Origin of the sequence: Microbacterium sp. BE35, from assembly GCF_031457705.1 — a bacterium.
GTDB lineage: Bacteria > Actinomycetota > Actinomycetes > Actinomycetales > Microbacteriaceae > Microbacterium > Microbacterium trichothecenolyticum.
The window spans coordinates 114,761-226,667 of sequence record NZ_JAVDXD010000004.1 but is presented as its reverse complement, the minus strand read 5'-3'; the positions used below and the strand labels follow the sequence as shown (position 1 = coordinate 226,667).

Genomic DNA, 111,907 nt, shown 5'->3' with positions numbered 1-111,907 from the left:
AGGATCACGTCGGGGGTGCCGTTCGGCGCCTCGGCGAGGATGTACGCGCCCTTGGCGACGCCGTCGGTCGACGCGAAGACGTCACCCGATGCCTCGCCCTCGCCGCGTGCGAACACGGGGATGTTCTGGCGGGTCAGCGCGATGCCCGAGGGACCGCCCTGGCGGCGGACGATCTCGAGCCACGCGGCCGAGGTCTCGTTCGCGTCGGCCGGGCGCACCACCGTGAAGTTCGGGATGGCGCGAAGCGTCGCGAGCTGCTCGACCGGCTGGTGGGTGGGGCCGTCCTCGCCCAGTGCGACGGAGTCGTGCGTCCACACGAAGATCGACGGGATGTCCATCAGCGCGGCCAGACGCACCGACGGGCGCATGTAGTCGCTGAAGATGAGGAACGTGCCGCCGAACGGACGTGTGGGACCGTGCAGCTTGATGCCGTTGACGATCGCGCCCATGGCGTGCTCGCGGATGCCGAAGTGCAGCACCCGCCCGTACGGGTCTCCCGACCACTCGTGGGTCGACCACTCGGCGGGGATGAACGACTTCGCGTCCTTGATGGTGGTCAGGTTCGACTCGGCGAGGTCGGCCGAGCCGCCCCACAGCTCCGGCAGCACCGCGGCCAGCGCGTTGATGACCGTGCCCGATGCTGCGCGGGTCGAGACGTCCTTGCCCGCCTCGAACGACGGGAGAGCCGATGCCACGTCCTCGGGCAGATCGCCGGCCTCGAGGCGGTCGAACAGCGCCTTGCGCTCCGGGTTGGCGGCGGCCCAGGCGTCGAACGATTCCTGCCAGACGGCGCGCTCCTCGGCGGCGCGGTCCTTCAGCGCCCGCGTGTGGGCGATGACGTCGTCGGCGACGACGAACGACTGCTCGGGGTCGAAGCCCAGGACCTTCTTCGTCGCGGCGAGCTCGTCGCCGCCGAGCGCCGAGCCGTGGATCTTGCCGGTGTTCTGCTTGCCGGGCGAGGGCCAGCCGATGATGGTGCGCAGGATGATGAGCGACGGCTTGGCGGTCTCGCCCTTCGCGGCCTCGACTGCGCCATAGAGCTCGGCGACGTCCTCGACGTACTGGCCGGTCTTCTTCCAGTCCACGATCTGCACGTGCCAGCCGTAGGACTCGTAGCGCTTGGCGACATCCTCGGTGAAGGCGACGTTGGTGTCGTCCTCGATGGAGATCTGGTTCGAGTCGTAGATCGCGATCAGGTTGCCGAGCTCCTGGTGACCCGCGAGCGAAGACGCCTCCGAGGTGACACCTTCCTGCAGGTCGCCGTCGCCGGCGATCACGTAGATGTGGTGGTCGAACGGCGACTGACCGGCGGGGGCCTCCGGGTCGAACAGGCCGCGCTCGTATCGGGCCGCGTACGCGAAGCCCACCGACGAGGCGAGGCCCTGGCCCAGCGGGCCGGTCGTGATCTCGACGCCCTTGGTGTGGCCGTACTCGGGGTGACCAGGGGTCAGCGACCCCCACGTGCGCAACGCCTTGAGGTCGTCGAGCTCGAGCCCGAATCCGCCCAGATACAGCTGCACGTACTGGGTGAGCGAGGAGTGGCCGGCCGACAGGATGAACCGGTCGCGGCCGACCCAGTGGGTGTCCGTGGGGTCGTGGCGCAGCACCCGCTGGTACAGCAGGTATGCCGCCGGCGCCAGGCTCATGGCAGTGCCGGGGTGGCCGTTGCCGACCTTCTCCACCGCGTCCGCTGCCAGCACGCGCGCGGTGTCCACCGCGCGCCGATCGATTTCATCCCAACGCAGTTCCGACACCAGGCGCCTTTCTCGAGGAGTGTGCGCCCAGAGTGTGGCCGGCTCGCGGCCCTTCCGGACGGAGAAGGGGGAATCGGCGACGGGCGCGCGTGTTTCTCAGCATAGCGAAGGGGCATGCCGCCGAGGCCATGAGAGCTGTGTATGTGACAGAGTCTTGCGAAGCCCGAGGCGTCGCCGGTGACATCCCGGTGTCGTGGGAGTCACGTTCTGCTCACGCTCGCGGCCTGCCCGATGTGATCCGTCACCATCCCCGGCGTCCCGCCCCGCCCAGCACCCGGCGCCGCCGGCGGGCCGGGCGCGACACGCCGATGCCCTAGACTTGGGACGAATCTGCAGGCGGCGATTGCGGGGGCCATGGACAGCACGAAGACGGCCGGGACCGTAGCATCCGTCGACGGCTCCAGCCGGCCTCGTCAGACCTTCGGCCGCACCGTCCGCGCGTACATCGCGCTGATGAAGCCGCGCGTGCTCGAACTGCTCCTGGTGACGACCGTGCCGGTCATGATCCTCGCGCAGGGGGGCTTCCCCGATGTGTGGCTGGTCGTCGCGACCGTCATCGGCGGCACCGCGAGCGCTGGGTCGGCCGCTGCGTTCAACATGTACCTCGACCGCGACATCGACGCGCACATGCAGCGCACGGTGAACCGCCCGCTCGTCACCGGCGAGGTCTCGCCGCGGGGCGCGCTGATCTTCGCGTGGTCGCTCGCGGTGTTCTCGACCGCATGGCTGTGGGTCACCACGAACTGGCTGGCCGCGACCCTGTCTGCCGCCGCCATCTTCTTCTACGTCGTGATCTACACGATGATCCTCAAGCGCCGCACCGAGCAGAACATCGTGTGGGGCGGCATCGCGGGCTGCTTCCCGGTGCTGATCGGCTGGACCGCGGTGACCGGCTCGCTCGCGTGGCCGCCGGTCATCCTGTTCACCCTCGTCTTCCTGTGGACGCCGCCGCACTACTGGCCGCTGTCGATGAAGTACAAGGACCAGTACGAAGAGGTCGACGTGCCGATGCTCGGCGCGACGCGCGCCGGCTCTCAGGTGGGCCTGCAGGTGATCCTGTACGCATGGGCCACCGTCGTGTGCTCGCTCCTGCTCATCCCCGTCGCCGACATGGGTCTCGTCTACACGGTGTCGTCGCTCGTCTTCGGCGGCTGGTTCATCTACGAGTCGCACGTGCTCTACAACCGCGCTGTGCGGGGCACCGAGCCGCGCCCGATGCGCGTCTTCCACGCCTCGATCACGTACCTCACGCTGCTCTTCGTCGCCATCGCGGTCGATCCGCTCCTCCCGTTCTGACCCAGACGCGAGATACGAAGAAGGCCGCCCGGCGAACCGGGCGGCCTTCTTCGTGCGGGGTGGATCAGCGTGCGGCGACGGATGCCTCGGCCTTGGCGTCGACCGGCTCAGCGGTCTCGGCGGGGGCGGCGTCGGTCTGGGCCTCGGCGGCCTGCGGCTCCTCGGCGGCGGTCTCGGCCTCCGAGTTCCAGTCGATGGACTCGACGACCTCGACCGGCGCGTGCGGGCGCAGCGTCGAGACGGCGGCGACGCCGAGCGCGAGCAGGACGCCGATGATGCCGGCGCCGATGAGGATCGAGCCGAGCTGGGCGATCGACTGGCCGACGTACACGTCGACGCCGGTCGCGGAGCCGTCGGTCAGGGTCGTGGTCATCGAGCCGAGCTTGTCGGTGGTGATGTACCAGCCGCCGGCGATCGTCGCCACGGAGACGACGACGAGGCCCCAGAAGGGGATGCTGCGGACGAGACGGGGGCGGGTGGGCATGTGTCGATCACTCCTCGGGATGCGCGACCCGGGTGGTCGCGGCATCCCACCCTCGCAAAGGAGTCCGTGCGACGCCAATCGGGTTGCTATGGATCAGCTGTGGACGGCCTGGGTCGCGGGTGCCTTCAGATGCAGGACGACGGTCGTCATGGCGGCGGCGGCGAGGGCGGCGAGGACCATGTGGACGCCGACCGCGAGCTCGGGCAGTCCGTTGCGGGCCTGGTACAGCCCGACCGCGATCTGGACGAGTTCGACGCCGAGGAGGACGACGGTCCAGCGCAGCAGCGCCGGAGCGGCCCCGCGCGCCCGCCAGCCGGCGACCACGAGCGCGACAGTCAGGGCGAACAGCGCGTAGCCGGGCCACGCGTGGATGTGCTCGAGCAGTTCGGCGTTGAAGCCGTTGCGGCCCGCATCAGCATCGCCGGAGTGCGGTCCGGCGCCGGTGGTCAGCACGCCGAACGCGATGGTGAGCGCCATCGCGAGCGTCGTGACATGCGCCAGCACCGCGTGCCAGCGCGGGACGACGAGCGTGCGCGGTCCGGCGGGCTGCGACATCCGCACCAGGAAGGCCGCGGTGACGCAGACCAGCGCGAGCGACGAGACGTAGTGGAAGCCGACGATGAAGGGGTTCAGGCCTGTCAGCACGGTGATGCCGCCGACGATCGCCTGTGCGGCGACGCCGCCGAGGACGACGACGGCGAGCACATAGAGGTCGCGGCGCTCGTGGCGCAGCTTCAGGACCAGCACGAGCACGATGGCGGCGATGATGCCGACCAAGCCGGTCATCGTGCGGTTGCCGAACTCGATCAGGCCGTGGATGCCCATCTCCTGAGTGGGCACAAGGGATTCGGGCGTGCAGGTCGGCCACGTGGGGCAGCCGAGGCCCGAACCGGTGAGGCGCACGGCGCCGCCCGTGCCGATGATCGTCACCTCGGCGATGAAGGACAGCCACGCGAACACGCGGATCCGCTTGTCGACGCGGTCGGGGAGCCACTGCCAGAAGCGCTGCCAGATTCCCGGGGCGGTGGTCGTGGACTGTGGCGCGGACATGCGGGGGGTCGCCTCCTGGGGAAAAGGCTCCCACGCGCTGCGCGTGACGTCACGTGGCGCGTCCGCGGCGGGGTGGAGCCTGTAGAATCGAGGGGTCGGTTGCGCACGCACTTCACAGCGCCGCGTACCACTGACAGTCTAGGCGCGATGGTCGGCGCCGCTTGAGAGGGCCCGAGAAGCGGCATCCCCCCTCTGGTATCTCCACCGGAGAACACGGATGCCGGGACGGATGACACCGCCAGGGCCCGGAGGAGAACATGACGATGTCTGATGTGCTGATCGATCGCCCGGAGCTGGATGGCCTGGGCGTCTACGAGTTCGGGTGGCACGATGCCGACGCTGCGGGCGCCGTGGCGAAGCGGGGCATCGATGAGTCGGTCGTGCGCGGCATCTCGGCGCTCAAGAGCGAGCCCGAATGGATGCTCAAGACCCGGCTGAAGGGCTATCAGCTCTTCGGTCGCAAGCCGATGCCGACCTGGGGTGCGGACCTCAGCGAGATCGACTTCGACAACATCAAGTACTTCGTGCGCTCCACCGAGAAGCAGGCGCAGTCGTGGGAGGATCTCCCCGAGGACATCCGCAACACGTACGAGAAGCTCGGCATCCCCGAGGCGGAGCGCCAGCGCCTCGTCGCGGGCGTCGCCGCCCAGTACGAGTCCGAGGTCGTCTACCACCAGATCCGTGAGGACCTGGAGGCGCAGGGCGTCATCTTCATGGACACCGACACCGCGCTGCGCGAGCACCCCGAGTTCTTCGAGGAGTACTTCGGCACGGTGATCCCCGCCGGCGACAACAAGTTCGCGGCGCTGAACACGGCGGTTTGGTCGGGCGGCTCGTTCGTCTACGTGCCCCCGGGGGTCCACGTCGAGATCCCGCTGCAGGCCTACTTCCGCATCAACACCGAGAACATGGGCCAGTTCGAGCGGACGCTCATCATCGCCGACGAGGGCTCTTACGTGCACTACATCGAGGGCTGCACGGCGCCGATCTACAAGAGCGACTCGCTGCACTCGGCGGTCGTCGAGATCATCGTGAAGAAGAACGCGCGCGTTCGCTACACGACGATCCAGAACTGGTCGAACAACGTCTACAACCTCGTCACCAAGCGCGCCGTGGCGCACGAGGGCGCGACGATGGAGTGGATCGACGGCAACATCGGCTCGAAGGTCACGATGAAGTACCCGTCGATCTTCCTGATGGGCGAGCACGCGAAGGGCGAGACCCTCTCGGTCGCCTTCGCCGGCCCTGGCCAGCACCAGGACGCCGGCGCGAAGATGATCCACATGGCGCCGTACACGCAGTCGTCGATCGTCTCGAAGTCGATCGCCCGCGGCGGCGGCCGCGCCGGCTACCGAGGCGAGGTCCGCGTCGACGCGAACGCCCACCACTCGGCCAACACCGTGCGCTGCGATGCGCTGCTGGTCGACACGATCTCGCGCTCCGACACGTACCCCGCGATCGACATCCGCGTCGACGACGTGCAGCTCGGCCACGAGGCCACGGTCTCGAAGGTCAGCGAGGAGCAGCTCTTCTACCTGATGAGCCGCGGCATGCCCGAAGACGAGGCCATGGCCATGATCGTGCGCGGCTTCATCGAGCCGATCGCGCGCGAGCTGCCCATGGAGTACGCGCTCGAACTCAACAAGCTCATCGAGATGGGCATGGAAGGATCCGTCGGCTAGATGAGCCCCACCACCGAGGCCCCCACCGTTCCCGGCGCGAAGGGCCACACCGATGGCGCCGGTGCCTTCGTACCCGTGCAGACCCGCTCCGAGCGACCCTGGTCGTTCGACCCGACCGCCTTCGAGGCGCCGACGGGCCGCGAGGTCAACTGGAAGCACACTCCCATCGCGAAGCTCCAGGCGCTGCTGTCCGACGAGACCGGGCGCCATGGCGTCATCGAGGTCGACGTGGACGCGCCCGACAGCCTGGTTCAGGAGCGCCTCCGCGTGGGCAGCGCGCCCCGCGGCGAGGTGTTCCGTCCCGAGGATCTCCCCAGCGCGATCGCGTGGAAGCAGGAGACCGAAGCCCCGCTGCTGCGCATCCCTGCCGGCGCCGAGTACGCCGAGCCGATCGTCGTCTCCCTGAACGGCACCGGCGGCGTGGCCCACGCCCACGTCGTGGTCGAGGCGCAGGCGAACTCGCACGCCACCGTCGTCCTGCGCCACACCGGCACCGCGCACCACGCGCAGAACGTCGAGATCATCGTGCGCGACGGCGCCCACCTCGAACTGGTGACGGTCCAGCGCTGGGACGACGACGCCGTGCACCTGGCGTCGCACCAGGCCCGCGTCGAGCGCGACGCGACCCTGCGTCACGTCGTCGTCAGCTTCGGCGGGGACGTCGTGCGGGTCAACCCGAGCGTCGAGCTCGCGGGCACCGGCTCGCGCGCCGAGCTCTACGGACTCAGCTACTCCGACTCGGGGCAGCACCTCGAGAGCCAGGTGTACCTGCACCACAAGGGCGCCGAGACCTCCGGCGACGTGCTGTACAAGAGCGCCCTGCAGGGCGCTGCGGCGCGCACGGTCTGGATCGGCGACGTCCTCATCGGACCGGACGCCGTCGGCACCGACTCGTACGAGGCCAACCGCAACCTCGTCCTCACCGAGGGCGCGCGCGCCGAGTCCATCCCGAACCTGGAGATCGAGACGGGCGACATCCGCGGCGCCGGGCACGCGAGCGCCACCGGGCGCTTCGACGACGAGCAGCTGTTCTATCTGCAGGCCCGCGGGATCACCGAAGACGAAGCCCGACGGCTGGTCGTGCTCGGCTTCCTCGCCGAGATCGTGCAGAAGATCGGTGTCGAAGACCTCGAAGCGGAGCTGTTCGCCGCCATCGAGGAAGAACTCGCCAAGGAGGCCGGCCTGTGACCGCTCAGCGTGTGTGCGCCCTCAGCGACCTCGTCCAGGACGAGGCGACCCGCGTCGAGGTCGACGGTGTCGCGATCGCCGTCGTGCTCGACTCCAACGGCGAGGTGCATGCGATCGGCGACGTCTGCACCCACGGCGACATCTCTCTGTCGGAGGGCTTCGTCGACGGCGAATCGCTGGAGTGCTGGGCCCACGGCTCGGCCTTCTCGCTGCGCACCGGCAAGCCCCTCAATCTCCCCGCGTACGAGCCGGTCCCGGTCTTCGCGGTCACCGTCGACGGCGATGACGTGCTCATCGACGCGACCGTCAAGCTCGAAGTGAACTGAAGAAGGTACTGAAGAATGTCTGTTCTCGAGATCCGCGACCTCCACGTGACGGTCGAGACGGATGCCGGCACCACGTCGATCCTCAACGGTCTGACACTCACGATCCGCAAGGGTGAGACCCACGCGATCATGGGCCCCAACGGCTCCGGCAAGTCGACGCTCGCCTACACGATCGCCGGACACCCCAAGTACAACGTCACGAGCGGCTCCATCTCGCTCGACGGCGAGGACGTCCTCGCGATGTCGGTCGACGAGCGTGCGCGCGCGGGCCTGTTCCTCGCGATGCAGTACCCGGTGGAGATCCCCGGCGTCACCGTCACCAACTTCCTGCGCACCGCGAAGACCGCGATCGACGGCGAGGCGCCGTCGATCCGCACGTGGACGAAGGACGTCAAGGCGTCGATGAAGAACCTGCGCATGGACCCGAAGTTCGCTTCGCGCAACGTCAACGAGGGCTTCTCCGGCGGCGAGAAGAAGCGCCACGAGATCCTCCAGCTCGAGCTCCTCAAGCCCCAGATCGCGATCCTCGACGAGACCGACTCGGGCCTGGACGTCGACGCGCTCAAGATCGTCTCTGAGGGTGTCAACCGCGCCAAGGCGGAGTCCGGCCTCGGTGTGCTGCTCATCACGCACTACACCCGCATCCTGCGCTACATCGCCCCCGACTTCGTGCACGTCATGGTGAACGGGCGCATCGTCGAGGAGGGCGGCCCGGAGCTCGCCGACCGCCTCGAGGACGAGGGCTACGACCGCTTCCTGCCTGCGGGCGAAGCAGAGCCGGCCGAAGCCCCCGTGGTCAGCGAAGCGTAGGATCGACCTTATGACGGCGACCCTCACCCCTGAGAAGTACGACGAGGTGACCGAGGCTCTCAAGGACGTCATGGACCCCGAGCTCGGGATCAACGTCGTCGACCTCGGCCTCATCTACGATCTCGCGTGGGACGACGAGAACGATGCGCTGGTCATCCACATGACTCTCACGTCTGCCGGGTGCCCTCTCACCGACGTGCTCGAGGAGCAGACGGCCCAGGCGCTCGACGACATCGTCGAGCGGTTCCGCATCAACTGGGTGTGGATGCCGCCGTGGGGGCCTGAACGCATCACCGACGACGGGCGCGACATGATGCGCGCGCTCGGCTTCGCGATCTGACACCTCCCCGACGCCCGGCGGTCGTTGACGCGGCCCCATGAGGGTGTGCCACACTCGGCGCATGTCGGGGAACAGCAGGCGTGTCTTGTCCGCGGTCGGTGCAGCCGCTCTGATCCTGGCGGGGACCACGGGGTGCACCTTCGCCGGTGCCGCGTCGGAGGCCTCGCCGAGCTCCACCCCGACCGTCAACCCCGACCCGGGGGCTGACGCGCTGGCGACGGTCACGCGTGAGCGGGTCGACGCGGCGATCGACGACCTCGCATCCTCGGTCGAGACGGCGATGGATGCCTCGGGCACCCCGGGACTGTCCATCGGCGTGGTGTACGAGGGCGAGGTGCTGTTCGCAGAGGGCTTCGGCGTGCGCGACATCGACAGCGAAGACCCCGTCGACGCCGACACGGTGTTCGCGCTCGCGTCTGTCTCCAAATCCATCGGCGCGAGCGTCGTCGCCCGCGCCATCGACGAGGGCTACGTCTCGTGGGACACCCCGGTGGCCGACCACCTGGACGGCTTCGCCCTGTCGAACCCGTACGTCGGTTCGCACGTGACGATCGCCGACATGTACGCGCACCGGTCCGGGCTCTACAAGCACGCGGGCGACGAGCTCGAGGAGATCGGCTACGACCGTGCGACGATCCTCGAGAGGCTGAGCCTGATCCCGCTCGCACCGTGGCGCGCGACCTATGCGTACGGCAACTTCGACATCACCGCGGCGGGCGAGGCGGTCGCGAGCGCCGCCGGGGAGGACTGGGCCGACCTGTCGGAGCGACTGCTCTACGAGCCGCTCGGCATGACGTCGACGAGTTCGCGCTACGCCGACCTCGAATCGCGTGACAACCGCGCGCTCGGTCACATCCAGCTGGACGGCGAGTGGGTCGTCACGCCGGACCAGCGCCGGCCCGACGAGCAGTCGCCGGCGGGCGGCGTCAGCTCGAGCGTCACCGACCTCACGACCTGGCTCTCGATGCTGCTGGCGAGCGGCGAACATGACGGGGAGCCCTTCATCGACGCGTCCTCGCTCATTCCCGCGATGTCGCCGCAGATCGTCGGATCGGCGCCGTCTTCGTTCGGATCGCGGGCCGGATACTACGGCTACGGGTTCAACGTCGGCACGACGCCCGGAGGCCTGGTCGACGTCAACCACTCCGGGGCGTTCCTCCTGGGTGCCGGAACGGTGTTCAAGCTGCTGCCGGGCGCGGGTCTCGGCATCGTCGTGCTGTCGAACGCCTCCGCCAACGGCGTGGCGGAGGGCATCGCGGCCCGCTTCCTCGACATCGCGCAGTACGGCTCCGAGCGCCGCGACTGGCTGCCGCTGTTCATGCAGGTCTTCGCGGGGGAGTCGGAGCCGTTCGGCTCGCTCGTCGGCGAGACGGCGCCGACGGATCCGGATCCCGCGCAGGCCTTCGAGGCCTACACGGGGGAGTACGCCAACGACTACTTCGGTCCCGCCACCGTCGAGCTGGTGGGCGACGAGCTCGAACTGTCGCTCGGACCCACCGGTCGGTGGGCGCTCGAGCACTGGTCGGGTGACGAGTTCGTCTTCCGCCCGTTCAGCGAGAACGCCCCGCCGGGGTCGATCTCGAAGGCGACGTTCGACGGGGACACCCTCGTTCTGGAGTACTTCGACCAGCACGACCTCGGCACCTTCACACGGTGACTCACTCGGGGGCGCCACGCCGCCGGATCGGTAGGGTCGAGGGGTGAGCGTCACCCCCCTTCGAGCCCTGCCCATCGACGAGCTGCGTCAGCGCACGAGCACGAAGTGGCGCAAGTACGGAGAGGACGTGCTGCCGTTCTTCGTCGCCGAGACGGACTACGCCCTGGCGCCGGCGATCACCGAGGTGCTGACGCGGGCCGTGCGCCTCGGCGACACGGGCTACACCCCACCGGAGCCCGGCGTGCGCGAGGCGTTCGTGGGCTTCGCCGAGCGTCGCTGGGGCTGGAAGGTCGACCCGTCCCACGTCTTCTGGACCGGGGACGTGATGATGGGCGTCGTCGAGATCCTCCGACGCGTGATCGAGCCGGGCGACCGCGTGGTCGTGATGCCCCCGGTGTACCCGCCGTTCTACGACACCGTGGAGGAAGCGGGCGGGGTCGTCGATCGCGTGCCGCTCATCGAAACGGCCGACGGGTGGGAGATCGACCTTCTGGGCGTGGAGGCCGCTCTGGCCGGCGGCGCGCGGGCGGTGCTGCTGTGCAACCCGCACAACCCCACGGGCACCGTGCATTCGCGACAGACGCTGGCCGCGCTGGCCGACATCGCGGAGGGGTTCGGAGCGACCGTCATCAGCGACGAGATCCACGGGCCCCTGGCCTACGCGCAGAGGCCGTTCACGCCGTTCCTCTCGGCATCCGACTCCGCAGGGCGTGTCGGCTACGCCGTGACCAGCGCGAGCAAGACATTCAACCTCGCCGGCCTCAAGTGCGCAGTGATGGTGGCCGGCGGCGACACCCAGGCGAAGGAACTGCGTGCCCTGCCCTGGGAGGTCGAGTGGCGCACCGGGCTGTTCGGGGCGCTGTCCAACGTCGCCGCCTACTCGGCCGACAGCGACGAGTGGCTGGCGAGCCTGCTCGCGGCCCTCGACGCGAACCGGATGCTGCTGGCCGACCTCTTGGCCGAGCACCTGCCGCAGGCGCGCTACCTTCCCCCGGATGCCGGCTTCCTGGCGTGGGTCGACCTCTCCGCGTACGGGTGGGGTGAGAACCCGGCTGTCAAGGTTCTGCGCGATGCGAAGGTGGCGCTGCACCACGGTCCGCTGTTCGGCACCGAGGGCAAGGGCTACGTGCGCATCAACTTCGGCTGCGACCCCGACCTGCTCCGCGAGGCGGTGGAGCGCGTCGGCGCGCTGGCGCGATCGTGACCGCCGGGCCGGAGTCCGCGCCCATCGGGATCTGGCAGGGTCGATTCCTCTGGGTGACCGTCGGCGCCGTCGCGCTCATCTTCCTGGCGGCGATGCAGTCTCTCGCCGTCACCACGGTGATGCCCGTGGTGAGCGCCGACCTCGATGGCGAGCGCCTGTACGCCGTCGCGTTCGCGGGGACGCTCGCGACGAGCGTCATCGGGATGGTCGCCGTGGGCGCGTGGTGCGACCGCGGCGGCGTGCTCGCGCCGCTCAGCACTGCCGTCGCCCTGTTCGTCGTCGGCCTGCTCATCGCCGGATTCGCCCTCACGATGCCGGCGCTGGTCGCCGGCCGCCTCGTGCAGGGCCTCGGCACGGGCGGGCAGACCGTGGCGCTCTACGTGGTCGTCGCCCGCGTGTACCCGGGCGCGATGCACGGCCGGGTCTTCGCCGCGTTCTCAGCGGCGTGGGTCGTGCCGTCGCTCATCGGCCCTTTCCTCGCCGGGGCGGTGACGGAGTTCCTGCACTGGCGGTGGGTGTTCCTCGGCGTCGCGGCGCTCACCGTCGTGGCGTTCGCGATGGTGGTCGCCCGCCTGCACGGACTTCCGCTCGACACCGATGAGCCTTCGAAGGCACGCATCGCACCGCGCCTCGCGTGCGCGGTCGCCGTGGCCGTGGGCGCTCTCGGGCTCAGCCTGGCGGGCGAGCTCGGCGCGTGGGCATGGGCGGCGGTGGCAGCATCCGTGGTCGTCATCGGCCTGGCATCGCGGCCGCTGCTGCCGCGCGGCACGCTCGTCGCCGCGAGAGGACTGCCGAGCGTGGTGCTGATGCGCGGGCTCATCGCGGGTGCGCTGTTCGGCGCGGAGATCTACGTGCCGTACCTGCTGATCGACGGCTACGGGTTCTCGCCGACATGGGCGGGGCTCGGGCTCACGGCAGCCGCGCTGGCGTGGGCGGTCGCCGCCGACGTGCAGGGCCGCTTCGGCGACCGCCTCGGCAACGCGCGCATCACGCTCACCGGCACCGCGCTGCTGGTGACGGCGCTGCTCGTCGCGGCGGCGACCGCGCTGCTCGGACTGCATCCCGCGGTGCTCATCGCGGGGTGGGGTCTCGCGGGAGGCGGTATGGGTCTCATGTACCCGCGTCTGACCGTCCTCACGCTCGCGTACTCGACGCCGCAGAACCAGGGTTTCAACTCGTCGGCGCTGTCGATCTCGGACGCCGTCGGCTCGGCGTCCTCGATCGCGGTCATGGGCCTCGTCTTCACCGCGCTCGTGGGGACGGATGCCGGCTTCCCTGCGGTGTTCGCCATCGCTGTCCTGCTCGCGCTCGGCGCGCTGATCCCGGGCCTCCGGCTCGGGCACGCGCACGAGGCGCCGCGTCGGGCCTGAGGCGGCGGGAACGCGTCAGTTCTCGGCGCGGCCGAGGCGCCAGTAGCCCATGAACGCGACGGCGCGACGGTCGACCCCGCGCTCGGCCACGAGGTGGCGGCGCAGGGCCTTGATCGCGCCCGCCTCGCCGGCGAGCCACGCGTACAGGCGCGCGCTCTTCAGCGCCGCTCCCCCCTTGGCGGTGCGCGGCACCTCCCACAGGATGTCGGTGTCGATGTCGATCTCCTCGACGTCGGCGCCGGCGCCGGCGGGCGCGAGGCGGGCCGCGGCATCCGTCACCGACTTCACGAGGTGAGCGTGCCGCTCGCCGTCCGCGCGCGCGGCGATCCGGTACTCGAATCCGGGATGCTGCGGGAAGTACGCTGCGTCGTCGGCGTGCGGCAGCTCGACCGCGACCACTCCGCTGGCGTCTCGGGGGAGCTGCTCGAGGATCGCGGCGATCGCGGGTGCCGCCGTCTCGTCGCCGGCGAGCAGGATCGAGTCGACGCGGGCCGGCGGCACGAAGTCGATGCCGAAGCTCACGCCGCTGTGGGCGGCGGTCGGTGCGAAGATGAGTACCTCGTCGCCGACCGCGGCGCGGTCGATCCAGTCCGAAGCCGGCCCGATCACGTCGTGCGAGACCATGTCGACGTCCACCTCGCTGAGGTGGTTGCGGACGTAGCGGGTGGTGTACGTGCGGAACGGCAGGCGCTGCTCCTCGGGCAGTTCGCGCCACTGCGTGTACCAGTCGTCGCCGAGGGGCATCGCGTCGAGGCCGAGCGTGCGCGTGGGGAAGACGATCTTCACTCGCTGGTCGAGCCCCGGGTCACCGTAGTCGGCGAGGTCGTCGCCGCCGAAGGTGAAGCGGCGGAAGCTGGGCGTCACGTCTGCGATAGCGGTCACACGGGCGCGGAAGAAGCGGTAGGGCACGTCGGCGTCGGTCATCTTCAGGCTCCTGTCGGCAGGGGAGTGAGCGCCGCGGCGAGCGGGGCTGCGGGGTCGGAGACGGGGGCCGACACGTGGTGACGGCCCCGGGGCAGGACGATGGGCGAGCCCGATACGGGGTCGGTCACGACGAGCGCATCGAGGTCGAAGACCTCTCGGATGAGCTCACTGGTCATGACGTCGCCGGGATCGCCGCTCGCGACGACGCGGCCGGACCGCAGCGCGAAGAGGTGGTCGGCGTAGCGCGCGGCCAGGTTCATGTCGTGCAGCACCATCACGATCGTGGTGCCGCGGTCGCGGTTGAGATCGGTGAGGAGGTCGAGCACCTCGACCTGATGTGCGACGTCGAGGAAGGTGGTGGGCTCGTCGAGGAGCAGGATGTCGGTCTCCTGCGCGAGGGCCATCGCGATCCATGCGCGCTGGCGCTGTCCGCCCGACAGTTCGTCGACGGAACGGTCGGCGAGCTCCTCTATCCCCGTGGCGGCCAGTGCCTGCCCGACCACTTCGTAATCGTGAGAGCTCCAGCGCGCCAGCAGCTTCTGGTGCGGGTGCCGTCCCCGGCCGACGAGGTCGGCGACAGCGATGCCTTCCGGGGCGATCGGGCTTTGCGGGAGGAGACCGAGCGTGCGCGCGATCTCTTTCGTCGCGCGGCCGTGCAGCGCCTTGCCGTCGAGGATCACCTGGCCGTCGCGCGGTGCGATGAGGCGCGCGAGCGCACGCAGAAGCGTGGACTTGCCGCATCCGTTCGCTCCGACGATCGCGGTGATGCGACCGGGCGGGATCACGAGATCGAGACCCTCGACGATCGTGCGGTCGCCGTACGACAGCGTCAGGCCCTCCGCCGACAGGCTGTGGGATTCGGTCATAGCGAGCCTCCGGAGCGGTTCGTCCTGATGAGGAGGTAGATGAGGAAGGGAGCGCCGAGCACGCCGGTGACGACCCCGACCGGGTAGCGGCTGTCGAAAGCGAACTGTCCCAAGAGGTCCGACAGCTGCACCAGGAGCGCGCCGACGAGCGCCGACGGCAGCAGCAGCGAGCCACCGGGGCCGACGACGCGTGCCGCGATGGGGCCGGCCATGAACGCGACGAATGCGATCGGGCCGGTGGCGGCGGTCGCGAACGCCAGCAGCGCGACGGCCGCGACGATCACGACCACCCTGGTGCTCTGGAGACGGATGCCGAGGCTCGCGGCCGCGTCGTCGCCGAGGCGCATGACATTCAGGTCCCGGCCCTTCGACAGCAGGGCCGGGGCGAGCACGACACTCGCGATGGCGAGCGGGAGCACGGCCGACCACGTCGCGCCGTTGAGGCTGCCGGTGAGCCACCGCATCGCCGCCTGCAGGTCGTAGGCGGGGGCCTTGGAGAGCACGTAGGTGACCGCAGCATCGAGCATGGCGGCGACGCCGATGCCGATGAGGATCAGTCGCGTGCCGGCGAAGCCGCCCTTGTTCGAGAGCAGGTAGATCGCGAGGGCGGTCGCGAGGCCGCCCGCGACGGCGAGGACCGACACGGCGGACTCGCTGAGCGACAGGATGACGATGCCGAACACCGCCGCCGCGCTCGCGCCGGCGGTGATGCCGATGATGTCGGGCGACGCGAGCGGGTTGCGCAGCATCGTCTGGAACGTCACGCCTGCGATGCCGAACGCGAATCCCGCGAGGATCGCGAGAACCGCGCGCGGCAGACGGAGCTCCCCGACCGTGAACGAGGCGCCGGGCACGGTCTGGCCGAGGATGACGCGGACGATCTCGTCGAGGCCGTAGAACGTCTGCCCGATCATGAGGGATGCGACGAAGACCAGCACCACGCCGACGGCGAGGGAGGCGGTCACGACGACGCGTCGGCGGCCGCGGCGCCGCCGTCCGGTGACGACGGCCTGCGCAGTGGGACGGAGAAGGGTGTCGGTGCTCACAGTTCGCGCACCTTCTGCCTGCGGACGATCCAGATGAAGAACGGGGCGCCGATGAGCGCCGTGAGGATGCCGACCTCGATCTCGTCCGGGCGTGCGATGACGCGGCCCACGATGTCCGCGGCGACGAGCAGAACAGCACCGGCGACCGCCGAGAACGGGAGCAGCCAACGGTGGTCGGTGCCGACGAGCAGGCGGCAGAGGTGCGGGATGATCAGGCCGACGAACGCGATCGGGCCGGCGATCGCGGTGGCCGCACCGCACAGGATGACGGCGCCCGCCGACGCGATGAGCCGGGTGCGCAGGACGTGCTCGCCGAGGCCGGTCGCGACGTCGTCGCCGAGCGCGAGCGAGTTCATGCCGCGTGCGCAGACGAGCGTGATCACCGCACCGGCCGTCAGGATCGGGAGGATCGTCGCGATGCGATCCCAGGTCGCGCCGCCCACCCCGCCGATCTGCCAGAACCGGAAGGTCTCGAGCAGGTCGACGCGGGGGAGGAGCACGGCGCTCACCAGCGACATGAAGGCGGCCGAAGTCGCAGCGCCCGCCAGCGCGAGCTTAAGCGGCGTCGCTCCGCCCCGGCCGAGGGAGCCGACCGTGTAGACGAACACGGCGGCGCCGCCCGCGCCGACGATCGAGGCCGCGATGAAGGCATAGGGGTCCGACATGCCGAAGAATGCGATGCCGACGACAACCGCGAGTGCGGCACCGCCCGAGATCCCGAGGATGCCGGGGTCTGCGAGGGGATTGCGGGTCACCGCCTGCATCGCTGCGCCCGACATCGCCAGCGCGGCGCCGACGAGGATCGCGAGCACGGTGCGGGGAACCCGGGCCACCACGGCGGCCTGCGCGACCCCGCCGGTGTCGCCGCCCAGGCCGGCGAGGATGTCGTTCAGCGCGACGTCGCGGACGCCGAAGGCCACGCTCGCGACGGACAGCGTTGCGAGCACCGCGAACGACACCGCGAGCCACATCAGTCGCATCGCCGCCGGGCGCCGCAGGGTTGCGGCGTCCGGCAGCGGTGTACGCGTCTCGGTGACAGTCACCCGATCGAGCTCCTGGCCTCTGTCAGTCGGCCGTGAGGGCGTCGCTCAGCAGCGCGAAGTACTGGTCGACGCCCCAGCCGATCGACAGCGGCGACGGGTTGGCCGAGGCAGCCAGCGGCGTCGACTCCTCGAGGATCGCGATGCGGCCCTCCGCGATGGCCGGGATCTGCGACAGGAGCGGGTCGGCCTGCAGCTGGGCGATGATCGAGCCGCTCGCGTCGCCGTAGGTCACGAACACGTCGACGTCGGCGAAGCGGTCGGCCTCCTCGGCGCTGACCGAGGTGTAGAACTCGACGCCGTCCGACTCCTCCTCGACGACGGCCGGCACCGGGAGGCCGAGGCCCTCGAGGAAGCCGGGGCGCGTGTCGAGGCTGGTGTAGAAGCCGATCTGGCTGAAGTCCGACGGGTCGATGTAGGAGAAGAGCACGCGCGCGTCGGCGAGGTCGGGGTGGTTCGCGAGCGCCGCGTCGACCTCGCCGTGCAGCTCATCGATGAGGGCGTCGCCCTCCTCGGCGAGCCCGAGGGCCTGCGAGTTGAGACGGATCATGTCCTCGTACGACGTACCCCACGCGACCTCGGGGTACGCGACGACGGGCGCGATCTTCGACAGGGTGTCGTACTCCTCCTGCGTGAGTCCGGAGTATGCGGCGAGGATGACGTCGGGCTGCGTGTCTGCGACTGCCTCGAAGTCGATGCCGTCGGTCTCGTCGAACAGCACAGGGGTCTCCGCACCGAGTTCGTCGAGCTTCTCCTCGACCCACGGCAGCACGCCGTCGCCGTCGTCGTCGCCCCAGGTGACCTCCGCCATGCCGACGGGCACCACGCCCAGCGCGATCGGAACCTCCTGGTTCGACCAGGCGACGGTCGCGACGCGCTCGGGCTTGGACTCGATCACCGTCTCGCCGTAGGCGTGCTCGATCGTCACCGGGAAGCCGGCACCCGACGCTGCGTCGTCGGTGTCGTCGGTGCCGTCGGCGGCAGCGGTCGCGCATCCGGCGAGGGCGATCGCGGCGACGGCGAGCATCGCGGTGGCGGCGGCAGGGCGGTTGAGGCGCACGGAATCCTCCGGGAGTTGTTAGGTAAGGATGCCCTTAGCAGGGCGCGGTAAGGCCAACCTTACCCAGCCGTTTCCCAGATTGCCAATCGGTCGCGTCACCGCTGCGCGAACGTGAAAGCCCCCGGCTGTGCGGGGGCTTTCTCGATGGACGGATGTCTCGGATGGAGGCATCCGCCTCAGTTCTTGCTCTGGTCCGCCTTGCGCACGAGCGCCCACGCACCGGGGATGATCGCGGCGGCGAGTGCCGCCTTGATGAGGCCGCCCAGGATGAACGGCAGGAGGCCGACGGCGAGGAGCTCGCCGAACGAGTAGTCCAGGCCCATCACGACGTTGAGGATGAAGGCCATGTATGGGATGCCGAACAGGAACGGCACGACGCTGGCGGCGGCGAAGCCGAGGAACGCGAGTCCGGGGCGGCGGTCCCACGCCCGCTCGGCGAACCAGCCGGCGACGAACGCCGAGAAGATGAAGCCGATCACGAACCCGAAGCTGGGCTTGCCGACCGCGGCGACGGTGCCCGTGAAGCCGGCGAATACCGGGAGCCCCGCGAGGCCGACGAGCATGTAGGTCGTGAGGGCCGCGGCACCGCGCCACGCGCCGAGTGCGGCGCCGACGACGATGACACCCAGCGTCTGACCCGTGATCGGCACGGGCCACAGCGGGATCTCTACCTGGGCGAGGAGGGCGACGATGGTCGCGCCGGCGATGACGAGTCCGGCATCGAGGGCGAACGCGCGAGCGCGCGAGGACGGGCGGGCGATGACGTCGGCGAGGACGCGACGCGTGCCGGCGGAGGCGGTCGGAGCGGCGGCGATGGATGACATGGCTCTCAGCCTAGGGGGAGGTGGGGGCAGGTTCTTGGACGGGATCCACGAATGATCGACGGATCCGCTGTCCGGCTCCTACGAGCCCACGGCTGCGGCGCGCGTGCCAGCCGGAGCGCGGCGACGAGGAGTGCGGCAGCGGCGGCAGCGGTGAGGACGTTCGTGCCGCTCACCAGGAGGAGGGCGACGGCTGCCGTGCCGGCCCCGGTCGCGAGGCCCAGCCGCCAGGCCGAGCGCGTGCTGCGCGGCGACGCGACCGCCTCGATGCGGGCGAGCGGCCATGCGACGACAGCCGTCGCTGCGAGCGCGAGCGCCAACCACGCCGGCCGCGAGAGCCACCACCACGGGCCGTCGATCCCGGGAAGCGGCAGTGCGGTGATCATCGCGCCGACGGCCGTCAGTCCGGCCAGGCACAGCAGGACCGGCATATGCCACAGGTAGACGGTCATCGCGCGTGGTGTGACGGCCTCGATGAGTCGCGCGGGCGCCGGGCGCTCCGCCAGGCCCTCCAGCCGACCGCGGAGGAGGGAGAACAGCGCCGTGTGCGCGATGCCCACGAACAGCAGCGCCGTCGTCGGCGGGTTGATGTTGGCCACGAGGTCCGGTGAGTGCACCCCCGCGACGAACGAGATCGCGAGTGCGGCGGTCGCCGCTGCGGCCACCATGACCCGCAAGCGCCGCGAGAGTGCGTCGATCCGTCCGTCGGCCAGGAAGAATCCCAGCTGCTGCAGCGCGAGCCACACGAACGCGAGGTTGAGGAAGCCGTACGCGTCGACGCCGGTGCTGAGACGGACCAGGTCGACGACCCCGGCCGCCGCCGCGAGGATCGTGATGGTCCGCACCGGGGCGCTCTCGTGCAGACGGAGGAGCGCCGGCAGCAGCGCCTGGCAGACGAGGAAGACGCCGAGGAACCACAGCGGCTGCGCGAAGCGGAATCCCGCAAGTGCGACGAGCTCCGCCGGTACACCCGCGGCGGTGAGCAGGGCGAGCAGTGCACCGACAGTGGCGATCGTCACCAGTGCGGGCAGCAGCAGGCGGTGGATCCGCCCGCCGACGAAATCGATGCCGTCCCGGCCGCGCCGCCGCGCACGGCGAAGGGCGGTCGCGCCCGAGAACCCGCCCATCACGAAGAACAGCGGCATCACCTGCAGCAGCCAGCTGAGCGGGACGATCCACCAGGTGCCGTCGCTCGCGTTGACGAAAGAGGGGCCGGCGTCGGTCACGGCGACACCGACCATCATGGCGTGGAGCACGACCACCCCCGCGATGCACAGGGTGCGGACGAGGTCTATGGCGCGGTCTCTGACCGGTGCGTCGATGCGGGGCGAAGCCGCGGCGGCGATGCGGACGATGGTCATGAGGCCCTCCTCGGGGTGCGTCCCGGGAAGGCTAAGGAGGCCGTGTGTGCGGTCGCATCGCTCTACGGTGCCGTCGTGGCATCACCCCGTGGAGGGATCAGGGGGCGGGCTCGACCAGCCCTGCGTCGTAGGCGAAGATCACCGCCTGGACGCGGTCGCGGACGCCGAGCTTCGACAGCACTTTGCCGACATGCGTCTTCACGGTCTGCTCCGAGATGAACAGCTCTGCGGCGATCTCGGTGTTCGAGCGCCCGCGGCCGATGAGCGTGAGCACCTCGCGCTCGCGCTCGGTGAGCTCTCTGAGGGCCGCGGTCGCGCGCCCGGCACGGGGCCGGCGAGCGGCGAAGTGCTCGATCATGCGTCGTGTCACGCTCGGTGCGAGCAGCGCATCGCCCGCGGCGACGACACGCACGGCGTGCACGAGATCCTCCGGGAGGGCGTCCTTCAAGAGGAACCCGCTCGCACCCGCCTCGAGGGCGTCGTACACGTAGTCGTCGATGTCGAACGTGGTCAGCATCAGGATCCGCGGGACATGGGCGGCGGGGTAGTCCGGACCGAGGACGCGTCGCGTCGCGGCGATGCCGTCGAGTTCGGGCATCCGCACGTCCATGAGCACCACATCGGGGTCGAGGCGCGCCGACAGCGTCACCGCCTCCTTCCCGTCCGCTGCCTGGCCGACGACGCGGATGTCGTCCTGCGCATCGAGGAGGGCGGCGAATCCCGCCCGCACCATGGCCTGGTCGTCTGCGATGAGAACACTGATGGTCACGCTGCGCCTCCGGGCGTCGGGTCGGGCGGGAGCGGGGCGAGGGGGAGTGAGGCGCGCACGATCCATCCGCCGTCGGCGTGGGCGCCCGCGCTGACCGTGCCGCCGACGAGCGCCGCGCGCTCGCGCATGCCGAGGAGACCGTGTCCGAGCGACGTGGACGCATCAGGACTCGGCGCCCCGCTCGACGCAGCGTTGCGGACACGCAGGCGCAGGGTGGCGGCATCCGTCTCCACGGCCAGCTCGATCGGAGCCTGCGGAGCGTGCCGGACCGCGTTGCTCAGCGCCTCCTGCACGATGCGGAAGGCGGCGATGTCGACCGCGCTCGGCACCGCCTCGGGCACCGGGGCGAGCGCGGCGTCGATCTCGGCCCCGGCGCGTCGCAGTGCCTGCACGAGATCCGGGATGTCGCGCAGCCCCTGCTGCGGTGCGAGGTCGGCCTGCTGATCCTCGGTGCGGAGCACTCCGAGGAGCCGGCGCATCTCGGTGAGCCCTTCGCGCGCCGTCCGGGCGATCTCGTCGAACTCCTGTCCCGCTTCGTCAGGCAGCCCGGGCACGCGGTACCGGGCCGTCGACGCCTGCACCTGGATGAGCGACATGCCGTGCGCGACGACGTCGTGCAGCTCGCGGGCGATGCGCGCGCGCTCCTCGACGAGGACGCGTCTCGACTGCTCGAGGGCGGTCAGCTCGCGCTCGCGGGTGAGCTCGGCGCCCACGCGAAGACGACTGGCCGCGAGCACCGCGACGAGCAGGGCGGCGCCCGACACCGACGTGACGATGACGAGATTCACGATCCCCGCGACCACGGGCACCGTTGCGGCCAGCGCGATGACGACCGCGAGCGTGCCGCCGATGCCGAGGAGCCAGGCGAGAAGCGCGACCCGCCAGCCGTGCAGGACCGCGAGGACGCCGACGAAGAGGATGAAGGCGAGCATGGCCGGCACGGACCACGGCCACGGCCAGGTCGTCGCGGGCTCGCCGACGGGCAGGGGCAGGGCGACGGCCGCCACGGTGCACATCGCGATCGACCAGCGCGGGAACCGCACGGCGACGAGCGGGGACGCGCACAGCATCGCCCCGAACAGGAAGGCGAGGGGCGCCGGCTGGAGGTACAGCGCGATGTGCACGGGCACGAGCACGGAGAAGAGCGCGACGGTCGCCAGAGCGAGGGCGCCGAAGGCGATCGCCGGATTGCTCAACCTGCGACGCGTCCGGGACCCGGACGTCACAGGGGAGGAGGTGTCGCGCACGATGTCATCCTGTCAGTCGTCGAGGTTCACGCGGATGCCGCGACCCGGCGTGCCCGTACCGCGAGCAGGCGGTCCACGAGCAGTCCGATGCCCACGGCGAGCACGATGCCGAGGGCCGCGCCCACGAGCGGCTGATCCTTCAGCCAGGCGCCGGCGAGCAGTCCGATCGCGATGCTGTAGGCGGCCCAGCACAGCCCCGCCGCGACGCTGAGCATCGCGAACCGCCGCCATGGGTAGGCGAGCGCGCCGGCCGAGAGGTTGACGGCCACGCGCCCCACCGGGATGAAACGCGCCCCGAGAATGAGCCCGGCGCCCCGTCGGTCGAGCGCGGCGCCCGCCCATCCGAGGGCTCCGGCGACGCGCGGCCGTCGCATCCACGCGAACCGCGAGGTGCCCGCGCGCCGCCCGATGGCGAACGCGATGTTGTCACCGGCCGCGGCCCCCGCGGCGGCGACGAGGCCGAGGGCGAGAAGATCGGGACGGTCGCCGGATGCTGCGACCGCCGCCGACGCGACCAGCACCGTCTCGCTCGGCACCGGCGGGAAGAACCCGTCCATCAACGCGACGGCGAACATCGCCGGGTACAGCCACGGGGAGGCGACGGCCTGCAGCACGAGGTCGGAGATGACATCCACCCGGGAACGGTATGGCCGCGGTGCCGCACAGGGCATCCCTCCGGGGTATCGACCGGATCCCTCTGCGGAGGCATTCGGGCGATCGCCGATGAGAGCGGCCCCGTATACTGGGAGGCTGGCCGGTCGGCCACCTCCCCATCTCCATCGACGGATCGGACTTCCGCTGTGCTCGCCGTGCACGACCTCGAGATCCGCGTGGGCGCCCGCGTGCTCATGTCGGACGTCTCCTTCCGCGTCTCGGACGGCGACAAGATCGGTCTCGTCGGCCGCAACGGCGCCGGCAAGACGACGCTGACCAAGGTGCTGGCGGGCGATCTCATCCCCGCGGACGGCAAGGTCGAGCGCTCCGGCGAACTCGGCTACCTGCCGCAGGACCCCCGCTCGGGCGACCCCGAGATGCTGGCCCGCACGCGCATCCTCGACGCGCGCGGCCTCGGCTCGCTCGCGATCGGCATGCACGAGGCATCCCTCGCGATGGGTGACGACGACGAGGCGATCGCTGCAAGGGCGATGCGCAAGTACGCGAACCTCACCGAGCGCTTCGAGGCGCTCGGCGGCTACGCGGCCGAGGCCGAGGCGGCGTCCATCGCCCACAACCTCTCGCTGCCCGACCGCATCCTCGACCAGCCGCTCAAGACCCTGTCGGGCGGTCAGCGCCGCCGGATCGAGCTCGCGCGCATCCTGTTCTCGGACGCGCAGACGATGATCCTCGACGAGCCGACCAACCACCTCGACGCCGACAGCGTCGTGTGGCTGCGTGAATTCCTCAAGGGCTACAAGGGCGGGCTCATCGTCATCTCGCACGACGTCGAGCTCGTCGGAGAGACGGTCAACCGCGTCTTCTATCTCGACGCGAACCGCCAGGTCATCGACGTCTACAACATGAACTGGAAGAACTACCTGCGCCAGCGGGTGGCCGACGAGGAGCGCCGCAAGAAGGAGCGCGCCAACGTCGAGAAGAAGGCCACCGTCCTGCAGCAGCAGGCAGCCCGGTTCGGAGCCAAGGCGTCCAAGGCGGCCGCCGCCCACCAGATGGTGGCGCGCGCCGAGAAGATGCTCGCCGGCCTCGACGAAGTGCGCCAGGAGGAGCGCGTCGCGAAGCTGCGGTTCCCGAAGCCCGCGCCGTGCGGCAAGACGCCGCTCATGGCCTCGGGCCTGTCCAAGTCCTACGGCTCGCTCGAGATCTTCACGGATGTGGACCTCGCGATCGACCGCGGCTCGAAGGTCGTCATCCTCGGCCTCAACGGTGCCGGAAAGACGACGCTGCTGCGCATCCTCGCCGGCGTCGACCAGCCCGACACCGGGCAGCTCGAGCCCGGCCATGGGCTGAAGATCGGCTACTACGCCCAGGAGCACGAGAATCTCGACGTGTCGCGCTCGGTGCTCGAGAACATGATGTCGGCCGCGCCCGACATCACAGCCACCGAGGCGCGCAAGGTGCTGGGGTCGTTCCTCTTCACAGGCGATGACGTGCTGAAACCCGCCGGCGTGCTCTCCGGCGGCGAGAAGACCCGCCTGTCCCTCGCGACCCTCGTGGTGTCGTCGGCGAACATGCTGCTGCTCGACGAGCCCACGAACAACCTCGACCCCGCCTCGCGTGAGGAGATCCTCGGGGCGCTCGCCCACTACGAGGGCGCGGTGGTGCTCGTGTCGCACGACGAGGGGGCCGTCGAGGCGCTCAACCCCGAGCGCGTGCTCATCCTCCCCGACGGCGTCGAAGACATCTGGGGCCGCGACTACGCGGACCTCGTGTCTCTCGCGTAAGCCGGCGCCGGCTCGAGGTCAGCGGCCGGCGGCGTCCAGCAGGGCGTCCTCGTCCTCGGCGTCACGGTCGCGGCGACGGCGCGGTGCCGGCGGCGCGGGTGCCGAGGCATCCGTTCCGCCTGCCTCCGACGGGGCGTCCTCCGCATCCTCGCGACGATGACGGCGCTCGGTGCGGATGACGTAGCCGATGAAGACGAAGCCCATCACCGCGAACAGGATCCATTGGATCGCGTACGAGAGGTGGGGACCGGGGTCGTCGGACGGGGGCTCGAGGGCGCTCGGCGCCGTCGCAGGGGCCGGGTCCTCCGACACCATGACACCGTAGGCGCTCTGCTCGAGGGCCTCGCCCGCGGGGGGTGAGATCGTGTCGGCGACGAGGCCCAGGTTGATCGTCGGGACCTGGCCCTCGGGCGCCGAGCGGCCCGACGACGGCAGGGGCTCGCCCGGGCGCAGGCGCACGATCACGGTCGCCTCGCCGGTCGGGGGAGCGGGGACGGCGTCGGGGACGGGCTGGTCCTGACCCGGCGGCACCCAGCCACGATCGACCAGCAGCACGCGGCCGTCGTCGAGTCGGAAGGGCACGAGCACCTCGAAGGCCGAGGTTCCGCCGTGCGGGCGGTTGCGCACCAGGAGCTGCTCGTCGGTGAGGTACGTCCCGGTCAGGGTCACCGGGTGCCATTCGTCACCGGGGGAGAAGTCTCCGTCGGCGGGGAGGAGCTCGGCCAGCGGCACCGGGACGGCGTCGTAGTTCTCGGCGACGAGCGCCAGCTGACCGGAGCGCTCCTGGTTGCGCGTGAACTGCCAGTTCGACAGGAAGGCGCACGCGATCGCGAACACGACGGCGAGGGCGATGTAGATCGCCCAGCGGCCCGCGCGGGGGAGGCTCTGCATGCTCACGGAGCGGGGGCTCACCGGGCGGCCTCCGTCGGGGCGAGCGGGGCGACCGCCACGGGGAAGTCTCGTGCGGCGAGGAACTCGCGGAGGTACCCCACGTGCTCGTCGCACGCCACCCAGGTCTTGCGGTGGCCCTCGGTGTGGATGCGGGGATTGCGCCAATCGATGCGCCAGCGCGCGGTCGCGCGGCACCCTGCGCGCGAGCAGACCGCGTCGGCGACCTGGTCGGGTCCGGCGTCGCTCATGCGGGCGGGTCCGCCTCGTCGGCGGGCTTCTCGTCCGTGCGCTCGCCGTCCGCCGGGATCGCCCGGGTCTCCTCGATGCGGATCACCGGGGTTCCGGTCGCAGCGGTCGTGGGGGTGGCGGGAAGCGCAGGCTCGGGATCCTCGCGGCGGTTGCGCCGTGCCTCCTGGCCGACGTTCGCGGAGACGACCGCGATGTAGGGCAGGAAGATCGCCGCGGCGCCGAAGAGCCACGTGTACCAGCCGTACGGCGTGATGACCACCATGAGGATGAAGCACGCGACGCGGATCGCCATCGTGATCAGGTAGCGCGTCGAGCGCGCGTCGACGTCGTCGCGCGGGGAACGCGGCAGTGATGTCGCCGACGGGGCGTGGCTCGAACTCTTCACGGTACTTCCAGGGTACGCCGGTTGCACCGCGTCATCGCCCCGGGAACGGGTCCCGGGGCGAGCGGATTCAGGAGTATGTGCCGTACTGGCCGTACATCCCCGCGAGGAAGGAGAAGAACAGGATCGCCGCGATGGTCCCGAGGATCGCGAGTCCCAGTCCGACCCAGCCGACGATGGTGCCGGCCAGCGCCATGCCGCGCCCCTGCTCGCCGCTCGTCTTGAGCTGGTTGAGCGACATGTGGCCGGTGATCACGCCCACGACCGAGCCGATGAACGGGAGGATGACGAAAGCCGAGATCGACGCGATGAGCGACACGATCGCCAGCGTGTTCGTCTTCGCGGGCGCGCCGTAGCCGTACCCGGGGGCGGCGCCGTACGCCGGCGCGGAGCCATAGGCCGGCGCGCCGTAGGTGGGCGCGCTGCCCGCGGGCGAGCCGTATGCCGGCGGGGGATAGGCGCCGCCCTGAGCCGGCGGCGGGTAAGCGCCCGGGGCGGGCTGGGTGGGCTGGTCCGCTGCCGGAGCGGGCGGAACCGGCGGGTACGAGCCCGGCTCGGGTGCGGGGTCCTGCGGGATGTTGTCGCTCACGGGGCGGCCTTTCTTCGATGTCTGGGACCAGAGTCCCAGCGCCGCAGCGGGGGTGTCAAACACGCCGGTCGATCGGGGCGCCGCCGGTAGGCTGGTGCGGATCCGCCACAACCCCGGGAGTGCCACCATGTCCACCGATCGCGTCGTCCTCGTCACCGGCGGAAACCGCGGCATCGGCCGCGCCATCGCGGAGCGCTTCGTCGCCGAGGGCTACAAGGTCGCCGTCACCGCGCGCTCCGGAGAGGGTCCCGAGGGCACCCTCACCGTGCGAGCGGATGTGACGGATGCCGCAGCCGTCGACGCCGCATTCACCGAGGTCGAGAACACGCTGGGCCCGGTCGAGATCGTCATCGCGAACGCCGGCATCACGAAGGACACCCTCCTGCTGCGCATGACCGAGGACGACTTCGACAGTGTCGTCTCGACCAACCTCGGCGGCGCGTTCCGCGTCGTCAAGCGCGCCTCCAAGGGGATGCTGCGCGCCCGCTGGGGTCGCGTCGTGCTGATCTCGAGCGTCGTCGGGCTGTACGGCTCGGCCGGTCAGATCAACTACGCCGCATCGAAGAGCGCGCTCGTCGGTTTCGCGCGCTCGCTCACCCGCGAGCTGGGAGCCCGCGGCATCACGGCGAACGTCGTGGCACCCGGCTTCATCGAGACCGACATGACGGCCGAGCTCTCTGACGACACGCAGGCCGAGTACAAGAAGAGCATCCCCGCGGGGCGCTTCGCGTCCCCCGACGAGGTGGCCGGCGTCGTGACGTGGATCGCGTCGGATGACGCGGCCTATATCTCCGGCGCCGTTATTCCGGTCGACGGCGGACTCGGCATGGGGCACTGACCGCCCACCGCTGCGTGCTTGGGCGGGCTCGGCGTGCTTAGGCGGGCTCAGCGACCGCGACCGGCCGCTGAGCCCGTCGGCGTTCTCAGGAGATCGCCTGCAGGATCGCCTCGGCGACCGCGCCGGGCCGCGAGAACTGCGGCCAATGGCCCGCCGGGTCTTCGGGGGCACCGAGCTCGATGATGTCGAGGTGCTCCAGAGCGGCCAGCTCGGCCGCCCAGGGCGGTGCCGCCGCGATGATCTCGCGGATCTGCGCCTCCGGAACGGTTCCGGTGATCATCGTCGCCGCAACGGCGCGCCGTCGCTCGTCGGTGAGCCGGATCGGATCGGTGGGGACCCGCTCGGGCACCGACTTCGCGCGCGCCGCGGCCTCCGTCCGCGTCTGGGGATCGAGGTCGACGATGTCGGCCTCGTCGAAGAAGTCCCAGCCTGGGAACGGGATCACACCGTCGACGACGGGGAACTCGGAGATGGAGCCGCCGTCGCCCGGCGGGAACGTGTCGAGGAACACGACCCGGGCGACCCGGTCGGGCCGCGCATCGACGGCGCCGTAGACGACGTTGCCGCCGCCGGAATGGCCGACGAGCACGACCGGCCCGTCCAGGCGATCGATCTGCGCCACGGTCGCGGCGATCCAGTCGGCGATGCCGATGCCCGCCGACTCCGTGGCGGAGGCGCCGACCCCCGGCATGGTGAGTGCGTGCGTGCGGTGGCCGGCGGCTTCGAGGGCGGGGTCGACGTCGCCCCACGACGACGCGTCGAGCCACAGCCCGGGAACGAGGATGATGTGCATGCTCCGACGCTACCGACGGCGCCCGACATCGGAACAGCCCGGGTGGGGGTCGCGAAATGCGCCTACGGCAGCAGCGGGATGACCTCCGCGAGGTCGACCGGACCGACGACGAGGTCGGCGCGTTCGCGCACCGCGGGCTTCGCGTTGAAGGCGACGCCGAGCCCGGCGACCGCCATCATCTCGAGATCGTTCGCGCCGTCGCCGATCGCGAGTGTGCGGGTGAGGGGCACGCCGTTCTCGTCGGCCCATTCGCGGAGGGCGGCGGCCTTGCCCGCAGCATCCACGATCGCGCCGTCGACGGTGCCGCTCAGCACGCCGTCGCGGGTCGCGAGGCGGTTGGCGCGCCACACGTCCACACCGAGGTTGGGGGCGACCGTGTCGAGGATCTCGTGGAATCCGCCCGACACCACACCCACGGCACCGCCGCGCTCATGCACGGCTGCGATCAGCTCGCGGACGCCGGGCGTCGGCTCGATGCGCGCGAGCACGCGCGCGAACGCCGCCACCGGCACCCCCTCGAGGGCCTCGACACGGGAGCGCAGGCTGGACGCGAAATCCACCTCGCCCCGCATCGCGGCCTCCGTCGCCGCCGCGACCTCCGCGCCGCGCCCTGCCTCGTCGGCGATCAGCTCGATGACCTCGTTGCGGATGAGCGTGGAGTCGGCGTCGAGCACGACGAGGAAGCGGGCGGGGGCGACAGGCATGCTCCCACGCTAGCGGGACCGGATGCCGCTTCCCGCCGTGTGTCAGCGCTCGACGCGGAACCCCTTGCCGACGACGGTGATGCCGCTGTCGGTGATCGTGAAGCCGCGCGCGAGGTCCTTCTCGCGGTCGACGCCGACGGTGGCGCCGTCGTCGAGGACCACGTTCTTGTCGAGGATCGCCCGGTGCACGCGTGCCCCGGCGCCCACCTGCACGTGGTCGAAGAGCACCGAGTCGGTGATCGTCGAGCCACCGCCGGCGAGCGTCCACGGGCCGACCACGCTGCGCTCGAGGTGCGTGCCCGACAGCACCGACCCGAGCGACACGATGGAGTCGATCGCGTTGCCGATGCGGCCGACCGAGTCGCGCACGAACTTCGCGGGCGGGGAGTTGACCGACTGGGAGTGGATCGGCCAATCCATGTTGTACAGGTTGAACACCGGCAGCGTCGAGATGAGGTCGCGGTGCGCGTCGAAGAACGAGTCGATGGTTCCCACGTCGCGCCAGTAGTAGCGGTCGCGATCGGTCGACCCCGGCACATCGTTGCGGTTCATGTCGTAGACGCCGGCCTCGCCGCGGCCCACGAAGTAGGGGATGATGTCGCCGCCCATGTCGTGGTTCGACGTCGGAAGCTCCCCGTCGGACTCGACGGCCTCGATGAGCGCGTCCGTGTCGAAGATGTAGTTGCCCATCGACGCGAGCACCTGATGGGGAGCGTCGGCCAGGCCGACCGCGTTCTGGGGCTTCTCGAGGAACTCGCGGATGCGCATCGGGTCCTCGGACTCGACGTCGATCACGCCGAACTGGTTCGCCAGCGAGATCGGCTGCCGGATGCCGGCGACCGTGGCCCGCGCGCCCGATTCGATGTGCGCGGCGAGCATCTGCCGGAAGTCCATGCGGTAGACGTGGTCGGCGCCGATCACGACCACGATGTCGGGCTGCTCGTCGTTGATGAGGTTGAGGCTCTGCAGGATGGCGTCCGCCGATCCCGAGAACCAGCGCTTGCCCAGACGCTGCTGCGCGGGCACCGAGGTCACGTAGGAGTCCAGGAGGGCCGACATCCGCCACGTCTGCGAGATGTGGCGGTCGAGGCTGTGGGACTTGTACTGCGTCAGCACCACGATCTGTCTCAGGCCCGAGTTGATCAGATTCGAGATCGCGAAGTCGATGAGCCGGTACTGCCCTCCGAACGGGACGGCCGGCTTGGCGCGGTCCGCGGTCAACGGCATCAGCCGCTTCCCTTCGCCGCCGGCGAGGATGATTCCGAAGACCTTGGGTGCAGCTGGCATGCGACCCACACTATGACGCGTTCCGGCCCGTGTACTAGCGTTCGACACATGCGAGTCGACATCGTCACCAAGGAGTACCCGCCGGAGATCTACGGCGGCGCCGGTGTGCACGTGACGGAGCTCGTCAAGGCGCTCCGCTCGAGCATCGACGTCCGGGTGCGCGCGTTCGGAGCCGCCCGCGACGAGGAGGGCACCACGTCGTACGGCGTGCCTTCGGAGCTCTCCGCCGCCAACGCCGCGGTGCAGACGCTCGGCACGGATCTCGAGATCGTGACGGATGTCGCAGGCGCCGACGTCGTGCACAGTCACACCTGGTACGCGAACTTCGCCGGGCACCTCGCGTCGCTGCTGCACGGCATCCCGCACATCGTCACCGCCCACAGTCTCGAGCCGCTGCGCCCCTGGAAGGCCGAGCAGCTCGGCGGCGGGTATGCCGTCTCGAGCTGGATCGAGAAGTCCGCGTACGAGAGCGCGGCGGCGATCGTCGCGGTGAGCAACGGCATGCGGGAGGACATCCTGCGCAGCTACCCGGTGCTGGATCCCGACCGCGTGCGCGTGATCTACAACGGCATCGACGTCGAGGCGTGGCATCCCGTCGAGGACCCCGCGCTGCTCGCGGAGCTCGGGATCGACCCGGCGAAGCCGTCCGTCGTCTTCGTCGGCCGCATCACGCGGCAGAAGGGCCTGCCGTACTTCCTCCGCGCCGCCGAGCGCCTGCCGGCCGACGTGCAGGTCATCCTGGCCGCCGGCGCACCCGACACCCCGCAGATCATGGCGGAGGTCGAGGGGCTTGTCCGCGGGCTGCAGGAGACCCGCGAGGGCGTCGTGTGGCTGGATCGGATGCTGTCGCGCCACGAGCTGTGCACGATCCTGAGCGCCGCGACCACCTTCGTCTGCCCGTCGGTCTATGAGCCGCTCGGCATCGTGAACCTGGAGGCGATGGCCTGCGGCGCCGCCGTCGTCGGGACGGCGACCGGCGGCATCCCCGAGGTCGTGCTGGACGGTGTCACCGGTCGCCTCGTACCCATCGAGCAGGTGCAGGACGGCACCGGAACCCCGACCGACCCCGAGCAGTACGTGTCGGATCTCGCCCGCGTGCTCACCGAGGTCGTGAGCGATCCGGAGCGCGCGCGAGAGTACGGGGCCGCCGGGCGCAGGCGCGCGACCGAGGACTTCAGCTGGCGGCGCATCGCCGACCAGACGGCCGCGCTGTACGCGGAGGTGGTCTCCGGCGGCCGATAGGCTGTCAGCATGCCCCAGGTGCTCGAGTTCTCCGACGTCGTCGTCCGCCGAAACGCCCGGAACATCGTCGATCACCTGGACTGGACCATCAACGACGACGAGCGCTGGGTGGTCCTCGGGCCGAACGGTGCCGGCAAGACCACCGTGCTCCAGATGGCCGACACGCTGCTGCATCCCACCTCGGGCGTCGTGACCATCCTCGGCGAGCGTCTCGGCCGCACCGACGTCTTCGAACTGCGGCCCCGGATCGGGTTCGCTTCCTCCGCGATGGCGCGTCGGGTGCCGCCGGAGGAGACCGTTCTCAACGTCGTCCTGACGGCGGCGTACTCCGTGCTCGGCCGCTGGCGCGAGGACTACGAGGACATCGACGAGCGCCGGGCGCTCCGCGTGCTCGCGGAATGGAAGCTCGACCACCTGGCCGACCGCACGTTCGGCACCCTCAGCGACGGCGAGCAGAAGCGCGTGCAGATCGCCCGTGCCGTCATGACCGACCCCGAGCTGCTCCTCCTGGACGAGCCGACCGCCAGCCTCGACCTCGGCGCGCGCGAAGAGCTGCTCATCCTGCTGGGCGGCTACGCGCAGGCGCCGACCACGCCGGCGATGGTCATGGTCACCCACCACGTCGAGGAGATCCCCATCGGCTTCACGCACGTGCTGCTGCTGCGCGACGGCCAGGCCGTGGCATCCGGTCCGATTCGCGAGACACTCACCGCCGAGGCGCTCACCGACACGTTCGGCGTGCCGATCCGCCTCAGCGAAGAGGGCGGCCGCTACGCGGCACGCGCCGCCCACTGAGCCCCGAGAGCGGCCGGTTCGGCGTCCGCCTCGGAGACTGGTAGAATCTCTCTTTGGTGCATTCGCACTCCAGACTTTGACCGCCCTGGCAAAATCCAGGGCACCATCCTCAAAGGACCATCATGAAGACTGACCTCCACCCGGACTACCAGGCCGTCGTGTTCCGTGACCTCGGCTCGGGCGAGACCTTCCTCACCCGTTCGACGGTGACCAGCGACAAGACGATCGAGCTCGACGGTGTCGAGTACCCCGTCATCGATGTCGAGATCTCGTCCGCCTCGCACCCGTTCTACACGGGCAAGCAGCGCATCATGGACTCGGCCGGTCGTGTCGAGAAGTTCAACCAGCGCTTCAAGAACTTCGGCGGCTCCAAGTAAGCAGTCACCCCGGAAGGCCCCGCTTCGGCGGGGTCTTCTGCGTTTCCCGGCCGGGTGGGCGACGCCTGTCAGCGGATCGGCCAGCGACCGTCGAGTCGGTCGTCGGGATCGATCCTCCCGATGCGGATGAAGTACTCGGTCAGGCTCTCCGCCTGGGCGCGGGCCCAGCCGATCTGGCGGGTGTGCAGCTCGTGAACGGTGTCGGGCAGCCACGGGGCGAATCGCTCCGCGAGCGCCTGCGCGACGCGGCCCGCAGCGACCGCGTCCGCCGATGCCTCGTGCGCGGAGTCCAGCCTCACGGCGTAGTGCGCCGCGACGACCTCCAGCGTGCGCTTGCCTTTGCGCCACCGGTCGTACGCCTTGTCGACCACGAGAGGATCGATCACGGGAGACGGATCCTCGATCGGTGCGACGCCGTGCCGCAGCGACTCGTACTTCAGCAGCGAGAAGTCGAACGGAGCGTTGTACGCGACGACGGGGATGCCGGCATCGAGCAGGGCGCGTACGGCGGCGACCACCTCCGCGACCACCTCGGCGGCCGGTCGGCCGTTGGCGCGTGCGTGCGCCGTGGAGATGCCGTGGATCGCGCTCGCGCCCTCGGGGATCTCGACGCCGGGATCGGCCAGCCAGTCGCGGGCACGGATGACGCGGCCCGAGGCGTCCAGCAGACCCACGTGGGCCGTCACGATGCGGTCGCCGGTGACGTCGATGCCGGTGGTCTCCAGGTCGAACACCCCGACCATGCGCACCCAGTCCGGCACATCCCACAGCGGCAGCTGTTCGGGATGCGGGCGGCTCATGCCGTTCACGGTATGCGTCGCCTCCGACATCCGTTGCAGGCGCTCCGCGCACAGCCTGGACCGGGGGAGTCCTCGTAGACTCGACGGGTGACCGCGCCGAACCCGTACGCCCCGCTCCTCGACGAGATCCCCGTCGAGCGGCACGAGGTCGCGGTGCTCGGCGGCACCACCGCGTACTGGGTGTACGGGCCCGCGGACGCGGAGACGACCATCGTCGCGGTGCACGGCTTCCGTGGCGAGCACCACGGGCTCGAGCCCGTCGTCGCGCACCTGCCGAGCGTGCGGGTGATCTCGCCCGACCTCCCCGGCTTCGGCGAGACGGCGCCTGTTCCCGGCCGCACCCACGACCTCGACCTCTACGCGAAGTGGCTCCGCGAGTTCGCCACGGCCGTCGCACCGGGCGCCGTGATCCTCGGGCACTCGTTCGGCTCGATCGTCGTCGCGGCGGCGGTGGCCGCCGGCCTCCAGACGTCGCGTGTGATCCTCGTGAACCCGATCGGCGCTCCGGCGCTGGAGGGACCGCGAGGCATCCTCACGAGACTGGCGGTCTTCTACTACTGGGCGGGTGCGAAGCTGCCCAGGCGCCTCGGCGAGGCCCTGCTGCGCAACGGGCTCATCGTGCGGGTGATGAGCGTCTCGATGGCGAAGACCAAGGACTCCGGCATCCGTCGATTCGTGCATGATCAGCACGACACGTACTTCTCACGCTTCGCCGACCGCGACGTGCTGCGTGACGCCTTCGTCGCGTCGGTGTCGAACGACGTGCGCGCGTTCGCGCCGCGCATCGCGCAGCCGACGCTGCTGGTCGCCGCGGTGAGGGACGACATCACGCCCATCGAGGCCGAGCGCAAGCTCAGGGCGATGTTCCCGCACGGCGAGCTGGTGGAGATCCCCGACGTCGGGCACCTGATCCACTACGAGACGCCGGCGGCCGCCGGCGACGCGATCACGCGGTTTCTCGCGCCTTCCGACGCCGGTACGCGTTGACGTTCATGCGGTTGCCGCAGTTTCCGGTGTCGCAGTAGCGCTTGGAGCCGTTCTTCGAGTAGTCGATGTAGACGGAGTCGCAGTCGTCCGCGGAGCAGATGCGCACGCGGTCGTACTCGTCGGAGCGGATGACGTCGACGAAGGCCATCGCCGCCTCGACGAGGATGCGGGTCGCCAGTGGCGCCTCGTCGCTGGTGGCGTGCACGTGCCAGTCGAAGCCGTCATGGCGCACGAGGCGGGGCAGTGCGCTGCCGTCCGCGAGCATCTCGTTGACGAGCGGGACGGCGCCGTCGCGGTCGACCTCCCACAGCTGCCGCAGACGCGGGCGGATAGCACGGATCGCAGCGAGCTCCTGCCCATCGCGCCGGATGAGCCCCGTGTAGGGGTTCACCATCAGGTACTCGTCGAACGCTTCGAGAGTGGTGAGCGTGTCCTCGTCGTCGTAGCCGGGCAACGTGTTGACCAGGTGGGCGGCCGCGCGGAGGCTCAGCTCCGTGTCACGGATGAAAACCATGTTGACTCCTGACATGCCGTTCGCTACTGTCACCAGTGTAAGCACACTTCACCCCTGACAGCCGGATGTCGCCCATGACCGTCTCGACCGCGTCCCTTCCCGTCATCGCCCCGAGCGCGTCCTTGCGCACGAAGGCGCGGATGCGCACCAGCGGGCTCGTGATGGGCGTCGCCTCGGCACTGGCGTTCTCCTCGAGCGGCCCCTTCGTGAAGCCCCTGCTCGAGGCCGGCTGGTCGCTGGGCGCGGCGCTGCTGGTTCGCATGGGAGTCGCGGGCCTCGTGCTCTCGCCGGCGCTGTTCCTGGCGATCATGCGGCAGCGGGGTTTCCTCAAGCGGCACTGGCGGCTCATCGTCGGCTTCGGCCTGATGCCGGTGCTCGGATGTCAGCTCTTCTTCTTCTCGGCGATGCAGCGGATGCCGGTCGCCGTGGCGCTGCTGATCCAGTACCTCGCCCCGGTCATGCTGGTCGTCGCGGTGTGGGTGCGCACGCGCACAGCGCCGTCGGCGCTCGTGCTGTGGGGCTCCGCGGTCGCGATGGTCGGTCTGGTGCTCGTCGTCGACATCTCGGGCGCCTCCTTCGACCTGATCGGGACGCTGCTCGCCCTCGCTGCAGCGGTGTGCGTGTGCGCCTATTTCGTGATCTCGGAGCGGGCCGGCGACGACCTGCCGCCGCTCGCGCTGGCCGCGAGCGGCCTGCTGACCGGTGCGGTCGTCATGGGTGCGCTGTGCCTCGCCGGCATCATGCCCTTCCAGGCGCCGCCGGTCGACGTGGTCCTCGCGGGCGTGGCGGTGCCGTGGTGGATACCGCTCGGCTGGGTCGCGGCGATCGCGACGACGCTGGGCTACGCGCTGGGCGTGATGGCGGTCCCGCGCATCGGCTCGCGGGTCGCGTCCTTCGTCGGGCTCTCGGAGGTGCTGTTCGCCCTCATGTTCGCGTGGATCTTCCTCGCCGAGGTGCCCGCGCCCATCCAGTTCATCGGCGGGGCGCTGATCCTCGTCGGCGTGGTTCTCGTGCGCGCCGACGCCTCCTCGACCGGAAACCCGAAAGGGCCGGCGGCTACGACTCCCGTCGTGCCAGCTCCATGAGGGGCGTCACGCGGTGGGCGATGACCTCGCCCATCACGAGGGACGTCTCTGTGCGCTCCACGCCCTCGATCGCGAGGATGCGGGCGTCGGTGTCGAAGAGGTGCTGGGTGTCGCGGCACGCGACCCGCACCAGCAGATCCACCTGACCGGACAGCCCGTGCGCCTGCACGACCTCCGGGACGCGGGCGAGTTCGACGGCGATGCGGGGCAGATCGGCCTGCCGCACGATGACGCTGATGAACGCCTCGATCGGGAACCCGAGCGAGGCGGACGAGATGGCTCGCTCGTACGACAGGAAGACCCCCGCCTTCTCCAGTCGCGACATGCGCGCCTGGACGGTGTTGCGCGAGAGGCCGAGCCGTTCGGCGAGTGCGACGACGGTCGCGCGCGGGTCGGCGGAGAGCGCTGCCAGCAGCTCCAGGTCGACGTGATCGAGGGCACTCATAGTGCGAAACGTTAGCACGCCTTTGGTGGGCTTGAGTTGTCAACATGCTCAAGAAGTCCTCGAATGCTTGAGCGAGGTGCGATGCGGACGTACCGTTGAAGCAGCCGGCGAAGTGGCCGGCGCACGCGAAGCGGCTCCTCACGAGGGGGCCCGCAACGAGGAGTGATGACGATGACGCACACCCTGACACCCACAGCGGATCTCGCCACCGACATCGAGGATGTCGCGCGCCTGCTGACCCCCGACGGCGAGCGCATCGCCGACCCCGAGCTCGATCGCTGGGTGGCCGACGTCGACGCCGCGACTCTGCGCGGCCTCTACCGCGACATGGTTCTCCTGCGGCGCATCGACACCGAAGGCGTCGCTCTGCAGCGGCAGGGTCAGCTGGGCCTGTGGCCGCCGTGCCAGGGCCAGGAGGCGACCCAGATCGGCACCGCCCGCGCCCTCCGCGCCGATGACTTCGCCTTCCCGAGCTACCGCGAGACCGGCGTCGTCTACGCCCGTGGCGGCAAGCCCGCGGACTTCGTGCTCGCCTGGCGCGGCGAGGAGCACTCGACCTACAACCCCTACGACATCAACACCGCCACGCAGCAGATCATCATCGGCGCGCAGGCGCTGCACGCGGTCGGCTACGCGATGGGCGTGCAGCGCGACGGCACAGACCAGGTGTCGGTCGCCTACTTCGGCGACGGCGCGTCGAGCCAGGGCGACGTCAACGAGGCGATGGTGTTCGCCTCCTCCTTCCGTGCGCCTGTGGTGTTCGTGTGCACCAACAACCAGTGGGCGATCTCGGAGCCCGTCACTGTGCAGGCGAAGTTCCCGATCGCCGGGCGTGCGCCGGGCTTCGGCATCCCCAGCATGCGCGTCGACGGCAACGACGTGCTGGCGTGCTTCGCTGCGATGCGCTGGGCGCTCGACAACGCGCGCCGCGGCAACGGCCCCGCGTTCATCGAGGCGGTCACCTACCGCATGGGCCCGCACACCACGTCGGACGACCCGACGCGGTACCGCGACAAGGAGGAGGTCGAGAAGTGGCGCCGCCGCGACCCGATCGCGCGCGTCGAGGCACTGCTGCGCTCGCGCGGCGAGTTCGACGAGGCGTTCGTGGCGAGCGTCGAGGCCGACGCCGATGCTCTCGCCGCGGCGGTGCGCGAGGCGGCGATGACCGCGAAGACCCGCGACCCGCTGACAGTGCTCGACAACGTCTACGCGGAGCCCCACTCGGGCCTCGCTGAGCAGCGCGAGCGGTTCAGTGCGTACCTCGACGGGTTCGCCCCGGCAGCCGAGGGGGTGTGACGGTGACGCAGTTGACGATGGCGAAGGCCATCAACGAGGGACTCCGTCGCTCGATGGCGGACGACGAGAAGGTTCTCGTCATGGGCGAGGACATCGGAAAGCTCGGCGGCGTCTTCCGCATCACCGACGGCCTCCTCGACCAGTTCGGGGCGCAGCGCGTGGTCGACACGCCGCTCGCCGAGGCCGGCATCATGGGCACCGCCGTCGGGCTCGCGTTCCGCGGCTACCGGCCCGTCGTCGAGATCCAGTTCGACGGCTTCGTGTACCCGGCGTTCGATCAGATCGTGTGCCAGGTCGCCAAGCTGCACTACCGCACGCGCGGCAACGTGAAGATGCCGATCACGATCCGCATCCCGTGGGCGGGTGGCGTCGGCGCCGCGGAGCACCACTCGGAGTCGCCCGAGGCGTACTTCGTGCACACGTCGGGCCTGCGTGTGATCGCGGTGTCGAACCCGCAGGACGCCTACGTCATGCTGCGACAGGCGATCGCGTCCGACGACCCGGTGGTCTACTTCGAGCCGAAGAGGCTGTACCACACCAAGGGAGAGGTCGACCTCGACGTCCAGCTCGCGGACGCTCCGCCGATGGGCCTCGCCCGTGTGGCGCGCGAAGGCAGCGACGTGACGCTGCTGACCTACGGCTCGCAGGTGCTCACGGCCCTGGACGCCGCGACCGCCGCTGAGGACGACGGCGTCTCGATCGAGGTCATCGATCTGCGCTCGATCTCGCCGGTGGACTACCGCACGGTCACCGCCTCCGTCCGCAAGACCGGGCGCGTCGTGGTCACCCACGAGGCCGCCCGCGAGGCGGGCGTCGGCGCCGAGCTGGTCGCCAGCGTCACCGAGCGCTGTTTCAACTACCTCGAGGCGGCGCCGCAGCGCGTCACCGGGCACGACATCCCGTACCCGCCCGCGAAGCTCGAGAAGCACCACCTGCCGGACCTCGACCGGATCCTCGACGCCGTAGATCGCGTCATGGACCGGCCGAACAGCCTCTCGGGGGTGCTCGACTCATGACGCAGGACTTCAGGCTCCCCGACCTCGGTGAGGGACTCCCCGAAGCCGAGCTCGTGCAGTGGCTGGTCGCCGTCGGCGACACGGTCACTCTCAACCAGACCATCGCCGAGGTCGAGACCGCGAAGGCCGTCGTCGAGCTGCCGTCCCCGTACGCCGGCACCATCACGGCCTTGCACGCCGAAGCGGGCGATGTCGTCGCGGTCGGCTCGGTGCTGATCTCCTTCGACCTCGGCGGAACGGTCCCCACGCCCCCTCCAGGCGTCGCGGGCGCGTCGCCCGGAGCCTCCGGGCGCGTGGGCCCAGCTGCACCGCCGGCGCCCGCCGCGGAGTCCCAGGCCTCCGCCCCGGAGGTTGCGGCGAGCGCGTCTGCCGTGGCGGCGAAATCCGAGCCCAACCTGGTGGGCTACGGCGCCACGCCCCAGGGGGCCGGGCGCCCGCAGCGCCGCACGCGTGTCGCGGGCTCGGTGGCCGCAGCATCCGACACCGCCGTCCTCGAGGCGGCTCCGCACGACGCGATCCAGTTCGCAGACGTCGTGGAGCGCCCCGTGGAGCGCCCGCGCTCGACACCGCCCGTGCGGCAGTTCGCGAAGCAGCTGGGCATCGACCTCGCGCTCGTCGAGGCGAGCGGTGCGTCCGGGGTCATCACGCGCGCCGACGTCGAGGCGTATGCGACGCGCGTGGGCGCCACGGCGACCGCGCCGGCTGCGGCCGAGCCCGTCGAGACCTTCGAGATGCCCCTGCCGGCCCCAGCGGGAGAGCGCACGACGCGCACGCCGATCCGCGGGGTGCGGCGCATGACCGCGGACGCCATGGTGCGCAGCGCCTTCACTGCGCCGCACGTCACGACGTTCCTGACGGTCGACGTGACGGCGACGAGCGAGCTCATCGCCTCACTGAAGGGCGACCGCGACCTGCAGGAGCACCGGATCGGGATCATGGCCGTGGCCGCGAAGGCCGTGTGCCTCGCGCTGGGCCGCCACCCCGGCCTCAACTCGAAGTGGGACGACGAGGCGGGGGAGATCGTCGAGCACCACTACGTGAACCTCGGGATCGCCGCGGCGACCGGGCGCGGGCTCGTGGTGCCGAACATCCGCGATGCGCAGGAGCTGACGCTGGTCGAACTGGCCGACGCGATCCGCGGGCTCGCGGAGACCGCACGTGCGGGCAAGTCGTCGCCGGCCGACATGATGGGCGGCACGTTCTCGATCACGAACGTCGGCGTGTTCGGCGTGGACGCCGGAACGCCGATCATCAACCCCGGGGAGGCGGGCATCCTCGCCCTCGGCGCGGTGCGGCGTCAGCCCTGGGAGCATCGCGGAGAGATCGCGCTGCGCGACGTCATGACGCTCGCCCTGTCGTTCGATCACCGGCTGGTCGACGGCGAGCAGGGATCGGGCTTCCTGGTGGACGTCGCGGACATCCTCCGGGAGCCCGGGCGCGCGATGCTGATGCGCTGACGAGGCCGCTGGCCGGCCGGCACCTTGGGGGCCGGCCGGTCAGTCCTCCTTCGGGTAGAAGAGTCCGAGGCCGTGCTTCTGCAGCACGTCGTACGCCTCGGCGTATGTCTCCGGCTCCGCGGAATCGGCCGCGGCGTACCGCGCCTGCAGCAGCCCCAGCAGGCCGCGTCCCGGCGGGCTGAGGGGCTTGTGCCTGTGGGGCCCGTCCCTGAGGTCGGCCGGCTGATCCTCGGCGGGGTTGGGAGGCACGTACATCGGGTGCACCACCGGCCAGCTCGCCGGGTCGCGGGGAGTGTCGAGGTTCACGATCGAGAACAGGTCGCGCGCCTCAGCGTCGCGCCTCGTCAGCGGACGCAGCCCGTGCAGTCGGGCCAGCGTGGCGACCACCGCCGCGTGATGCATCTCGTCGTGCACGATCGTGCCGGCCCGCGTGTAGGCCGACACCGCGATCGCCGGCACGCGCACCCCGAGACGGTCGAACGCGAACCCCATCTCGCCCGGGTCGTCGTCGGCGACAGGCGGGGTCGCCGACGGCGGGGGCACGTGATCGTACGTCCCCCCGTGCTCGTCGAACGTGATGAGCAGCAGCGTGTTCATCGCGTTCGATCCGCCCGGTGTCGCGCTCTGCTTGATCGCGTCGTACACGTCGGCCACCAGCTTCTCGCCCGCGCGCACGTCCGACACGGCCGAGTCCACCACCGCGGAGCCGTCGACGTCGCTCTCGCGGAGCGCGCCGAAGGGCGGGTGGAAGTCGTTGTGGTTGTACACCAGCCGCGGCTCGATGAACGCGTACGCGGGGAGCCTGCCCGCCTTCGCGTCGTCGAAGAACTCCGACATGTGCCCGAATCGGCCCGTTCGCCAGTACTTCTCCAGCACCGGCGCGTGCAGGATGCCGGTGAGAGAGACCAACTGCATCTCGTCGAAATACACCTTCCACGGGATCCCCGCGTCCTCGAGCCGGTTGAAGATCGTGGGCATCGGCGCCGCGTCGAGCCACTTGTCGTAGCCCCCGCCGTGCTTGTTCGTGACGAAGCCGTGCGATGTCGACGCATGGAAGAACGAGCGGTTGCAGTACGTCTGCGACGGCACGGCCGCGAACCACGCGTCGAAGACCGCGAAACCCTTCGCGAGCGTCGACAGCACCGGAAGCTGCTCGGGGGAGAAGCCGCCCATGATGTGCGACGCTTCCTCGATCGTGGGCTCCTTGCCATGTCTCAGCCGTGTCAGGTTGTTCCAGTAATCGTGGAGGAAGCCCTCCATCGTCGGCGCAGTGCCGGACGGTGGCGCATTGAACGGCGCGGCCATGTCGCCCACCTGGCGCGCGGCGTTGTCCAGCGGGTCGACGACGCCGAACAGCTGCGTGTTGACATGCGGGAACTCCTCGCCGGGATCCGGGTCGGGCCGCGCCATCACGTCGTCCGTGGGCCCCGAATACGCGTGGACGGCGACGCGCTCGCCGGAGGGGGCGGTGTTGGCGTAGTCGCCGAACGCCAGCCCATCGAAGGTGGCGCCTTCGGGAAGGTTCTCGGGCGTGTAGAGCCATCCCAGGAGGTTGTCGAACGACCGGTTCTCACCCATCAGCACGACGACGTGGTCGAAGCCGGGCTCGGATCGCGGCGGCACGGCGCCGAAATCGACCGACCCCTCGCGATACCCGATCGTGTGACCGAGGGAGGCACCGGCCGCGGCACCGACCGCGCCGCCCACGACCAGGCCCGCGGCGGCGACACCGCCGAGCTTCAGGAAATCCCGACGCGAGCTCGCGTCGCCCTGGCCGGGCGCACGGGGATCAGCGGACGTCTCGGTGCCGTCGACGTGCCCCGCCCCGGCGTCGTCGTGCCGTCCATGCCCCGTCATGGTCCGTCCAGACTAGGCCCTCGCCGACCTCAGGCGGTCAGGGAGGCGCGGGCCATCGTGCGAAGGATGCCGCGCACATCGCGCTCGCCGGGGCGCGACCGCGACGCCCGCACGGTGTGGGGCGTCGAGTTGATGAGGCCGAAGCAGGCGTGCGCGCGCACGCGGAGGTCGTCCTCGTCACGCTCCGGGTGGACGGTCGAGAGGATGCCGATCCACACCTCCACATACTCCCGCTGCAGACGCCGCACGGTGTGGCGGTCGTCGTCGCTGAGGCTCGCGAGATCGCGGTCCTGTACCCGGATGACGTCCGCATCGCGCAGGGCGAACTCGACGTGGAACGCGATGATCGCGTCCAGCTGGTCGGTCGCCTCGTGATGAGCCGAGATCACGGTGCGCCCGCCTGCCAGCAGCCGCTCGCTCACCTCGACGAGGATGGCGCCCAGCAGGGCCTGCTTGTTCGCGAAGTGGCGGTAGAGGGCGGGGCCGCTCACCCCGACCGCTCCGCCGATGTCTTCGAGGCTGACGCCGCTGAAGCCGCGTTCGGCGAAGAGGGCGGCCGCCTCGTGGAGGATCGCCGCGTGGCGGTCGGCCTTCGCGCGATCGCGATCGGTGACACCGTTCGTCATCTGCTGCTCCGCTTGTAAATCCAGTTAAGGCTCGCTAACCTGAACCTCAGTTAGTGAACACTAACCAATCCGATCGCGTCCCGACAACGGACGTGATCCGATCGTGACGTCGAGGAAGATGCGCGGGAGATCCGGATGAGCGTGCTGAGCACGGCCGCAGTGCACGACGAGAACTTCGCGCGCACGCGCGACGCCCAGCGGGACCTGGCCGAGAAGCTGCGCGAGCGGCTGGCCGCAGCATCCGTCGGCGGACCTGCAGCGTCGCGCGAGCGGCATGTCGCGCGCGGCAAGCTGCTGCCGCGGGACCGGGTCACCCGCCTGCTCGACGAGGGGAGCCCGTTCATCGAGGTCGCGCCGCTCGCCGCGGAGGGACTCTACGACGGCGACGCCCCTGCCGCCGGCGTGATCGCGGGGATCGGGCTCGTGCACGGCAGGCACGTGATGGTGGTGTGCAACGATGCGACGGTCAAGGGCGGAACGTACTACCCGATGACCGTCAAGAAGCACCTGCGGGCGCAGGAGATCGCGCTCGAGAACCGCCTGCCGTGCGTGTACCTCGTCGATTCGGGGGGAGCGTTCCTGCCGATGCAGGACGAGGTCTTCCCCGACCGCGACCACTTCGGCCGCATCTTCTTCAACCAGGCCCGGCTGTCGGCCGCGGGCATCCCGCAGATCGCCGCGGTGCTGGGCTCCTGCACCGCCGGCGGTGCCTACGTGCCCGCGATGAGCGATGAGACGGTCATCGTGCGCGGCCAGGGCACGATCTTCCTCGGCGGTCCGCCCCTGGTGAAGGCCGCGATCGGCGAGATCGTCACCGCCGAGGAGCTCGGCGGGGGAGAGCTGCACGCCCGCCGCTCCGGCGTCGTCGACCACCTCGCCGAGGACGACGAGCACGCGCTCGAGATCGTGCGCGACATCGTCGCGACCCTGCCGGCGCCGGCTGAGCCCGCATGGGACGTCATCCCGGCGGTCGAACCCGTGGCCCCGGCATCCGATCTGTACGGAGTCGTGCCGGTCGACGTGAACCAGCCCTACGACGTCCGCGAGGTGATCGCGCGGCTCGTCGACGGCAGTGAGCTGCACGAGTTCAAGCGCGAGTACGGCGACACGCTCGTCACCGGGTTCGCGCGCATCCACGGGCACCCTGTCGGGATCGTCGCCAACAACGGCGTGCTGTTCGGCGAGTCCGCCCAGAAGGGCGCCCACTTCATCGAGCTGTGCGATCAGCGGGGGGTGCCGCTGCTGTTCCTGCAGAACATCTCGGGCTTCATGGTGGGGCGCGACGCTGAGGCGGGCGGCATCGCGAAGGACGGGGCCAAGATGGTCACGGCCGTCGCGACCACGCGGGTGCCGAAGCTCACGGTCGTCATCGGCGGCTCGTTCGGCGCCGGCAACTACTCGATGTGCGGGCGCGCCTACTCGCCGCGATTCCTGTGGACGTGGCCGGCGAGTCGCATCTCGGTCATGGGCGGCAACCAGGCCGCCTCCGTGCTCTCGACCGTCAAGCGAGACCAGCTGGAGGCGCGCGGCGAGGAGTGGTCCACGACGGACCAGGCGCAGTTCGAAGCCCCGATCCGCGCCAGGTACGAGGAGCAGGGCGACCCGTACTATGCGACCGCCCGGCTGTGGGACGACGGTGTCGTCGACCCGCTCGACACCCGGGACCTCCTGGGCCTGGCGCTCGATGTCGTCTCGCGCACGCCGCTGCCCGAACCGCGCTTCGGCGTCTTCCGGATGTGAGAGGGAGAAGTGCGAACCATGCCCCCGGTCATCGAGCGAGCGAAGCGAGACGAAATGCCCCTGCCTGAGCCCGTAGAAGGGTTCGACACCGTCCTCGTCGCCAACCGCGGCGAGATCGCCCGCCGGGTGATCCGCACGCTTCGGCGTCTCGGCATCCGTTCGATCGCCGTCTACAGCGATGCCGACGCCGGCGCGCCCCATGTGCGCGAGGCCGACGACGCCGTTCGCATCGGGCCCGCTGCCGCCGCGCAGTCCTACCTCGACATCGACGCCGTGGTCGCCGCGGCCGTTGAGAGCGGCGCGCAGGCGGTGCACCCCGGCTACGGCTTCCTGTCGGAGAACGTCGCGTTCGCCCGCGCGTGCGCCGAGGCAGGCGTCGTCTTCATCGGTCCCGGCGAGCGCGCGCTCGAGGTGATGGGCGACAAGATCCGCGCGAAGGAGCACGTCGCGTCGCACGGCGTGCCGACGGTCCCCGGCTTCAGCGCGGCGGGAATGACGGATGCTGAGATCGCGGCGTCCGCCGAGCGTGCCGGCTTCCCCCTCCTGGTGAAGCCGTCGGCCGGCGGCGGCGGCAAGGGCATGCAGGTGGTGCGCTCGGCCGCAGAGCTGCCCGACGCCCTCGCGACTGCTCGCCGGGTCGCCGCAGCCGCGTTCGGCGACGACACCCTCCTGCTCGAACGCCTCATCGAGCGCCCGCGCCACATCGAGGTGCAGGTGCTGGCCGACGCGCACGGGAGCGTCGTCCACCTCGGCGAGCGCGAGTGCACGCTGCAGCGCCGCCACCAGAAGGTCATCGAGGAGGCGCCGTCGCCGGCAGTCGACGCCGACACCCGCGCGCGCCTGGGCGCGGCGGCCTGCGCGGCCGCGGCATCCGTGGACTACCGGGGTGCCGGCACGGTCGAATTCCTCGTCGCAGCCTCCCAGCCCGACGAGTTCTTCTTCATCGAGATGAACACGCGCCTCCAGGTCGAGCACCCCGTCACCGAGCTCGTGACCGGCTTCGACCTGGTCGAGCAGCAGCTGCGGATCGCCGCGGGGGAGCCGCTCGCGCTCGCGCAGGACGACGTGCGCCTCGACGGCCACGCGATCGAGGCCCGTGTGTACGCGGAGACGCCGGAGCGCGGCTTCCTCCCCGCCACCGGCGAGGTGCTGGTGTGGCGGCCCGCCGAGGGTGTCCGCACCGATTCGGCGGTCGAGAGCGCGAGCGCCGTGACGGCGGACTACGACCCGATGATCGCGAAGGTCATCGCACATGGCGCCGACCGAGCGGAGGCGCTCGCGCGTCTCGACGGCGCGCTCGCCGAGACGGTCGTGCTCGGGCTCGACACCAACATCGGCTTCCTCCGCGCCCTGCTCGCCGAGGACGGCGTCCAGACGGGCGACATGGACACCGGACTCATCGACCGGATGCCGCCGTACACGGCGGGCGCGCCGATCGCGGCAGCGCTGGATGTCGCAGCCGCCGCCCTCGATCCCACGGGTCCGGAACACCCCGGAGCAGAGCGGCGGGCGAGCGCGCTGTGGCGCGCGGGATCGGGCTGGCGCTCGGGTGGGACTCCGCCCGCCCGCGCGGTCTCGGTGGAGACCGCGGAGGGCGACGTGATCGCGGTGGCTGTCCCACCTGCGCCGGGCGCGTCCGGCGGTGCGATCGACGCCCGTGACGCCGACGGATGGGTCTGGGTGCATGCCGACGGCGTGACGCACCGTCTCCGCCCGCTCGGCCGCCGCGCCGCCATGCATCGACGCCTGGCGGCCCGCGAGCGTGCGGCCGCGGCATCCGATCCGCAACTGCGCGCCCCCATGCCGGGTGCGGTCGTCGCCGTGCATGTGACCGACGGCGCGACGGTCGCCACCGGCGACCGCATCGTCACGATCGAGGCGATGAAGATGGAGCACCCCGTCCTCGCCCCGCACGACGGGGTCGTGCGCGTCGACGTCGCGGTCGGCGAACAGGTGCGACGCGACCAGGTGCTCGCGCACGTCGCGCTGGTCGACGCGGCTGCGGCATCCGATTCTCCCGACGACTCCACCGCGGACGCCCACGAGGCGTCCGCGCCGACCTCCTGACACCCGAGGAGCAGCAATGGACAGCTACGACACCTACGACCTCAGCGAGGACGAGCGCGAGCTCGCCGCGCTGGTGCGGCAGTTCGCCGACGAGGTCGTCGCGCCCGTCTCGTACGAGGCCGACCGCACGCACACCCTGCCGATGGACGTCGTCGCGCAGATGGGGGAGCTGGGGCTGTTCGGCCTGCCGTTCCCCGAGGAGTACGGCGGTCAGGGCGGCGACTACTTCGCACTGTGCCTCGCGATCGAGGCGCTCGGCCGCGTCGATCAGTCGCTCGCGATCACGCTCGAGGCGGGTGTGAGCCTCGGGGCCATGCCGGTCTTCCGGTTCGGCACCGAGGAGCAGAAGCAGGACCTCCTGCCCGACCTGCTGGCCGGCCGCGCGCTCGCCGCGTTCGGCCTCACCGAGCCGGAGGCGGGCTCGGATGCCGGCGCCACCCGCACCACCGCGCGCCGAGACGGCGACGAGTGGGTCATCAACGGCTCTAAGCAGTTCATCACCAATTCGGGCACCGACATCACGCGGTTCGTCACGGTCACGGCGGTGACGGGCGAGACCGACGGCCGCAAGGAGATCTCGACCATCGTCGTGCCCCACGGCACGCCCGGGTTCACCGTCGAACCCGGTTACGACAAGGTCGGCTGGCGCGCGTCCGACACGCACCCGCTCACCTTCCAGGACGTGCGCGTTCCCGCGGCGAACCTGCTCGGCACCGAGGGGCGCGGCTTCGCGAACTTCCTCCACATCCTCGACGAGGGACGCATCGCGATCGCCGCGCTCGCCACCGGCGCGGCGGAGGGATGCCTCGACGCGGCCGTCGACTACGCCAGGAAGCGGACCGTGTTCGGCGACGCGCTCTCGACGCGGCAGGGGATCCAGTTCCTCCTCGCCCGCATGCAGCAGCGCGTGCATGTCGCGCGGCTCGCGTGGCACCACGCGGCGCGACTGCGGGATGCGGGCAAGCCCTTCAAGACGCAGGCGGCCATGGCGAAGCTCACCGCGAGCGACGCCGCCATGGACAACGCCCGCGACGCGACCCAGATCTTCGGCGGCAACGGCTTCATGAACGAGTACCCGGTCGCGCGGCACTACCGTGACTCCAAGATCCTCGAGATCGGCGAGGGCACGAACGAGGTGCAGCTCCTGGTGATCGCGCGGGCACTCGGCGTGGCGTGAGGGTAGCGTGACAGAGGTGATCCCCGACGCTCCCGACGACGCCCCGGCCGAGGCCGCGCGAGACATCGTGCAGCGCGGGCTCTACTACGACGAGCTCGAGGTCGGCGCACGGTACCTGCACCGCCCCGGTCGCACCGCGACCGAGGCCGACAACGTGGTGTTCTCGTCGATCACGATGAACACGCAGGCACTCCACCTGGATGCCGCGTTCTCCGAGACCCAGCCGTTCGGCCAGCGCCTCATGAACTCGATGTGGACGCTCGCCACGATGGTGGGGGCATCCGTCTCGCAGATCACGCAGGGCACGCTCGTCGCTCAGCTCGGCCTCACCGACGTGAGCTTTCCGGCGCCGCTGTTCCACGGTGACACGCTGTACACCGAGACCGAAGTGCTCGACAAGAGGCTCTCGGCGTCGCGACCGGGCCAGGGGATCGTGACGCTGCGTCACACCGGCCGCAACCAGCGGGGCGAAGTCGTCGCCCTCGCCAGCCGGACCGCGCTGATGTGGTGCGCACCCCAGACACCGGAGGAGACCCGATGAGCTTCGACCTCGGCCCCGCGCTGCTGTTCTGCCCGGCCGACCGCCCCGAGCGGTACGCCAAGGCGTTCGACCGCGCAGATGCGGTGATCCTCGACCTCGAGGACGCGGTCGCGCCCGCCGACAAGACCGCGGCGCGCGGGCACCTCATCGAATCCGAGCTCGACCCGGCGAGGGTCATCGTGCGCGTGAATCCGCCCGAGAGCGACGCGTTCGTCGCCGACCTGGCGACGCTGTCGCAGACGGATTACCGGCGCATCATGGTCGCGAAGTCCGAGTCGCCCAAGCGCATCGGGCGCATCGACGCACGCTTCGAGGTGGTCGCGCTGTGCGAGACGGCGAAGGGTGTCGCCCAGGCCGACCGCATCGCCGCACTCGAGAACGTCGTGGCCATGATGTGGGGCGCGGAGGACCTCGTCGCGAGCATCGGCGGCACCTCCAGTCGCAAGCCCAACGGCCGCTACCGAGACATCGCGCGCTATGCGCGGTCTCGCGTGCTGCTGGCAGCCGGCGCGCGCGGCAAGGCCGCGATCGACGCCGTGCACCTCGACATCGCGGACGCGAAGCGCCTCGCCATCGAGGCGGCGGATGCTGCGGCATCCGGTTTCCGCGCCACCGCCTGCATCCACCCCGGTCAGGTGGCCGTCATCCGTGCCGCCTACCGTCCCGACGAGAAGACCGTGACGTGGGCGCGCGCCGTCCTCGCCGCCGCAGACGGTGAGCGCGGTGTGTTCTCGTACGACGGGCGCATGGTCGACGAGCCGGTGCTGCGCCACGCGCGCGGCGTGCTGGCCCGCGCGGGCGCATGAGCGGAGTCCTGAGGGCGCTTCAGCCCGCCGCGGACTGACGGACGCGCTCGTCCGCGATCTCGCGCGCGACGCGACCGATGAGCTCGTACGGCACATCCTCGGAGTGCGGGAAGACCGCGGAGTCCTTCTCGGCGCGGTAGGGCGGCGCGATCGCCGACTCCAGCCGAGCCTAGGTCACCAGGCCCGCGTACGTCACGAGACGCAGGTGATCGCGCTCATAGACGAAATCGTGCGTGGCGCCGTTGGCGAGGCGCTCTCCCTCCAACGGCAGCGCGCCTGCCGTCGCGTGGCGCATCACCTCGCGGATGAGCGCGCCGTGGCTCACGACGATGAGCGAGGCCGCGGCGGGAGCGGTGGCGCGGCGGTGGTCCCGCACGACGCTCCCGAGCGCCGTGATGGCGCGGGTGCGCAGATCGGACCACGGCTCGGCGCCGGGCACCTCGGCCGTGTACCAGTCACCCCACCGGGTGCGGAACTCGTCGATGCCGACTCCCTCGGCCTCGCCGTACGCGCGCTCGCGCAGACCGGCGTACGTGCGCGGCGCCGCGAGGCCGAGCTCGGCGGCGATGATCTCCGCCGTCTCGCGAGCACGGGCGAGGTCACTCGACACGATGGTCACGGGAGCACCGCCGTCGAGGCGTTCGCTCAGCACCTGCGCGGTCGCGCGGGCCTGTGCGCGACCGGTGTCGTTGAGGGGGATGTCCGTCGACCCCTGGATGCGCCGGTCGCGGTTCCAATCGGTCTCGCCGTGGCGGATCAGGGTGAGCGCGGTCATGCTCTCGACCCTACCCGGGCCGCCTGGGCGTCAGCCGCTCAGCCGAGGGAGGGCAGCCCGTCGGCGAGCGCGCGCAGCACCTCGCTGGTGCCGGCGTCGATCTTCACCGTCGCCCGGGCGTCCGCGCGCGTGGCGCCGCGGTTCACGATGACGACGGGCAGGCGGCGGCGTCGCGCACGCTCGAGCAGCCGGATGCCGGAGTTCACGACGAGCGAGGACCCCGCCACGATGAGCGCCTCGCTGGTGTGCACGAGCTGCTCCGCCTCGCGGAACTTCTCGGCGGGGATGAACTCGCCGAAGAAGACGACATCGGGCTTCAGCATCCCGCCGCACACGCTGCATTCCGGGATGCGGAAGCCCTCGGTGCTCTCGGGGAGCACGTCGCCGTCGGGTCCGAGTGCGACGTTCTCGGGGACGCGGATCCACGGGTTGTCGTCTTCGACGCGGCGGGCGAGGTCACGCCGGTCGAAGACCTGGCCGCAGTGGGTGCAGAAGATGCGACGCATCGTGCCGTGCAGCTCGACGACGCGGCGGCTGCCGGCGCGGACGTGGAGCCCGTCGACGTTCTGCGTCACGACGCCGGTGGCGAGTCCTCGAGCTTCGAGGTCGGCGATCGCGCGGTGCCCGGGGTTCGGCTCGGCGGACGCGAACGCCCGCCACCCGAGGTGGCTGCCGACCCAGTAGCGTCGGCGCGACGCATCGCTCGAGAGGAACTGCTCGACTGTCATCGGGGTCCGCACCGGAGCGCCTGCCCCGCGGTAGTCCGGTATGCCGGAGTCCGTCGAGACGCCCGCCCCGGTCAGCACGGCGATCCGCCTGCCCGAGAGCGTGGCGATGGCCTGAGCCACGGCATCCGTCGTCCGGGCGTCCATTCCGGTCGAGATCGTCGTCACGGCGCACCCCCTTCGCGTCGAGTGTAGGCCCCGCGGTTTTCGGGGATGTTACGGAGCGGCAGTGCGTGCCAGGATGAGCGCGTGGGCAGCTTCGGGGGCGTGAGCGCCGAGGAGTACGCGCGTTTCATGGGCCGGTTCTCGACCCCGCTGGCGGTCGAATTCGCGACCGTCGGGCTGGAGGGCGTCGGCGCGGGCGCCCACGTGCTGGACGTGGGCTGCGGACCCGGGATGCTGACCCTCGAGCTGGTGAAGCGGCTCGGGCCTTCGGCGGTCAGCGCCGCGGATCCCGAACCGGCGTTCGTCGAAGCGACCGAGGAGCTGTGCCCCGGCGTGGACGTGCGCGTCGCAGAAGCCGAGCATCTGCCGTTCGCCGACGGAGAGTTCGCAGCGACGCTGGCTCAGCTCGTCGTCCACTTCATGTCGGACCCGGTGCGCGGTGTGACGCAGATGGGTCGCGTGACGGCGGCCGGCGGCCGCGTCTCGGCGTGCGTGTGGGATCACGCCGGCGACGGCGGACCGCTCTCGACGTTCTGGCGCGTGGCGCGCCGACTCGACGACGGGGTGCGCGGCGAGGCCGGCCTCAGCGGCGCCGCACCCGGGCAGCTGGTCGACATCTTCCGCCGCGCGGGACTGGCGCACGTCACGCAGACGGTGGTCGAGTGCGCCGTGTCGTTCAGGGACTTCGCGCACTGGTGGGACCCGTTCCTGCTCGGCGTCGGGCCGGCCGGCCGGTATGTCGCCACCCTCGATCGCGGGGACGTCGCGCGCCTGGAGGGGGCGCTGCGCGACGAGCTCGGCGACGGTGCGTTCACGGTGACGGCACGGGCCTGGACGGCGGTCGGCACTGCGGCCTGAGCTGCGTGCGACGATGGGACGCGATGCACGCGATCCAGATCACCGACGCCTCCGACGAGCGGCTCACCGACTACCGCGATCTCACCGACGTCGCGCTGAGGCGCGTGATCGAGCCGGAGGGCGGCCTGTACATCGCCGAGTCGGCGAAGGTGATCGGCCGCGCGATCGCGGCCGGCCACCGCCCCCGCTCGCTGCTCGTGCAGGAGAAATGGGTCCCCGACGTCGAGGAGCTGGTGACGGATGCCGCGACCCCGGTGTACGTCGTCGCCCCCGAGATCGCCGAGTCCCTGACCGGGTACGCCGTGCATCGCGGCGCGCTGGCGTCGATGCACCGGCCCGAGCTCCCATCGGTCGCCGAGGTCGTCGCGGACGCGCGACTCGTCGTCGTGCTCGAGGACATCGTCGACCACACCAACGTGGGCGCGATCTTCCGCGCGGCCGCCGGTCTCGGCGCCGACGCGGTGCTCGTGAGCCCGAGGTGCGCCGACCCGCTCTATCGGCGGAGCGTCCGGGTGAGCATGGGCACCGTCTTCCAGGTGCCGTGGACGCGGCTGCCCGAGTGGGATGAGGCCCGTGGGGTGCTGCACGATTCCGGCTTCGAGCTCGCAGCGCTCGCCCTGTCGGACGCCGCCGTCTCGCTCGACGCCTTCAGCGCGCGCCGCCCGGAACGGGTCGCCCTGATGCTCGGCGCCGAGGGCGACGGGCTGTCACGCCGGGCGCTCGAGGCGGCCGACACCGTCGTCACGATCCCGATGGCCGGGGGCGTCGACTCCCTCAACGTCGCCGCGGCGAGCGCCGTGGCGCTGTGGGAGCTGCGGGCGCGCTGACCCGCTCGCGGCCGCGCCGGCGCGGTCAGGCGCCCGGCCGGACCATCAGCTCGGTGAGGTCCGCGTCGCGGGGCAGGTCGAGAGCAGCGAGGATCGCCGTCGCGACGGAGGCCGGGTCGATCCACTGCGACGCGTCGTAGTCGGCGCCCTCCTGCTGGTGCACCTTCTCCTGCATGGGTGTCGCCGTGCGCCCCGGGTACACGGTGGTCACGCGGACACCGTTCGCGCGCTCCTCCTCCCGGAGGGCATCCGCGACGGCGCGCACTGCGAACTTGCTCGCGCCGTACGAACCCCACTCGGGGTTCACGCGCAGGCCGGCACCGGAGTTCACGAAGACGACGCGCCCGCGGGCCGTGCGGAGGGCGGGGAGCATGAGCCGGGTCAGCTCCGCCGGTGCCACGGCGTTGACGTTGAGCTGGTGCTGCCACGTCGCGACCGGCGTGTCGCCGATCGCTCCGAGCTCCACGACGCCGGCCACATGGATGAGCGCGTCGAGCTGCGGCGGCACGCTCTGGTGGCTGAACGCCCACGACAGCCGTGCCGGGTCGGCGAGGTCGCCGACGAGGGTCTGCGCGCCGGGGAAGCGCCGGCGCAGCTGCGCCGCGCGTCCGGCGTCCCGGGCGAGCAGCCAAAGGTCGTCGCCGCGGGCGGCGAGCCGCTCCGTCAGCGCCGCGCCGATGCCCGAACCGGCGCCGGTGACGAGGTGCGTCGCCACGTCAGGCCTCGTCGCCGCGCGGCGCCGCGGGCTCCGCGCCAGGGACGATCGTGATCACCGGCAGCGGGTCGGGTCGCTTCGCCGTGACCTGGTCGCCGGAAGACTGGTGGCGAAGGCGCCGCAGCACCCACGGCACGAGATACTCGCGGGCCCACATGACGTCGACCGCTCGCGCTTCGCGCCACGTGCGGATCGGCAGCGGATCGGGCTGCATCGGCTGGAGGTCGTTCGGCACGTTGAGGGCGCGCAGCACCATCCGTGCGACTTCGTGGTGGCCGAGAGCGTTGTAGTGCAGGCGGTCGTCGTCGAAGAAGCGCATGTCCTGCACCTCCTTGAGCGCCCACTGGTCGGCGACGATGCAGTCGTACTTGTCGGCGATCGCGCGGATGTTCTCGTTGTAGATCGCGACCTTGCCCCGGATGCCGCGGAACACCGGGGTGAATGCCGTGTCGATGCCGGTGAAGACCACGACGGTGGCACCGTCGCGCGACAGGCGCACGACGGCGTCCTCGAACAGCTGCGCGACGCGGTCGGGGTCGGCGTTGGGCCGGATGACGTCGTTGCCGCCGGCCGAGAACGTGACGAGGTCGGGCTTGAGGGCGATCGCCGGCGCCACCTGCTCGTCGACGATCTGGCCGATGAGACGTCCGCGGATCGCGAGGTTCGCGTAGGCGAAGTCGTCGACCTGCTCGGAGAGCACCTCGGCGACGCGGTCGGCCCACCCTCGATACCCGTTCGGCGCAGACGGCTCGGGGTCTCCGACGCCCTCGGTGAAAGAGTCGCCGAGCGCGACGTAGCGACGCCACGGGTGCGGCTGGAGGTTCGCGACGTACGGGCTTCGGGGATCTTCTCTCGGGGGCATCCGTCTTCCGTTCCTCGGCTTGTGACCGACAGCCAGGCTATCGCGGTGGGCGACCTTTGCGGATGCGGCAGCCCGGTGACGCCCCGGCCCGCGATGTCGTGCGCGTCGTCTATCGTGGTGACTCGTTGTCTACGGGGGAGGTGTGATCGGTGACGGACGAAACGACGATCGAATCGCCGCCGGCCCACCCAGAGAACCTCCTCACCGAATCCTCCGCCGAAGGCCGTCTCGCCACCGGTCCGCATGGCGCTGAGCCGCACATCGGCAGCTTCGCCGCGGAGCACCTGTCGCCGACGTACCCGCAGCGCGCCCCGTGGGGAACCGCGCAGCGGCTGCGCGCGTGGCAGGCCGAAGCGCTCGACCTCTATTTCGGACTGGACGGCCCCGACGGCCCGGGGGGCGGACCCCGCGACTTCCTCGCGGCGGCCACCCCGGGCGCAGGCAAGACCACGTTCGCCCTCCGCCTCGCGAGCGAGCTGCTGCGGCGCCGCATCGTCAGCCGCATCGTCGTCGTCGCTCCCACGGAGCACCTGAAGACGCAGTGGGCCGACGCAGCCGCGCGGGTGGGCATCCGCCTCGACCCCGCCTTCAGCAACCGACACTTCGCGCCCGCCCGCCAGTACCACGGCGTCGCCGTGACGTACGCGCAGGTCGCGGTCAAGGCATCCGTCCATCAGCGCCTGACGATGGACGCGAAGACGCTCGTGATCCTCGACGAGGTGCACCACGGCGGCGATGCGCTGAGCTGGGGCGACGCGCTGCGCGAGGCGTACGCGCGGGCGACCCGCCGGCTGCTGCTGAGCGGAACGCCGTTCCGCAGCGACACCGCGCCCATCCCGTTCGTCGAGTACCACCCCGACACCAAGGGCATCCGCGTCTCGCGCACCGACTACGCCTACGGCTACCGCCGAGCGCTCGAAGACGGCGTCGTGCGTCCCGTTCTCTTCATGGTCTACGCCGGCCAGATGCGCTGGCGCACCAAGACCGGCGAGGAGATGGAGGCGCAGCTCGGCCAGGACAACACCAAGGACATCACCTCGCAGGCGTGGCGCACCGCGCTCGACCCTGAAGGCGACTGGATCCCCGCTGTGCTGCGGTCCGCCGACCGCCGGCTCACCGAGGTGCGCGAGCACGTTCCCGATGCGGGCGGCCTCGTGATCGCGACGGATCAGACGGCCGCGCGGGCGTACGCCGCGATCCTGCAGGACATCAGCGGCGAGGCGCCCACCGTCGTGCTGTCGGACGAGGCTGAGGCTTCCAGCCGCATCGAGGAGTTCTCGAAGTCGACGAGCCGCTGGATGGTCGCGGTGCGCATGGTGTCGGAGGGCGTCGACGTGCCGCGCCTCGCCGTCGGCGTGTACGCGACGAGCGCATCGACGCCGCTTTTCTTCGCGCAGGCCATCGGGCGCTTCGTGCGGGCGCGCCGCCGCGGTGAGACCGCGAGCGTGTTCCTGCCGAACGTGCCGCAGCTGCTCGCCCTGGCGAACGAGATGGAGCGCCAGCGCGACCACGCGCTGGACCGCGACTCCGACGGCGAGGACGAGTGGAACGCCGAAGAAGACCTGATGAACGCCGCCGAGCGCGAGGACAAGGCGTCCGATGCGCTCGAGGAGGAGTTCTCCTATCAGGCGCTGGGTTCGCTCGCGCACTTCGACCGCGTGCTGTTCGACGGCCAGGAGTTCGGCCAGCTCGCCGTGCCCGGCACGCCCGAGGAGGAGGAGTTCCTGGGCATCCCGGGCCTGCTCGAACCCGACCAGGTGCACGACGTCCTGATGTCGCGGGTCTCGCGGCAGTCGCGACACCGCAGCGCGCGCGAGGCGCAGGAGGCGACCGCGCCCGAGGAGGAGCCCGCGCTTCCCCAGGCGCTGCACCGCACGCTCAAGGAGCAGCGTCAGCTGCTCAACAGCCTGGTCGGCCTCTACGCCCGCCAGACGGGCGAGGCCCACGGCCTCGTGCACGCCGAGCTGCGCCGGATCTGCGGCGGCCCTGCCGTGTCACACGCCACGGTGACCCAGCTGCAGTCCCGGATCGACGTGCTGCGCAAGCGCGTCCGCTCCTGACGCCTCGGACGCGGTCCGCGCGCCGCTCTCGGGGGCAGTGAGGTTCGGATCCCCGAAATGCTGGCAATCCTCGGTTTCGGGCCTGCGGGGCCTCTGGCGCTGGCTAGCGTTGACGAGTCCCGCACCCCTGACTGGAGGCCCGAGTGAGCGCGCCCGCCGCACCGACCGACCGCGATCGACGCCGCTGGGCGCGGTACCTCGTCAACGAGCGGGCGGAGGCGCACGTCTACCGCGAGCTCGCTGGTCGACGCACGGGGGAGGAGCGTGAGATCCTCCTGGCGCTCGCCGAGGCAGAGGGGCGGCACGAGGCGCACTGGCTGCAGCTGCTGGGCAGCGAGCCGGCACGACTGCCCCGCGCCGATGTACGCACCCGCCTGCTCGGCTGGATGGCCAAGCGTTTCGGTTCGATCTTCGTGCTGGCACTCGCCCAGAACGCCGAAGCTCGATCGCCCTACGACGACGAGCCGTTCGCTACGCCGACGATGGCGGCAGACGAGCGGATCCACCACGAGGTCGTGCGCGGGCTCGCCGCCCGCGGACGCCGCCGGCTGTCGGGCACGTTCCGTGCCGCGGTCTTCGGCGCGAACGACGGCCTCGTCTCGAACCTCGCGCTCGTCATGGGCATCGGGGCCACCGGGGTGTCGAGCCAGTTCGTGCTCTTCAGCGGCATCGCGGGCCTGCTCGCGGGCGCGCTGTCGATGGGCGCGGGGGAGTTCGTGTCGGTCCGTTCGCAGCGGGAGCTCCTCGCGGCCACGGAGCCGAGCGACTACGCCGACGGCGCCATCGCGCACCTCGACATCGACGCCAACGAGCTGGCGCTCGTCTACCGGACCCGCGGGATGCCGGAGGCCGAGGCGTCCGCGCGCGCCCGCCGCGTCGTCGAGGCCGCGCACGCGCTGGGTCAGGGACGCGCCGACACCGGCCCGATCTCGGTCGCCCCCCACGAAGAGGTCGTGGGAAGCGCCTGGGCCGCCGCGCTGTCGAGCTTCCTGTTCTTCGCGTCCGGCGCGATCATCCCGGTGCTGCCGTGGATCTTCGGCCTGTCCGGCCCCGCCGCCGTCGTCGTCGCGCTCGTGCTGGTCGGGATCGCGCTGATGTCGACCGGTGCCGCCGTGGGCCTGCTGTCGGGCGCACCGCCGCTCAAGCGCGCGCTCCGCCAGCTCGCGATCGGCTTCGGCGCCGCCGCGGTGACGTACCTCCTGGGCCTGCTGTTCGGCGTTTCGATGGGATGACGCGCCCGGGCGTCCGTCGATTCGTTGAACCTCCGGTGACGTGGTAATGTCATTCCTCGGTTGCGAAACCGAAAACCACCTGCGCGGGTGGCGGAATAGGTAGACGCGCTAGCTTGAGGTGCTAGTGCCCGTATAGGGCGTGGGGGTTCAAGTCCCCCCTCGCGCACAGTGAAGAAGGCCCCCGAAAGGGGGCCTTCTTTCGTCCCCGCGGGACCTTGAGTCCTTCGGTGTCGCGCGCTCCTCGCGGAAACGGACAGGAAACGAGTGACCGGTAGGTTTGAGCCCATGCCCTCATCCGATCTCGGACTTCCGGAGGTCGCCGCGCTCGCGCGGGATCTGATCCGCTTCGACACGACGAACCACGGCGGGGGCCGCGCCGCCGGCGAGCGGGAGGCCGCGGAGTACGTCGGCGCGTACCTGGAGACGCTGGGCCTGAAGCCCGAGTTCTACGAGCCCCTTCCGCGCCGCACCAACGTGATGGCGAGGGTTCCCGGCCGCAACCGCGACAAGCCCGCGCTCGTGCTGCACGGCCACCTCGACGTGGTCCCGGCGATCGCCGAAGACTGGAGCGTCGACCCGTTCGCGGGCGTCGTGAAGGACGGGATGCTGTGGGGTCGCGGCGCCGTCGACATGAAGGACATGGACGCCATGATCCTGACCTCGGTCGCCGACATCCTCCGCGCCGGCGAGCAGCCCGAGCGCGACCTCGTCCTGGCGTTCTTCGCCGACGAGGAGAACGGGGGCGTCGAGGGATCCGCGCTCGTGGTCGAGGACCGCCCCGAGTGGTTCGACGGCGCCACCGAGGCGATCAGCGAGGTCGGCGGCTACTCCATCCCGATCGGCGACAGCCACGCCTACCTGCTGCAGGTGGGGGAGAAGGCGCTCATCTGGATCCGCCTCGTCGCGCGCGGCCGCGCCGCGCACGGGTCCAAGCTGCACGACGAGAACGCCGTGACGAGGCTCGCCGAGGCCGTCGCGGCGCTCGGGCGCACCGCGTGGCCCGTGACGCTCACCGACACCTCGCGCGAGATGAGCGAGCGGCTCGCCGAGCTCACCGGCCAGCCCGCGGGCGACCCCGACGCCGTCGCGGCAGCCACCGGCGCAGCATCCGGATTCCTCCGCTCGACGCTGCGCACCACCACCAACCCGACCGGTCTCGTGGCCGGCTACAAGCACAACGTGATCCCCGACCGGGCCGAGGCGCTCATCGACGTCCGGACCCTTCCCGGCACCGAGGACTCGACTCTCGCCGACATCCGCCGCATCGTCGGCGACGGCGTGGAGGTCGAGATCGTCCACCAGGACATCGGCCTCGAGGTCCCGTTCTCGGGCGACCTCGTCGACGCCATGGTCGCGGCGCTCGGCCGCCACGATCCCGGCGCGCCCGTCGTGCCGTACCTGATGGGCGGCGGCACCGACAACAAGGCGCTGGCGACGCTCGGCATCGCCGGCTACGGGTTCGCGCCGCTGCGCCTTCCCGCAGACCTCGACTTCACGGGCATGTTCCACGGCGTGGACGAGCGCGTGCCGATCGACGCGCTGGTCTTCGGCCAGGCCGTCCTCACCGATCTGCTCCGCACCTACTGATTCATCGACGGATGCCTCGTCCCCCGGCATCCGTCACCGCACGGCTGAAAGGCGCCCATGCTTCTCGAAGCGATCATCCTCGGCTTCGTCCAGGGACTGACCGAGTTCCTGCCGATCTCGTCTAGCGCGCACCTGCGCATCCTCGGCGAGTTCCTGCCGTCGGCACAGGATCCGGGCGCGGCGTTCACCGCGATCACCCAGATCGGCACCGAGGCGGCCGTGGTGGTCTTCTTCTGGCGCGACATCGTGCGGATCATCGGGCACTGGTTCCGGGCGCTGTTCGGCCGCATCCCGCGCAACGACCCCGATGCGAAGCTCGGCTGGCTCATCATCGTCGGCTCGATCCCGATCGTGGTGCTCGGCCTGCTGTTCCAGGACCAGATCGAGACGGTGCTGCGATCGCTCTGGATCACCGCCGGCATGCTGATCTTCTTCGGCGTGCTGCTCGGCATCGCCGACCACGTCGGCGCCAAGAAGCGCAAGCTTCAGGACATCACGATCGGCCACGGCGTGATCTACGGCTTCGCGCAGTCGCTCGCACTGATCCCGGGTGTGTCGCGCTCGGGCGGAACGATCACGGCCGGCCTCTTCATGGGCTACGAGCGCGCCGCCGCCGCGCGCTACGCGTTCCTGCTCGCGATCCCGGCCGTCTTCGGCAGCGGCTTCTTCCAGCTGTTCAAGAGCCTCGACGAGCCCGGGTTGTTCACCCTCGGCGAGACCGCAGTGGCGACGGCGGTCGCGTTCATCGTCGCGCTCGGCGTGATCGCGTTCTTCATGAACTGGATCTCCAAGCACAGCTTCCTGCCGTTCGTGGTCTACCGCGTGGCGGTCGGCTCACTCCTGCTGGTGCTGCTGAGCATGGGCGTCATCAACCCCTGACGCGGGGGACGGATGCCGCTCAGCGGCGCGGGTCGTCGCGGCCCGGCTTGCTCGGCCCGTCGCCCGGCTTGCCGTCGGTGCGGCGCAGGTACCGCTCGAACTCCTGCGCGATCGCGTCGCCCGAGGCCTCGGGCGAGTCCCACGTGTCGCGCGTGCGCTCGAGCTGGTGGATGTACTCGGTCATCTCCTCGTCGTCGGCCGCGGCCGCGTCGATGGAGGCCTCCCATGCCGCGGCCTCCGTGGCGAGGTCGCCACGGGGGACAGGCGCGCCGGTCAGGTCCTCGAGCCGGTCCAGGAGCGCCAGGGTCGCCTTCGGGGAGGGCGTGTGCCCGGCGACGTAGTGCGGCACGCTCGCCCACAGGCTCGCCGTGGGGATCCCGGCGCGCTCGGCGGCGTCGCCGAGGACGCTGAGGATGCCGACCGGGCCCTCGTAGGTGCTGCGCTCGAGCTCGAGCGCCGTGCGCAGGTTCTCGTTGTCGCTGCCGGAGAAGACCGAGATCGGCCGGGTGTGAGGCACATCCGACATCATCGAGCCGATCGCGACGAACCCGGTGATGTCCTCGCGAAGGGCGATGTCGATGAACTCGGACGAGAACGCCTGCCACGCGCGTGCGGGCTCAACGCCGGTGAGCAGCCACAGCTGGGTGCCGCGCGTCGCCTGCGCGGGGCGCAGGAGCGTGGCCTCGGGCCAGCGGAGCGTGCGTCGTCCGTCGCCGTCAGCGGCGATGTGCGGACGCGTGTACTGGTAGTCGAAATAGAGCTCGGGATCGACCGAGAACACCGTCTCGTAGGAGCCGCCCTCGCGCAGCTGCGTGATCGCGGACGACGCGGCTTCGCCCGCGTCGTTCCAGCCGTCGAACGCTGCGACGAGAACACGACGACCCAGTCCGTCCACGAGACCCCCTTCACCCGCACCCGCTGCGGGTTCCCTCCAGGATATGCCCCTGCCCCCGCGGAGGGCCGGAGACCCCTCGGTAGGATTGCACGGTGAATGCGCCCAGACTCTCGGCCGTCCTGTGGGATATGGACGGCACCCTCGTCGACACCGAGCCCTACTGGATGGCGGCGGAGACGCCCCTCATCGAGAGCTTCGGCGGGACGTGGTCCCACGAGCAGGCGCTCGGACTGGTCGGCCTCGGGCTCGAGGACTCCGCCCGCATCCTGCAGGGCACCGGCGTGCGCATGAGCACCGACGCGATCATCGACCACCTCACCGAGGACGTCATGCGTCAGCTGTCCGCCACCGGCGTCCCGTTCCGGCCGGGCGCGCGCGAGCTGCTGGCCAGCCTGCGCGAGGCCGGCGTCAAGACCGGACTCGTGACGATGTCGATGCGCCGCATGGCGCAGACGGTCGTCGACCTCATCGACTTCGACGCGTTCGACGTCGTGGTCGCCGGCGACGATGCGACGCGGCCGAAGCCCTTCCCCGACCCCTATCTGCAGGCGTGCGAGGCGCTCGGCGTCACGCCCGACGAGGTCGTCGCCATCGAGGACTCGCCCAACGGGCTGCGCTCCGCCGTGGCCTCGGGCGCGTCCGTCATCGGCGTGCCGCTCATGGTCTCGCTCACCGGTGCCGGCGCCCACACGCTCTGGGACAGCCTCGAAGGTCGTACGGCCGCTGACGTCGCCGAGTTCCACGCGGCGCATCGCGCCCGCGTCCACACCCCGAACCCCGCCGAGGAGACCGCCCGATGACCGACGACCAGGAACTCGCCGGCGGGCGCCCGAGCGGCCCCTTCCGCCTCGGCGACCGCGTGCAGCTCACCGGACCCAAGGGCCGTCTGCACACCATCACGTTGCGCGAGGGGGGTGAGCTGCACACCCACCACGGCGTGCTGCGGCACGCGCAGCTCGTGGGCCAGCCCGATGGGTCCGTCGTCGCGAACAGCGGCGGACACGAGTACCTGGCGCTGCGTCCGCTGCTCCGCGACTTCGTGATGTCGATGCCGCGCGGCGCGGCCATCGTGTACCCGAAGGATGCCGCGCAGATCCTCGCCGAGGCCGACATCTTCCCCGGTGCCACGGTCGTCGAGGCCGGCGTGGGCTCGGGAGCACTGTCGCTCTGGCTCCTCCGCGCGATCGGCGACGAAGGACGGCTCGTCTCCTTCGAGCGCCGCGACGACTTCGCCGCGGTCGCGCGGGCGAACGTCGAGACATTCACCGGGCACGTGCCGGCGAACTGGGACGTGGTCGTGGGCGACCTCGCCGAGGAGCTGAACGACACGGTGGCCGAGGCATCCGTCGATCGTGTCGTGCTCGACATGCTCGCGCCCTGGGAGTGCATCGACGCCGTGGCCGAGGCGCTCACGCCGGGCGGCGTCGTGGTCTGCTACGTCGCGACGGCGACCCAGCTCAGCCGCGTCGCGGAGTACATCCGCGGAACCGGGCTGTTCACCGAGCCCGACGCGAACGAGACCATGGTGCGCGGTTGGCACGTCGAGGGCCTCGCTGTGCGCCCCGACCACCGCATGGTCGCGCACACCGGCTTCCTCGTGTGGGCGCGACGGCTCGCTCCCGGGGCGATCCCACCCGAGGTGAAGCGCCGCGCGTCGAAGTCGAGCTATGGCGACGAGGATGTGGAGCTGTGGACGCCCGGCGCCGTCGGCGACCGCCAGATCACCGACAAGAACCTGCGCAAGCGCGTCCGCGAAGCGGAGCGCGCGGCCGAGGGCGCCCGCCAGGCGTCCGGACGGTCCGACGCGCCCGACGAGTCCGCCTAAACTAGCCCGGTGCGCAAGATCCCCGTTGCCCTGGTTGTCCTGGGACTCGTGACCGTCGGCCTGGCCGGATGCTCGCTGCCCGGCTCGTCCGCATCCGACTGCTCGCGTCCCGAGGTCTCGAACCCCGACGTGATGGACCTCATCACCGTCACCGGCGACACCCAGGACGAGCCTGAGGTCGATCTGTACACGCCCGTGAAGGCTGCGGAGCTCGCCTACGAGGACGTGGTGACCGGTGACGGCACCGCCATCACCTCGGTGAACCAGCCGCTGGTGATCGATGTCGCGCTGTTCAGCGGTACGAACGGAGAGATGCTCGCCGCGACCCCGTACGACGGCGACATGTCGCGGGTGGGCTCGGTCGCGCAGTTCGCCAACTTCCCCGGCTTCGAAGACGCCCTGCACTGCGCCACCGAGGGATCCCGCGTGGCCGTCGCGCTGTCATCCGATGACCTCGCCGAGGGCGTCGCGGATCAGGCCGGGCTGGACGACGGAGACGCCCTCGTCGCCGTCATCGACCTCCGCAAGGTGTACCTCGCGGCCGCCGACGGCCAGAACCAGTTCAACAGCGGCTTCGGGCTGCCCAGCGTCGTGCGTGCGCCCGACGGCCGCCCGGGCCTCATCATCCCCGACGGTGCGGCACCGAGCGACCTGACGATCCAGACGCTCAAGAAGGGCGACGGCGAGAAGGTCACCGGCGACCAGCCGGTGCGCGTGCACTACACCGGCGTGGTCTGGGGCGAGAACGAGCCGTTCGACACGACCTGGGACGGCGAGCCGGCATCGCTCACGCTCGACGGCGTGGTGCCCGGATTCGCGAAGGCGCTCGAGGGGCAGACCGTAGGGTCGCAGGTCATGGTCGTCGTACCGCCCGACCAGGGCTACGGCGACCAGGCGCAGGGCGGCATCCCGGCCGGCTCGACCCTGGTCTACGTGATCGACATCCTCGGCCTCGACGCGGTGCCGGCGCAGTAGCCGGGGGTTCGACGACGCCGACGCGGGCGGCCATAGGATAGGCGAGTGCCTGCCATTGCCGCCGCGAAGATCCCGCCCGAGGAGCGTCTGGTGAACCTCGTGGTGGCTCTCATCGCGACCGATCAGGGTCTCACGAAGGACACCATCCTGACCTCGGTCGCGGGCTACCGCGAGCAGAGCGAGGCGGGCGCGTCGAAGGACGCGCTCGAGAAGATGTTCGAGCGCGACAAGGAGTCGCTGCGGGGACTCGGCGTTCCGATCGAGACGATCGGCGACTGGGCAGACCCCGACGATCTCCGCGAGGCGCGCTACCGCGTGCCGAGCGCCGAGTACGAGCTGCCGGAGGACATCGAGTTCACTCCGGCAGAGCTGGCGCTGCTGACCCTCGCCGGCGGGGTCTGGAGCGAGAGCTCGCTGTCGGACGACGCTCGCAGCGGCCTGCGCAAGATCCGCGCCCTCGGAGACCTGGTCGACGAGCCCATCATCGGCTTCTCGCCGCGGCTGAGTCTGCGCGACCCCGCATTCCCGGCCCTCCAGCAGGCGATCGAGTCCAGCCGCGTCGTCACCTTCCCCTATCTCAAGCCGGGGGAGGCCGCACCGCGAACTCGGCGGGTGCAGCCGCTGGCCCTCGTCGAGTACGAGGGTCGATGGCACGTGTTCGGCATCGACCTCGACGTCCGCGACGACCGCACGTTCCTTCTCGCCCGCATCGTCGGGCCCGTCGCCCTCACCCGCGCGTCCTTCGACCCGGCGCTGCGCGAGGGCGCAGGTGACCGGGCGCTCGCAGGTCTCGACGAGGTCGCCGCGCGCAACTCGGCGCTGCTGGAGGTCAACCCCGGCACCGAAGCCTCGCTGCGCCTTGCGCGCCGCGCTCAGCCGGCAGAGCAGGGGATCCGCGTCCCGTACGTCGACGTGCACATCTTCGCCGACGAGCTCGCCTCCTACGGCCCCGAAGTGCGGGTCGTCGAGCCCGCGGATCTGCGGGATCGCGTCATCGACCGGCTCGCGGCGACCCGCGACCTCCACGGGGGGACCCGATGAGCGTCCGGCGCCAGCTCGTCGCGACCGATCGCGCGGCCCTCATGCTGCAGCTCGTGCCGTACCTGATCGGCAAGGGCGAGGTCTCCCTCGCCGAGGCGGCTGACGAGTTCGACGTCTCGCCCGAGCAGATGCGCTCGATGGTCGAGAAGCTCACCGTGATCGGCCTCCCGGGCGATCGCGGGTACTGGCAGATGGCGAACGACCTCTTCGACATCGACTGGGACCTGCTCGACGAGCGCGACCTCATCGTCATCACGAACTCCGTCGGGCTCGAACGCGCGCCGAAGCTGACGGCGCGCGAGGCGGCCGCCCTCCTCGCGGGTCTGCAGCTGGCGCGGTCGATCCCCGGAGTGGGCGACACCGCGCTCTACGCCGGGTTGCTCGCCAAGCTCGCGCGCGGGGCCTCGGGGATCCCGGCCGAGGTGATCCTCGCGACGGAGCCCGTCGATGCGGTGCGCGACCTCGTGTCCGATGCGCTGCGGCGCGGAGTGGCGGTCTCCTTCACCTACAAGGCGCCCGACGCGGCACCCACGACCCGCACCGTCGACCCGGTGAAGGTGCACATCGCGAGCGGGCAGTGGTACCTGCAGGGCTGGTGCCACCTCCGCGAGGCGATGCGCACGTTCCACCTGGACCGCGTCAGCGACCTCGAGCTCACCGGCATCCCGAGCACGCACGCGGGCGAACAGGCCCCTGACTGGTTCGACACCGACGCAGGCGACGTGGTCGCGCGCATCCGCTTCGCGGAAGACGTCGCGCCGCTGCTCGGCGACTACCTCGACCGTGCGGCACTCGAGACCGCCGAAGGCGTCACGGTCGCGACCATGCGCGTCGCCGACGAGCTCAGCCTCCGGCGCCTGGCGGCACGCCGTGGCGGACTCGTGGAGGTGTTCGAGCCCGCGGCCGCACGCCGCGCCGTCGCCGACTGGGCCGAAGCGGGCTTGGCGCAATACCGGTGAGGGCCGTCATGACCCCTCGCCGTCGGGTTACACTGGACGCACATCCGCACCGACAAGGAGATTCCGCATGGGCGCATTCGGATGGCCGCACCTTCTGATCATCCTCGCGGTGATCCTGCTCCTGTTCGGGGCTGCGAAGCTGCCGGCTCTGGCCAAGAGCCTCGGTCAGTCCGCCCGGGTCTTCAAGGGCGAGATGAAGGCGATGAAGGAGGACGACTCCGCGGCGAAGCCGAAGGCCGAGAACGTGGCGTCGGAGACTCCCAAGGCCGACACCCCCGCGAGCTCGAGCAGCACCGCAGACCCGTCATCCTGACCCACCGTGGTCACCACGGATCCACCGCGTATCGAGGAGCCTGAGCAGCCTCGGCGCGACAAGCGCATGTCCCTCGGAGGGCACCTGCGCGAGCTGCGTCGGCGATTCTTCATCGCCGCGGCCGGCCTCGTCGTCGGCATGGTCGTCGCTTTCCTCATCAGCGGCTGGGTCATCGACCTGCTGTCGCAGCCGATCGTGCAGATCGCGGGAGAGCGGGGCGACCAGTACATCGCGCTCAACTTCACGACCGTCTCGAGCGGTTTCGACCTGCACATGCGGATCGCGTTCGCGATCGGTCTGCTGATCTCCGCGCCCATCTGGCTCTGGCAGATCTGGGCGTTCATCATGCCCGGCCTCACGCGCAAAGAGATCAGCTACACGGTCGGCTTCCTGGCGGCCGCGATCCCGCTCTTCGTCGCGGGGCTCTACGTCGGTTGGCTGATCATGCCGCACATGGTCGTGCTCATGGCCAACTTCGTGCCGAACGACCAGGGCATCGCGCAGTTCTACGACTACGCCACGTACTACGACTTCGTCTTCAAGCTGCTCCTGGTGATCGGTGTCTCGTTCGTGACGCCGGTGTTCCTGGTAGCGCTGAACCTGGCGGGCGTGGTGTCGGGGCGCGGCATCCTCAAGGGCTGGCGCGTCGCCATCATCGTGATCACCGTCTTCGCCGCCGCCGCGACGCCTGCCGCCGACGTCACCTCCATGCTGCTGCTCGCGGGCATCCTGTGCGTGCTCTACTTCGCCGCGGTGGGGCTGTCGATGCTGTTCGACCGTCGCAAGGCCAAGCGCGAGCGCGCAGCCGGCCTGCTGCCTCCCGAGGTCTCGTGAGCGACGCCGCTCCCGCCGACCGCTACGCACGAGCGAGCGCGTCGGCACGCCTCGATCGGACGCATCCGATCACGGCCGCCTTCGCCGCCTCCCAGCGGTTCACGCTCGACCCCTTCCAGCTCGAAGGATGCCGCGCCCTCGAAGAAGGCCGCAGCGTCCTGGTGGCCGCGCCCACCGGCGCCGGCAAGACGATCGTCGGCGAGTTCGCGGTGCACCTGGCGATGCGCGAGCCCGGCGACAAGGCGTTCTACACGACGCCGATGAAGGCGCTGTCGAATCAGAAGTTCCGCGAGCTCCAGGAGGTCTACGGACCCGACGAGGTGGGCCTGCTCACCGGCGACACCAACATCAACGGCAATGCGCGCATCGTGGTGATGACGACCGAGGTGCTGCGCAACATGCTCTACGCCGACTCACCGGCGCTGCGTGGACTCCGCTATGTGGTCATGGACGAGGTGCACTACCTCGCCGATCGCTTCCGCGGCGCGGTGTGGGAGGAGGTCATCATCCACCTGGCACCTGACGTGCGGCTGATCTCGCTGTCGGCCACCGTCTCGAACGCCGAGGAGTTCGGCGACTGGCTCGACACCGTGCGCGGCGACACCGAAGTCATCGTCTCCGAAACGCGCCCGGTACCCCTCGAGCAGCACGTGCTCGTGCGCGGCGACCTGCTGCCGCTCTTCGATGACCGCGCCGGCATCGCGACGGCCCAGGTCAACCAGGAGCTCATGCGCATCCGCTCCTTCAAGGGCCAGAACTTCGAGCGCAATCATCGGGTGCAGGCGTCGAACAGCGCGCGGCAGGCAGGGTACGAGGCATCCCGTCGCCGTCCGAACCGCGGCGGCAAGCGGCCCGTGCGGTCCGCGAACGTGCAGCGGATCGAGCGCCTCGACCGCCCGGAGGTCGTCGACCTGCTCGCGCGCGCCAACCTGCTGCCGGCCATCTTCTTCATCTTCAGCAGAGCCGGCTGCGATGCCGCGGTGCAGCAGGTGCGCCGCGCCGGTGTGCGGCTGACCTCTCAGGAGGAGCGTCGCGAGATCCGCGCGGTGATCGAGGAGCGCACGCGCACCCTCCTCGAGGAGGATCTCGCCGTGCTGGGGTTCTGGGAGTGGCGCGACAACCTCGAGCGTGGTGTGGCCTCTCACCACGCCGGACTCCTGCCGGCGTTCAAGGAGGTCGTCGAGGAGCTCTTCCAGCGCAAGCTCGTGAAGGTCGTCTTCGCCACCGAGACGCTCGCGCTCGGCATCAACATGCCCGCACGGACCGTGGTGCTCGAGAAGCTCGAGAAGTTCAACGGCGAAGCCCGTGTCGCCATCACGTCGGGGGAGTACACCCAGCTCACCGGTCGTGCCGGTCGCCGCGGCATCGACGTCGAGGGCCACGCGGTCATCCAGTGGACCGAAGGCCTCGACCCGCAGGCCGTGGCCGCGCTGGCCTCCCGTCGCACGTACCCGCTCAACTCGAGCTTCCGGCCGACGTACAACATGGCCGTCAACCTCATCGACCAGTTCGGCCGGGCCAAGGCGCGTGAGATCCTCGAGTCGTCGTTCGCCCAGTTCCAGGCCGACCGTGCCGTCGTCGGGCTCGCCCGGCAGGTCAAGGAGCAGGAGGAGTCGCTCGCCGGGTACGCGAAGGCGATGACGTGCGATCGCGGCGACTTCGCCGAGTACTCGCGGATCCGCCGTGAGCTGAGCGACGTCGAGAAGCTCAACCGCAAGGACGCCAACGCGTCGCGGCGCACCCGCGACGAGCGGCTGCGCCGCATCGAGACTCTGCGCAGGCAGATGCAGCGGCATCCGTGCCATCAGTGCCCCGAGCGCGAGCACCATGCGCGGTGGGCCGAGCGGTACTGGAAGCTCAAGCGCGAGATCGACAAGCTTCGACGCCAGATCGAGACGCGCACCGGCACCGTCGCGCGCATCTTCGACCGTGTCGTCGACGTGCTCGGCGCGCTCGAGTACGTGTCGATCGCCGAGGACGGCGCGACGACGCTGACCCCCGCCGGCCGCACGATGCGTCGCATCTACGGCGAGCGGGACCTGCTCGTCGCCGAATCGCTGCGGCGTGGCATCTGGAAGGACCTGGATGCCGCATCCCTGGCCGCGCTGGCTTGCTCGCTCGTGTACGAGCCGAGGCGCGACGACGGCGGCCCGGGGGAGCGAGGGCTGCCGCGCGGTGCATTCCGTCCGGCGTTCGAGGCGACGCTGTCGCTGTGGCAGGAGCTCGACGACCTCGAGCAGGAGCACAGGCTGCCCGGCACCGAGCCGGTCTCGGCCGGTCTCGCACAGGCCATGCACACGTGGGCCCGCGGCGGCATGCTCGATCGCGTGCTGATCGAGGCGGACATGGCGGCCGGCGACTTCGTGCGCTGGTCCAAGCAGACCATCGACCTGCTCGATCAGCTGTCGATCGTCGCCGATCAGCCGATCGCGGGCACGGCCCGCAAGGCCTTGGACGCCGTGCGCCGCGGCATCGTCGCGTACTCCGGCGTCTAGCGACGCCGACGCGGCGAAGGATGGCCGTTCCGCTCGCTTAGGCTGATCCCGTGCCACCTCGCCCGATCTTCCCGCTGTGGGCGGCGGTCCCCCTCTCGGTGCTGGCCGGAGTGCTGTTCGACCTGGCCTTCCCCTCGGTCGCGTGGTGGCCGATGGCCTTCGTGTCGGTCGCGCTGGCGCTCCTGACGCTCATCGGGCGGCGGGCGGGGGGAGCGTTCCTGACCGGGCTCGCCTACGGTCTCGCGTTCTATCTGCTCAACGTCGACTTCACCGCCGAGTGGGTGGGGCCGCTTCCGTGGCTCGCGCTCTCGGTCCTCGAAGCGCTGTTCGTCGCGGGCGGAGCGGTGCTCATCTCGCTGGCCTATCGCTGGGTGCCGCAGGTCGTTCCCCGCCGCGGGCGGATTCTGCTGACTGCGGTGCTCGTCGCGGGGCTGTGGACCGCGAAAGAGGCGATCATCGGCGGTTTCCCGTATGGAGGATTCCCCTGGGGGCGCGTCGGCACCTCCCAGGTCAACGGCCCGTTCGCCGAGGTCGTCTCGTGGACCGGCACCGCCGGGCTCACCTTCCTCATCGTCGCGCTCGTCGCCGCCGCGGTGGAACTCGTCAGATCTCCGCGGCGGGCGCGGGGTGGCGGCATCCGTCCCTTCCTCCCGGTCGGTGTGCTCGCCCTCGTCGCGACCGCGCTCGTGGTCGTTCCCGCGTGGGCGACGACTCCCGCGGGCTCGATGCGCGTCGCGAGCGTGCAGGGGAACGGCCCCGCCGGCTACTTCGACGAGCGCGAGGCCGGAGACATCCTGGCCTCGCAGTACGACGCGACGACGCCGCTGTTCGGCGCTGACGACGTCGACGTCGTGCTCTGGCCGGAGGGGAGCGTGGATGTCGACCCCGCCGGGTCGCCCGTCGTCGCAGCCGCCCTCGACCGCGTGGTCAGGCAGGTGGGCGCGCCGCTGATCGCCAACCGCATCGACAAGCGCGGCGACGAGTACTTCAACATGTCGTTCCTCTGGCGCGAGGGCACCGGCATCGAGCAGACCTACGACAAGCGCAATCCGGTGCCGTTCGGCGAATACGTGCCGGACCGGGAGTTCTACGCGTCCATCGCCCCCGATCTCATCGGGATGATCGGCCGCGACTACACGCCCGGTACGACGCCTCCGGTGTTCGACGTCGACGGCACCCTCGTCGGGCTCGCCATCTGCTTCGACGTCATCTACGACGCGCTCGTCTGGGAGGGTGCTCGCGACGGTGCGCGCGTCTACCTCTTCCAGACGAACAACGCCGACTTCCGGGGCACCGACGAGAACCTGCAGCAGCTCGCGGTCGCGCGGCTGCGCGCGATCGAGACGGGCCGCTCCGTCGTCAACCTGTCGACGGTGGGCACGAGTCAGGTGATCGCGCCCGACGGATCCACGATCGACGGACTCCCGGCCGATGAACCGGGACACATGCTCACCGACGTGCCCCTGCGGACGGGTCTCACGCCCGCCGTCCTCATCGGGTCGTCGCTGAACGCGCTGCTGTCATGGGGCAGCGTGATCGTGCTCGCAGGGCTCGGCATCATCGTGCGGCGCCGCTCCCGCGGGCACGCGAAAACGCCGGCCCCGTAGGGCCGGCGTCGCGCGAAGCGCGGGTCAGGCGCTGAGCTTGTCCACCGTCACGGCCTCGCCGGCGCCGCGGCGGGCGCGGACGTAAGCGAGGCGCTCCTCGAGCAGCTCTTCCAGCTCGGGGATCGTGCGGCGCTCCAGGAGCATGTCCCAGTGGCTGCGAGGCGTCTTGTCGCCGGAGTGGTCGACGGTCGCGGTGCCGTCGCCGACCCGCAGCAGCGCCTCGGCACCGCACGTGCGGCACTCCCAGGCGGGCGGAACCTCGGCGTCGGCCGCGAAGGTCAAAGTCGTGTCACGTCCACACGACGTGCACGAGTAGATGTGCTGTGCGCGCTCATGGAACACGACGCCCTCTTCGCTCTGTAGGCTCTGGGCGCCGAGTCGGATGCCGCGCAGGCTGCGGTCTGCCATTTTGTGGTCCTCTCGTCGCTGTACAGGTATAACGAAGTGACCTGAGCGGATCATCCGAAGGGGCCCTGTTCATCGACCTTTCACAGTCGATGCACAGGGGGAGATGCGGACCGTTACCACCCCATGTTAGGCGAGGGCGGCGAGCGCGACGTCCGCGCGGTCGGTGACGATGCCGTCGACGCCCATCTCGACCAGCCTGACCATGTCGTCGGGGGCGTTCACGGTCCACACGTGCACCTCGACGTCGTGCCGGTGCGCCGCCGCGACGAGCCGAGGTGTGACGATGCGCAGGCGGCCTTGCCGCTCGGGGACCTGGAGCGCGTCGACCCCGGCCAGAGCCCGCGCGACCAGCCGATCCGAGCGCGCCGACACGGCGGCCAGCACGCGTCCGATGGTGCCGCGGCCACCGGAGGTGGCGGGACGGATGCTGCGCCCCGACGCCTCGCCCACGGCCCGCGCCGCGCCCAGCGCGGCGCGGCGCCGTTCGTCCGAGAAGCTCGTCACGAGCACCCGGTCGGCGAACGGCGCGATCGCGGTGCCGACGGCGGTCGCGGCATCCGTCGCCTTCACGTCGAGGTTGAACCTCACGGTCGGGAAGGCGTTCAGGGCCTGCGCCAGCGTGATGATCCCACCCCGCGCTGCCATCAGGTGCTCGAGCTCGCGCACCGTCACATCGGAGATCCGCCGCGGGTCGCCGGTCACGCGCGACAGGTCGTCGTCGTGGAACAGGACGACGACACCGTCCGCGGTGCGGTGGCAGTCCGACTCGACATAGTGCGCGCCGGCCGAGTGCGCCGCGGCGACCGCGGCGAAGGAGTTCTCGACGATGCCGGCGCGGGCGGCATCGGGCGTGACCAGGCCCCGGTGGGCGAGGACGCGCGGCGTCGCGACGCCCTCGAACCAGGGGTGGGTCACGGGGTGGGCGGGGTGACAGCGGGCGGCGGTCCGCCGGGCGCGGGTCCTCCTGCGGCAGACGCGCGACCCTTGGCCGCGGCATCCGTCATCACGCCCGCGAAGGAGCCCGTCAGGCCCTTGAGCGCCTCGGTGAACTCGCTCGGGATGATCCAGAGCTTGCTCGATGCGCTGTCGGCGATCTTCGGGAGCGTCTGCAGGTACTGGTACGCCAGCAGCTTGTCGTCGGGGTTGCCGGAGTGGATGGCGTCGAACACGGTCTGGATCGCTTCGGCCTCACCCTGGGCGCGGAGGACAGCGGCCTGCTTGTCGCCCTCGGCCTTGAGGATCTCGGCCTGCCTTCGGCCCTCGGCCTCGAGGATCTGGGACTGCTTGGAGCCCTCCGCGGTGAGGATCGTGGCGCGCCGCTCGCGCTCGGCGCGCATCTGCTTCTCCATCGAGTCCTGGATCGAGTGCGGCGGATCGATGGCCTTGAGCTCGACGCGGGAGACACGGATGCCCCATTTGCCGGTGGCCTCGTCGAGGACCACGCGCAGCTGGCCGTTGATGTTGTCGCGGCTCGTCAGCGCTTCCTCGAGGTTCAGCCCGCCGACGACGTTGCGGAGGGTGGTCGTCGTCAACTGCTCGACGGCGCCCAGGTAGTTCGCGATCTCGTACGTCGCTGCGCGGGCGTCGGTCACCTGGAAGTAGACGACGGTGTCGATCGAGACGACGAGGTTGTCCTCGGTGATCACCGGCTGCGGCGGGAACGACACGACCTGCTCGCGCATGTCGAGCAGTGGTCGCAGGCGGTCGATGAAAGGGACGAGCAGGTTCAGCCCGGGGGTGAGCGTCTTGTGGTACCGGCCCAGGCGCTCGACGACGCCGGCGCTGGCCTGCGGGATGATCCGGATGGACCGGAAGATGACGACGAGCACGAAGATGAAGACGGCGATCGCGAGGATCCACCCGATCGCCGTGGGGATGGCCGAGGTGAAGTCGTTCATGCGAGCGGGTCCTCCGGTGCGGGGGTGAGCGGGTCGGGGGAGTCGGAGCGGACGATCGCGGTCGCGCCGTCGATGCGGCTGACGCGCACCCGGGCTCCGGGCTCGAGGTCGCCGGCCTCGGAGCGCGCGGTCCAGACGTCGCCGTTGGCGAGTTTGACCTGACCGCCATGCGCGCCGACCGACGAGACGACCGTGCCGCCCAGGCCGATGAGGGCGTCGACGTTCGACGGCGTCGGATCCTCTCCGCGGCGCAATCGTCGCAGCAGAGGCGGACGCAGCAGGAGAACGAGGGCGGCGGCGACGCCGGCGGCGATGATCACCTGGAGCCAGATCGGAGCGCCGAGCAGGTCGGTGACCAGGCCCGCGAGTCCGCCGATGCTGAGCATCAGGAATGTGAAGTCGAGCGTCAGCATCTCGATCACGAGGAAGACCAGGATCAGCACGAGCCAGCCGATCCATGCCCACTGTTCGACGACCTCGATGAGCTCCACGGTGCGCCTCCTCAGCTCGAACCTAGCAGGTAGGGTCTACACGTGACTCAGACTCTGACCCCGCTTCCCGAGAGCTCGCTGAGCGGCAAGACCGCCCTCGTGACGGGTTCGTCCCGCGGCATCGGCGCCGACACGGCCCGCTACCTCGCACAGGCCGGAGCGAACGTCGTCATCAACTACCGCAACAAGGCTCCGCGCGCCGAGAAGCTCGCCGGCGAGCTGCGCGAGCTGGGCGTCCAGGTGCTCGTGGTCGGTGCCGACCTCACCGATCCCGCCTCGGTCCAGGCGATGTTCGACGAGGTCGCGAGCACGTTCGGCTCGCTCGAGATCCTCGTGCTCAACGCGTCGGGCGGCATGGAGTCGGGCATGGCCGAGGATTACGCGCTCCTGCTTAACCGCGACGCGCAGGTGAACGTGCTCGAGACCGCGCTGCCCCTGCTCGGCGACGGCTCGCGCGTCGTGTTCGTCACGAGCCACCAGGCCCACTTCATCCGCACGACCCCGACGATGCCGGAGTATGAGCCGGTCGCGCTGTCCAAGCGCGCCGGCGAGGACGCCCTGCGCGAGCGCATCCCCGCTCTCACCGAGCGCGGTGTCGAGTTCGTCGTCGTCTCCGGCGACATGATCGAGGGCACCATCACGGCGACGCTGCTCGAGCGGGCCAACCCGGGCGCGATCGCCGCCCGCCGTGAGGACGCGGGCAAGCTCTACAACGTGTCGGAGTTCGCCGCCGAGGTCGCGCAGGCGGCGCTGGACCCGGTGCCGGCCGACAACACCCGACTCGTCGGCGACGTCTCGTCGTTCGGGACGGAGTGAGCCGATGAAGGCGAACGACATCGAGACCCTCGTCTCGGTCGGGCGTCCCGAGATCGCCGCCGACGGCTCGTTCGCCGTCTTCGCGACCTCGCGCCCGGACATCGCTGCCAACCGCAACGTCGGCCAGGTGTGGCGCGTCGATCTGCCCGACGGCACGCCGCGCCGTCTCACGCGCGGCACCGCCGACGGCGCCCCGAAGCTCTCGCCCGACGCGACGCGCATCGCGTTCGTGCGCGGCGACGCCAAGGGCAAGCCGCAGGTGCACGTGGTCGCCGCGGCCGGCGGCGAGCCGGTGCAGGCGACCGACGCGGTGCTGGGCGTCGAGGACTTCGCCTGGTCGCCCGACGGCGCGAGCATCGCATTCGTCGCGCGCGTGCCCGAGAAGGGCCGCTACGGCAGCGTGGAGGGATTGGATGCCGCGGCCGAGGCGCCGCGGCACATCACCGGCGTGCGCTGGCACGCGAACGGCCTCGGCTACATCGGCGACCGCCCCGCCCACGTCTTCGTGATCGCCGCTCCCGCAGTGGACGCCGAGCCGTTCTACGAGCCCGCATCCGCGGTGCGCCCCGATGACGAGACGCCGCCCAAGAAGACGCTGGTCGCCGCCGAGGCGCGCCAGCTGACGGAGGGCGCGGCATCCCACGGCGGGGTCGTCTTCACCGCCGACGGACGCGAGATCCTCACCGTCCCCGACGAGATCGAGTCGGACCGTCGTGATCTGCGCGACCGCATCATCGCCCTCGCGGTGGACGGTTCCGGGCAGCGCGAGGTGCTCGGAACCGATGCGGGCATCGCGATCTACGAAGCGGTCGTCTCGCCGGACGGCACGATCGCCCTCCTCGCGCACGAGGTCGGCGACGGCGTGGACTTCATCGCCCCCGGCGTCGGACTGTGGCTCGTCGGGCACAGCGGCGCCAGGCGCGTCACCGACGCCGATGCGCTGAACCTCGGCGAGGGGCACCTTCGGGTGGACGGCGAGGGCTTCCTCGTGCAGGATGCCGCACGCGGTCGCGTGCGACTCCTGCGGGTCACGCGTGACGGCGGGGTCACAGAGCTCCTCGGCGGAGACGTCGAGGTCGGCGGTCACGCCACCGGTGGCGGCCGCATCGTGGCAGCGGTGTCCCAGCCCGACTCGTTCGGCGAACTCGTGCTCATCGAGGACGGTGCCGCGCGGACGCTGACCGCGTTCGGGGCTCGGGCCGCAGCATCCGGCATCGCCCTTCCGCGGGAGCTGACGGTCACCGCTCGCGACGGCTACCCGGTGCACGGGTGGGTCGCGACGCCGGAGGGCGAGGGTCCGTTCCCGGTCATCCTGCAGATCCACGGCGGACCCTTCGCCTCGTACGGGGTGCACCTGTTCGACGAGACGCAGGTGCTGGTCGATGCGGGCTACGCCGTCGTCTACTCCAATCCCCGCGGATCCGCGGGCTACGGGCGGGCGCATGGGCGCAGCATCCGTCAGCAGATGGGCACCGTCGACTTCGCCGACGTCATCGACTTCCTCGAGGGGGCGATCGCGGACGACACGCGCCTGGACGGAGAACGGGTCGGCGTGCAGGGCGGCTCGTACGGCGGATACCTCACCGCGTGGGTCATCGCGCACGACCACCGGTTCGCCGGGGCGATCGTGGAGCGCGGCTTCCTCGAGCCGCTCTCGTTCCAGGGAACGAGCGACATCGGCTCGTTCTTCGGCGACGAGTACGTCGGCGTCTCGGTGGAGGACATCGCGCGGCAGAGCCCCATGGCCGTTGTCGACCAGGTCACGACCCCGACCCTGGTCATGCACTCCGAGCTCGATTTCCGCTGCCCGCTGGAGCAGGCGACGCGTTACTACTCGGCGCTCAAGCGCCAGGGGACCGAGGCCGAACTGCTGGTGTTCCCCGGAGAGAACCACGAGCTCACGCGGGCCGGTCAGCCGCGGCACCGCGTCCAGCGCTTCGACGCGGTGTTGGACTGGTGGAACCGGCACCTGCCGGTCGGCTGATCCGATCACAGGCACGAGTCGGCCCCGGGAGCTTCCGCTCCCGGGGCCGATGACGTTTCCGTCGCGGATCAGATGTCGCCCTTGAAGGTGAAGGCGCGGACGACGTTGATCACACCGAGCACGACCAGCGAGATGCCGAGGATCCACCAGAGGATCGCGACACCCCAGACCGGCGCGAAGAGCACGACGATACCGGCGATGATGCTCAGGATGGCGAAGAAGATCGACCAGCCCTTCGACGACGCGTCGCCGAGCGTCGACAGCGCCACGATGCCTTCGACGATCCACATGATTCCGATGAGGATGCCGAGGAACAGCGCGAGCCACGCGGTGGTCTGACCGAGGTTGAAGAGGGCGACGACACCGGCGATGATGAACAGGATGCCGAGCGCGATGTGGCCGACGCGAGCCCAGCCGCCCTTGGTCTTCGAGAAGATCCCGAGACCGGCGTAGACCAGGCCGGCGGCGATCGCGTAGATCGCGATGATCGCGGTGATGACCGCGGCGGTCTTGCCCGGCCAGACCAGGATCAGGATGCCGACGATGATGGCGAGGACGCCGCCGACGCCGAGCGCCGTGCGGATTCCGTTGACGGCCGACTTCTCGGCTTCGGATGCAGTGGACATGAGGGGCCTTTCTGAGAGTTCCCTGTACGTGGTGCGGCTAAAGCTTAGACCCCACATCGAACTTGCAAGCGACCGTGAAACGTGTGTTGCCCGATGCCCATCGCCTTCGCGGCCCGCAGCGCGCTAGCGTGAGCGTGCGTGACCGTGAGCGTGCGCGCCCGGTGTGGCGTGCAGGAGGAGGGTTTCGATGGCCGTCGTGTCGAGAGGATTCGGAGCGCGTCGCCGCGAGAGCGATCCGCGACTGCCGCCCGGGCAGTACCTGACGGAGGACTTCCCGGTGCTGTCGGCCGGGCCGACGCCGCGGATAGAGCAGGACGACTGGCGCTTCGGCATCCGCACCGAGGGTGGCGACGCGGTCTCGTGGACGTGGGACGAGTTCATGGCCCTGCCGATCGAGGACGTCGACACCGACATCCACTGCGTGACGCGATGGTCGAAGCTCGGCACGTCCTGGCGCGGCGTGTCGCTGGACACTCTGCTCGACACGGTCGAGACCGACGCCGAGTACGCGATGGCGCACTCCTACGGCGGCTACACGACCAACGTGCCGATGGAGGACCTGCTCGGCGGCAAGGCGTGGGTCGCGTTCGAGTTCGAGGGCGAGCCGCTCGACCCCGAGCACGGCGGGCCGGCACGGCTGCTTGTGCCGCACCTGTACTTCTGGAAGAGCGCCAAGTGGGTGCGCGGGCTCACGCTCATGCAGGACGACGAGCCCGGATTCTGGGAGCAGAACGGCTACAACATGCACGGCGATCCGTGGACCGAGGAGCGGTATTGGTGACGGTCGGCGGCTGGCGGCCCGGCCGCGTCGTCGAGGCGCTGCCCGCGACACCCTCGGCGCGCATCCTGCGCCTTCAGGTCCCGGGGTGGCCGGGCAACACGGCGGGCCAGCACGTCGACATCCGGCTCACCGCGGAGGACGGCTACCAGGCGGTGCGGTCGTATTCGCTCGGCTCGTACGGCCCTGCCGAGACGATCGAGCTGGCGATCGACGAGATCCCCGACGGTGAGGTGTCGCCGTATCTCGTGGAGGACGTGCTGCCCGGAGACGAACTCGAGGTCAAGGGACCCCTCGGGGGCTACTTCGTGTGGCGACCCGGGGGAGAGGCGCCCGTGCAGCTCATCGCCGGCGGGTCGGGCATCGTGCCGCTGATGGCGATGGTGCGGGCTGCGACGGATGCCGGGGCTGCAGCATCCGTCCGTCTGCTCTACTCCGTCCGCACCGCGGCAGACGCGATATATCGCGATGAGCTCGATGGGCTGGCCGGAAACGGGGGAGTGGGGGTCACGTGGCGGTACACCCGCGCGGCGCCCGACGGGTGGACGGATCCGGTCGGGCGGCTGGACGACGACGCACTGCGCGCCGCGACCTGGGAGCCGGGGCGGGAGCCGATCGTGTACGTGTGCGGACCCACGGGGTTCGTCGAGCACGTCGCCGACGCGCTCGTCGGGTTGGGCCATCCGGCCGCCCGGATCAGGACCGAACGCTTCGGAGGTGCATGATGCGTGCCGAGAACGCCGCGAGCGTCGTCGACGGCAATGCCGCGGCAGGGATGCTGTGGGACGTGTTCGACGCGGACGTCACCGCGCTGGTGGGCGTGTGCGGCGGCTGCGGCGATGCCTCACCGGTCGCCGCGGCCGTCGTGGAACTCGACGAGACGGCGGCGATCGTCCGCTGCCGAGCCTGCACCCACACGCTCTTCACGGTGCTGCGCGACGGGGACGGGACGCGGCTCGTGCTGGGCATGCTGCACGAGATCGTGCGTCCGTAGCCCGGCGAGGCGGATCAGCCGAGCAGCAGCGTGACCAGGATCAGCACCGGAACGCAGCCGATCGTCGTGAGGAACACGGTGTCGCGCGAGATCGTCTCTCCGACGTCGTACCGCTGCGAGTAGTTGAACACGTTCTGCGCTGTCGGGAGCGCGGCGAGCACCGTCACGATGAGCACGTCGTGCGCCGAGAGGCCGAACACGAACTCGGCGACCGCCCAGGCGATCACCGGCATCGCGATGAGCTTGAGGGTCGTCGCGAGGACGATGTCGCGTCGGCGCCCCGACGCGCCGAGCACGCGCTGCCCGTGCAGCGAGATGCCGTAGGCGATCAGGAGGATCGGCACGCACGCGTTCGCGATGAGCATCGCCGGCTCCATCACGACCGGCGGCAGTTCGATCCCCAGCACGGAGACGAGTGTGCCCAGCACCGAGCCCACCACGATCGGGTTGGTCGCCACCCGGACCACGGCCCGCCAGAGGGATGCGCGCGCGGTGGTGACGGCATCCAGGATCGCCATCGTGATCGGGGTGAACACAAGCAGCTGCATGAGGATCACCGGCGCGGGATACGCTGCGCTGCCGAGGAGATACAGCGACAGCGGGATGCCGATGTTGTTCGAGTTGACCTGACCCGCGCTGAGGGCGCCGATCACGGTGTCGCCGGCGGAGCGCCGCCAGATGAGACGGGCGACGACCGCGTAGACGAGGATGACCGCCACGGCCGCGATCGCCGACACCGGGAGGAGCGCCGAGAACAGCGTGTGGACGTCGGCCTGCGCCAGCACCACGAACAGCAGGAACGGCGAGAGCACGAAGAAGGTCAGGCGCGCGAGCACGGGACGTGCGTGCTCGCCGAGCAGGTCGATGCGACCGAGGATCCACCCCACAAGGATCGCCACGCCCACCACGACGAACCCGGTGAGCGACTCCAGCATGCTTCGAGCCTAGGAAATCGTTCTCTGGGGAGCGAATCGCGCGTCACCGTCTGACAGACTGACTCCCGCCGAAATCAAGGGAGCAACGGATGCCTGAACCCCGTGACCGCGTCACCCGCAAGGCCGATCTGCTCACGGCGCTGACTGCTCCGGCGGCTGACGTCTGGGTGGCGACGGCATCTCCCGGGGCGGCACCGCATCTCGTGCCGCTGTCGCTGGCGTGGATCGGGGACCAGGCCGTCATCGCACTGGAGGGCCGCTCGGTGACGGCGCGCAACCTCGGGGCGTCCGGGGTCGCGCGCCTCGCGGTCGGCCCGACGCGCGATGTCGCGATGATCGACGTCGTGCTCGAGCGGTCGACGGGAGTGGACGACGACGCATCGCTCGGCGAGGCCTATGCGGCGCAGGCCGACTGGGACCCGCGCGGGCTGCCCGGGTACGTCTTCCTCGTGCTGCGACCGACGCGGATACAGGCCTGGCGCGAGTCGAACGAGCTGGCCGGCCGCGTGCTCATGCGGGACGGCGACTGGGTCATCTGATCCACACCGCTCAGCGGGTCGCGGTTGGCCTGAGTGACGGAGGACACTTCCTGCGATTCTCTCGACGCGCGTGCCGCGCGTCGCTATCGTCGGCGCCAAGGGCAGTCGACTCGGGGGTTTCGATGGAGACAGTGATCGTCATCCTGCAGGCCTGTGTCGTGATCGGCGCGATCGTCATGGGCGTGCGCACGGGCGGGATCGGACTGGGGCTCTGGGGTGTCGTCGGCACCGCAATCCTGGTCTTCGTCTTCCGACTCGAGCCGGGCTCGCCGCCGGTGGACGCGTTCTTCATCATCATCGCGGTGATCACGGCGTCGTCCGCGATGCAGGCCGCCGGCGGCATCGACTACCTCGTCGCGATCGCCTCGAAGATCATCCAGCGCAATCCCGCCCGGCTGACCTTCGTCGCGCCGCTCGTCGCCTTCGTGTTCACCGTGCTCTCGGGAACCTCGAACATCTTCTTCGCCCTGATCCCGGTGATCTACGAGACCGCCTACCGCAACGGGCAGCGGCCCGAACGCGCTCTCGCGGCGTCGACCGTGACCTCCGGCCTCGGCATCACCGCGAGCCCCGTGTCTGCGGCGATGGCGGCCTATCTCGTGCTCATGGACGGCACCGGGTACGGCCTGCCGCAGATACTGGCGGTGACGGTGCCGGCGGCGATCGTCGCGTGCATCGCGACCTCGTTCGTCCAGCAGCGCATCGGCAAGAACCTGCTCGACGACCCCGTGTTCCTCGCGCGCGTCGAGCAGGGCACGGTCGAGGTGCCGGCGCCGCTCAAGGCCGCATACGCCGCGAAGGTCGGCGGCAGCGCAGGCGCGGGTACGTCGAGCCTCGGCGCCCCCGTCGGCGGAGCGGTCGAGAAGGCGGGGCCCGTCGATCACCCCGTGCCTCCGGGCGGGGCGACGGCGGCGTGGATCTTCATCGCCGGCACGCTGCTGGTCGTGATGCTCGGCCTGTTCCCCTCGCTGCGACCGGCGTTCCCGAACGATGACGGCGAGCTCGTGCCGATCGGGATGTCGCCGGTCATCGAGATGGTGATGTTCACGGTCGCCCTCGTGATCATCCTCGTGCGCAAGGTCAAGCCGTCGGTCGTGGTCGAGCAGCCGCTGCTGCGTGCCGGTTATGTCGCCGCTGTCGCGCTGTTCGGCATCGCGTGGATGGCCGACACCTTCATCTCGGCCAATGAGGAGACCATCATCGAGCCGCTGGGAAAGATGATCGAATCCAACCCGCTCCTGCTCGCGGTCGCGCTGTTCCTCATGGCCGGTCTCACGACCAGTCAATCCGCCACGACGAACACCCTGATACCGATCGCGCTCGCCGCCGGGCTCGCGCCGGGAGTGATCACGGCGATGTGGCCGTCGCTCATCGGCGTCTGGCTGTTCCCGGCGAACGGCTCGCAGATCGCGTCGGTCGAGACCGACCAGACCGGCTCGACGAAGCTCACCCAGGTGCCTGTCTGGCACTCCTTCACGATCCCGATGCTCGTGTCCTGGGTGGCCGTCGTGGCATCGGGTCTGCTCATCCAGCTCATCATCCCGGCGTGAACCGCCGGGTCCACGGCGTCTGAGAGCGCGTCCGCGCGCGGAGAGGGGCAAGCATGTCTGACACGAACGAGATCGCGGAGGGCGCCGCCGCGCTCATGCCCGAAGTGATCGATCGCCTCGAGACCCTGGTGCGGATCCCTTCTGTGGCCTTCCCGGGCTTCGATCCCGAGCCCGTTCACGAGATGGGTCGAGCCGTGGTCGAGCTCTTCGAAGCGGCCGGCGCGAAGGGCGTGTCGCTCGTCGAGGTCCCTGATGGATATCCCTGCGTTTTCGCCGACCTTCCCGGACCCGCGGGGTCGCCGACGGTGCTGCTCTACGCCCACTACGACGTGCAGCCGGCGCCCGACAGCCAGCGGTGGTCCACCCCGCCGTTCGAACCGGTCAGGAAGGAGGACGGGCGCATCTACGGCCGCGGCGCCGCCGACGACAAATCCGGGCTCGTCATCCACTACGCGACCCTCAAGCTGCTCGGCGCCGACCGGCCGTGCCGGGTGAAGATCCTCGTCGAGGGGGAGGAGGAGACGATCTCGCACCTCGAAGCCTTCGTCGAGGCGAACCCCGAGAAGTTCGCGGCGGACGCGTACGTCATCGCGGACATCGGTCCCCAGGCGCCGGGTCGGCCAGGGCTCACCACGGCACTCCGCGGCGATGTCGCGTGCACCGTCACGGTGCGGACGCTCGCGAACCCGGTGCATTCGGGGGAGTTCGGGGGAGCCGCGCCCGACGCCCTCACCGCGATGATCCGCATCCTCGACTCGCTGCACGATGAGAACGGCGACACGGTGATCCCGGGCGTCGGCAGCGGCCACTGGGACGGCGCGGAGATGGACGAGGACGTGTACCGCGGCGGGTCGGCGATCCTGCCCGGCGTGGAGTTCCTCGGCACCGGCTCGCTGTCGGACCGCATCTGGGCGAAGCCGTCGGTCACCGTCCTCGGCATGGACGTGCCGAACACGACCGAGGCGTCGAACGTGCTGCTGAACGAGGTGAAGGCGAAGCTGTCGATGCGCATCATCCCGGGTTCCGACGGCGACGCCCAGCTGGAGGCGCTCATGGCGCACCTCCGTTCACAGCGGCCCTGGAACGCCGAGGTGGTCGTCGAGAAGGTCAAGGTGGGGCATCCGTTCGCCGTCGACGAGTCGCACCCGGCGATCGTCGCCGCAGAGGACGCGTTGCGCGAGGCGTACGGCGCCGACGTGGAGCCCATCGGCAGCGGCGCGTCGATCCCGCTCGTGGCGTCGTTCAAGAAGATCGCTCCCGACGCGGCCATCGTGCTGTGGGGCGCCGAGGACACCGCGTACGCGCGCATCCACGCGTCCGACGAATCGGTCGATCCGAAGGAGATCGAGCGGATGATCGTCGCCCAGACGCTGTTCATCCGCGAATTCGCCGGATGAGGGCGGATGCTGCGACCCGCGGCGTGCGACGGAACTACAGCGTTGTAACGCCATCGGGGAAAGTCATCCGGTTGACTCTGTGGCTTCGCGCGGCGGTCGAGCGCGCGACGCGGAACGTATGGGGCGAACCTCTGTGAAGGACCCCTTCCGGGAACCCCTTCTGGAACGAGGGTCCGGAAGGGGTTCCTTCTGCGCTGCTTCCTGATCGCGCCGATAATGCACATTATGTCAACTCGCCCGGAGACCGCGGGACGCGGGAATCTCACGGGCTCCCCTGAAATACCTATTGAGCCGGGACTGTGAGATCGACTTCGTCGGCGTTCAGCTTGCGGTGTCGTGTGCACGCGTTGGATGCGGACGACACAGCGAGTGTCACGGGCGCCGTCGTCCCCACATGCTGGAAGCACGCGACGCGACGCAGAGTCTCTCCGGCCGGCCTGTTCGGCGCGACCGTGTGCCGCATCTTCGATCGAAGATCACGTTGGGGCTATGCAGAATCGAAGATAAGTACTAAACTCGATTCATGGAAGCCCTCTCGCCGACCGTTGGCCATGTGGGCCATGCGTTCGTGCTCAGGGAGTTGTTCGGGGACGCGGAGTCAGCGCAGTTCGAGATGAACCGGCGTGCGGCGCGGCAGAGCGAGCATCTCGCCGAGGTACTCGACTTCGCGCGCGCACATCCTGAGCTGTACGTGAACGTGGACTTCGATCCGCGCCTGGCCGGAGGGTTTCCATCGCTCGGCGGCGATGCCACGCTGGCGGAGCGGTGCGCAGCTCTCGAGGCGTCGTCGCGGCTGCGCCTCACGGAGGGCGAAGTGCGGTCGTCGGCGGCCGTGGCGCAGCGGGCGCTCGCGCAACTCCCCCGCGTTTGGCAGGCCGCGCGCGATGGGCTGATATCGATCGCGCATGTGAAGGCCGTACTCGCCCAGATGCCGCTGATCGAGAGCGTGCCCGATGCGAGCGGCGGGTTCGATGAGCTGATGCGCGATATCGCCGTGTCGTCCACGGTCAGCGGCACCCGCCGGCAGGCTCGCCAGGTCGCCGACCGGCTGACGGCGTGCACCCGCACGCAGCGGCACGCAGCCGCCTTCGCTCGACGCACGGTGTACGTCGAGGACGTCGCCGACGGCATGTCGTGGGTATACGCGATGGTCACAACAGATCGTGCACACGCTTTCGACCGCGAACTCTCGCTGACGGCGAAGCAGATGCCTGCGGTCGAGCGCAACGGTCGCACGACGGGGCAGATCCGTGCGGATCTGTTCGCTGAAATGTTGATCGGCGGCGACGTCACTCGAGTGAAGTCAAAGGTGCTCGTGACTGTTCCATTCGACCGGCTCGCTCCCGCGGCGAGGGCGAGCGTGCGCGTCCCGGCGACCTCCACCGGGGTGGCGGGTCTGGATCTGAACAGTGACTGCCTGATCCCCGGAATCGGAACGATCGACGATGCCACCGCCCGGCAGCTGCTGCTCGACGCCGGCGCATTCACAAGGGTGATCACCGAGCCGGTGACCGGCGTCATCCTCGATATGGACCGCCGATCCCGCAAGGCCACCCCTGCGCAACGAGAGTGGCTGGCTCTGGTGCATGGCACGTGCGCACGCGACGGCTGCGACCGCCTCGCGATCGACGGAGACATCGATCACCACTGCGCCTATCACGGTCCTGGTCGCGGCGTGACCGACATTGCGAACCTCGATCCGCTGTGCGACCCCGACCACGCGCTGAAAGACACCACGCTGCTCCGGCATCAGAGGCGGGAGGACGGCAGCATCGAGGTTGATTTTCCCAGCGGGCATCACACCACGAACCCGTTCGCGGGTCTGCGAGAACGCGTCCGCGCGTTGCTCGAGCGGATCGCAGAACCGCCGGAGAACCCGCCCTTCTGACGTCCGGTGCGGCACGATCGAATCGAACCGCGATAGTCGGGCGCCTCCGTGCGCGCCCGACGAGGCTGGTGTGGAGGGAGGAACCGTGATCGCGATTCTCAACCGGGTGATCGAGGTCGCCGAAGCCGACTTGTCGGACGACGTCGACCTCGCCGGGCTCGCCGCGAGCCTCGGCACCACCGAGTACCACGTGCGTCGCATGTTCTCGTCGCTGGCGGGCATGCCGCTTTCGGAGTACATCCGGCGTCGGCGAATGACGGTCGCGGCTGCCGATGTGCTCGGCGACGGCGAGATGCTCGACACCGCGGTGCGCCATGGCTACGGCTCCACCGAGGCGTTCGGTCGTGCGTTCCGGGCGGTGCACGGTGCGAGCCCCGCTGATGTGCGCCGCGACGGCGGTCCCCTTCGATCGCAACCGCAGCTCAGGTTCCGCCTGACCGTAGAAGGGAACACACCCATGGACACCCGTATCGCCGACCGACCGGCCTTCCTGCTGATCGGTCATGCCGCACGCGTGCCTCTCATCCACGAAGGCGTCAATCCGCACATCCAGGCCCACATCGTCTCTCTGTCCGTCACCGAGCACGCCCGGCTCAAGGAGCTGAGCAGCACCGAGCCGGCTGGGCTGCTGCAGGTGAGCGCCGACGTGGACGCCGACTACACCGAGGGAAGCGAATTGACCTACCTCCACGGCGTCGCGGTCGGTGAGGACGTCTCCCCGCCCGATGATCTCGATGTGATCGAGGTTCCGGCCGGCGCGTGGGCGGTCTTCCGCACGGAAGGCCCATACCCCGCCGCACTTCAATCGACCTGGGCCGCAACGGCGAGCGAATGGTTCCCTTCCAACCCCTGGCGACTGCGCCCGGGCCCGTCCATCGTGGCGGTGCTCGACCGCTCCCCCGACTTCAGTACCGCGACGTGCGAGCTCTGGCTTCCGGTCGAGCGCGAGTAGGGCCGGGTCGAACTCCGGCTGGGTTCAGAGAGAGGCTGCGAGGATCGACTCGACGACTTCTCGCACCGCTTCGTGATCCGGAAGGGCGCCCGATGCCCCCGCGGACAGGAGATAGGCGCTGCCTGCGAGCGCCAACGCCAGAACGGGAACGTCGGCGTCCTCCCGGATCCAGCCGACCTCGCGCCCCGCGGCGAGGACGTCGGCGACAGCCGTCGTCGCATCGCCCAGGAGCGGAATGCCGGGCGAGCCATCCCCGACGCGCCGCCGCACGCTGGCGCGGCCGATGACGAGGCTCACGAGCCCGAGCATCGTCGAGGTGAAGGTCTGCTCGATCACATCCGTCGTCGCCGCCGCGGCGGAGTCCGCCACACGCGGCTCGATCGCCTGGATGCGAACGGCCTCGCCCGCGACCAATGCCGCGACGTACGCATCGAAGTCTTCGAAGTGGCGGTGCAGGACACCCTTCGCGACGCCGGACTTCTCGGTCACCGACCTGCTGGTGAGCGCGGCAGCGCCGTGCGTCGCGAGAACATCTCGTCCTGCGTCCAGCAAGACTCCGCGGGCGTCCTGAAGCGCATGACCGGTCGGCATTCCACTCCTAATGGGCAATCGCCCATCAATAATGGGCGCATGGTCACTCTATCTCCTGATTCAGCCGTCTGGCAGACTTCCGGGATGCCGCACACCGACGCGCTCGCCCGGCTCTGGCCCGCCTCGGCGGTGTCGGTGCGTGCGGGCGACCTCGAGCTCCGCTGGATCGACGACGCACTCCTCGTGCAGCTCGCGGAACTGGCGGGTCGAGGCATCCATGATCCTGAGATGATGCCGTTCGATCACCCGTGGTCGCGAGGCGCAGCCGACGATGTGGCGCGGAGCGTGCTGTCGTTCCAATGGGGCATCCGAGGCCGCGTCTCCCCCGATGCGTTCGTGCTCGAGCTCGCGGTCCTGCACGACGGCATCCCCGCCGGCGTTCAGGGTCTGACGGCGAATGAGTGGCCGGTGCTGCGCCGTGTCACGACAGGATCGTGGCTGGGGCGCGCTCACCAGGGGCGCGGGATCGGCACCCGTATGCGCATGCTCGCCCTGCATCTCGCTTTCGAGGGCCTCGGGGCGCGCGAGGCGACGACGGGCGCCTTCGTCGACAACGGTCCGTCCAACGCCGTGTCACGGCGTGTGGGCTACGAGTCAGACGGCGCCTTGAATGTGGCTCGCGAAGGCGTCGCCGTGCTGCACAACCGCTTCGTGATGTCGCGCGAGCGCTGGGGGTCTCTTCGCGGCGATCATGCCGCGACCCTCGGCGCGCCCATCGAGATGCGTGGCGTCGAAGCGTTCCGAGCGTCGATACAGGCGACCGCCGACCCTGACGATCAGCACGCCTCGCCCTGAAACGATTCCGGCCGCGGGCGCCGCAGCGCCCGCGGCCGGAGAGCCGTTGTTCAGAGTCCGGCGGCGTCGTCCGTCGTGCTCGTGCTCCGGCGTGTGACCTGCTCGTTGACGGTGGGGTCGACGGCGGTCCGTGTGACGGTCTCCGTGCGGCGGCGACGGGCCATCAGCACGATGCCGACCAGGAAGATGACGGCTCCGGCACCCATGAGGATGTAGCCGATCATGTCGAGATTCACCCACTCGACCTCCACGTTCACCGCGAACGCGAGGATCGCTCCGATGGCGAAGAGGGCGATGCCTGCTCCGATACTCATGCGAGGTGTCCTTTCCGGGGCGCGGCGAGGGCCCTCCCCTGTATCGGGACGAATGGTCCCGCGCTTACGCTCCCGCATCCCCAGCTGAATCCGGGAGGGGGTTGACAGGAGACGGATGCTGCCGCAAAGGCGCTGCTCGGCTCCCCCGCCGGACGGCCCGGTGAATGGGCGGGCGCGAGCGGCAGCATCCGTCGCGGTGACTACTGTGGAAGGGTGCACAGTCTGTCCCGCCCTCGCGCGACGGGGCCGGGAGCATATGCCTGGGTGATCTGGACCGTCGGCGTCGCCGCGTACGTCCTCGCGATCACGAACCGCTCGTCGCTGAGCGCCGTGGGCGTGGACGCCGCGGCGCGCTTCGACGCGGACGCTGCGACGCTGTCGATGTTCGCGGTGGTGCAGCTCGCGGTGTACGGCGGGATGCAGATCCCGATCGGCGTCCTTCTCGACCGATATGGCGCGCGGCCGATCATGACGGTCGGGATGCTGCTGATGGCGGTGGGACAGCTGACCATGGCGATCTCCCCCAGCGTCGGTGTGGCGATCCTCGCGCGCATGCTGCTGGGCGCCGGAGATGCGGCGGTCTTTCCCGGTGTGCTGCGACTCATCGCGACGTGGTTTCCCGCGCAGCGCGGCCCGATCATGGTGCAGCTCACCGGCATCGTGGGCCAGGCGGGACAGCTGGTTGCGCTGATCCCGCTCGCGGCGCTGCTGCACGCCACCAGCTGGACCATCACGTTCGGCAGCATCGCCGGGCTCGGCGTGCTGTTCGCGATCCTCGTCTTCCTGCTCATCCGCAACCACCCGCCCGACCGCGACGAGGACGTCTCGGTGGACACCGACACCGGCGCGATCCGGGTCGTGACGTCGTCGATCGACACCGGGGTCGGCATCCGTGCGGCCTGGGCGCACCCGGGTACCCGCTTGGCGTTCTGGTCGCACTTCACGACGCCGTTCGCGGGTACCGCGTTCGTGCTGCTGTGGGGCATGCCCTTCCTCACTGCGGGCGAGGGGCGCACGACGGCCGAGGCCGCGTCGATCATGTCGCTGTACGTCGTGGTGGGCATGGCGCTCGGGCCGATCATGGGCGAGCTGTCGCGCCGCATCCCCCACCTGCGCTCGCGGGCGCTCGTGCTGCCCACCGTCGCCGTGCAGGCGGTCGCCTGGCTCGTCGTGATCGCCTACCCGGGGCCAGCGCCGCTGTGGCTCCTGCTCGCACTCGCTGTCGCCCTGGCGACCGGCGGACCCGCGTCGATGATCGCGTTCGACCACGCCCGCACGCACAATCCGTCGCACCGCCTCAGCACCGCGACCGGGGTGACGAACGCGGGCGGTTTCCTCGCGGCGCTCCTCGCGATCCTCCTCATCGGCCTCGCGCTCGACCTCCAGGGTGCGGGAACGCCCGCGACCTATAACCTCGATGCCTTCCGTCTCGCGTTCCTCATGCAGGTGCCGCTCTGGGCGCTCGGCAGCGTCTTCATCGTCATCGAGCGCAAGCGCACGCGCATCCGCCTCGGAATGGATCCGCCCCGCGCGCGGCGCCGCCCGCGCGGCTGACCCCGCGGGTCGCGGCATCCGCTCGATACTGTGTCCTTGTCCGGCTCGGACGAACTGCCTGGATCGAAAGGGTGCCCGTGTCCGATCCCCTCGTCATCGCTCGGGAGGTGCGCGACGCCGTCGCCTCGGGCGATCCCGTGCTCGCGCTCGAGTCCACGATCTTCACGCACGGCCTGCCGCGGCCGCGCAATCTGACGGTCGCCCTCGAAGCCGAGGCCCGCGTCCGCGCACTCGGCGTCGTGCCGGCGACGATCGGCCTGGTCGACGGACGCCCCACCGTGGGCCTGTCGCCCGACGAGATCGAGCGCCTCTCGACCGCCGACGGCGTCGTGAAGGCGAGCGTGCGCGACGTTCCCGTCGCCGTGGTCAAGGGGCTCAGCGCGGGCACGACCGTCGCCGCGACCGCGCACCTCGCGGCGCGGGCGGGCGTGCGCGTGTTCTCGACCGGCGGCCTCGGCGGAGTGCACCGGGGTGCCGCGCAGACCTTCGACGAGTCCGCCGACCTGCCGACCCTCGCCGGGCTTCCGCTCGTGGTCGTGAGTGCGGGCGTCAAGTCGATCCTCGACATCGCGCTGACCCTCGAACGGCTCGAGACGCTGAACCTCGCCGTAGTCGGCTACCGCACCACCGACTACCCCGGCTTCTACGTCGGCGACTCGGGCTACGACGTGGAGTACTCGGTGGACTCCCCCGCCGAGATCGCCGCGATCGCGCGCACCCGTGACGCGCTGGGCATCTCGTCGACACTGCTGGTCGCGAACCCCGTCGCCGCCGATCGCCAGCTCGACCCGGCGTTGCACGACGACGTACTGACGCGGGCGCTCGCCGCGGCCGCCGCGGAGGGCGTGTCGGGCCACGACACCACACCGTTCCTGCTCGATTTCTTCCAGCGCGAGACGGCAGGGCGCAGCCTCGAGGTGAACGTCGCGGTGTACCGCGGCAACGTCGACCTCGGCGCCCGTATCGCGCGGGCGCTCGCCGGCGACGCCTGATGCTCGTCGTCATCGGCGACCTCGTCGCCGACCTCATCGTCCTCGGCGGCGCGACGCTCGAGCGCGGCACCGACAACCCCGCCGAAGTGCGTCTCACGCGGGGCGGAAGCGCCGCGAACGTCGCGGTCGCGGCTGCGACGCAGCATCCGTCCCGCTTCATCGGCCGTGTCGGCGACGACACGCTGGCCGTCGCGCTCGTCGCCGCGCTCGAAGCCGCCGGCGTCGACGTCCAGGTGCAGCGGCACGGCCGCACGGGCTCGATCGTGGTGCTCGTCGACGCCGTGGGCGAGCGCACCATGATCAGCGACCGTGGCGCGGCAGCCGAGCTCGATCGCATCGATCCGGCGTGGACCGCCGACGCCGACTGGGTGCACCTGCCGCTTTACGGCTTCGCGTCGCCCCTCTCCGCGCGGGCGGTGACGGATGCTGCGACCCGCGCGGCTGCGGGGGGCGCCCGCGTGAGTCTCGACCTGTCGAGTGTCGCGATGATGCGCACGCTGGGCGGCGAGCGGCTGCGTCGCCTGCTGGCGGAGCTCGAGCCCGATGTCGTCTTCGCGAACGCCGACGAGGCGGCCGCAGCGGACGAGCTCGGGGTCGCGCCGGCCGGCGTGTACGTGGTCAAGCGCGGCGCGGAGCCCGTGCTCGTCTCCGCGGACGGCGAGACGACCGCGGTGCCCGTCGACAGAGTCGACGACGTGGTCGACTCGACGGGCGCAGGCGACGCCTTCGCAGCGGGCTACATCGTGGCGGCGCTGGCCGGCGTCGACTCACGCGAGAGCGCCCGGGCGGGCAGCGTGCTCGCGATGAGCGCGCTGCGCCGCCCGGGCGCGCTGTGACGGCGTTCAGGCGCTCTGGAGGCTCTCCAGCACGCGCTCGATGTCGTCGATGAATGAGCTGTACCCGGCGATCGTCGCGGCGACCTGCTCGTCGGAGAAGTCGCTTCGGTCCTGGCGGATGGTGAGCACGGTGCCTTCGCCGGCCTCTTCCAGGTCGAAGAGCACGGGCAGCCCCGCGTCGTCGCCGGGCTGGTCGGTGAGCGTCATCGCGAGGTGCGAGGGCGGCTCGACGACCTTGTACTCCCCGGCCCAGTCGATCCGGTTGCCGTCGGGCAGCAGCATCACGGCGCGGAAGGCGCCGCCGGGACGCACGTCCATCGTGAGGCTGTCCTGAGGCACCTCGACGGCCGCGGTGCCGAACCACACGGCGAAGTGCTCGGGCTTGGTCAGGGTCTCGAAGACCAGCTCCCGGGGAGCCTGCAGGGTGCGGGTGACGGTGAAGTACTCAGTCATGGTCGTTCTCCTTCTCGGTGGGTGCGGCGGGGCCGCCGGTCGGTGTCGTGCGGGGAGCGCCCAGCTGCTGCAGGGCGTTGAGGTACTGCTCGAGGGCGCCGAGGCTGTCCTCCCAGAACTGCGCATAGCCCCCGATCCAGACGGATGCTGCCGCCAGGGGTCGCGCGTCGAGCCGGGCCGGTCGGTACTGGGCGTTTCGGCCACGGGTCACGAGCCCCGCTCCCTCGAGGACGCGGAGGTGCTTCGACACGGCGGCGAACGTCATGTCGAACGGCTCGGCGAGCTCCCCCACCGTCGCCTCGCCCTGGCTCAGCCGCGCGAGCATCGCGCGACGAGTGGGGTCGGCGAGTGCCGCGAAGGTGCGGCTCAGTGCGTCGGTCATCTCGCCTCCTGTATTCAACTATTCGGTACTGTACTACTCGGTTGAATATGTCGTCAAGCCTTTGTCCGAGATGCGCGCTACGGTGACCGCATGCCTCGCGTCGTCTTCTACACCGCCACCACGCTCAACGGCTTCCTCGCCGACGAGCACGACTCATTGGAGTGGCTCTTCGCCGCACCGGGCGGCGAGGGTGGCGACGACGACTTCCAGCGGTTCCTGGCGGGCATCGGCGTGCTGGTGCAGGGTTCGTCGACCTACCGGTGGGTGCTCGAGCACGAGGACCTCGTCGCGCACCCCGAGAAGTGGCCGTCCTACTACGGCGACCGCCCCACCTGGGTGTTCACGAGCAAGCAGCAGCCCGTGGTCGCGGGCGTCGACATCCGGTTCGTCTCCGGCGACGTCCGCGAGGCGTGGCCGCAGATCCGCGATTCGGCGGGCGATGGCGATGTGTGGATCGTCGGCGGCGGCGACCTCGCCGGCCAGTTCGCCGACGCGGGCCTCCTCGACGAGATCCGCGTCTCGATCGCGCCCGCCACGCTGCCGTCGGGCAAGCCGCTCCTCCCCCGCAGCATCGGTGCCGACCGGCTGCGGCTCACCGCGGTGCGGCAGGCAGGTGCCTTCGCCGAACTCACCTACGCGGTGACCGGTGGCGCCGAATGAGCGCCTACCAGCCGGCCGGGGCGATCTCGGTCCACTGACCGAACTTCGGTTCGCGGCCGTCGCCGGATGACGTCCCCGTCAGCCGCCGCCGCACCCACGGGCCGACGTGCTCGCGGTAGTAGGCCGCGCCACGGGGTCCCATCGGGGGCAGTGGCGGCTGTGACCACCACTCCGGCACCGGCTCGACACCGAGCGAGCTCAGCACGCGCGCGGCGACGCGATGGTGTCCGCGTGCGTTCATGTGCAGGCGGTCCTCGGACCAGTAGGGCGGCGTGGCCAGCTCCTCGTCGAACCAGTTGTACGCCTGCACGACGTCGGTGCGCGCGGCGAGGCGTGCCTCGACGGCGTACGACAGAAGGTCGCCGCGTCGCTGGATCACGCGCTTCAGCGGCAGCTGGGCCGTCGGATTCGCCCCCGAGAGCACGATGAGCTGGACACCCTCCTCGTCGCAGCGGCGCAGCACCGTCTCGAAGGCCGCGAGCACCTGAGCGACGCTGGTGCGCGGACGCAGCATGTCGTTGCCGCCGCCGTTGAACGACAGGTGCGTCGGCTTGAGCGCGAGCGCCGGCTCGAGCTGCTGCTCGACGATCGGCCAGACGAGCTTGCCGCGGATCGCGAGGTTCGCGTACTCGACCGGCTGATCGGTGGCGTTCGCCCAGCCCTGCGCCACGAGGTCGGCCCAGCCGCGCACGTGTCCGTCGGGGAGCTCGTCGCCCACACCCTCGGTGAAGGAGTCGCCGATCGCGACGTATCGAACGGATGCCACGGGCTCAAGCCTACGTCCGGCTCGACGTGCGACCGGCCGGCGTCACCGGTCGTCGAGCGCGACGCCGCGCCGATCCACGAGTCCCCAGGCCGCCGCCGCTGCCACCGCGAAGAAGACCGCGAACACCACGAACAGCACGGGCGCGCTGCCGGCGAAGAGCAGCGGAGGTACGACCAGCGGCGCCACGATCGACGCGATCCGCCCGACGCCGGCCGCCCAGCCCGAGCCTGTCGCGCGCAGCGACGTCGGGTACATCTCTGGGGTCACCGCATACAGTGCACCCCACGCGCCGAGGTTGAAGAACGACAGCGCCATACCGGCCGCGATGACGGCGCCTGCTCCGGTGGCGGTGCCGAAGAAGATCGCCGACACCGCCGAACCCACGAGGAAGACCGAGAGCGTCGCCCGGCGCCCCCACACCTCGATCAGCCACGCCGCCACCGCGTAGCCGGGCAGCTGTGCGAGCGTGATGATCAGGGTGAAGCCGAACGACCGCACGAGGTCGTACCCCTGCGCCACGAGGATCGACGGGATCCAGATGAACGCGCCGTAGTACGAGAAGTTGACGCAGAACCACACCAGCCACAGGCAGGCCGTGCGGACGCGGAACTCGGCCGACCACAGACTGCCAAGTCGTTGCCCCAGCGACGTCGCGGCGGCAGGAGGAACCGCCGGCCGCCCCGACGCGGGTGCCGCTGCGGCGCCGGCGGCAGCCTCGAACGTGCGCACGACCGACTCCGCCTGACTGAAGCGCCCGCGCCGCTCGAGCCAGCGCGCCGACTCGGGAAGGCCCCAGCGCACGATGAGCGCGTACGCCGCGGGTATCGCGCCGAGCGCGAACGCCCAGCGCCAGCCGTTCTCCGATGCGGGGATCACGAAGTAGCCGACGAGCGCGGCCAGGGTCCACCCCACGGCCCAGAAGGCCTCGAGGATCACGATCAGGCGCCCGCGCATGCGCGCGGGAGCGAACTCGCTCACATAGGTGCTCGCGACCGGCAGCTCGGCGCCCAGCCCCAGCCCCACGAGGAACCGCAGCACGAGGAGTGCGGCGAGGCCGCCCACGAGCGCGCTCGCACCCGTTGCGACCCCGTACACGAGGAGGGTCAGCGCGAACACCTGACGCCGCCCGAACCGGTCCGCGAGGAGTCCGCCCACGCTCGCACCGATCGCCATGCCCACGAACCCGACCGAGGCGATCCAGCTCGCCTCGATCGGCGTCAGACTCCACTGCGCCGCGAGCGCCGCGATGATGAAGGAGATGAGCCCGACGTCCATCGCGTCCAGCGCCCACCCGATCCCCGATCCGGTGAGCACGCGCAGGTGCGTGCGGGTGAACGGCAGGCGGTCGAGACGCTGCGAGAGCGTCGACGACGCGCGGGTTGCGGCATCCGTCATAGCGTCATGCTACGGATGCCGGAACCCGCGCGGGGCTCACGACAGCATGTCGCGCACGCGAGGGGCGACCTCGGTGCCGAACAGCTCGATCGAGCGCATCATCTTCTCGTGCGACAGCGTGCCGGTCGAGAACTTCATGTCGAATCGGGATGCGCCGAGAGTCCGCACGGTGTCGGCGATCTTGCGGGCGACGGTCTCGGGCGAGCCCACGTACAGCGCGCCCTCGGGCCCGACGTCGTGCTGGAAGCGAAGACGGTTGTACGTCGGCCAGCCGCGTTCGCGGCCGATCGAGTTGTTCATCGCCTCGAAGCCCTCGTACGCCTCGTCCCACGCCTGCTGATCCGTCTCGGCGACGTGGCCCGGCGAGTGCACCCCGACCGGCAGCTGCGGCTGCTCGAAGGTCTCGAGCGACCGGCGGTACAGCTCTGCGAAAGGCGCGAAGCGCCCTGCAGGACCGCCGATGATCGCGAGCATGAGGCCGTACCCGTAGCGTGCGGCCCGCACCGCCGACTCCGGGGTACCGCCCACGCCGACCCACGCGCGCAGGCCGTTCTCGGTCTTGGGGAACACGTCGGCGGCGTCGAGGGATGCCCGCAGCGTCCCGTTCCACGTGACGGGCTTCTCGGTCAGCAGGTGCGAGAAGAGGTCGAGCTTCTCGTCGAACAGCGTCTCGTAGTCGCGCAGGTCGTAGCCGAACAGCGGGAACGACTCGATGAACGACCCGCGGCCGAGGATGACTTCGGCGCGACCGTTCGAGATCGCGTCCAGGGTCGCGAACCGCTCGAAGACGCGCACCGGGTCATCGCTCGAGAGCACGGTGACAGCGGTTCCCAGGTGGATGCGCTCCGTGCGCGCCGCCGCGGCGGCGAGCACGATCTCGGGGCTGGACACTGCGAACTCGCGGCGGTGGTGCTCCCCCACGCCGAAGAACGACAGTCCGACGCGATCGGCCAGCACTGCCTGCTCGACGACATTGCGGATCGTCTGCGCGCCGCTGATCAGCTCCCCGGAGGGGTCGCGGGTCACGTCGCCGAAGGTGTCGAGTCCGAGCTCGATCGTGGCGGGATCGATAGAGGTCATGTGTGCTTCTCCTTCTATGCGCTTGCATGAACCGGCGGAGCGGGCCGGGCATTCCCGAGACGTCGGGACCCCGCGAGCGTAGCGTGGAGGCATGATCCCCTTCGCGGATCGCCGGTCCGCCGGGCGCGAGCTCGCCGCAGAGCTCGAACGATGGCGGGGTACGGATGCCGTGGTCCTCGGCATTCCCCGGGGCGGCGTCGTGGTCGCCGCGGCGGTCGCCGACGCGCTCGCACTCGAGCTCGACGCGGTCGTCGTGCGCAAGCTCGGCGCCTCGGGCCACGAGGAGTACGCCGTGGGCGCGATCGCGGACGGGGTTCGTATCGTCACGCCCGGCGCGATGCGGTGGGCGGGCATGTCCTCGCGCGATCTCGAGCGCGTCGAGGCCGTGGAGCGCGACGAGCTGGCACGGCGGACGGATGCCTTCGGCTCGGCGTCCGTGGAGCTGTCGGGGCGGACCGCGATCGTCGTGGACGACGGCGTGGCCACCGGCGCGACCGCTATCGCGGCGTGCCGCGCTCTTCGTGCCCGCGACCCGGAGCAGATCGTGCTGGCAGTTCCTGTCGCGCCGGAGCAGTGGGAGCCGCCGGCCGACGCCGTCGATGTGTTCGTGTGCCCGTATCGCGAAGCCGACTTCTGGGCGGTGGGCCAGTACTACGACGACTTCCGCCAGACGACGGACGCCGAGGTCGTGGCGCTGCTGCGCCACGACCCCGGCGCCTGATCAGCGCGAGAGCGCGGAGCGCAGCGTGTCGAGTCCGACACCGCCGAGGTCGAGCGCGCGCTTGTGGAACTGCTTGATCGAGAAGGCGTCGCCCTCGCGCTCGGCGACCTCGTCGCGCAGCTGCTCCCAGATGCGCTGGCCGACCTTGTACGACGGTGCCTGACCCGGCCAGCCGAGGTAGCGGTTGACCTCGAACTTCACGAACTCGTCCGGCATGTTGACGTTGCGCAGCATGAACTCGAGCGCGAAGTCGGCGTCCCACGGACCCTGCCCGTCGGGACGCGGCTTCTCGAGGTGCACGCCGATGTCGAGCACGACGCGGGCGGCGCGCATGCGCTGACCGTCGAGCATGCCGAGGCGGTCGGCGGGATCGGACAGGTAGCCGAGCTGCTCCATCAGGCGCTCCGCGTAGAGCGCCCAGCCTTCGGCGTGGCCCGACGTGCCACCGAGAAGGCGGCGGTAGGTGTTCAGCTGCGCGCGGTTGTAGACCGCCTGGGCGATCTGGAGGTGGTGGCCCGGGACGCCCTCGTGGTACACCGTCGTGAGCTCGCGCCACGTGTCGAAGTCCTCGACGCCCTCGGGCACCGACCACCACATACGGCCGGGACGCGAGAAGTCGTCCGTCGGGCCGGTGTAGTAGATCCCGCCTTCCTTGGTGGGTGCGATCATGCACTCGAGCTTTCGGATCGGCTCGGCGATGTCAAAGTGGGTCTTGCCGAGCTCGGCGACGGCACGGTCGCTGGTCTCCTGCATCCACTTCTGCAGCGCCTCGGTGCCGTAGAGCTTGCGGCTCGTGTCCTGCTCGAGGAACGCGACGGCCTCCTCGACCGATGCGCCGGCCTTGATCTCGTTCGCGATCGACTCCTGCTCGGCGACCATGCGCGCGAGCTCCTCGACGCCCCACTCGTAGGTCTCGTCGAGGTCGATCGTGGCGCCGAGGAAGCGGCGCGAGTGCAGCGCGTACAGCTCGCGCCCGACGGCGTCCTTCTCGGACGCGGCAGGGGCGAGCTCGCTCGTGAGGAATGCGGCCAGCTCGTCATAGGCGACGCGAGCGGCGTTGGCGTTGTCGGCGAGGTCGCGTGCGAGGGAGGCGGGCAGCTGTCCCTCCTCAGGTGCGGCGTCGGCGGCGAAGCTTGCGAAGAAGCCGCTGTCGGCGGTGTAGCGGGCGACCTGCGTCGCCACCTCGGTGACCTGCCGGCGAGCCGGCACCACACCCTGCGCGATGCCCTCGCGGAGGGTCTCGATGTAACCGCCGACCGCCCCCGAGACGGCGCCGAGACGCTTCGCGATGACCGACCAGTCGTCGGCGGTCGCGGTGGGCATCAGGTCGAACGCGGAGCGGATGTTCTGCGCGTGGGAGGCGATCACGTTGAGGTCGCGGAGGTGCCACTTGGCGTCGTGCAGGTCGAGCTCCAGCTGGATCTCGCGAGAGAGGTCCTCCTTCGTCACGACGTCGACGTCGTCGTCGGCGGTCGCGGCATCGAGCGCGGCGAGGGTCTTGCGGCCCTCCTCGACAAGCCGTTCCTGGCCGGCCGGGCTGTAGTCGCCGAACCGGTCGTTGTACTCGGAACGACCGATGTAGGTCGCGAGCGTCGGCTCGAGTTCGGCGAGGGTGTCGACCCACGCATCAGCGATCTTGTCGATCTGCGTGGGCGTGCGGGTTTCGTCTGTCATAGCACCGAGCCTAGGCATGGGACGCGGTGCCGACAAACGAGAATCCCGGTGCCGTGAGCCCGCCGACGAGGATCGACGGATCAGTGACCGGCGACGTCCCAGTCGTCTCCGCGACCGATCTGCACGTCGAGCGGCACCGACAGCTGCGCGGCGTCGCCCATACGGGTGCGCACGATCTGCTCGGCGGCATCCCACTCCCCCGGGGCCACCTCGATCACGAGCTCGTCGTGGATCTGCAGCAGCACGCGCGAGCCGAGCCCCTGCGCCGCGAAGTCGTCGTGGATGTGGAAGAGCGCGATCTTCATGATGTCGGCGGCGCTGCCCTGGATCGGCGCGTTGAGCGCGGCGCGCTCGGCGTTCTCTCGCAGCACGCGGTTGGGGCTCGCGAGGTCGGGGAACGGTCGGCGGCGGCCGAAGATCGTCTCGGTGTAGCCGTCGATACGCGCCTGCTCGACCGACGAGCGCAGGTAGTCGCGCACCGCGCCGAAGCGCGCGAAGTACTCCATCATGAGCTGCTTCGCCTCGGACTGCTCGATGCGCAGCTGCTTCGACAGCCCGAACGCCGACAGCCCGTACACGAGGCCGTACGACATCGCCTTGACCTTCGTGCGCATCGCGGGTGTCACGTCTTCGGGTGCGACGCCGAACACGCGCGAGCCGACGAAACGGTGCGTGTCTTCTCCGGAGTTGAAGGCCTCGATGAGGCCGGGGTCCTCCGAGAGGTGCGCCATGATGCGCATCTCGATCTGCGAGTAATCCGCCGTCAGCAGCGTCTCGTACCCGTCGCCGACCGTGAACGCCGAGCGGATGCGGCGGCTCTCCTCGGTGCGGATGGGGATGTTCTGCAGGTTCGGATCTGTGCTCGACAGGCGGCCGGTCTGGCTGCCCGTCTGCACGTAGGTCGTGTGGATGCGCCCGTCGGCTCCGCTCGTGCGGTCGCCGCCGATCGCGCTGTCCAGCGACTCGATGATCTGCCGCAGCTTCGTCGCTTCACGGTGCTGGAGCAGCAGGTCGAGGAACGGATGCGGGTTGGTCTCCTGCAGATCAGCGAGGACCGCGGCATCCGTCGAATAGCCGGTCTTGGTCTTGCGTGTCTTCGGCAGCTGCAGCTCTTCGAAGAGCACCTCCTGCAGCTGCTTCGGCGAGCCGAGGTTCACCTCGCGGCCGATCGCCGCGTACGCCTCCTGCGCGAGCGCGTCGGCGCGGGTGCCGAGCTCGCCGGAGAACTGCGACAGGGTGGCGTGCGACACGGCGACGCCCGCGAGCTCCATGTCGGCGAGCGTGTGCAGGGTCGGCAGCTCGATGTCGGTGAGGACGGCTGCCACGCTCTCGGGCAGCTCCGCGCGCACCGCCGCCGCCACGCGCATCAGGTACCAGGACAGCTGGCCGGTCGTCGCGCCCTCGGTCTCGGGCACGAGCTGCGTCGGGTCGGACTCGGGCAGCTTCTCGTCGAGGTAGCGGTCGACGAGATCGGCGAGCGTCTTGTCGGGAAAGCTCGGGCGCAGCAGCCAGCCGGCGAGGATCACATCGAGAGCGAGCCCGCCGAGGCGCAGGCCCGCACGCCGCAGCGCCTTCACCTGCGGCTTCGCATCGGCGAAGACCTTGGGGGCATCGGAGGTGAGCCACGGTGCGAGGGCCGCCGCGAGCTCGGGGGTCCACGACGCCTCGGCTGCGGCATCCTTCGTCGCGACGCCGACGCGTGCCGGGAGCCCGCCCTCGACCGCGATCGTCACACCCAGTTCGCCGGTCGCGCTCTCGAGCCAGGCCGCGAAGTCGGCGGGGGCGAGCTCCTGCGCGACGGGCGCGAGCTCGGCAGCCGCCGACGTGACCGCGGCCATCTGCTGCTCGATGCCCGCGAGCTCGGCCACACGCGGGATGAGGGTCTTGAACTCGAGGCGCGAGAAAATGTCGCGCACGGCCTGCGCATCCATCGGCTGCACCTCGAGATCGTCGGGGCCCAGGGGCAGGTCGACGTCTGTCAGGAGCCGATTGAGGCGACGGTTGCGGCGGACGTCCTCGATGTGCTCGCGCAGGTTGCCGCCGACGACACCCTTGATGGAGTCGGCGCCCTCGAGCAGCGCGTCGAGGGAGCCGAACTGGGTGAGCCACTTCACGGCGGTCTTCTCGCCGACCTTGGGCACCCCGGGCAGGTTGTCGCTCGTCTCGCCCACCAGCGCGGCGATGTCGGGATACTGCTCGGGCGGCACGCCGTAGCGCTCGATGACCGCGTCGCGGTCGTAGCGCTTGAGCTGGGAGACGCCCTGCACGTTCGGATAGAGGAGCGTCACGTCGTCGTTCACGAGCTGGATCGTGTCGCGGTCGCCCGAGCACACCAGCACCTGGAACCCCTTCTCGGCGCCCTGCGTCGCGAGGGTCGCGAGGATGTCGTCGGCCTCGATGTCCTCCTGCTGGAGCACCTGGATGCTCATCGCCGCGAGGCAGTCCTGCAGGAGCGGGATCTGCCCCTTGAACTCGGACGGCGTCTCGGAGCGGTTCGCCTTGTACTCGGTGTACTCGCGGGTGCGGAAGGACTGCCGGGAGGTGTCGAAGGCCACGGCCAGGTGGGTCGGCTTCTCCGCCTTGATCAGGTTGATCAGCATCGCAAGGAACCCGTAGATCCCGTTCGTGTGCTGGCCGTCCTTCGTCGAGAAGTTGTCGACCGGGAGGGCGTAGAACGCCCGATATGCCAGCGAATGGCCGTCGACGACGAGAAGGGTAGGCTTTGCGGAGTCCGTCACCCTGCAAGCCTAGTCAGGGGCGACGACACCCGATCTCCCGCCCCAGCACCCGAAGGCGACGCATGCCCGAGCACTCCCCCTCCCCTGTCGACGGCCTCGCGTGGGCCGCGAATCGCGGCATGGGCGCGCTCGCCGAGAAGATGGGGATCGTCTTCACCGAGTTCTCCGTCGAGCGCGCGGTGGCCACGATGCCGGTGGAGGGGAACACCCAGCCGGTCGGCCTCCTGCACGGCGGCGCCTACGTGGTTCTAGGTGAATCGCTCGGCTCGATGGCCGCGAATCTTTACGCGGGTCCGGGCAAGCTCGCGGTGGCGTCGACATCAACGCGACCCACACGCGCTCGGCGACCTCGGGCATCGTGACCGGCGTCTGCACCCCGATCCACCTCGGTCGCACGCTCGCCGTCCACGAGATCGTCGTCACCGACGAGGCCGGGCGCCGCTGCTCGACCGTGCGCATCACGAACCACATCAAGGAACTGCCGCCTGTCTGAACCCGCACCGGGACGGAAGAAGCGGATGCCTCGTCACGAGGCATCCGCTTCTCTTGAAGTCGTGAGGGTCAGCCCTTCTTGGGCGCCAGCTGCTCGATGATCGCCTTCGCGACGTCCTGCATGGTCAGGCGGCGGTCCATCGACGCCTTCTGGATCCAGCGGAACGCCTCGGGCTCCGACAGGCCCATCTTCTCGTTGAGAAGGCCCTTGGCGCGGTCGACCAGCTTGCGGGTCTCGAAGCGCTCGACCATGTCGGCGACCTCGGCCTCGAGGGTGATGATCTGCTCGTAGCGGGCCAGGGCGATCTCGATCGCCGGCAGCAGGTCGTTCGGCGTGAAGGGCTTGACGACGTACGCGAGGGCGCCTGCCTCGCTCGCGCGCTCGACGAGCTCCTTCTGGCTGAACGCGGTGAGCAGCACGACCGGGGCGATGTGGTTCTTGCTGAGCTTCTCGGCGGCGGAGATGCCGTCGAGCTGCGGCATCTTCACGTCCATGATCACCAGGTCGGGACGCAGCTCGGTGGCGAGGGCCACCGCCGTCTCGCCGTCGCCGGCCTCGCCCACGACGTCGTATCCGTTGTCGCGGAGGATCTCGACGATGTCGAGTCGGATGAGCGACTCGTCTTCGGCGACCACGACGCGGCGGGGGGTGGATGCCGTCGATGCGGCGGTCTGCTCCTGCTCAGTCACCATTGAATCCTACGGTATGGTCAATCCCGGACGCGCGGCATGGCGCGCGGGCCGGTGTGGCGGAATGGCAGACGCGACCGACTCAAACTCGGTTGCCCGCAAGGGCGTGTGGGTTCGACTCCCACCACCGGCACCCCCGGACTCTCGCAGCAGGTCCAGGACGCGACCGCTGAGTAGAGCGGATGCTCACCCGCGAGGTGGGGAGCATCCGCTCTTCTCATCTCACTCCTCGTCGAGAGTCTTGATCACCGAGGTGTTCGGGTCGGGCAGCGTCTCGACCTGCCCGGGCGAGCGCAGATCGATGTCGGCAGGAGCCTTCTTGTCGAGCTCGGGAGGCACCTCGAGCGGGCGGCGCGAGTAGTACACCTTCGCCTTGCGGTAGAACAGGGCCAGCGGCACGATGCCCAGCACGATGAGCCCGATGCCGAGCCAGTTCACGATCGGGTCGTTGCTCGGGATCGACGCGAAGAACGCCCAGCCCATGAACGCCGCACCGGCGGCGGGCCACAGTCCGATCAGCAGGAAGTTCTTCACGGAGTGCAAGAGCACCCTCCGATACGCCACGACGACGGCGACGCCGGCGAGCGTGTAGTAGAACGCGATCTGGAGGCCGATCGACAGGATGGCGTTCTCCATGATGTCGCCCACGCTGCCGAGGAAGTTCGAGCCGACGAACAGCAGCAGCGAGACGACGAGGATGACGATCGTCGCGTAGGTCGGAGTCTTCCACCGCGGGTGCACGCGACCGAACGCGCGCGGGATCGTGTGGTCACGGCCCATCGCGAACAGCGACCGGGTCACCTGGATGAGCGTGGTCTCGAGCGTCGCGATCGTCGAGAGGGCCACCGCGATGATCAGGATCTTGCCCCCGAGGCCCGGCCAGATGACGTCGCCGAGCACCGAGAGGATGTTGGCGCTGTTCGCCTCGATCTGCTCCTGCGACAGCATGATGAGCGTCGCGATCGTGAAGATCTCGAACAGCACGAAGACGATGCCCACACCGATGAGTCCTGCCGCGCCGGCCGACTTGTGGCCGTTGGTGGTCTCCTCATTGAGGTTCGAGCTGACGTCCCAGCCCCAGTAGTAGAAGGCCGCGATCAGCGCGGCACCGACGAAGATGCCGGGTCCGGTGAGGTGCGAGAAGCCGAGCCAGTCCCAGGAGAAGTTCGGTCCGTCGTGGCTCGTCGTGGCGGCGCGGAAGAGTGCGAGCCCGGCGAACACCACAAGGATGCCGACCTCGATCGTCGACATGATCCACTGGGCGCGCGCGGTGATGTTCACGCCGAAGTAGACGCAGGCCGCCATGATGACGAACCAGATCGCGCCGACGCCGGTGATGAGCGGCACGTTCTCGGCCTGGGACGGGTCGAACAGCGAGACGGTCATCGCGCCGGCGGGAAGCGCGCCGGCGACCATGAAGATCGTCGCCGAGATCACCAGCGCCCACCCGGAGAGGAATCCGAGCGCCGGATGCAGCGCCCTCGCCACCCAGGAGTACGCCGCACCGGCGTTGACATCGGCTCTGCCGAGGTACAGGAACGCCCAGGCGATGCCGAGCATCGGGATGCCGCACCACAGCAGTGCGGCGGGGGCGCCGAGCCCGGCGACGCCGACGAGGGTCGCCGTGGTCGCGGCGATCGAGTAGGCCGGAGCGCTTCCGGCGACGGCCATCACGATCGAGCCGGCAGCGCTGACGCCGCCCGCCTGCAGATCGTGACGCTCAGGGGTGCTCTGGTCGTCGGGTGCGACCGGTGAGCTGGATCGGGTCATCGAAGGTCCTTTGCTGCCGCCTCCATTGGCGACGGATGGACATTACACCTCTGCCCGAGATTTCTTTGCTATTCGGTGTTGCTAAGTACTGGTACTTAGTGTTACCGTCTACCAGTAGTCAGCAAGACTGAGTAGTCAGACAGAAGGAGGTGCGCCATGGGCAAGCAGGAGACCGAGATGCTCAAGGGCACGCTCGAGGGCATCGTGCTCGCGATCCTCTCCGGACGCCCCGCCTACGGGTACGAGATCACCTCGTGGCTGCGGGACCAGGGCTTCTCCGACATCGCCGAAGGCACGGTGTACGCCCTGCTGGTCAGGGTCGAGCAGCGCGGCCTCGTCGACGTCGAGAAGGTCCCGTCGGAGAAGGGACCGCCGCGCAAGGTGTACTCCCTCAACGCGCAGGGCCGCGAGCAGCTCGCGGAGTTCTGGAGGACCTGGAGCTTCCTCGCAGAACGCATCGAACAGCTCCACCGCGAACACGCCGACACCCACAACCCCCAGGAAGAGGACTGATCATGGCCGCCAAGTGGTACGAAGTCGTCACCGGCTCGCTCGAGCAGAAGAAGCAGTACCGCCAGTACAAGGCGCGCATCGAGGCGCTGCCGGAGCCCTACCGCGGCGCCGCCAAGGCGCTGGACAGGTACTTCATGACCGTCGGCGGGATGACCGACGGCGTCACGATGATGCAGATGCTCGGCGACTCGGCCGACCTCTGGGAGCGCGCGGCCGCCGACGGCACCCCCGTGCGCGACATCGTCGGCGAGGACGCCTCGGCGTTCGCCGAGGAGTTCACCGCCGCCTACGCCGGCAAGCAGTGGATCGACAAGGAGCGCGCACGCCTCAACAAGGCGATCGACGACGCAGAACGAGGAGATGAGAAATGACCACCGACACCGCCATCCGGGTCCAGGGGCTCGAGAAGTCCTACAAGGACCTGCACGTTCTGCGCGGCGTCGACTTCGAGGTGGCGCGCGGCAGCATCTTCGCGCTGCTCGGCTCGAACGGTGCGGGAAAGACCACTGTCGTCCGCATCCTGTCGACGCTGCTCAAGGCCGATGCCGGCACCGCCGCCATCGCCGGATTCGACGTCGCCGCCCAGGCTCAGAAGGTGCGCGAGACGATCAGCCTCACCGGGCAGTTCGCCGCCGTCGACGAGGTGCTGAGCGGCCGCGAGAACCTCGTGCTCATCGCGCAGCTCCGCCACCTCCCCGACCCCGGCGCGATCGCGGACGGCCTGCTCGCCCGCTTCTCGCTGACGGATGCCGGCTCCCGCAAGGTGTCGACGTACTCCGGCGGCATGCGGCGCCGGCTCGACATCGCGATGAGCCTCATCGGGGACCCGCCGGTGATCTTCCTCGACGAGCCCACGACCGGTCTCGACCCCGCAGCGCGCCTCGAGGTCTGGGATGCGGTGCGGGAGCTGGCGCGGGGCGGCACGACCGTGCTGCTGACCACGCAGTACCTCGAAGAGGCCGAGCAGCTCGCGGACCGCATCTCGATCCTCCACAAGGGCCGCATCATCGTCGACGGCACGCTCGCGGAGCTCAAGCAGCTCCTGCCGCCGGCCGAGGTCGAGTACGTCGAGAAGCAGCCGAGCCTCGAGGACGTCTTCTTCGCCCTCACCGGCGAAGAGGAGACCGCAGAACCCGGCGACGCCGCGAACGCCGCCACGACACGAAAGGAAGGACGATGACCGCGCACATCATCGGCGACACCGCCGTTCTCACCAGCCGGTCGCTGCGGCACATCCTGCGCAGCCCCGACACCATCATCACCACCGCGGTCACCCCGATCGCGCTGATGCTCCTGTTCGTCTACGTCTTCAGCGGGGCGATCGACACCGGCGGCGCAAAGGGGTCGTACATCGACTACATGCTCCCCGGCATCCTGCTCATCACGATCGCCTCGGGCATCGCCTACACGGCCTACCGGTTGTTCCTGGACATGCAGAGCGGCATCTTCGAGCGGTTCCAGTCGCTGCCGATCGCACGGTCGGGAGTCCTGTGGGCGCACGTGCTGACATCGCTCGTCTCGATCCTCGTCTCGCTCGCCCTCGTCATCGGCGTCGCGCTGCTGATGGGGTTCCGCACGGGCGCGAGCTTCGGCGCGTGGATGGGCGTGATCGGCATGCTGGTGCTGTTCACGCTGGCGCTCACGTGGCTCGCGGTGATCCCGGGCCTGACGGCGAAGACGGTGGACGGCGCGAGTGCGTTCTCGTACCCGCTCATCTTCCTCCCGTTCATCAGCTCGGCGTTCGTCCCGACCGAGAGCATGCCGGGTCCGGTGCAGTGGTTCGCCGAGAACCAGCCGGTCACCTCGATCGTCGACTCGATGCGGGCGCTGTTCGCCGGCGAGCCGGTCGGCACCGACATCTGGGTGGCGATGGCCTGGCTGGTCGGCATCCTCGTCGTCGCGTACATCGCGTCGATGGCGATCTACCGCAAGAAGATCAGCTGACGCCGGCAGGCCGGCACAAACGGAAGAGCGGATGCCTCGAATCCGAGGCATCCGCTCTTCTGCTGTTCTCAGGGGTCAAGCGCCGAAGTACTGGTTGCCGAGCGCCTTGCTCTTCAGGGCGTCGAACTCGCCCTGCGAGATCGCGCCGGCGTCGAGGAGCGCCTTCGCCTGCGCGATGTCCTCTGCGGGACTCGATGAGGCGGAGGGACGGTAGTCGTCGGACTCGGCCACCACTCCCCCGCGCGCGGACTGCGCACGCGCGGCCATGCCCTTGCCGCGGGCGATGATGTAGATCAGCGCGGTGAGGAACGGCACGAAGACGAGGGCGATGATCCACAGCGCCTTGAGCCAGCCGTTGAGCGCATCGTCACGGAACAGGTCCGTGATGATCACGATCACCACGTACAGATACGCGATGAAGTAGAAGCTCCACAGCAGGAACCACCAGAAATCACCGAACCACATCGGCGTCACCTCTCTCGAAAAACCGGACGGCTGCGACCACAGTAGTGGTCGCAGCCGTCCGGTTGAGGGACGTGTCAGTCCCGTGTCTTGTAGATCGGCGCCTTGCCGTGCACCGCGTCGCCCACCTTGTGGATGCGGATGTCGTTCGTCGAGCCGATGATTCCGGGAGGGGATCCCGAGATCACGACGACCTTGTCGCCGACCTTCGCGAGGTCGTTCGACAGCAGGTAGTCGTCGACCTGGATGAACATCAGGTCGGTGTGCGCGACGTGCTCGACGAGCGTCGACTGCACACCCCACGTCAGCGCCATCCGACGGCGGATCGCCGGTTCGGGCGCGAAACCGATCATGGGGATGCGGGGACGCAGGCGCGACATGCGGCGCGCGGTGTCGCCCGACTCCGTGAAGATGCAGAGGAACTTCGCGTCGACGAACTCGGCGACCTCCATCGCGGCCAGCGTGATCGCGCCGCCCTGCGTGCGGGGCTTGGTCGTGAGCGGCTGGATGCGGTCCAGGCCGTGCTCCTCTGTCGACTCCACGATGCGCGCCATGGTCTCGACGACCACCACCGGGTACTTGCCGACGCTGGTCTCGCCCGAGAGCATGACCGCGTCCGCGCCGTCGAGGACCGCGTTGGCGACGTCGCTCGTCTCGGCGCGCGTGGGCACCGGGTTCTCGATCATCGACTCGAGCATCTGCGTCGCGACGATGACGGGCTTGGCCATACGACGGCAGAGCTCGACCGCGCGCTTCTGCACGATCGGCACCGCCTCGAGGGGCAGCTCGACGCCGAGGTCGCCGCGGGCGACCATGATGCCGTCGAATGCGTCGATGATCTCCTCGAGGTTGTCGACGGCCTGCGGCTTCTCGATCTTGGCGATGACAGGCACGTGGCGCCCCTCCTCGGCCATGATGACGTGGACGCGCTGCACGTCCTTCGCGTCGCGCACGAACGACAGGGCGATGATGTCGGCGCCGGCGCGCAGACCCCAACGGAGGTCGGCCTCGTCCTTCTCGGACAGCGCGGGGACGTTGACTGCGACGCCGGGCAGGTTGATGCCCTTGTTGTTCGAGACGGGGCCCGCGACGATCACCTTGGTGGTGACGACCGTGCCGTCGGTCTCGACGACCTCGACGCGGACCTTGCCGTCGTCGATGAGGAGGAAATCGCCCGGCTTGACGTCGTTCGGCAGGCCCTTGAACGTCGTGCCGACGATCTCCTTGGTGCCGAGGATGTCCTCCGTGGTGATCTTGAAGATGTCGCCGACCGCCAGCTCGTGCGGTCCGTTCTCGAACTTGCCGAGGCGGATCTTCGGACCCTGCAGGTCGACGAGGATCGCGACCGCCCGTCCGGCGTCGTCGGCGGCCTTGCGTACGTTGGCGAAGTTGTTGTCGTGGACCGAGTAGTCCCCGTGGCTCAGATTGAAGCGGGCGACGTCGACGCCGGCATCGATGATCGCGCGGACCATCTCATACGACGACGTGGCGGGCCCCAGGGTGGCGACGATCTTGGCGCGTCTCATCCGTGGTTTTCTCCGGGTGGGTTGAAGGTGGCGAGTGCCTCGGCCAGCCTACGCGGGCTGCAGGCCGATGGCGACATCGGTCGGGCGGACCGGAGCAGGCAGCTCCGTCTCGCCCATGAGGAAGCGGTCGACGCTGGCTGCGGCGGCGCGTCCCTCGGCGATCGCCCACACGATGAGCGACTGGCCGCGGCCGGCGTCGCCGGCCACGAACACGCCCGGGGCGGTCGTCTGGTAGTCGTCCTCGCGGCGCACGTTGCCCCGCTCGGTGAAGCGGGCGCCGAGCTGGTCCTCGAGGAGGGCGCGCTCGGGGCCGGTGAAGCCCATCGCGATCAGCACGAGGTCGGCGGGGATCTCACGCTCGGTGCCGCTCTTGGGCACGCGGCGGCCGTCGACGAACTCGGTCTCGGCGACGCGCAGCGCGCGCACCTCGCCGGCGTCGTTCGCCAGGAACTCGACGGTCGAGGCGAGGAAGGCACGCTCGCCGCCCTCTTCGTGCGCGGACTGCACCTCGAACACGAGCGGGTCCATCGGCCACGGCTGGTGCTCGGGACGCTCGCCCGGGGGGCGGCGGCCGATCGCGAGGTTCGTCACGCTCAGCGCGCCGTGACGGTGTGCCGTGCCGATGCAGTCGGCTCCGGTGTCGCCGCCGCCGATGACCACGACGTGCTTGCCCTCGGCCGTGATCTGATTGGCGACCGCGTCACCTGCGACGGCCTTGTTCGACTCGACGAGGTACTCCATCGCGAAATGCACGCCGGCCAGGTCGCGTCCGGGGATCGCGAGTTCGCGCGGCACGGTCGCGCCCGTGGCGATGACGACCGCGTCGTAACGGGCGCGGAGGTCGGCCCAGGAGATGTCCTTGCCGATCTCGACGCCCGCGCGGAACCGCGTGCCCTCGTCCTGCATCTGGCGAAGACGCGACTCGAGGTGCTTCTTCTCCATCTTGAAGTCGGGGATGCCGTAGCGCAGGAGGCCGCCGATGCGGTCGTCGCGCTCGAACACGGCGACGGTGTGGCCCGCGCGCGTCAGCTGCTGCGCGGCCGCGAGACCGGCAGGACCCGAGCCGACGACGGCGACGGTCTTCCCGGTGAGGCGCCCCGGGGGCTCCGGCTCGATCCAGCCGTTCGCGAACGCCTCGTCGGCGATCGAGACCTCTACCTGCTTGATGGTCACCGCCGGCTGGTTGATGCCGAGCACGCAGGAGCTCTCGCAGGGAGCGGGGCACAGCCGCCCGGTGAACTCCGGGAAGTTGTTCGTCGCGTGCAGACGCTCGCTGGCGGCGCGGCCTTCGCCGCGCCACGTCAGGTCGTTCCACTCCGGGATGAGGTTGCCGAGCGGGCAGCCCTTGTGGCAGAACGGCACGCCGCAGTCCATGCAGCGCCCGGCCTGCCGGCGCAGCACCGCCGCGTCGCCCGGCTCATAGACCTCTTTCCAGTCCATGATGCGCACCGGCACCGGCCGCCGCGTGGGCAGCTCGCGCTCGGTGACCTTCAGAAAGCCCTTCGGGTCAGCCACCCGTCACCTCCAGGATGCGGTTCCAGACGACGTCGCCGTCGGGGTCGAGCCCCTCGGCCACCGCCTCCTGGCGGGTCTGCAGCACAGCGGCGTAGTCGCGTGGCAGGACCCGGACGAAGTTCGCCAGCTCGGCCTCGAAGTCGTCGAGGAGAGCCTTGGCGAGGGTCGATTCGGTCTCGGCGACGTGCTGCTCGAGCAGGTCGCGAAGGATCTCGGCGTCGCCGGAGCCCAGCTCGCCGAGCTCGAGCTCGCCGGAGGCCAGCGCCTCGCGGTTCACGAGCTTGCGGTCGAGCTTGTACACGTACGCGGTGCCACCGGACATGCCGGCACCGAGGTTGCGTCCGGTCGCGCCGAGGATGACCGCGAGACCGCCGGTCATGTACTCGAGCGCGTGATCGCCCACGCCCTCGACCACCGCGGTGGCACCGGAGTTGCGCACGAAGAAGCGCTCGCCCACGACGCCGCGCAGGAACATCGTCCCGAGCGTCGCGCCGTAGCCGATCACGTTGCCGGCGATGACGTTCTTGGACGCGTCGAACGTGGCTCCGCGTGGCGGACGGACGACGATCTGACCGCCCGAGAGCCCCTTCCCGACGTAGTCGTTGGAGTCGCCCTCGAGGCGCAGGGTGATGCCCGCGGGCATGAACGCGCCGAACGACTGGCCCGCCGACCCCGTGAGGTTGACGACGATGCTCCCCGAGCGCAGCCCGTTCTCACCGCGCGCCTTGGTCACGTGGTGACCCAGCAGCGTGCCGACGGCGCGCTCGGTGTTGCGGATCGGCAGGTCGATCGTGATCTCGCCGCCGTTCGCGATGACGTCCTGCGCGCGCTCGATGAGACCGACGTCGAAGTGCTCGTCGAGTTCGTGCAGCTGCGCGGTCGTGTTACGGCGCGGCTCGTCCTCGGCGAAGACCGGCCCGTCGAGCACGGGGCCGAGATCCAGGCCGTTCGCCTTCCAGTGGTTCACCGCGCCGTCGATGTCCAGCAGGTCGCTGCGGCCGATCGCCTCGTCGAGAGAGCGGAGGCCGAGGGACGCGAGGTACTCGCGCACCTCTTCGGCGATGAACTCCATGAAGTTCACGACGAACTCCGGCTTGCCGTTGAAGCGCTCGCGCAGCACGGGGTTCTGCGTCGCGACGCCCACGGGGCAGGTGTCGAGGTGGCAGACGCGCATCATGATGCAACCCGACACCACGAGCGGCGCCGTGGCGAAGCCGAACTCCTCCGCGCCCAGCAGCGCGCCGATGATGACGTCGCGGCCGGTCTTGAGCTGGCCGTCGACCTGCACGACGACGCGGTCGCGCATGCCGTTGAGCATGAGCGTCTGCTGCGTCTCGGCGAGACCGAGCTCCCACGGGGTGCCGGCGTGCTTCAGCGAGTTCAGCGGGCTCGCGCCGGTGCCGCCGTCGTGGCCCGACACCAGGATGACGTCGGCCAGCGCCTTGGCGGTGCCGGCGGCGACCGCGCCGATGCCCGACTGGCTCACCAGCTTCACGTGGACCCGCGCACCGGGGTTGGCGCGCTTCAGGTCGAAGATCAGCTGCTTGAGGTCCTCGATCGAATAGATGTCGTGGTGCGGCGGCGGCGAGATGAGACCCACGCCGGCGGTCGCGTGACGCGTCCGGGCGACCCACGGGTACACCTTGGTCGGCGGCAGCTGTCCACCCTCGCCGGGCTTGGCGCCCTGCGCGAGCTTGATCTGGATGTCGTCGGCCTCTGTCAGGTACAGGCTCGTGACGCCGAAGCGGCCCGACGCGACCTGCTTGATGGAGCTGCGACGCTCGGGGTCGAGGAGGCGGTCCACGTCCTCGCCGCCCTCGCCGGTGTTCGACTTGCCGCCGATGCGGTTCATCGCGATCGCGAGCGTCTCGTGGGCTTCGCGCGAGATGGAGCCGTAGCTCATC

Annotated in this window: 110 protein-coding genes, 2 tRNA genes and 1 pseudogene (2 of these 113 cut by a window edge); 62 read left to right on the top strand and 51 right to left on the bottom strand. The window is 70.2% G+C overall.

Annotation, left to right across the window (positions count from 1 at the left end; all coding sequences use genetic code 11):
- Nucleotides 1-1,754 carry the 5' portion of a transketolase gene (gene tkt / locus J2Y46_RS14895; protein WP_045298825.1) on the bottom strand. It extends 367 nt beyond the left edge of the window, so only the first 1,754 of its 2,121 coding nucleotides appear in the window; it begins with the start codon at nt 1,752-1,754; its stop codon lies beyond the left edge, outside the window.
- 354 nt (nt 1,755-2,108) lie between these two features.
- On the opposite strand from tkt, the gene J2Y46_RS14890 reads away from it, so the two are divergent.
- The gene (locus tag J2Y46_RS14890) at nt 2,109-3,050 is read left to right on the top strand and encodes a heme o synthase (RefSeq protein ID WP_045298823.1); all 942 of its coding nucleotides are present in this window, start codon (nt 2,109-2,111) and stop codon (nt 3,048-3,050) included.
- 64 nt (nt 3,051-3,114) lie between these two features.
- Here the strand turns inward: J2Y46_RS14890 and J2Y46_RS14885 are convergent, their stop codons facing one another.
- Nucleotides 3,115-3,534, bottom strand: coding sequence for a hypothetical protein (locus J2Y46_RS14885; protein WP_045298821.1), 420 nt, complete (start codon nt 3,532-3,534; stop codon nt 3,115-3,117).
- 93 nt (nt 3,535-3,627) lie between these two features.
- Complete coding sequence (locus J2Y46_RS14880) at nt 3,628-4,584, bottom strand: heme A synthase (protein WP_045298819.1); 957 nt, start codon at nt 4,582-4,584, stop codon at nt 3,628-3,630.
- Nucleotides 4,585-4,847: 263 nt separating this feature from the next.
- Between J2Y46_RS14880 and sufB the strand changes: the two genes are divergently transcribed.
- The 8 genes from sufB (at nt 4,848) to J2Y46_RS14840 (ending at nt 13,161) form a co-directional block, all read left to right on the top strand.
- Nucleotides 4,848-6,266 carry a Fe-S cluster assembly protein SufB gene (gene sufB / locus J2Y46_RS14875; RefSeq protein WP_045299169.1) on the top strand — a complete coding sequence of 473 codons (1,419 nt, stop codon included), beginning with the start codon at nt 4,848-4,850 and terminating at the stop codon, nt 6,264-6,266.
- A complete protein-coding gene (sufD, locus tag J2Y46_RS14870) occupies nt 6,267-7,454 on the top strand; it encodes a Fe-S cluster assembly protein SufD (RefSeq protein ID WP_045298816.1) in 1,188 nt (395 codons plus the stop codon).
- Nucleotides 7,451-7,780: a non-heme iron oxygenase ferredoxin subunit gene (locus J2Y46_RS14865; protein ID WP_045298814.1), complete on the top strand. Its 330-nt coding sequence runs from the start codon at nt 7,451-7,453 to the stop codon at nt 7,778-7,780. The genes sufD and J2Y46_RS14865 overlap by 4 nt, the downstream gene beginning before the upstream one ends.
- Before the next feature lie 15 nt (nt 7,781-7,795).
- The gene (gene sufC / locus J2Y46_RS14860; RefSeq protein ID WP_045298813.1) at nt 7,796-8,590 is read left to right on the top strand and encodes a Fe-S cluster assembly ATPase SufC; all 795 of its coding nucleotides are present in this window, start codon (nt 7,796-7,798) and stop codon (nt 8,588-8,590) included.
- Between the two features lie 10 nt (nt 8,591-8,600).
- Nucleotides 8,601-8,930, top strand: coding sequence for a metal-sulfur cluster assembly factor (locus J2Y46_RS14855; RefSeq protein ID WP_045298811.1), 330 nt, complete (start codon nt 8,601-8,603; stop codon nt 8,928-8,930).
- Between the two features lie 85 nt (nt 8,931-9,015).
- A complete protein-coding gene (locus J2Y46_RS14850; RefSeq protein ID WP_211255902.1) occupies nt 9,016-10,587 on the top strand; it encodes a serine hydrolase in 1,572 nt (523 codons plus the stop codon).
- Between the two features lie 43 nt (nt 10,588-10,630).
- On the top strand, nt 10,631-11,791 hold the full coding sequence (locus J2Y46_RS14845) for a MalY/PatB family protein (RefSeq protein WP_045298807.1): 1,161 nt from the start codon (nt 10,631-10,633) through the stop codon (nt 11,789-11,791).
- Nucleotides 11,785-13,161: an MFS transporter gene (locus J2Y46_RS14840; RefSeq protein WP_045298805.1), complete on the top strand. Its 1,377-nt coding sequence runs from the start codon at nt 11,785-11,787 to the stop codon at nt 13,159-13,161. Before J2Y46_RS14845 ends, J2Y46_RS14840 begins: the two co-directional genes overlap by 7 nt.
- 15 nt (nt 13,162-13,176) lie before the next feature.
- Here J2Y46_RS14840 and J2Y46_RS14835 read toward each other — a convergent pair whose 3' ends face one another.
- The 10 genes from J2Y46_RS14835 to J2Y46_RS14790 all read right to left on the bottom strand — a co-directional run bounded on the left by J2Y46_RS14835 (nt 13,177) and on the right by J2Y46_RS14790 (nt 22,930).
- Complete coding sequence (locus tag J2Y46_RS14835) at nt 13,177-14,085, bottom strand: siderophore-interacting protein (protein ID WP_045298803.1); 909 nt, start codon at nt 14,083-14,085, stop codon at nt 13,177-13,179.
- A 2-nt stretch (nt 14,086-14,087) separates the two neighbouring features.
- A complete protein-coding gene (locus J2Y46_RS14830; protein WP_045298801.1) occupies nt 14,088-14,951 on the bottom strand; it encodes an ABC transporter ATP-binding protein in 864 nt (287 codons plus the stop codon).
- Nucleotides 14,948-15,997 carry an iron chelate uptake ABC transporter family permease subunit gene (locus tag J2Y46_RS14825; RefSeq protein ID WP_045298799.1) on the bottom strand — a complete coding sequence of 350 codons (1,050 nt, stop codon included), beginning with the start codon at nt 15,995-15,997 and terminating at the stop codon, nt 14,948-14,950. The genes J2Y46_RS14830 and J2Y46_RS14825 overlap by 4 nt, the downstream gene beginning before the upstream one ends.
- The gene (locus tag J2Y46_RS14820) at nt 15,994-16,977 is read right to left on the bottom strand and encodes an iron ABC transporter permease (protein ID WP_211255909.1); all 984 of its coding nucleotides are present in this window, start codon (nt 16,975-16,977) and stop codon (nt 15,994-15,996) included. The genes J2Y46_RS14825 and J2Y46_RS14820 overlap by 4 nt, the downstream gene beginning before the upstream one ends.
- Before the next feature lie 85 nt (nt 16,978-17,062).
- A complete protein-coding gene (locus J2Y46_RS14815; RefSeq protein WP_045298795.1) occupies nt 17,063-18,097 on the bottom strand; it encodes an iron-siderophore ABC transporter substrate-binding protein in 1,035 nt (344 codons plus the stop codon).
- 176 nt (nt 18,098-18,273) lie between these two features.
- The gene (locus J2Y46_RS14810; RefSeq protein ID WP_045298793.1) at nt 18,274-18,921 is read right to left on the bottom strand and encodes a biotin transporter BioY; all 648 of its coding nucleotides are present in this window, start codon (nt 18,919-18,921) and stop codon (nt 18,274-18,276) included.
- Nucleotides 18,922-18,926: 5 nt separating this feature from the next.
- A complete protein-coding gene (locus J2Y46_RS14805; protein WP_084695556.1) occupies nt 18,927-20,279 on the bottom strand; it encodes an acyltransferase in 1,353 nt (450 codons plus the stop codon).
- 97 nt (nt 20,280-20,376) lie between these two features.
- Nucleotides 20,377-21,048, bottom strand: a complete 672-nt coding sequence (locus J2Y46_RS14800) for a response regulator transcription factor (RefSeq protein WP_045298791.1) — start codon at nt 21,046-21,048, stop codon at nt 20,377-20,379.
- A complete protein-coding gene (locus tag J2Y46_RS14795) occupies nt 21,045-22,244 on the bottom strand; it encodes a histidine kinase (RefSeq protein ID WP_310243310.1) in 1,200 nt (399 codons plus the stop codon). Before J2Y46_RS14795 ends, J2Y46_RS14800 begins: the two co-directional genes overlap by 4 nt.
- A gap of 77 nt (nt 22,245-22,321) precedes the next feature.
- Complete coding sequence (locus tag J2Y46_RS14790; RefSeq protein ID WP_045298787.1) at nt 22,322-22,930, bottom strand: DedA family protein; 609 nt, start codon at nt 22,928-22,930, stop codon at nt 22,322-22,324.
- A gap of 165 nt (nt 22,931-23,095) precedes the next feature.
- Here J2Y46_RS14790 and abc-f point away from each other — a divergent pair, with 165 nt between their 5' ends.
- Nucleotides 23,096-24,694, top strand: a complete 1,599-nt coding sequence (abc-f, locus tag J2Y46_RS14785; RefSeq protein WP_045298785.1) for a ribosomal protection-like ABC-F family protein — start codon at nt 23,096-23,098, stop codon at nt 24,692-24,694.
- Nucleotides 24,695-24,712: 18 nt separating this feature from the next.
- Here abc-f and J2Y46_RS14780 read toward each other — a convergent pair whose 3' ends face one another.
- The 4 genes from J2Y46_RS14780 to J2Y46_RS14765 all read right to left on the bottom strand — a co-directional run bounded on the left by J2Y46_RS14780 (nt 24,713) and on the right by J2Y46_RS14765 (nt 26,805).
- Nucleotides 24,713-25,585: an SURF1 family protein gene (locus J2Y46_RS14780; RefSeq protein WP_045299164.1), complete on the bottom strand. Its 873-nt coding sequence runs from the start codon at nt 25,583-25,585 to the stop codon at nt 24,713-24,715.
- Nucleotides 25,586-25,602: 17 nt separating this feature from the next.
- Complete coding sequence (locus J2Y46_RS14775; protein ID WP_045298783.1) at nt 25,603-25,833, bottom strand: hypothetical protein; 231 nt, start codon at nt 25,831-25,833, stop codon at nt 25,603-25,605.
- A complete protein-coding gene (locus J2Y46_RS14770) occupies nt 25,830-26,219 on the bottom strand; it encodes a DUF3099 domain-containing protein (RefSeq protein ID WP_045298781.1) in 390 nt (129 codons plus the stop codon). Before J2Y46_RS14770 ends, J2Y46_RS14775 begins: the two co-directional genes overlap by 4 nt.
- Nucleotides 26,220-26,286: 67 nt before the next feature.
- Entirely contained in the window at nt 26,287-26,805 is a 519-nt protein-coding gene (locus tag J2Y46_RS14765; protein WP_310243304.1) for a DUF4190 domain-containing protein, read from the bottom strand.
- A gap of 127 nt (nt 26,806-26,932) precedes the next feature.
- Between J2Y46_RS14765 and fabG the strand changes: the two genes are divergently transcribed.
- The gene (gene fabG, locus J2Y46_RS14760) at nt 26,933-27,643 is read left to right on the top strand and encodes a 3-oxoacyl-ACP reductase FabG (protein WP_045302312.1); all 711 of its coding nucleotides are present in this window, start codon (nt 26,933-26,935) and stop codon (nt 27,641-27,643) included.
- 85 nt (nt 27,644-27,728) lie between these two features.
- Here fabG and J2Y46_RS14755 read toward each other — a convergent pair whose 3' ends face one another.
- The 3 genes from J2Y46_RS14755 to J2Y46_RS14745 form a co-directional block, all read right to left on the bottom strand.
- The gene (locus tag J2Y46_RS14755) at nt 27,729-28,436 is read right to left on the bottom strand and encodes an alpha/beta fold hydrolase (protein WP_045302314.1); all 708 of its coding nucleotides are present in this window, start codon (nt 28,434-28,436) and stop codon (nt 27,729-27,731) included.
- Nucleotides 28,437-28,498: 62 nt separating this feature from the next.
- Nucleotides 28,499-29,140 (bottom strand): phosphoserine phosphatase SerB, encoded by a 642-nt coding sequence (gene serB, locus J2Y46_RS14750; RefSeq protein ID WP_045302316.1) that lies wholly within the window; start codon nt 29,138-29,140, stop codon nt 28,499-28,501.
- A 42-nt stretch (nt 29,141-29,182) separates the two neighbouring features.
- Nucleotides 29,183-30,427 (bottom strand): glucose-1-phosphate adenylyltransferase, encoded by a 1,245-nt coding sequence (locus J2Y46_RS14745; RefSeq protein ID WP_045302317.1) that lies wholly within the window; start codon nt 30,425-30,427, stop codon nt 29,183-29,185.
- A gap of 48 nt (nt 30,428-30,475) precedes the next feature.
- On the opposite strand from J2Y46_RS14745, the gene glgA reads away from it, so the two are divergent.
- The 3 genes from glgA to J2Y46_RS14730 all read left to right on the top strand — a co-directional run bounded on the left by glgA (nt 30,476) and on the right by J2Y46_RS14730 (nt 32,841).
- A complete protein-coding gene (glgA, locus tag J2Y46_RS14740; protein ID WP_045302319.1) occupies nt 30,476-31,669 on the top strand; it encodes a glycogen synthase in 1,194 nt (397 codons plus the stop codon).
- 9 nt (nt 31,670-31,678) lie between these two features.
- The gene (locus tag J2Y46_RS14735; RefSeq protein ID WP_045302321.1) at nt 31,679-32,464 is read left to right on the top strand and encodes an ABC transporter ATP-binding protein; all 786 of its coding nucleotides are present in this window, start codon (nt 31,679-31,681) and stop codon (nt 32,462-32,464) included.
- A gap of 122 nt (nt 32,465-32,586) precedes the next feature.
- Nucleotides 32,587-32,841 (top strand): type B 50S ribosomal protein L31, encoded by a 255-nt coding sequence (locus J2Y46_RS14730; RefSeq protein WP_045302322.1) that lies wholly within the window; start codon nt 32,587-32,589, stop codon nt 32,839-32,841.
- Nucleotides 32,842-32,909: 68 nt separating this feature from the next.
- On the opposite strand, the gene J2Y46_RS14725 is transcribed toward J2Y46_RS14730, so the two are convergent.
- Nucleotides 32,910-33,641 (bottom strand): exonuclease domain-containing protein, encoded by a 732-nt coding sequence (locus J2Y46_RS14725; protein WP_052676954.1) that lies wholly within the window; start codon nt 33,639-33,641, stop codon nt 32,910-32,912.
- Between the two features lie 87 nt (nt 33,642-33,728).
- On the opposite strand from J2Y46_RS14725, the gene J2Y46_RS14720 reads away from it, so the two are divergent.
- The gene (locus J2Y46_RS14720; protein WP_045302326.1) at nt 33,729-34,628 is read left to right on the top strand and encodes an alpha/beta fold hydrolase; all 900 of its coding nucleotides are present in this window, start codon (nt 33,729-33,731) and stop codon (nt 34,626-34,628) included.
- Here J2Y46_RS14720 and J2Y46_RS14715 read toward each other — a convergent pair.
- Nucleotides 34,588-35,142 carry a CGNR zinc finger domain-containing protein gene (locus tag J2Y46_RS14715; protein ID WP_045302328.1) on the bottom strand — a complete coding sequence of 185 codons (555 nt, stop codon included), beginning with the start codon at nt 35,140-35,142 and terminating at the stop codon, nt 34,588-34,590. The genes J2Y46_RS14720 and J2Y46_RS14715 overlap by 41 nt on opposite strands.
- A 74-nt stretch (nt 35,143-35,216) precedes the next feature.
- Between J2Y46_RS14715 and J2Y46_RS14710 the strand changes: the two genes are divergently transcribed.
- The gene (locus J2Y46_RS14710; RefSeq protein WP_045302330.1) at nt 35,217-36,227 is read left to right on the top strand and encodes a DMT family transporter; all 1,011 of its coding nucleotides are present in this window, start codon (nt 35,217-35,219) and stop codon (nt 36,225-36,227) included.
- Here J2Y46_RS14710 and J2Y46_RS14705 read toward each other — a convergent pair.
- On the bottom strand, nt 36,199-36,672 hold the full coding sequence (locus J2Y46_RS14705) for an Lrp/AsnC family transcriptional regulator (RefSeq protein WP_045302332.1): 474 nt from the start codon (nt 36,670-36,672) through the stop codon (nt 36,199-36,201). The two genes, J2Y46_RS14710 and J2Y46_RS14705, sit on opposite strands and share 29 nt — an antisense overlap.
- Nucleotides 36,673-36,837: 165 nt before the next feature.
- Between J2Y46_RS14705 and pdhA the strand changes: the two genes are divergently transcribed.
- Genes pdhA through J2Y46_RS14690 form a run of 3 tightly spaced genes read left to right on the top strand, consistent with a single transcriptional unit; the run spans nt 36,838 to nt 40,441 of the window.
- Nucleotides 36,838-37,968, top strand: a complete 1,131-nt coding sequence (pdhA, locus tag J2Y46_RS14700) for a pyruvate dehydrogenase (acetyl-transferring) E1 component subunit alpha (protein WP_084695772.1) — start codon at nt 36,838-36,840, stop codon at nt 37,966-37,968.
- A 2-nt stretch (nt 37,969-37,970) separates the two neighbouring features.
- On the top strand, nt 37,971-38,984 hold the full coding sequence (locus J2Y46_RS14695) for an alpha-ketoacid dehydrogenase subunit beta (RefSeq protein WP_045302869.1): 1,014 nt from the start codon (nt 37,971-37,973) through the stop codon (nt 38,982-38,984).
- Nucleotides 38,981-40,441 carry a dihydrolipoamide acetyltransferase family protein gene (locus tag J2Y46_RS14690; protein ID WP_045302334.1) on the top strand — a complete coding sequence of 487 codons (1,461 nt, stop codon included), beginning with the start codon at nt 38,981-38,983 and terminating at the stop codon, nt 40,439-40,441. The genes J2Y46_RS14695 and J2Y46_RS14690 overlap by 4 nt, the downstream gene beginning before the upstream one ends.
- A 39-nt stretch (nt 40,442-40,480) precedes the next feature.
- On the opposite strand, the gene J2Y46_RS14685 is transcribed toward J2Y46_RS14690, so the two are convergent.
- Both J2Y46_RS14685 and J2Y46_RS14680 read right to left on the bottom strand, forming a co-directional pair.
- Nucleotides 40,481-42,298: an alkaline phosphatase family protein gene (locus J2Y46_RS14685; RefSeq protein WP_084695773.1), complete on the bottom strand. Its 1,818-nt coding sequence runs from the start codon at nt 42,296-42,298 to the stop codon at nt 40,481-40,483.
- Between the two features lie 29 nt (nt 42,299-42,327).
- Nucleotides 42,328-42,924, bottom strand: coding sequence for a TetR/AcrR family transcriptional regulator (locus J2Y46_RS14680; protein ID WP_045302337.1), 597 nt, complete (start codon nt 42,922-42,924; stop codon nt 42,328-42,330).
- 135 nt (nt 42,925-43,059) lie between these two features.
- Between J2Y46_RS14680 and J2Y46_RS14675 the strand changes: the two genes are divergently transcribed.
- From J2Y46_RS14675 to J2Y46_RS14655, 5 genes are read left to right on the top strand one after another with little or no spacing between them, the layout of a single operon-like run.
- Nucleotides 43,060-44,664 carry a carboxyl transferase domain-containing protein gene (locus tag J2Y46_RS14675; protein WP_045302339.1) on the top strand — a complete coding sequence of 535 codons (1,605 nt, stop codon included), beginning with the start codon at nt 43,060-43,062 and terminating at the stop codon, nt 44,662-44,664.
- Nucleotides 44,665-44,718: 54 nt separating this feature from the next.
- Nucleotides 44,719-46,731: a biotin carboxylase N-terminal domain-containing protein gene (locus J2Y46_RS14670; protein ID WP_045302341.1), complete on the top strand. Its 2,013-nt coding sequence runs from the start codon at nt 44,719-44,721 to the stop codon at nt 46,729-46,731.
- A 16-nt stretch (nt 46,732-46,747) separates the two neighbouring features.
- On the top strand, nt 46,748-47,908 hold the full coding sequence (locus J2Y46_RS14665; RefSeq protein ID WP_045302343.1) for an acyl-CoA dehydrogenase family protein: 1,161 nt from the start codon (nt 46,748-46,750) through the stop codon (nt 47,906-47,908).
- Nucleotides 47,909-47,927: 19 nt separating this feature from the next.
- Nucleotides 47,928-48,449, top strand: coding sequence for a MaoC family dehydratase (locus J2Y46_RS14660; protein ID WP_045302873.1), 522 nt, complete (start codon nt 47,928-47,930; stop codon nt 48,447-48,449).
- Complete coding sequence (locus tag J2Y46_RS14655; protein WP_045302345.1) at nt 48,446-49,255, top strand: CoA ester lyase; 810 nt, start codon at nt 48,446-48,448, stop codon at nt 49,253-49,255. Before J2Y46_RS14660 ends, J2Y46_RS14655 begins: the two co-directional genes overlap by 4 nt.
- A 169-nt stretch (nt 49,256-49,424) precedes the next feature.
- Here the strand turns inward: J2Y46_RS14655 and J2Y46_RS14650 are convergent, their stop codons facing one another.
- Both J2Y46_RS14650 and J2Y46_RS14645 read right to left on the bottom strand, forming a co-directional pair.
- Nucleotides 49,425-50,030: a histidine phosphatase family protein gene (locus J2Y46_RS14650; protein ID WP_045302348.1), complete on the bottom strand. Its 606-nt coding sequence runs from the start codon at nt 50,028-50,030 to the stop codon at nt 49,425-49,427.
- Between the two features lie 38 nt (nt 50,031-50,068).
- A complete protein-coding gene (locus tag J2Y46_RS14645) occupies nt 50,069-50,902 on the bottom strand; it encodes a Sir2 family NAD-dependent protein deacetylase (RefSeq protein ID WP_045302350.1) in 834 nt (277 codons plus the stop codon).
- A 102-nt stretch (nt 50,903-51,004) separates the two neighbouring features.
- On the opposite strand from J2Y46_RS14645, the gene J2Y46_RS14640 reads away from it, so the two are divergent.
- Together J2Y46_RS14640 and J2Y46_RS14635 are read left to right on the top strand one after the other, a co-directional pair.
- Nucleotides 51,005-51,778 carry a class I SAM-dependent methyltransferase gene (locus J2Y46_RS14640; RefSeq protein ID WP_245619659.1) on the top strand — a complete coding sequence of 258 codons (774 nt, stop codon included), beginning with the start codon at nt 51,005-51,007 and terminating at the stop codon, nt 51,776-51,778.
- Between the two features lie 23 nt (nt 51,779-51,801).
- The gene (locus J2Y46_RS14635; protein WP_045302352.1) at nt 51,802-52,605 is read left to right on the top strand and encodes an RNA methyltransferase; all 804 of its coding nucleotides are present in this window, start codon (nt 51,802-51,804) and stop codon (nt 52,603-52,605) included.
- A 25-nt stretch (nt 52,606-52,630) separates the two neighbouring features.
- Here the strand turns inward: J2Y46_RS14635 and J2Y46_RS14630 are convergent, their stop codons facing one another.
- Together J2Y46_RS14630 and J2Y46_RS14625 are read right to left on the bottom strand one after the other, a co-directional pair.
- Nucleotides 52,631-53,320: an SDR family oxidoreductase gene (locus J2Y46_RS14630; protein ID WP_045302354.1), complete on the bottom strand. Its 690-nt coding sequence runs from the start codon at nt 53,318-53,320 to the stop codon at nt 52,631-52,633.
- Nucleotide 53,321: 1 nt separating this feature from the next.
- Entirely contained in the window at nt 53,322-54,182 is an 861-nt protein-coding gene (locus J2Y46_RS14625; RefSeq protein WP_045302356.1) for an SGNH/GDSL hydrolase family protein, read from the bottom strand.
- Between the two features lie 260 nt (nt 54,183-54,442).
- Here J2Y46_RS14625 and J2Y46_RS14620 point away from each other — a divergent pair, with 260 nt between their 5' ends.
- From J2Y46_RS14620 to J2Y46_RS14600, 5 genes are all read left to right on the top strand, one after another.
- Complete coding sequence (locus J2Y46_RS14620; RefSeq protein WP_045302877.1) at nt 54,443-56,242, top strand: DEAD/DEAH box helicase; 1,800 nt, start codon at nt 54,443-54,445, stop codon at nt 56,240-56,242.
- Nucleotides 56,243-56,385: 143 nt separating this feature from the next.
- Nucleotides 56,386-57,474, top strand: a complete 1,089-nt coding sequence (locus J2Y46_RS14615; protein WP_045302358.1) for a VIT1/CCC1 family protein — start codon at nt 56,386-56,388, stop codon at nt 57,472-57,474.
- 81 nt (nt 57,475-57,555) lie between these two features.
- Nucleotides 57,556-57,640, top strand: a tRNA-Leu gene (locus tag J2Y46_RS14610).
- Between the two features lie 119 nt (nt 57,641-57,759).
- A complete protein-coding gene (locus J2Y46_RS14605) occupies nt 57,760-59,061 on the top strand; it encodes a M20/M25/M40 family metallo-hydrolase (protein WP_045302360.1) in 1,302 nt (433 codons plus the stop codon).
- Between the two features lie 57 nt (nt 59,062-59,118).
- Nucleotides 59,119-59,940, top strand: a complete 822-nt coding sequence (locus tag J2Y46_RS14600; protein WP_045302362.1) for an undecaprenyl-diphosphate phosphatase — start codon at nt 59,119-59,121, stop codon at nt 59,938-59,940.
- A 19-nt stretch (nt 59,941-59,959) separates the two neighbouring features.
- Here the strand turns inward: J2Y46_RS14600 and J2Y46_RS14595 are convergent, their stop codons facing one another.
- Nucleotides 59,960-60,835 (bottom strand): PAC2 family protein, encoded by an 876-nt coding sequence (locus J2Y46_RS14595; RefSeq protein ID WP_045302364.1) that lies wholly within the window; start codon nt 60,833-60,835, stop codon nt 59,960-59,962.
- A gap of 92 nt (nt 60,836-60,927) precedes the next feature.
- Between J2Y46_RS14595 and J2Y46_RS14590 the strand changes: the two genes are divergently transcribed.
- From J2Y46_RS14590 to lnt, 9 genes are all read left to right on the top strand, one after another.
- The gene (locus tag J2Y46_RS14590; protein WP_045302366.1) at nt 60,928-61,635 is read left to right on the top strand and encodes an HAD family phosphatase; all 708 of its coding nucleotides are present in this window, start codon (nt 60,928-60,930) and stop codon (nt 61,633-61,635) included.
- A complete protein-coding gene (locus J2Y46_RS14585; RefSeq protein WP_045302368.1) occupies nt 61,632-62,660 on the top strand; it encodes a tRNA (adenine-N1)-methyltransferase in 1,029 nt (342 codons plus the stop codon). The genes J2Y46_RS14590 and J2Y46_RS14585 overlap by 4 nt, the downstream gene beginning before the upstream one ends.
- Nucleotides 62,661-62,669: 9 nt before the next feature.
- Nucleotides 62,670-63,635 carry an FKBP-type peptidyl-prolyl cis-trans isomerase gene (locus J2Y46_RS14580; protein ID WP_310243283.1) on the top strand — a complete coding sequence of 322 codons (966 nt, stop codon included), beginning with the start codon at nt 62,670-62,672 and terminating at the stop codon, nt 63,633-63,635.
- Between the two features lie 45 nt (nt 63,636-63,680).
- A complete protein-coding gene (locus J2Y46_RS14575) occupies nt 63,681-64,676 on the top strand; it encodes a WYL domain-containing protein (protein WP_310243281.1) in 996 nt (331 codons plus the stop codon).
- A complete protein-coding gene (locus J2Y46_RS14570; RefSeq protein WP_045302372.1) occupies nt 64,673-65,635 on the top strand; it encodes a YafY family protein in 963 nt (320 codons plus the stop codon). Before J2Y46_RS14575 ends, J2Y46_RS14570 begins: the two co-directional genes overlap by 4 nt.
- Nucleotides 65,636-65,702: 67 nt before the next feature.
- Nucleotides 65,703-65,948, top strand: coding sequence for a Sec-independent protein translocase subunit TatA (gene tatA / locus J2Y46_RS14565; RefSeq protein WP_045302374.1), 246 nt, complete (start codon nt 65,703-65,705; stop codon nt 65,946-65,948).
- A 66-nt stretch (nt 65,949-66,014) separates the two neighbouring features.
- Entirely contained in the window at nt 66,015-66,782 is a 768-nt protein-coding gene (tatC, locus tag J2Y46_RS14560; protein WP_045302376.1) for a twin-arginine translocase subunit TatC, read from the top strand.
- Nucleotides 66,779-69,277 (top strand): DEAD/DEAH box helicase, encoded by a 2,499-nt coding sequence (locus J2Y46_RS14555; RefSeq protein ID WP_310243278.1) that lies wholly within the window; start codon nt 66,779-66,781, stop codon nt 69,275-69,277. Before tatC ends, J2Y46_RS14555 begins: the two co-directional genes overlap by 4 nt.
- A gap of 50 nt (nt 69,278-69,327) precedes the next feature.
- Nucleotides 69,328-70,884, top strand: coding sequence for an apolipoprotein N-acyltransferase (lnt, locus tag J2Y46_RS14550; protein ID WP_310243276.1), 1,557 nt, complete (start codon nt 69,328-69,330; stop codon nt 70,882-70,884).
- Between the two features lie 24 nt (nt 70,885-70,908).
- On the opposite strand, the gene J2Y46_RS14545 is transcribed toward lnt, so the two are convergent.
- The 4 genes from J2Y46_RS14545 to J2Y46_RS14530 all read right to left on the bottom strand — a co-directional run bounded on the left by J2Y46_RS14545 (nt 70,909) and on the right by J2Y46_RS14530 (nt 73,681).
- The gene (locus J2Y46_RS14545) at nt 70,909-71,292 is read right to left on the bottom strand and encodes an RNA polymerase-binding protein RbpA (RefSeq protein WP_045302382.1); all 384 of its coding nucleotides are present in this window, start codon (nt 71,290-71,292) and stop codon (nt 70,909-70,911) included.
- A gap of 126 nt (nt 71,293-71,418) precedes the next feature.
- A complete protein-coding gene (locus J2Y46_RS14540) occupies nt 71,419-72,207 on the bottom strand; it encodes a glycerophosphodiester phosphodiesterase family protein (RefSeq protein WP_310243274.1) in 789 nt (262 codons plus the stop codon).
- Complete coding sequence (locus J2Y46_RS14535; RefSeq protein ID WP_045302387.1) at nt 72,204-73,190, bottom strand: SPFH domain-containing protein; 987 nt, start codon at nt 73,188-73,190, stop codon at nt 72,204-72,206. Before J2Y46_RS14535 ends, J2Y46_RS14540 begins: the two co-directional genes overlap by 4 nt.
- Nucleotides 73,187-73,681 carry an NfeD family protein gene (locus tag J2Y46_RS14530; protein WP_045302389.1) on the bottom strand — a complete coding sequence of 165 codons (495 nt, stop codon included), beginning with the start codon at nt 73,679-73,681 and terminating at the stop codon, nt 73,187-73,189. The genes J2Y46_RS14535 and J2Y46_RS14530 overlap by 4 nt, the downstream gene beginning before the upstream one ends.
- A gap of 42 nt (nt 73,682-73,723) precedes the next feature.
- Here J2Y46_RS14530 and J2Y46_RS14525 point away from each other — a divergent pair, with 42 nt between their 5' ends.
- Nucleotides 73,724-74,497 (top strand): SDR family oxidoreductase, encoded by a 774-nt coding sequence (locus tag J2Y46_RS14525; RefSeq protein ID WP_045302391.1) that lies wholly within the window; start codon nt 73,724-73,726, stop codon nt 74,495-74,497.
- A gap of 4 nt (nt 74,498-74,501) precedes the next feature.
- Nucleotides 74,502-76,481, top strand: coding sequence for a S9 family peptidase (locus J2Y46_RS14520; protein ID WP_310243271.1), 1,980 nt, complete (start codon nt 74,502-74,504; stop codon nt 76,479-76,481).
- Nucleotides 76,482-76,549: 68 nt separating this feature from the next.
- Here J2Y46_RS14520 and J2Y46_RS14515 read toward each other — a convergent pair whose 3' ends face one another.
- Nucleotides 76,550-77,107: an HdeD family acid-resistance protein gene (locus tag J2Y46_RS14515; RefSeq protein WP_045302396.1), complete on the bottom strand. Its 558-nt coding sequence runs from the start codon at nt 77,105-77,107 to the stop codon at nt 76,550-76,552.
- Between the two features lie 187 nt (nt 77,108-77,294).
- Here J2Y46_RS14515 and J2Y46_RS14510 point away from each other — a divergent pair, with 187 nt between their 5' ends.
- The 3 genes from J2Y46_RS14510 to J2Y46_RS14500 are packed head-to-tail and all read left to right on the top strand — an operon-like array spanning nt 77,295 to nt 78,879.
- Entirely contained in the window at nt 77,295-77,888 is a 594-nt protein-coding gene (locus tag J2Y46_RS14510; protein WP_045302398.1) for a sulfite oxidase-like oxidoreductase, read from the top strand.
- Nucleotides 77,885-78,610, top strand: coding sequence for a ferredoxin reductase (locus J2Y46_RS14505; protein WP_310243268.1), 726 nt, complete (start codon nt 77,885-77,887; stop codon nt 78,608-78,610). Before J2Y46_RS14510 ends, J2Y46_RS14505 begins: the two co-directional genes overlap by 4 nt.
- On the top strand, nt 78,610-78,879 hold the full coding sequence (locus J2Y46_RS14500; RefSeq protein ID WP_045302402.1) for a DUF6510 family protein: 270 nt from the start codon (nt 78,610-78,612) through the stop codon (nt 78,877-78,879). The genes J2Y46_RS14505 and J2Y46_RS14500 overlap by 1 nt, the downstream gene beginning before the upstream one ends.
- A 14-nt stretch (nt 78,880-78,893) precedes the next feature.
- Here J2Y46_RS14500 and J2Y46_RS14495 read toward each other — a convergent pair whose 3' ends face one another.
- A complete protein-coding gene (locus tag J2Y46_RS14495) occupies nt 78,894-79,814 on the bottom strand; it encodes an AEC family transporter (protein WP_045302404.1) in 921 nt (306 codons plus the stop codon).
- An 89-nt stretch (nt 79,815-79,903) separates the two neighbouring features.
- Between J2Y46_RS14495 and J2Y46_RS14490 the strand changes: the two genes are divergently transcribed.
- From J2Y46_RS14490 to J2Y46_RS14470, 5 genes are all read left to right on the top strand, one after another.
- A complete protein-coding gene (locus J2Y46_RS14490) occupies nt 79,904-80,353 on the top strand; it encodes a pyridoxamine 5'-phosphate oxidase family protein (protein WP_310243265.1) in 450 nt (149 codons plus the stop codon).
- A 122-nt stretch (nt 80,354-80,475) separates the two neighbouring features.
- Entirely contained in the window at nt 80,476-81,903 is a 1,428-nt protein-coding gene (locus tag J2Y46_RS14485) for an anaerobic C4-dicarboxylate transporter family protein (protein WP_310243263.1), read from the top strand.
- 53 nt (nt 81,904-81,956) lie between these two features.
- Nucleotides 81,957-83,300 carry a M20/M25/M40 family metallo-hydrolase gene (locus J2Y46_RS14480; RefSeq protein ID WP_310243261.1) on the top strand — a complete coding sequence of 448 codons (1,344 nt, stop codon included), beginning with the start codon at nt 81,957-81,959 and terminating at the stop codon, nt 83,298-83,300.
- Nucleotides 83,301-83,823: 523 nt separating this feature from the next.
- Complete coding sequence (locus J2Y46_RS14475; RefSeq protein ID WP_310243260.1) at nt 83,824-85,188, top strand: DUF222 domain-containing protein; 1,365 nt, start codon at nt 83,824-83,826, stop codon at nt 85,186-85,188.
- A gap of 85 nt (nt 85,189-85,273) precedes the next feature.
- Nucleotides 85,274-86,140 carry an AraC family transcriptional regulator gene (locus J2Y46_RS14470; RefSeq protein ID WP_310243259.1) on the top strand — a complete coding sequence of 289 codons (867 nt, stop codon included), beginning with the start codon at nt 85,274-85,276 and terminating at the stop codon, nt 86,138-86,140.
- 24 nt (nt 86,141-86,164) lie between these two features.
- On the opposite strand, the gene J2Y46_RS14465 is transcribed toward J2Y46_RS14470, so the two are convergent.
- Complete coding sequence (locus tag J2Y46_RS14465; RefSeq protein WP_310243257.1) at nt 86,165-86,731, bottom strand: TetR/AcrR family transcriptional regulator; 567 nt, start codon at nt 86,729-86,731, stop codon at nt 86,165-86,167.
- Between the two features lie 84 nt (nt 86,732-86,815).
- On the opposite strand from J2Y46_RS14465, the gene J2Y46_RS14460 reads away from it, so the two are divergent.
- Nucleotides 86,816-87,526, top strand: coding sequence for a GNAT family protein (locus tag J2Y46_RS14460; RefSeq protein WP_310243255.1), 711 nt, complete (start codon nt 86,816-86,818; stop codon nt 87,524-87,526).
- 50 nt (nt 87,527-87,576) lie between these two features.
- Here the strand turns inward: J2Y46_RS14460 and J2Y46_RS14455 are convergent, their stop codons facing one another.
- On the bottom strand, nt 87,577-87,840 hold the full coding sequence (locus J2Y46_RS14455) for a DUF6458 family protein (RefSeq protein ID WP_045302415.1): 264 nt from the start codon (nt 87,838-87,840) through the stop codon (nt 87,577-87,579).
- Between the two features lie 264 nt (nt 87,841-88,104).
- Between J2Y46_RS14455 and J2Y46_RS14450 the strand changes: the two genes are divergently transcribed.
- The 3 genes from J2Y46_RS14450 (at nt 88,105) to J2Y46_RS14440 (ending at nt 91,222) form a co-directional block, all read left to right on the top strand.
- Nucleotides 88,105-89,394 (top strand): MFS transporter, encoded by a 1,290-nt coding sequence (locus J2Y46_RS14450; protein ID WP_310243253.1) that lies wholly within the window; start codon nt 88,105-88,107, stop codon nt 89,392-89,394.
- 77 nt (nt 89,395-89,471) lie between these two features.
- The gene (locus tag J2Y46_RS14445) at nt 89,472-90,386 is read left to right on the top strand and encodes a pseudouridine-5'-phosphate glycosidase (protein WP_211255972.1); all 915 of its coding nucleotides are present in this window, start codon (nt 89,472-89,474) and stop codon (nt 90,384-90,386) included.
- A complete protein-coding gene (locus tag J2Y46_RS14440) occupies nt 90,386-91,222 on the top strand; it encodes a carbohydrate kinase family protein (protein ID WP_310243251.1) in 837 nt (278 codons plus the stop codon). The genes J2Y46_RS14445 and J2Y46_RS14440 overlap by 1 nt, the downstream gene beginning before the upstream one ends.
- Nucleotides 91,223-91,228: 6 nt before the next feature.
- Here J2Y46_RS14440 and J2Y46_RS14435 read toward each other — a convergent pair whose 3' ends face one another.
- Nucleotides 91,229-91,675 carry an SRPBCC domain-containing protein gene (locus tag J2Y46_RS14435; RefSeq protein WP_310243249.1) on the bottom strand — a complete coding sequence of 149 codons (447 nt, stop codon included), beginning with the start codon at nt 91,673-91,675 and terminating at the stop codon, nt 91,229-91,231.
- Nucleotides 91,668-92,057, bottom strand: a complete 390-nt coding sequence (locus tag J2Y46_RS14430; RefSeq protein ID WP_045302423.1) for a helix-turn-helix transcriptional regulator — start codon at nt 92,055-92,057, stop codon at nt 91,668-91,670. The genes J2Y46_RS14435 and J2Y46_RS14430 overlap by 8 nt, the downstream gene beginning before the upstream one ends.
- Before the next feature lie 90 nt (nt 92,058-92,147).
- Between J2Y46_RS14430 and J2Y46_RS14425 the strand changes: the two genes are divergently transcribed.
- A complete protein-coding gene (locus J2Y46_RS14425) occupies nt 92,148-92,717 on the top strand; it encodes a dihydrofolate reductase family protein (protein ID WP_045302425.1) in 570 nt (189 codons plus the stop codon).
- A gap of 4 nt (nt 92,718-92,721) precedes the next feature.
- On the opposite strand, the gene J2Y46_RS14420 is transcribed toward J2Y46_RS14425, so the two are convergent.
- From J2Y46_RS14420 to J2Y46_RS14410, 3 genes are read right to left on the bottom strand one after another with little or no spacing between them, the layout of a single operon-like run.
- Nucleotides 92,722-93,483, bottom strand: coding sequence for an SGNH/GDSL hydrolase family protein (locus tag J2Y46_RS14420; protein ID WP_045302427.1), 762 nt, complete (start codon nt 93,481-93,483; stop codon nt 92,722-92,724).
- Nucleotides 93,484-93,525: 42 nt separating this feature from the next.
- Nucleotides 93,526-94,878 (bottom strand): MFS transporter, encoded by a 1,353-nt coding sequence (locus J2Y46_RS14415; protein WP_310243245.1) that lies wholly within the window; start codon nt 94,876-94,878, stop codon nt 93,526-93,528.
- Nucleotides 94,879-94,914: 36 nt separating this feature from the next.
- Entirely contained in the window at nt 94,915-95,958 is a 1,044-nt protein-coding gene (locus J2Y46_RS14410) for an LLM class flavin-dependent oxidoreductase (RefSeq protein ID WP_310243243.1), read from the bottom strand.
- Between the two features lie 91 nt (nt 95,959-96,049).
- Between J2Y46_RS14410 and J2Y46_RS14405 the strand changes: the two genes are divergently transcribed.
- Nucleotides 96,050-96,679: a phosphoribosyltransferase gene (locus J2Y46_RS14405; RefSeq protein ID WP_045302431.1), complete on the top strand. Its 630-nt coding sequence runs from the start codon at nt 96,050-96,052 to the stop codon at nt 96,677-96,679.
- Here J2Y46_RS14405 and J2Y46_RS14400 read toward each other — a convergent pair whose 3' ends face one another.
- Both J2Y46_RS14400 and polA read right to left on the bottom strand, forming a co-directional pair.
- A complete protein-coding gene (locus J2Y46_RS14400) occupies nt 96,680-98,353 on the bottom strand; it encodes a DUF885 domain-containing protein (protein WP_045302433.1) in 1,674 nt (557 codons plus the stop codon). It abuts the gene before it with no gap.
- Between the two features lie 80 nt (nt 98,354-98,433).
- A complete protein-coding gene (polA, locus tag J2Y46_RS14395; RefSeq protein ID WP_045302435.1) occupies nt 98,434-101,091 on the bottom strand; it encodes a DNA polymerase I in 2,658 nt (885 codons plus the stop codon).
- Between the two features lie 62 nt (nt 101,092-101,153).
- Between polA and J2Y46_RS14390 the strand changes: the two are divergent.
- Nucleotides 101,154-101,584, top strand: a pseudogene (locus J2Y46_RS14390) (hotdog fold thioesterase).
- Between the two features lie 68 nt (nt 101,585-101,652).
- On the opposite strand, the gene J2Y46_RS14385 reads toward J2Y46_RS14390, so the two are convergent.
- Complete coding sequence (locus J2Y46_RS14385; protein ID WP_157005684.1) at nt 101,653-102,276, bottom strand: response regulator; 624 nt, start codon at nt 102,274-102,276, stop codon at nt 101,653-101,655.
- Between the two features lie 47 nt (nt 102,277-102,323).
- On the opposite strand from J2Y46_RS14385, the gene J2Y46_RS14380 reads away from it, so the two are divergent.
- Nucleotides 102,324-102,406 (top strand) — tRNA-Leu (locus tag J2Y46_RS14380).
- An 89-nt stretch (nt 102,407-102,495) separates the two neighbouring features.
- On the opposite strand, the gene J2Y46_RS14375 is transcribed toward J2Y46_RS14380, so the two are convergent.
- Nucleotides 102,496-104,043 (bottom strand): APC family permease, encoded by a 1,548-nt coding sequence (locus J2Y46_RS14375; protein ID WP_045302439.1) that lies wholly within the window; start codon nt 104,041-104,043, stop codon nt 102,496-102,498.
- 156 nt (nt 104,044-104,199) lie between these two features.
- Between J2Y46_RS14375 and J2Y46_RS14370 the strand changes: the two genes are divergently transcribed.
- Genes J2Y46_RS14370 through J2Y46_RS14355 form a run of 4 tightly spaced genes read left to right on the top strand, consistent with a single transcriptional unit; the run spans nt 104,200 to nt 106,500 of the window.
- On the top strand, nt 104,200-104,556 hold the full coding sequence (locus J2Y46_RS14370; RefSeq protein WP_045302441.1) for a PadR family transcriptional regulator: 357 nt from the start codon (nt 104,200-104,202) through the stop codon (nt 104,554-104,556).
- Between the two features lie 2 nt (nt 104,557-104,558).
- On the top strand, nt 104,559-104,927 hold the full coding sequence (locus tag J2Y46_RS14365; RefSeq protein WP_310243237.1) for a DUF1048 domain-containing protein: 369 nt from the start codon (nt 104,559-104,561) through the stop codon (nt 104,925-104,927).
- Nucleotides 104,924-105,736, top strand: coding sequence for an ABC transporter ATP-binding protein (locus J2Y46_RS14360; protein WP_045302445.1), 813 nt, complete (start codon nt 104,924-104,926; stop codon nt 105,734-105,736). The genes J2Y46_RS14365 and J2Y46_RS14360 overlap by 4 nt, the downstream gene beginning before the upstream one ends.
- Nucleotides 105,733-106,500, top strand: coding sequence for an ABC transporter permease (locus tag J2Y46_RS14355; RefSeq protein WP_045302447.1), 768 nt, complete (start codon nt 105,733-105,735; stop codon nt 106,498-106,500). The genes J2Y46_RS14360 and J2Y46_RS14355 overlap by 4 nt, the downstream gene beginning before the upstream one ends.
- Before the next feature lie 75 nt (nt 106,501-106,575).
- Here the strand turns inward: J2Y46_RS14355 and J2Y46_RS14350 are convergent, their stop codons facing one another.
- The 4 genes from J2Y46_RS14350 to gltB form a co-directional block, all read right to left on the bottom strand.
- Nucleotides 106,576-106,965, bottom strand: coding sequence for an SHOCT domain-containing protein (locus J2Y46_RS14350; protein ID WP_045302882.1), 390 nt, complete (start codon nt 106,963-106,965; stop codon nt 106,576-106,578).
- 74 nt (nt 106,966-107,039) lie between these two features.
- The gene (pyk, locus tag J2Y46_RS14345; RefSeq protein ID WP_045302449.1) at nt 107,040-108,488 is read right to left on the bottom strand and encodes a pyruvate kinase; all 1,449 of its coding nucleotides are present in this window, start codon (nt 108,486-108,488) and stop codon (nt 107,040-107,042) included.
- 48 nt (nt 108,489-108,536) lie between these two features.
- On the bottom strand, nt 108,537-110,003 hold the full coding sequence (locus J2Y46_RS14340) for a glutamate synthase subunit beta (protein WP_045302451.1): 1,467 nt from the start codon (nt 110,001-110,003) through the stop codon (nt 108,537-108,539).
- Nucleotides 109,996-111,907, bottom strand: the end of a protein-coding gene (gene gltB / locus J2Y46_RS14335) for a glutamate synthase large subunit (RefSeq protein ID WP_045302452.1). The gene runs 2,696 nt beyond the window's last position; 1,912 of the gene's 4,608 nt are visible here — the last part of the coding sequence; its start codon lies beyond the right edge, outside the window; it ends in the stop codon at nt 109,996-109,998. The genes J2Y46_RS14340 and gltB overlap by 8 nt, the downstream gene beginning before the upstream one ends.

What these genes read in the sequence shown, in the direction of transcription:
- J2Y46_RS14890 (WP_045298823.1), top strand. Translation starts at nt 2,109, where the DNA reads ATGGACAGCACGAAGACGGCCGGGACCGTAGCATCCGTCGACGGCTCC.
- J2Y46_RS14885 (WP_045298821.1), bottom strand. Translation starts at nt 3,534, where the DNA reads ATGCCCACCCGCCCCCGTCTCGTCCGCAGCATCCCCTTCTGGGGCCTC.
- J2Y46_RS14880 (WP_045298819.1), bottom strand. Translation starts at nt 4,584, where the DNA reads ATGTCCGCGCCACAGTCCACGACCACCGCCCCGGGAATCTGGCAGCGC.
- sufB (WP_045299169.1), top strand. Translation starts at nt 4,848, where the DNA reads ATGTCTGATGTGCTGATCGATCGCCCGGAGCTGGATGGCCTGGGCGTC.
- sufD (WP_045298816.1), top strand. Translation starts at nt 6,267, where the DNA reads ATGAGCCCCACCACCGAGGCCCCCACCGTTCCCGGCGCGAAGGGCCAC.
- sufC (WP_045298813.1), top strand. Translation starts at nt 7,796, where the DNA reads ATGTCTGTTCTCGAGATCCGCGACCTCCACGTGACGGTCGAGACGGAT.
- J2Y46_RS14855 (WP_045298811.1), top strand. Translation starts at nt 8,601, where the DNA reads ATGACGGCGACCCTCACCCCTGAGAAGTACGACGAGGTGACCGAGGCT.
- J2Y46_RS14835 (WP_045298803.1), bottom strand. Translation starts at nt 14,085, where the DNA reads ATGACCGACGCCGACGTGCCCTACCGCTTCTTCCGCGCCCGTGTGACC.
- J2Y46_RS14830 (WP_045298801.1), bottom strand. Translation starts at nt 14,951, where the DNA reads ATGACCGAATCCCACAGCCTGTCGGCGGAGGGCCTGACGCTGTCGTAC.
- J2Y46_RS14820 (WP_211255909.1), bottom strand. Translation starts at nt 16,977, where the DNA reads ATGCGACTGATGTGGCTCGCGGTGTCGTTCGCGGTGCTCGCAACGCTG.
- J2Y46_RS14810 (WP_045298793.1), bottom strand. Translation starts at nt 18,921, where the DNA reads ATGTCATCCATCGCCGCCGCTCCGACCGCCTCCGCCGGCACGCGTCGC.
- J2Y46_RS14805 (WP_084695556.1), bottom strand. Translation starts at nt 20,279, where the DNA reads ATGACCATCGTCCGCATCGCCGCCGCGGCTTCGCCCCGCATCGACGCA.
- J2Y46_RS14780 (WP_045299164.1), bottom strand. Translation starts at nt 25,585, where the DNA reads ATGCAGAGCCTCCCCCGCGCGGGCCGCTGGGCGATCTACATCGCCCTC.
- J2Y46_RS14775 (WP_045298783.1), bottom strand. Translation starts at nt 25,833, where the DNA reads ATGAGCGACGCCGGACCCGACCAGGTCGCCGACGCGGTCTGCTCGCGC.
- fabG (WP_045302312.1), top strand. Translation starts at nt 26,933, where the DNA reads ATGTCCACCGATCGCGTCGTCCTCGTCACCGGCGGAAACCGCGGCATC.
- J2Y46_RS14755 (WP_045302314.1), bottom strand. Translation starts at nt 28,436, where the DNA reads ATGCACATCATCCTCGTTCCCGGGCTGTGGCTCGACGCGTCGTCGTGG.
- serB (WP_045302316.1), bottom strand. Translation starts at nt 29,140, where the DNA reads ATGCCTGTCGCCCCCGCCCGCTTCCTCGTCGTGCTCGACGCCGACTCC.
- J2Y46_RS14745 (WP_045302317.1), bottom strand. Translation starts at nt 30,427, where the DNA reads ATGCCAGCTGCACCCAAGGTCTTCGGAATCATCCTCGCCGGCGGCGAA.
- glgA (WP_045302319.1), top strand. Translation starts at nt 30,476, where the DNA reads ATGCGAGTCGACATCGTCACCAAGGAGTACCCGCCGGAGATCTACGGC.
- J2Y46_RS14735 (WP_045302321.1), top strand. Translation starts at nt 31,679, where the DNA reads ATGCCCCAGGTGCTCGAGTTCTCCGACGTCGTCGTCCGCCGAAACGCC.
- J2Y46_RS14730 (WP_045302322.1), top strand. Translation starts at nt 32,587, where the DNA reads ATGAAGACTGACCTCCACCCGGACTACCAGGCCGTCGTGTTCCGTGAC.
- J2Y46_RS14725 (WP_052676954.1), bottom strand. Translation starts at nt 33,641, where the DNA reads ATGAGCCGCCCGCATCCCGAACAGCTGCCGCTGTGGGATGTGCCGGAC.
- J2Y46_RS14715 (WP_045302328.1), bottom strand. Translation starts at nt 35,142, where the DNA reads ATGGTTTTCATCCGTGACACGGAGCTGAGCCTCCGCGCGGCCGCCCAC.
- J2Y46_RS14710 (WP_045302330.1), top strand. Translation starts at nt 35,217, where the DNA reads ATGACCGTCTCGACCGCGTCCCTTCCCGTCATCGCCCCGAGCGCGTCC.
- J2Y46_RS14705 (WP_045302332.1), bottom strand. Translation starts at nt 36,672, where the DNA reads ATGAGTGCCCTCGATCACGTCGACCTGGAGCTGCTGGCAGCGCTCTCC.
- pdhA (WP_084695772.1), top strand. Translation starts at nt 36,838, where the DNA reads ATGACGATGACGCACACCCTGACACCCACAGCGGATCTCGCCACCGAC.
- J2Y46_RS14690 (WP_045302334.1), top strand. Translation starts at nt 38,981, where the DNA reads ATGACGCAGGACTTCAGGCTCCCCGACCTCGGTGAGGGACTCCCCGAA.
- J2Y46_RS14685 (WP_084695773.1), bottom strand. Translation starts at nt 42,298, where the DNA reads ATGACGGGGCATGGACGGCACGACGACGCCGGGGCGGGGCACGTCGAC.
- J2Y46_RS14680 (WP_045302337.1), bottom strand. Translation starts at nt 42,924, where the DNA reads ATGACGAACGGTGTCACCGATCGCGATCGCGCGAAGGCCGACCGCCAC.
- J2Y46_RS14675 (WP_045302339.1), top strand. Translation starts at nt 43,060, where the DNA reads ATGAGCGTGCTGAGCACGGCCGCAGTGCACGACGAGAACTTCGCGCGC.
- J2Y46_RS14670 (WP_045302341.1), top strand. Translation starts at nt 44,719, where the DNA reads ATGCCCCTGCCTGAGCCCGTAGAAGGGTTCGACACCGTCCTCGTCGCC.
- J2Y46_RS14665 (WP_045302343.1), top strand. Translation starts at nt 46,748, where the DNA reads ATGGACAGCTACGACACCTACGACCTCAGCGAGGACGAGCGCGAGCTC.
- J2Y46_RS14655 (WP_045302345.1), top strand. Translation starts at nt 48,446, where the DNA reads ATGAGCTTCGACCTCGGCCCCGCGCTGCTGTTCTGCCCGGCCGACCGC.
- J2Y46_RS14650 (WP_045302348.1), bottom strand. Translation starts at nt 50,030, where the DNA reads ATGACCGCGCTCACCCTGATCCGCCACGGCGAGACCGATTGGAACCGC.
- J2Y46_RS14645 (WP_045302350.1), bottom strand. Translation starts at nt 50,902, where the DNA reads ATGGACGCCCGGACGACGGATGCCGTGGCTCAGGCCATCGCCACGCTC.
- J2Y46_RS14635 (WP_045302352.1), top strand. Translation starts at nt 51,802, where the DNA reads ATGCACGCGATCCAGATCACCGACGCCTCCGACGAGCGGCTCACCGAC.
- J2Y46_RS14625 (WP_045302356.1), bottom strand. Translation starts at nt 54,182, where the DNA reads ATGCCCCCGAGAGAAGATCCCCGAAGCCCGTACGTCGCGAACCTCCAG.
- J2Y46_RS14605 (WP_045302360.1), top strand. Translation starts at nt 57,760, where the DNA reads ATGCCCTCATCCGATCTCGGACTTCCGGAGGTCGCCGCGCTCGCGCGG.
- J2Y46_RS14600 (WP_045302362.1), top strand. Translation starts at nt 59,119, where the DNA reads ATGCTTCTCGAAGCGATCATCCTCGGCTTCGTCCAGGGACTGACCGAG.
- J2Y46_RS14585 (WP_045302368.1), top strand. Translation starts at nt 61,632, where the DNA reads ATGACCGACGACCAGGAACTCGCCGGCGGGCGCCCGAGCGGCCCCTTC.
- J2Y46_RS14570 (WP_045302372.1), top strand. Translation starts at nt 64,673, where the DNA reads ATGAGCGTCCGGCGCCAGCTCGTCGCGACCGATCGCGCGGCCCTCATG.
- tatA (WP_045302374.1), top strand. Translation starts at nt 65,703, where the DNA reads ATGGGCGCATTCGGATGGCCGCACCTTCTGATCATCCTCGCGGTGATC.
- tatC (WP_045302376.1), top strand. Translation starts at nt 66,015, where the DNA reads ATGTCCCTCGGAGGGCACCTGCGCGAGCTGCGTCGGCGATTCTTCATC.
- J2Y46_RS14545 (WP_045302382.1), bottom strand. Translation starts at nt 71,292, where the DNA reads ATGGCAGACCGCAGCCTGCGCGGCATCCGACTCGGCGCCCAGAGCCTA.
- J2Y46_RS14535 (WP_045302387.1), bottom strand. Translation starts at nt 73,190, where the DNA reads ATGAACGACTTCACCTCGGCCATCCCCACGGCGATCGGGTGGATCCTC.
- J2Y46_RS14520 (WP_310243271.1), top strand. Translation starts at nt 74,502, where the DNA reads ATGAAGGCGAACGACATCGAGACCCTCGTCTCGGTCGGGCGTCCCGAG.
- J2Y46_RS14515 (WP_045302396.1), bottom strand. Translation starts at nt 77,107, where the DNA reads ATGTCCACTGCATCCGAAGCCGAGAAGTCGGCCGTCAACGGAATCCGC.
- J2Y46_RS14510 (WP_045302398.1), top strand. Translation starts at nt 77,295, where the DNA reads ATGGCCGTCGTGTCGAGAGGATTCGGAGCGCGTCGCCGCGAGAGCGAT.
- J2Y46_RS14500 (WP_045302402.1), top strand. Translation starts at nt 78,610, where the DNA reads ATGCGTGCCGAGAACGCCGCGAGCGTCGTCGACGGCAATGCCGCGGCA.
- J2Y46_RS14495 (WP_045302404.1), bottom strand. Translation starts at nt 79,814, where the DNA reads ATGCTGGAGTCGCTCACCGGGTTCGTCGTGGTGGGCGTGGCGATCCTT.
- J2Y46_RS14490 (WP_310243265.1), top strand. Translation starts at nt 79,904, where the DNA reads ATGCCTGAACCCCGTGACCGCGTCACCCGCAAGGCCGATCTGCTCACG.
- J2Y46_RS14485 (WP_310243263.1), top strand. Translation starts at nt 80,476, where the DNA reads ATGGAGACAGTGATCGTCATCCTGCAGGCCTGTGTCGTGATCGGCGCG.
- J2Y46_RS14480 (WP_310243261.1), top strand. Translation starts at nt 81,957, where the DNA reads ATGTCTGACACGAACGAGATCGCGGAGGGCGCCGCCGCGCTCATGCCC.
- J2Y46_RS14475 (WP_310243260.1), top strand. Translation starts at nt 83,824, where the DNA reads ATGGAAGCCCTCTCGCCGACCGTTGGCCATGTGGGCCATGCGTTCGTG.
- J2Y46_RS14465 (WP_310243257.1), bottom strand. Translation starts at nt 86,731, where the DNA reads ATGCCGACCGGTCATGCGCTTCAGGACGCCCGCGGAGTCTTGCTGGAC.
- J2Y46_RS14460 (WP_310243255.1), top strand. Translation starts at nt 86,816, where the DNA reads ATGCCGCACACCGACGCGCTCGCCCGGCTCTGGCCCGCCTCGGCGGTG.
- J2Y46_RS14455 (WP_045302415.1), bottom strand. Translation starts at nt 87,840, where the DNA reads ATGAGTATCGGAGCAGGCATCGCCCTCTTCGCCATCGGAGCGATCCTC.
- J2Y46_RS14440 (WP_310243251.1), top strand. Translation starts at nt 90,386, where the DNA reads ATGCTCGTCGTCATCGGCGACCTCGTCGCCGACCTCATCGTCCTCGGC.
- J2Y46_RS14435 (WP_310243249.1), bottom strand. Translation starts at nt 91,675, where the DNA reads ATGACTGAGTACTTCACCGTCACCCGCACCCTGCAGGCTCCCCGGGAG.
- J2Y46_RS14430 (WP_045302423.1), bottom strand. Translation starts at nt 92,057, where the DNA reads ATGACCGACGCACTGAGCCGCACCTTCGCGGCACTCGCCGACCCCACT.
- J2Y46_RS14425 (WP_045302425.1), top strand. Translation starts at nt 92,148, where the DNA reads ATGCCTCGCGTCGTCTTCTACACCGCCACCACGCTCAACGGCTTCCTC.
- J2Y46_RS14415 (WP_310243245.1), bottom strand. Translation starts at nt 94,878, where the DNA reads ATGACGGATGCCGCAACCCGCGCGTCGTCGACGCTCTCGCAGCGTCTC.
- J2Y46_RS14410 (WP_310243243.1), bottom strand. Translation starts at nt 95,958, where the DNA reads ATGACCTCTATCGATCCCGCCACGATCGAGCTCGGACTCGACACCTTC.
- J2Y46_RS14405 (WP_045302431.1), top strand. Translation starts at nt 96,050, where the DNA reads ATGATCCCCTTCGCGGATCGCCGGTCCGCCGGGCGCGAGCTCGCCGCA.
- J2Y46_RS14400 (WP_045302433.1), bottom strand. Translation starts at nt 98,353, where the DNA reads ATGACAGACGAAACCCGCACGCCCACGCAGATCGACAAGATCGCTGAT.
- J2Y46_RS14385 (WP_157005684.1), bottom strand. Translation starts at nt 102,276, where the DNA reads ATGGTGACTGAGCAGGAGCAGACCGCCGCATCGACGGCATCCACCCCC.
- J2Y46_RS14375 (WP_045302439.1), bottom strand. Translation starts at nt 104,043, where the DNA reads ATGACCCGATCCAGCTCACCGGTCGCACCCGACGACCAGAGCACCCCT.
- J2Y46_RS14370 (WP_045302441.1), top strand. Translation starts at nt 104,200, where the DNA reads ATGGGCAAGCAGGAGACCGAGATGCTCAAGGGCACGCTCGAGGGCATC.
- J2Y46_RS14365 (WP_310243237.1), top strand. Translation starts at nt 104,559, where the DNA reads ATGGCCGCCAAGTGGTACGAAGTCGTCACCGGCTCGCTCGAGCAGAAG.
- J2Y46_RS14360 (WP_045302445.1), top strand. Translation starts at nt 104,924, where the DNA reads ATGACCACCGACACCGCCATCCGGGTCCAGGGGCTCGAGAAGTCCTAC.
- J2Y46_RS14355 (WP_045302447.1), top strand. Translation starts at nt 105,733, where the DNA reads ATGACCGCGCACATCATCGGCGACACCGCCGTTCTCACCAGCCGGTCG.
- J2Y46_RS14350 (WP_045302882.1), bottom strand. Translation starts at nt 106,965, where the DNA reads ATGTGGTTCGGTGATTTCTGGTGGTTCCTGCTGTGGAGCTTCTACTTC.
- pyk (WP_045302449.1), bottom strand. Translation starts at nt 108,488, where the DNA reads ATGAGACGCGCCAAGATCGTCGCCACCCTGGGGCCCGCCACGTCGTCG.